Origin of the sequence: Trebonia kvetii, assembly GCF_007827045.1 — a bacterium.
Taxonomy (GTDB): domain Bacteria; phylum Actinomycetota; class Actinomycetes; order Streptosporangiales; family Streptosporangiaceae; genus Trebonia; species Trebonia kvetii.
The window spans coordinates 574876-688715 of record NZ_RPFW01000001.1 but is presented as its reverse complement, the minus strand read 5'-3'; the positions used below and the strand labels follow the sequence as shown (position 1 = coordinate 688715).

The 113840-nt window shown below is 69.0% G+C and carries 105 protein-coding genes and 1 pseudogene (1 of these 106 running past the window's edge); 67 read left to right on the top strand and 39 right to left on the bottom strand.

The window, feature by feature from the left end; all coding sequences use genetic code 11:
- Positions 1-1180 carry the 5' portion of a DUF3375 domain-containing protein gene (locus tag EAS64_RS02895; RefSeq protein WP_246115496.1) on the bottom strand. Its footprint begins 287 nt before the window's first position, so the window shows 1180 of its 1467 coding nt (coding positions 1-1180); its start codon is at positions 1178-1180; the stop codon falls past the left edge of the window.
- A gap of 152 nt (positions 1181-1332) precedes the next feature.
- Between EAS64_RS02895 and EAS64_RS02890 the strand changes: the two genes are divergently transcribed.
- From EAS64_RS02890 to EAS64_RS02850, 9 genes are all read left to right on the top strand, one after another.
- On the top strand, positions 1333-1626 hold the full coding sequence (locus EAS64_RS02890) for a GYD domain-containing protein (protein WP_145851142.1): 294 nt from the start codon (positions 1333-1335) through the stop codon (positions 1624-1626).
- Positions 1627-1795: 169 nt separating this feature from the next.
- Entirely contained in the window at positions 1796-2680 is an 885-nt protein-coding gene (locus EAS64_RS02885) for a DUF72 domain-containing protein (RefSeq protein ID WP_145851141.1), read from the top strand.
- A gap of 101 nt (positions 2681-2781) precedes the next feature.
- Entirely contained in the window at positions 2782-3186 is a 405-nt protein-coding gene (locus EAS64_RS43235) for a hypothetical protein (RefSeq protein WP_187365652.1), read from the top strand.
- A gap of 412 nt (positions 3187-3598) precedes the next feature.
- A complete protein-coding gene (locus EAS64_RS02875) occupies positions 3599-5203 on the top strand; it encodes an APC family permease (RefSeq protein ID WP_145851139.1) in 1605 nt (534 codons plus the stop codon).
- Between the two features lie 3 nt (positions 5204-5206).
- Positions 5207-6055 carry an urea amidolyase associated protein UAAP1 gene (locus EAS64_RS02870; RefSeq protein WP_145851138.1) on the top strand — a complete coding sequence of 283 codons (849 nt, stop codon included), beginning with the start codon at positions 5207-5209 and terminating at the stop codon, positions 6053-6055.
- Entirely contained in the window at positions 6052-6732 is a 681-nt protein-coding gene (locus tag EAS64_RS02865; protein WP_145851137.1) for an urea amidolyase associated protein UAAP2, read from the top strand. Before EAS64_RS02870 ends, EAS64_RS02865 begins: the two co-directional genes overlap by 4 nt.
- Positions 6729-10427: an urea carboxylase gene (gene uca, locus EAS64_RS02860; protein ID WP_145851136.1), complete on the top strand. Its 3699-nt coding sequence runs from the start codon at positions 6729-6731 to the stop codon at positions 10425-10427. Before EAS64_RS02865 ends, uca begins: the two co-directional genes overlap by 4 nt.
- Positions 10424-12250 carry an allophanate hydrolase gene (locus EAS64_RS02855; RefSeq protein WP_145851135.1) on the top strand — a complete coding sequence of 609 codons (1827 nt, stop codon included), beginning with the start codon at positions 10424-10426 and terminating at the stop codon, positions 12248-12250. Before uca ends, EAS64_RS02855 begins: the two co-directional genes overlap by 4 nt.
- Before the next feature lie 44 nt (positions 12251-12294).
- Positions 12295-12996, top strand: coding sequence for a TetR/AcrR family transcriptional regulator (locus tag EAS64_RS02850; protein WP_145851134.1), 702 nt, complete (start codon positions 12295-12297; stop codon positions 12994-12996).
- Between the two features lie 233 nt (positions 12997-13229).
- Here the strand turns inward: EAS64_RS02850 and EAS64_RS02845 are convergent, their stop codons facing one another.
- Positions 13230-14021, bottom strand: a complete 792-nt coding sequence (locus EAS64_RS02845; protein ID WP_145851133.1) for an ABC transporter permease — start codon at positions 14019-14021, stop codon at positions 13230-13232.
- The gene (locus tag EAS64_RS02840) at positions 14018-14764 is read right to left on the bottom strand and encodes an ABC transporter ATP-binding protein (protein ID WP_145851132.1); all 747 of its coding nucleotides are present in this window, start codon (positions 14762-14764) and stop codon (positions 14018-14020) included. Before EAS64_RS02840 ends, EAS64_RS02845 begins: the two co-directional genes overlap by 4 nt.
- A gap of 64 nt (positions 14765-14828) precedes the next feature.
- Between EAS64_RS02840 and EAS64_RS02835 the strand changes: the two genes are divergently transcribed.
- Complete coding sequence (locus tag EAS64_RS02835; protein ID WP_187365651.1) at positions 14829-15368, top strand: MarR family winged helix-turn-helix transcriptional regulator; 540 nt, start codon at positions 14829-14831, stop codon at positions 15366-15368.
- A 3-nt stretch (positions 15369-15371) separates the two neighbouring features.
- On the opposite strand, the gene EAS64_RS02830 is transcribed toward EAS64_RS02835, so the two are convergent.
- The 3 genes from EAS64_RS02830 to EAS64_RS02820 all read right to left on the bottom strand — a co-directional run bounded on the left by EAS64_RS02830 (position 15372) and on the right by EAS64_RS02820 (position 17580).
- Positions 15372-16355 carry a zinc-binding dehydrogenase gene (locus EAS64_RS02830; protein ID WP_145851130.1) on the bottom strand — a complete coding sequence of 328 codons (984 nt, stop codon included), beginning with the start codon at positions 16353-16355 and terminating at the stop codon, positions 15372-15374.
- A gap of 4 nt (positions 16356-16359) precedes the next feature.
- Positions 16360-16785, bottom strand: a complete 426-nt coding sequence (locus EAS64_RS02825) for a PPOX class F420-dependent oxidoreductase (RefSeq protein WP_145851129.1) — start codon at positions 16783-16785, stop codon at positions 16360-16362.
- Between the two features lie 120 nt (positions 16786-16905).
- On the bottom strand, positions 16906-17580 hold the full coding sequence (locus EAS64_RS02820) for a hypothetical protein (protein WP_222848944.1): 675 nt from the start codon (positions 17578-17580) through the stop codon (positions 16906-16908).
- 70 nt (positions 17581-17650) lie between these two features.
- Here EAS64_RS02820 and EAS64_RS44440 point away from each other — a divergent pair, with 70 nt between their 5' ends.
- Complete coding sequence (locus EAS64_RS44440; RefSeq protein WP_222848943.1) at positions 17651-17854, top strand: hypothetical protein; 204 nt, start codon at positions 17651-17653, stop codon at positions 17852-17854.
- Positions 17855-17943: 89 nt separating this feature from the next.
- Here EAS64_RS44440 and EAS64_RS02815 read toward each other — a convergent pair whose 3' ends face one another.
- Positions 17944-20910 carry an NACHT domain-containing protein gene (locus tag EAS64_RS02815; RefSeq protein ID WP_187365650.1) on the bottom strand — a complete coding sequence of 989 codons (2967 nt, stop codon included), beginning with the start codon at positions 20908-20910 and terminating at the stop codon, positions 17944-17946.
- A 347-nt stretch (positions 20911-21257) separates the two neighbouring features.
- On the opposite strand from EAS64_RS02815, the gene EAS64_RS02810 reads away from it, so the two are divergent.
- Complete coding sequence (locus EAS64_RS02810) at positions 21258-22256, top strand: AraC family transcriptional regulator (protein ID WP_145851126.1); 999 nt, start codon at positions 21258-21260, stop codon at positions 22254-22256.
- A 262-nt stretch (positions 22257-22518) separates the two neighbouring features.
- Here the strand turns inward: EAS64_RS02810 and EAS64_RS46635 are convergent, their stop codons facing one another.
- A complete protein-coding gene (locus tag EAS64_RS46635; protein ID WP_145851125.1) occupies positions 22519-23352 on the bottom strand; it encodes a LysR family transcriptional regulator in 834 nt (277 codons plus the stop codon).
- 105 nt (positions 23353-23457) lie between these two features.
- Here EAS64_RS46635 and EAS64_RS02800 point away from each other — a divergent pair, with 105 nt between their 5' ends.
- Positions 23458-24144 carry an SDR family NAD(P)-dependent oxidoreductase gene (locus EAS64_RS02800; protein WP_145851124.1) on the top strand — a complete coding sequence of 229 codons (687 nt, stop codon included), beginning with the start codon at positions 23458-23460 and terminating at the stop codon, positions 24142-24144.
- Here the strand turns inward: EAS64_RS02800 and EAS64_RS02795 are convergent.
- Positions 24131-24562: a hypothetical protein gene (locus EAS64_RS02795; protein WP_145851123.1), complete on the bottom strand. Its 432-nt coding sequence runs from the start codon at positions 24560-24562 to the stop codon at positions 24131-24133. The two genes, EAS64_RS02800 and EAS64_RS02795, sit on opposite strands and share 14 nt — an antisense overlap.
- A gap of 78 nt (positions 24563-24640) precedes the next feature.
- Here EAS64_RS02795 and EAS64_RS02790 point away from each other — a divergent pair, with 78 nt between their 5' ends.
- From EAS64_RS02790 to EAS64_RS02765, 6 genes are all read left to right on the top strand, one after another.
- Positions 24641-25012, top strand: a complete 372-nt coding sequence (locus tag EAS64_RS02790) for an LmrA/YxaF family transcription factor (protein WP_145851122.1) — start codon at positions 24641-24643, stop codon at positions 25010-25012.
- A gap of 80 nt (positions 25013-25092) precedes the next feature.
- On the top strand, positions 25093-25683 hold the full coding sequence (locus tag EAS64_RS02785) for an ArsR family transcriptional regulator (protein ID WP_145851121.1): 591 nt from the start codon (positions 25093-25095) through the stop codon (positions 25681-25683).
- Positions 25680-26150 (top strand): HEPN domain-containing protein, encoded by a 471-nt coding sequence (locus EAS64_RS02780; protein WP_145851120.1) that lies wholly within the window; start codon positions 25680-25682, stop codon positions 26148-26150. Before EAS64_RS02785 ends, EAS64_RS02780 begins: the two co-directional genes overlap by 4 nt.
- A gap of 57 nt (positions 26151-26207) precedes the next feature.
- Entirely contained in the window at positions 26208-26993 is a 786-nt protein-coding gene (locus EAS64_RS02775; protein ID WP_246115495.1) for a helix-turn-helix domain-containing protein, read from the top strand.
- Entirely contained in the window at positions 26990-27832 is an 843-nt protein-coding gene (locus tag EAS64_RS02770; protein ID WP_145851119.1) for an SAM-dependent methyltransferase, read from the top strand. The genes EAS64_RS02775 and EAS64_RS02770 overlap by 4 nt, the downstream gene beginning before the upstream one ends.
- A 105-nt stretch (positions 27833-27937) precedes the next feature.
- Positions 27938-28702 carry an MIP/aquaporin family protein gene (locus EAS64_RS02765; protein ID WP_145852306.1) on the top strand — a complete coding sequence of 255 codons (765 nt, stop codon included), beginning with the start codon at positions 27938-27940 and terminating at the stop codon, positions 28700-28702.
- A gap of 61 nt (positions 28703-28763) precedes the next feature.
- On the opposite strand, the gene EAS64_RS02760 is transcribed toward EAS64_RS02765, so the two are convergent.
- On the bottom strand, positions 28764-29543 hold the full coding sequence (locus tag EAS64_RS02760; RefSeq protein WP_145851118.1) for a class I SAM-dependent methyltransferase: 780 nt from the start codon (positions 29541-29543) through the stop codon (positions 28764-28766).
- 172 nt (positions 29544-29715) lie between these two features.
- Here EAS64_RS02760 and EAS64_RS02755 point away from each other — a divergent pair, with 172 nt between their 5' ends.
- From EAS64_RS02755 to EAS64_RS02740, 4 genes are all read left to right on the top strand, one after another.
- Positions 29716-29958 carry a helix-turn-helix transcriptional regulator gene (locus EAS64_RS02755; RefSeq protein ID WP_145851117.1) on the top strand — a complete coding sequence of 81 codons (243 nt, stop codon included), beginning with the start codon at positions 29716-29718 and terminating at the stop codon, positions 29956-29958.
- Positions 29951-31210: a type II toxin-antitoxin system HipA family toxin gene (locus EAS64_RS02750; RefSeq protein ID WP_145851116.1), complete on the top strand. Its 1260-nt coding sequence runs from the start codon at positions 29951-29953 to the stop codon at positions 31208-31210. The genes EAS64_RS02755 and EAS64_RS02750 overlap by 8 nt, the downstream gene beginning before the upstream one ends.
- A gap of 78 nt (positions 31211-31288) precedes the next feature.
- Positions 31289-31894, top strand: coding sequence for an HpcH/HpaI aldolase family protein (locus EAS64_RS02745; protein ID WP_145851115.1), 606 nt, complete (start codon positions 31289-31291; stop codon positions 31892-31894).
- Positions 31895-32098: 204 nt separating this feature from the next.
- The gene (locus EAS64_RS02740; protein ID WP_145851114.1) at positions 32099-32545 is read left to right on the top strand and encodes a hypothetical protein; all 447 of its coding nucleotides are present in this window, start codon (positions 32099-32101) and stop codon (positions 32543-32545) included.
- A 4-nt stretch (positions 32546-32549) separates the two neighbouring features.
- Here EAS64_RS02740 and EAS64_RS02735 read toward each other — a convergent pair whose 3' ends face one another.
- The 3 genes from EAS64_RS02735 to EAS64_RS43230 all read right to left on the bottom strand — a co-directional run bounded on the left by EAS64_RS02735 (position 32550) and on the right by EAS64_RS43230 (position 34535).
- Positions 32550-33788: an IS701 family transposase gene (locus tag EAS64_RS02735; RefSeq protein ID WP_145852305.1), complete on the bottom strand. Its 1239-nt coding sequence runs from the start codon at positions 33786-33788 to the stop codon at positions 32550-32552.
- A 166-nt stretch (positions 33789-33954) separates the two neighbouring features.
- Positions 33955-34155 (bottom strand): DUF1737 domain-containing protein, encoded by a 201-nt coding sequence (locus EAS64_RS47070; RefSeq protein WP_145851113.1) that lies wholly within the window; start codon positions 34153-34155, stop codon positions 33955-33957.
- A gap of 83 nt (positions 34156-34238) precedes the next feature.
- Positions 34239-34535 (bottom strand): hypothetical protein, encoded by a 297-nt coding sequence (locus EAS64_RS43230; protein ID WP_187365793.1) that lies wholly within the window; start codon positions 34533-34535, stop codon positions 34239-34241.
- A gap of 12 nt (positions 34536-34547) precedes the next feature.
- On the opposite strand from EAS64_RS43230, the gene EAS64_RS02725 reads away from it, so the two are divergent.
- On the top strand, positions 34548-35456 hold the full coding sequence (locus EAS64_RS02725) for a restriction endonuclease (RefSeq protein ID WP_222848942.1): 909 nt from the start codon (positions 34548-34550) through the stop codon (positions 35454-35456).
- A 57-nt stretch (positions 35457-35513) separates the two neighbouring features.
- Here EAS64_RS02725 and EAS64_RS02720 read toward each other — a convergent pair whose 3' ends face one another.
- From EAS64_RS02720 to EAS64_RS02710, 3 genes are all read right to left on the bottom strand, one after another.
- Positions 35514-36587: an NAD-dependent epimerase/dehydratase family protein gene (locus EAS64_RS02720; protein ID WP_222848941.1), complete on the bottom strand. Its 1074-nt coding sequence runs from the start codon at positions 36585-36587 to the stop codon at positions 35514-35516.
- Between the two features lie 23 nt (positions 36588-36610).
- The gene (gene pepN / locus EAS64_RS02715; protein WP_145851110.1) at positions 36611-39175 is read right to left on the bottom strand and encodes an aminopeptidase N; all 2565 of its coding nucleotides are present in this window, start codon (positions 39173-39175) and stop codon (positions 36611-36613) included.
- A gap of 97 nt (positions 39176-39272) precedes the next feature.
- Positions 39273-40538 carry a hypothetical protein gene (locus EAS64_RS02710; protein ID WP_145851109.1) on the bottom strand — a complete coding sequence of 422 codons (1266 nt, stop codon included), beginning with the start codon at positions 40536-40538 and terminating at the stop codon, positions 39273-39275.
- A gap of 193 nt (positions 40539-40731) precedes the next feature.
- On the opposite strand from EAS64_RS02710, the gene EAS64_RS02705 reads away from it, so the two are divergent.
- The 3 genes from EAS64_RS02705 to EAS64_RS02695 all read left to right on the top strand — a co-directional run bounded on the left by EAS64_RS02705 (position 40732) and on the right by EAS64_RS02695 (position 43407).
- Positions 40732-41019, top strand: a complete 288-nt coding sequence (locus tag EAS64_RS02705; RefSeq protein WP_187365649.1) for a hypothetical protein — start codon at positions 40732-40734, stop codon at positions 41017-41019.
- The gene (locus EAS64_RS02700) at positions 40973-41359 is read left to right on the top strand and encodes a helix-turn-helix domain-containing protein (RefSeq protein WP_145851108.1); all 387 of its coding nucleotides are present in this window, start codon (positions 40973-40975) and stop codon (positions 41357-41359) included. The genes EAS64_RS02705 and EAS64_RS02700 overlap by 47 nt, the downstream gene beginning before the upstream one ends.
- A 218-nt stretch (positions 41360-41577) precedes the next feature.
- Entirely contained in the window at positions 41578-43407 is a 1830-nt protein-coding gene (locus EAS64_RS02695) for an alpha/beta fold hydrolase (RefSeq protein WP_222848940.1), read from the top strand.
- Positions 43408-43480: 73 nt separating this feature from the next.
- On the opposite strand, the gene EAS64_RS02690 is transcribed toward EAS64_RS02695, so the two are convergent.
- Positions 43481-43960, bottom strand: a complete 480-nt coding sequence (locus tag EAS64_RS02690) for an NUDIX domain-containing protein (protein WP_145851106.1) — start codon at positions 43958-43960, stop codon at positions 43481-43483.
- A 32-nt stretch (positions 43961-43992) separates the two neighbouring features.
- Here EAS64_RS02690 and EAS64_RS02685 point away from each other — a divergent pair, with 32 nt between their 5' ends.
- Positions 43993-44451 carry a hypothetical protein gene (locus tag EAS64_RS02685; RefSeq protein WP_145851105.1) on the top strand — a complete coding sequence of 153 codons (459 nt, stop codon included), beginning with the start codon at positions 43993-43995 and terminating at the stop codon, positions 44449-44451.
- A 12-nt stretch (positions 44452-44463) separates the two neighbouring features.
- On the opposite strand, the gene EAS64_RS02680 is transcribed toward EAS64_RS02685, so the two are convergent.
- Positions 44464-45279 (bottom strand): isocitrate lyase/PEP mutase family protein, encoded by an 816-nt coding sequence (locus EAS64_RS02680; RefSeq protein ID WP_145851104.1) that lies wholly within the window; start codon positions 45277-45279, stop codon positions 44464-44466.
- A gap of 87 nt (positions 45280-45366) precedes the next feature.
- On the opposite strand from EAS64_RS02680, the gene EAS64_RS02675 reads away from it, so the two are divergent.
- The 3 genes from EAS64_RS02675 to EAS64_RS02665 are packed head-to-tail and all read left to right on the top strand — an operon-like array spanning position 45367 to position 47583.
- Positions 45367-45972: a helix-turn-helix domain-containing protein gene (locus EAS64_RS02675; protein ID WP_145851103.1), complete on the top strand. Its 606-nt coding sequence runs from the start codon at positions 45367-45369 to the stop codon at positions 45970-45972.
- The gene (locus EAS64_RS02670; protein ID WP_145851102.1) at positions 45965-46687 is read left to right on the top strand and encodes a B3/B4 domain-containing protein; all 723 of its coding nucleotides are present in this window, start codon (positions 45965-45967) and stop codon (positions 46685-46687) included. Before EAS64_RS02675 ends, EAS64_RS02670 begins: the two co-directional genes overlap by 8 nt.
- Entirely contained in the window at positions 46684-47583 is a 900-nt protein-coding gene (locus EAS64_RS02665) for an EamA family transporter (protein ID WP_246115493.1), read from the top strand. Before EAS64_RS02670 ends, EAS64_RS02665 begins: the two co-directional genes overlap by 4 nt.
- On the opposite strand, the gene EAS64_RS02660 is transcribed toward EAS64_RS02665, so the two are convergent.
- The gene (locus EAS64_RS02660; protein ID WP_281283213.1) at positions 47558-48340 is read right to left on the bottom strand and encodes a sugar phosphate isomerase/epimerase family protein; all 783 of its coding nucleotides are present in this window, start codon (positions 48338-48340) and stop codon (positions 47558-47560) included. The genes EAS64_RS02665 and EAS64_RS02660 overlap by 26 nt on opposite strands.
- Before the next feature lie 141 nt (positions 48341-48481).
- On the opposite strand from EAS64_RS02660, the gene EAS64_RS02655 reads away from it, so the two are divergent.
- Positions 48482-49519, top strand: coding sequence for an SDR family oxidoreductase (locus EAS64_RS02655; protein WP_145851100.1), 1038 nt, complete (start codon positions 48482-48484; stop codon positions 49517-49519).
- A gap of 341 nt (positions 49520-49860) precedes the next feature.
- Here the strand turns inward: EAS64_RS02655 and EAS64_RS02650 are convergent, their stop codons facing one another.
- On the bottom strand, positions 49861-50094 hold the full coding sequence (locus EAS64_RS02650) for a DUF1707 SHOCT-like domain-containing protein (protein ID WP_145851099.1): 234 nt from the start codon (positions 50092-50094) through the stop codon (positions 49861-49863).
- A gap of 166 nt (positions 50095-50260) precedes the next feature.
- Here EAS64_RS02650 and EAS64_RS02645 point away from each other — a divergent pair, with 166 nt between their 5' ends.
- Positions 50261-52183, top strand: coding sequence for a hypothetical protein (locus tag EAS64_RS02645; RefSeq protein WP_145851098.1), 1923 nt, complete (start codon positions 50261-50263; stop codon positions 52181-52183).
- A gap of 28 nt (positions 52184-52211) precedes the next feature.
- Positions 52212-53075, top strand: coding sequence for an ankyrin repeat domain-containing protein (locus EAS64_RS02640; protein ID WP_145851097.1), 864 nt, complete (start codon positions 52212-52214; stop codon positions 53073-53075).
- Here the strand turns inward: EAS64_RS02640 and cpt are convergent.
- Positions 53068-53601: a chloramphenicol phosphotransferase CPT gene (cpt, locus tag EAS64_RS02635; RefSeq protein WP_246115492.1), complete on the bottom strand. Its 534-nt coding sequence runs from the start codon at positions 53599-53601 to the stop codon at positions 53068-53070. The genes EAS64_RS02640 and cpt overlap by 8 nt on opposite strands.
- Positions 53602-53728: 127 nt before the next feature.
- Between cpt and EAS64_RS43225 the strand changes: the two genes are divergently transcribed.
- From EAS64_RS43225 to EAS64_RS02625, 3 genes are all read left to right on the top strand, one after another.
- Positions 53729-54340 (top strand): ABC transporter permease, encoded by a 612-nt coding sequence (locus EAS64_RS43225; protein ID WP_187365646.1) that lies wholly within the window; start codon positions 53729-53731, stop codon positions 54338-54340.
- Positions 54341-54445: 105 nt separating this feature from the next.
- Positions 54446-55114 carry an ABC transporter permease gene (locus EAS64_RS43220; RefSeq protein ID WP_222848939.1) on the top strand — a complete coding sequence of 223 codons (669 nt, stop codon included), beginning with the start codon at positions 54446-54448 and terminating at the stop codon, positions 55112-55114.
- Complete coding sequence (locus EAS64_RS02625; protein ID WP_145851096.1) at positions 55111-56082, top strand: ABC transporter ATP-binding protein; 972 nt, start codon at positions 55111-55113, stop codon at positions 56080-56082. The genes EAS64_RS43220 and EAS64_RS02625 overlap by 4 nt, the downstream gene beginning before the upstream one ends.
- 57 nt (positions 56083-56139) lie before the next feature.
- Here the strand turns inward: EAS64_RS02625 and EAS64_RS02620 are convergent, their stop codons facing one another.
- Positions 56140-57591: an MFS transporter gene (locus tag EAS64_RS02620; RefSeq protein WP_145851095.1), complete on the bottom strand. Its 1452-nt coding sequence runs from the start codon at positions 57589-57591 to the stop codon at positions 56140-56142.
- A 194-nt stretch (positions 57592-57785) separates the two neighbouring features.
- Here EAS64_RS02620 and EAS64_RS02615 point away from each other — a divergent pair, with 194 nt between their 5' ends.
- From EAS64_RS02615 to EAS64_RS02605, 3 genes are all read left to right on the top strand, one after another.
- Complete coding sequence (locus EAS64_RS02615) at positions 57786-58190, top strand: DUF6788 family protein (RefSeq protein ID WP_145851094.1); 405 nt, start codon at positions 57786-57788, stop codon at positions 58188-58190.
- A gap of 101 nt (positions 58191-58291) precedes the next feature.
- Positions 58292-59545 carry an ISKra4 family transposase gene (locus EAS64_RS02610; protein ID WP_187365645.1) on the top strand — a complete coding sequence of 418 codons (1254 nt, stop codon included), beginning with the start codon at positions 58292-58294 and terminating at the stop codon, positions 59543-59545.
- A 146-nt stretch (positions 59546-59691) separates the two neighbouring features.
- The gene (locus tag EAS64_RS02605; RefSeq protein WP_222848938.1) at positions 59692-60543 is read left to right on the top strand and encodes a helix-turn-helix transcriptional regulator; all 852 of its coding nucleotides are present in this window, start codon (positions 59692-59694) and stop codon (positions 60541-60543) included.
- On the opposite strand, the gene EAS64_RS02600 is transcribed toward EAS64_RS02605, so the two are convergent.
- A complete protein-coding gene (locus EAS64_RS02600; RefSeq protein ID WP_145851092.1) occupies positions 60530-61558 on the bottom strand; it encodes a LacI family DNA-binding transcriptional regulator in 1029 nt (342 codons plus the stop codon). The two genes, EAS64_RS02605 and EAS64_RS02600, sit on opposite strands and share 14 nt — an antisense overlap.
- Before the next feature lie 390 nt (positions 61559-61948).
- On the opposite strand from EAS64_RS02600, the gene EAS64_RS02595 reads away from it, so the two are divergent.
- The 15 genes and pseudogenes from EAS64_RS02595 to EAS64_RS02525 all read left to right on the top strand — a co-directional run bounded on the left by EAS64_RS02595 (position 61949) and on the right by EAS64_RS02525 (position 78280).
- Entirely contained in the window at positions 61949-63412 is a 1464-nt protein-coding gene (locus EAS64_RS02595; protein ID WP_145851091.1) for an alpha-N-arabinofuranosidase, read from the top strand.
- A complete protein-coding gene (locus EAS64_RS02590) occupies positions 63409-64956 on the top strand; it encodes an alpha-N-arabinofuranosidase (RefSeq protein ID WP_246115491.1) in 1548 nt (515 codons plus the stop codon). The genes EAS64_RS02595 and EAS64_RS02590 overlap by 4 nt, the downstream gene beginning before the upstream one ends.
- A gap of 97 nt (positions 64957-65053) precedes the next feature.
- Positions 65054-66433: an extracellular solute-binding protein gene (locus EAS64_RS02585; protein WP_145851090.1), complete on the top strand. Its 1380-nt coding sequence runs from the start codon at positions 65054-65056 to the stop codon at positions 66431-66433.
- 114 nt (positions 66434-66547) lie between these two features.
- Entirely contained in the window at positions 66548-67507 is a 960-nt protein-coding gene (locus EAS64_RS02580) for a carbohydrate ABC transporter permease (RefSeq protein ID WP_145851089.1), read from the top strand.
- Positions 67500-68405 (top strand): carbohydrate ABC transporter permease, encoded by a 906-nt coding sequence (locus EAS64_RS02575; protein WP_145851088.1) that lies wholly within the window; start codon positions 67500-67502, stop codon positions 68403-68405. The genes EAS64_RS02580 and EAS64_RS02575 overlap by 8 nt, the downstream gene beginning before the upstream one ends.
- A 13-nt stretch (positions 68406-68418) precedes the next feature.
- Positions 68419-69501, top strand: coding sequence for a LacI family DNA-binding transcriptional regulator (locus tag EAS64_RS02570; RefSeq protein ID WP_145851087.1), 1083 nt, complete (start codon positions 68419-68421; stop codon positions 69499-69501).
- Positions 69491-71146 (top strand): ribulokinase, encoded by a 1656-nt coding sequence (araB, locus tag EAS64_RS02565; RefSeq protein WP_145851086.1) that lies wholly within the window; start codon positions 69491-69493, stop codon positions 71144-71146. Before EAS64_RS02570 ends, araB begins: the two co-directional genes overlap by 11 nt.
- The gene (locus tag EAS64_RS02560) at positions 71143-71835 is read left to right on the top strand and encodes an L-ribulose-5-phosphate 4-epimerase (protein WP_145851085.1); all 693 of its coding nucleotides are present in this window, start codon (positions 71143-71145) and stop codon (positions 71833-71835) included. Before araB ends, EAS64_RS02560 begins: the two co-directional genes overlap by 4 nt.
- Entirely contained in the window at positions 71832-73349 is a 1518-nt protein-coding gene (araA, locus tag EAS64_RS02555; RefSeq protein ID WP_145851084.1) for an L-arabinose isomerase, read from the top strand. The genes EAS64_RS02560 and araA overlap by 4 nt, the downstream gene beginning before the upstream one ends.
- Before the next feature lie 59 nt (positions 73350-73408).
- On the top strand, positions 73409-73837 hold the full coding sequence (locus tag EAS64_RS02550; protein WP_145851083.1) for a GNAT family N-acetyltransferase: 429 nt from the start codon (positions 73409-73411) through the stop codon (positions 73835-73837).
- A 319-nt stretch (positions 73838-74156) separates the two neighbouring features.
- Positions 74157-74519 (top strand): YraN family protein, encoded by a 363-nt coding sequence (locus tag EAS64_RS02545; RefSeq protein ID WP_222848937.1) that lies wholly within the window; start codon positions 74157-74159, stop codon positions 74517-74519.
- Between the two features lies 1 nt (position 74520).
- Positions 74521-74679, top strand: a pseudogene (locus EAS64_RS02540) (magnesium chelatase domain-containing protein); the annotation flags it as partial.
- Between the two features lie 875 nt (positions 74680-75554).
- A complete protein-coding gene (locus EAS64_RS02535; RefSeq protein WP_145851081.1) occupies positions 75555-75764 on the top strand; it encodes a hypothetical protein in 210 nt (69 codons plus the stop codon).
- 89 nt (positions 75765-75853) lie between these two features.
- Complete coding sequence (locus EAS64_RS02530; protein WP_222848936.1) at positions 75854-76483, top strand: helix-turn-helix domain-containing protein; 630 nt, start codon at positions 75854-75856, stop codon at positions 76481-76483.
- A 144-nt stretch (positions 76484-76627) separates the two neighbouring features.
- On the top strand, positions 76628-78280 hold the full coding sequence (locus EAS64_RS02525; protein WP_145851079.1) for a hypothetical protein: 1653 nt from the start codon (positions 76628-76630) through the stop codon (positions 78278-78280).
- 601 nt (positions 78281-78881) lie between these two features.
- Here EAS64_RS02525 and EAS64_RS02520 read toward each other — a convergent pair.
- The gene (locus tag EAS64_RS02520; protein ID WP_145851078.1) at positions 78882-79640 is read right to left on the bottom strand and encodes a transposase family protein; all 759 of its coding nucleotides are present in this window, start codon (positions 79638-79640) and stop codon (positions 78882-78884) included.
- 464 nt (positions 79641-80104) lie between these two features.
- Between EAS64_RS02520 and EAS64_RS02515 the strand changes: the two genes are divergently transcribed.
- Together EAS64_RS02515 and EAS64_RS02510 are read left to right on the top strand one after the other, a co-directional pair.
- Complete coding sequence (locus EAS64_RS02515) at positions 80105-84061, top strand: NACHT domain-containing protein (protein WP_187365644.1); 3957 nt, start codon at positions 80105-80107, stop codon at positions 84059-84061.
- 261 nt (positions 84062-84322) lie between these two features.
- Positions 84323-84778, top strand: a complete 456-nt coding sequence (locus tag EAS64_RS02510) for a universal stress protein (RefSeq protein ID WP_145851076.1) — start codon at positions 84323-84325, stop codon at positions 84776-84778.
- A gap of 33 nt (positions 84779-84811) precedes the next feature.
- On the opposite strand, the gene EAS64_RS02505 is transcribed toward EAS64_RS02510, so the two are convergent.
- Both EAS64_RS02505 and EAS64_RS47910 read right to left on the bottom strand, forming a co-directional pair.
- Positions 84812-85282, bottom strand: a complete 471-nt coding sequence (locus tag EAS64_RS02505; RefSeq protein WP_145851075.1) for a hypothetical protein — start codon at positions 85280-85282, stop codon at positions 84812-84814.
- Positions 85283-85486: 204 nt separating this feature from the next.
- Entirely contained in the window at positions 85487-85810 is a 324-nt protein-coding gene (locus EAS64_RS47910) for a zinc finger domain-containing protein (RefSeq protein ID WP_439333578.1), read from the bottom strand.
- On the opposite strand from EAS64_RS47910, the gene EAS64_RS02500 reads away from it, so the two are divergent.
- On the top strand, positions 85809-86144 hold the full coding sequence (locus EAS64_RS02500; RefSeq protein WP_145851074.1) for a hypothetical protein: 336 nt from the start codon (positions 85809-85811) through the stop codon (positions 86142-86144). The genes EAS64_RS47910 and EAS64_RS02500 overlap by 2 nt on opposite strands.
- Before the next feature lie 1018 nt (positions 86145-87162).
- Here the strand turns inward: EAS64_RS02500 and EAS64_RS43215 are convergent.
- On the bottom strand, positions 87163-87579 hold the full coding sequence (locus EAS64_RS43215; RefSeq protein ID WP_187365643.1) for a hypothetical protein: 417 nt from the start codon (positions 87577-87579) through the stop codon (positions 87163-87165).
- 262 nt (positions 87580-87841) lie between these two features.
- On the opposite strand from EAS64_RS43215, the gene EAS64_RS02490 reads away from it, so the two are divergent.
- From EAS64_RS02490 to EAS64_RS43205, 5 genes are all read left to right on the top strand, one after another.
- Positions 87842-90481, top strand: coding sequence for a DEAD/DEAH box helicase (locus tag EAS64_RS02490; RefSeq protein WP_145851073.1), 2640 nt, complete (start codon positions 87842-87844; stop codon positions 90479-90481).
- Between the two features lie 513 nt (positions 90482-90994).
- Entirely contained in the window at positions 90995-91165 is a 171-nt protein-coding gene (locus EAS64_RS43210) for a hypothetical protein (RefSeq protein ID WP_187365642.1), read from the top strand.
- Positions 91166-91320: 155 nt separating this feature from the next.
- Positions 91321-91758 (top strand): hypothetical protein, encoded by a 438-nt coding sequence (locus EAS64_RS02480; protein ID WP_145851071.1) that lies wholly within the window; start codon positions 91321-91323, stop codon positions 91756-91758.
- A complete protein-coding gene (locus EAS64_RS02475; RefSeq protein WP_187365641.1) occupies positions 91656-92114 on the top strand; it encodes a hypothetical protein in 459 nt (152 codons plus the stop codon). The genes EAS64_RS02480 and EAS64_RS02475 overlap by 103 nt, the downstream gene beginning before the upstream one ends.
- Before the next feature lie 115 nt (positions 92115-92229).
- Entirely contained in the window at positions 92230-92580 is a 351-nt protein-coding gene (locus EAS64_RS43205) for a hypothetical protein (RefSeq protein ID WP_187365640.1), read from the top strand.
- Between the two features lie 45 nt (positions 92581-92625).
- Here the strand turns inward: EAS64_RS43205 and EAS64_RS02465 are convergent, their stop codons facing one another.
- The 6 genes from EAS64_RS02465 to EAS64_RS02440 form a co-directional block, all read right to left on the bottom strand.
- A complete protein-coding gene (locus EAS64_RS02465) occupies positions 92626-95586 on the bottom strand; it encodes a DUF499 family protein (RefSeq protein ID WP_145851069.1) in 2961 nt (986 codons plus the stop codon).
- A 75-nt stretch (positions 95587-95661) separates the two neighbouring features.
- On the bottom strand, positions 95662-98391 hold the full coding sequence (locus EAS64_RS02460) for a DUF1156 domain-containing protein (protein WP_145852295.1): 2730 nt from the start codon (positions 98389-98391) through the stop codon (positions 95662-95664).
- Positions 98388-101555 (bottom strand): helicase-related protein, encoded by a 3168-nt coding sequence (locus tag EAS64_RS02455; protein WP_222848934.1) that lies wholly within the window; start codon positions 101553-101555, stop codon positions 98388-98390. The genes EAS64_RS02460 and EAS64_RS02455 overlap by 4 nt, the downstream gene beginning before the upstream one ends.
- 122 nt (positions 101556-101677) lie before the next feature.
- Positions 101678-102274: a hypothetical protein gene (locus tag EAS64_RS02450; RefSeq protein WP_145851067.1), complete on the bottom strand. Its 597-nt coding sequence runs from the start codon at positions 102272-102274 to the stop codon at positions 101678-101680.
- 15 nt (positions 102275-102289) lie between these two features.
- Positions 102290-103291 carry a tyrosine-type recombinase/integrase gene (locus EAS64_RS02445; RefSeq protein ID WP_145851066.1) on the bottom strand — a complete coding sequence of 334 codons (1002 nt, stop codon included), beginning with the start codon at positions 103289-103291 and terminating at the stop codon, positions 102290-102292.
- A gap of 256 nt (positions 103292-103547) precedes the next feature.
- Positions 103548-104039: a hypothetical protein gene (locus EAS64_RS02440; RefSeq protein ID WP_145851065.1), complete on the bottom strand. Its 492-nt coding sequence runs from the start codon at positions 104037-104039 to the stop codon at positions 103548-103550.
- A 195-nt stretch (positions 104040-104234) separates the two neighbouring features.
- Here EAS64_RS02440 and EAS64_RS02435 point away from each other — a divergent pair, with 195 nt between their 5' ends.
- Positions 104235-105047 (top strand): hypothetical protein, encoded by an 813-nt coding sequence (locus EAS64_RS02435; protein ID WP_145851064.1) that lies wholly within the window; start codon positions 104235-104237, stop codon positions 105045-105047.
- Here EAS64_RS02435 and EAS64_RS02430 read toward each other — a convergent pair.
- Complete coding sequence (locus tag EAS64_RS02430) at positions 104941-106044, bottom strand: hypothetical protein (protein ID WP_145851063.1); 1104 nt, start codon at positions 106042-106044, stop codon at positions 104941-104943. The genes EAS64_RS02435 and EAS64_RS02430 overlap by 107 nt on opposite strands.
- 346 nt (positions 106045-106390) lie before the next feature.
- Between EAS64_RS02430 and EAS64_RS02425 the strand changes: the two genes are divergently transcribed.
- A complete protein-coding gene (locus EAS64_RS02425) occupies positions 106391-107503 on the top strand; it encodes a helix-turn-helix domain-containing protein (RefSeq protein WP_187365639.1) in 1113 nt (370 codons plus the stop codon).
- A 487-nt stretch (positions 107504-107990) separates the two neighbouring features.
- On the opposite strand, the gene EAS64_RS02420 is transcribed toward EAS64_RS02425, so the two are convergent.
- The 4 genes from EAS64_RS02420 to EAS64_RS02405 all read right to left on the bottom strand — a co-directional run bounded on the left by EAS64_RS02420 (position 107991) and on the right by EAS64_RS02405 (position 111838).
- Positions 107991-109019, bottom strand: a complete 1029-nt coding sequence (locus tag EAS64_RS02420) for an AbiTii domain-containing protein (RefSeq protein ID WP_187365638.1) — start codon at positions 109017-109019, stop codon at positions 107991-107993.
- Between the two features lie 328 nt (positions 109020-109347).
- Positions 109348-110637: a hypothetical protein gene (locus EAS64_RS02415; protein ID WP_145851060.1), complete on the bottom strand. Its 1290-nt coding sequence runs from the start codon at positions 110635-110637 to the stop codon at positions 109348-109350.
- Between the two features lie 150 nt (positions 110638-110787).
- Positions 110788-111042 carry a hypothetical protein gene (locus EAS64_RS02410; protein ID WP_222848933.1) on the bottom strand — a complete coding sequence of 85 codons (255 nt, stop codon included), beginning with the start codon at positions 111040-111042 and terminating at the stop codon, positions 110788-110790.
- A 541-nt stretch (positions 111043-111583) separates the two neighbouring features.
- Entirely contained in the window at positions 111584-111838 is a 255-nt protein-coding gene (locus tag EAS64_RS02405; protein ID WP_145851058.1) for a GntR family transcriptional regulator, read from the bottom strand.
- A 236-nt stretch (positions 111839-112074) separates the two neighbouring features.
- Here EAS64_RS02405 and EAS64_RS02400 point away from each other — a divergent pair, with 236 nt between their 5' ends.
- Positions 112075-112365 carry a hypothetical protein gene (locus EAS64_RS02400; RefSeq protein ID WP_145851057.1) on the top strand — a complete coding sequence of 97 codons (291 nt, stop codon included), beginning with the start codon at positions 112075-112077 and terminating at the stop codon, positions 112363-112365.
- A gap of 71 nt (positions 112366-112436) precedes the next feature.
- On the opposite strand, the gene lexA is transcribed toward EAS64_RS02400, so the two are convergent.
- A complete protein-coding gene (lexA, locus tag EAS64_RS02395; RefSeq protein WP_145851056.1) occupies positions 112437-113132 on the bottom strand; it encodes a transcriptional repressor LexA in 696 nt (231 codons plus the stop codon).
- Positions 113133-113429: 297 nt separating this feature from the next.
- Here lexA and EAS64_RS02390 point away from each other — a divergent pair, with 297 nt between their 5' ends.
- Entirely contained in the window at positions 113430-113789 is a 360-nt protein-coding gene (locus tag EAS64_RS02390; RefSeq protein ID WP_145851055.1) for a hypothetical protein, read from the top strand.
- Positions 113790-113840 lie beyond the last annotated feature (51 nt).

Below are 113840 nucleotides of genomic sequence, written 5' to 3'. Positions count from 1 at the left end.
GGGCAGCGGGATCGCTCTCGTCATCGCTGCCCGCGGGCCTGATGGGGTCGCTGTCGATGCGCGGCTTGCGGACGGGGGTATACAGCGGCCGTTCCATCGGGAGCCTGACGTCCGGCGCCGGGGCGTCGAGCTCCATCGTGAGATCGACCCGGGACTCGTCGCGCAGGCTGAGCGCGCGGGCCTCGATGCCTCGCAGCAGGTCGATCACTCGCCGGTTCTCGAACCACACCTGGTCATCGAGGAACCTTCTCAGCTGCTCGGACAGCTGCCGCACCGTCGCCTGGGCGGCCTCGGCGGCCTGCAGCCAGTCATGGTGCACGTGCCGCAGCCTTGGGTCGCTGTCGGCGTTGCCGGACAGCCGGTGCACCCGGTCAAGCAGGTCCGACAGCTCCTCCTGCCGTGACCGCGACAGCAGGAAGTCATGGAACGCCTGGAACGACCGGCCCTGATCGGAACCGGTGATCGACTCCCGGCTGCCGAGAATGTCGTCGAGCAGCTCTCCCTTGCCGCCCTGCCAGCCGGCGACCCGCTCCCGCAGCTGCCTGTCGAGCTTGCGGAAGTTCTCCTCCACCTGGCGGAAGTCGGCGAGCAACTCCCGCGCGGTCGCGGCGAACTGCTGGTATCGGTCGCGGACGCCGCTCGGGTCGAGCATGGTCGCCTCGCCTGCCTCGATGCGGGCGATCTCGTCCTCGAGCGTGCGCTGCTGGCGCCGCAGCTCCTCGATCTTGGCCGCCGGGTCCGCCTCGGTGCCGAAGACGATCTGGCGGAGCAGGTCGAAGACCGTGTTCAGCCGGGACTCGGTGCCGACGAAGTCGCGTTCCTGCAGGCCGCGCACCCATTGCAGCGCCCGTTCCACCGCCGGGGTCGCGTCGAAGTGCGGCTCGTCGCTGCCCTCGGGGTAGTACTTGCGCAGCCAGCCGGACTCCGGCGCGGCCCAGTCGTCTAGGTATGCCCTGGCGGGCTTGGGGAAGCTGTGCGGCGCCCGCTCGTTGCGCGCGTAGAGCTCATCATCGAGGCGGCTGGCCAGCTCGGCGGCCGGGATGGAGCGGACGTTCTCCTCGACGAAGACCCGGTGCAGGAAGCTCAGCACGAGCGGCGCGTTGTCCGCGCGCAGCAGCCGCCACGCCGGGCTGTTGCCCCGCAGCCAGGCGATCTCTTCGAAGCCCATGGGCCTTGTCATGCGGCTCATCGTAGGGGCGAGGCACGACATTCCGTCTGCCCTTCGGCTGTCCGGCACCTCTCGTCTCCGCCCACCAGCCAGCCTTGACCCCTCCGCTCACCCGGGTAGACGATGTTGTGGTCAGCGCAGGCATCCAACGGGGGGTTGTGAGCATGCCAACGTACGTATCTTTGATCCACTGGACCGACCAGGGCATCAGGAACTACAAGGACACGACGAGTCGCGCGGAGGATTTCACCAAGCTCGTCGAAAATAAGGGCGGCAGGGTAAGGGAACTGCTCTGGACGGTCGGCGAGTACGACCTCGTGGCCGTTGCGGACTTCCCCGACGATGAAACGGGGACGGCGGCTCTGCTCCAGGTAGGGTCTCTCGGCAGCATCCGTTCAAACACGATGCGGGCCTTCAGCGCCGACGAGATGACCAGCATCATCGGGAAGACAGGCTAGATAGGCGACGCGGACGGTAAAGCAGTCACCTGCAACCGTTCGGGCTGACGGGGAAGAGTAACGGCCGCGTCGGCGCGGTGACGGGACTGCCGCAGGAACGGAGACCTTGCGGCAGCCGTGCCGGCGCAGGATCAGGTTTCCCTCGCGAGAACTGAGAAAGACACCGGGCATGGCAGGAATCCGGGTAGGCACGGCGGGGTGGACCGACAAGTCACTGATCGATTCCGGCTGGTATCCGGCCGCCGATGCCGGCAACCCGGAGAAACGGCTTAGGTACTACGCGAGCCAGTTCCGGCTTGTCGAGGTGGACTCCGCGTACTACGCGCTGCCCGCCGAGCAGACCGCGGCAGCCTGGGCGGAGCGGACTCCTGGCGGCTTCACCTTCAACATCAAGGCGTTCAGCCTGTTCACCCAGCATCCCACCGCGGTGCGAGCACTGCCGAAAGAGCTGCGGGAGGCCGCGGGCAAGTCGGGCAAGGAGCGGGTCTACCTGAAGGACGTCGACCAGCAGGTGACCGAACAGGCCTGGGAGCGCTTCCTCGCGGCGCTCGAGCCGCTGCGCGCGGCGGGCAAGCTCGGTGCGATCCTGTTGCAGTTCCCGCCCTGGTTCCCGATCTCGCGCGCGAACAAGGCTTACATTGTGAGCTGCGCGGAGCGCGTCGCGCCGCGGCGGGTCTGCGTGGAGTTCCGCAACCGCACCTGGATGACCGAGGACAACCAGAAGGAGACGCTGGACTTCCTGTCCGCCCATGACCTCCCTTACGTGTGCGTCGATGAGCCGCAGGGCTACCCGAACTCCATACCGCCGGTGCTCGCCGCCACCAGCGACCTGGCCGTCGTCCGCCTGCACGGTCACTCGGACCACTGGGAAAGCAACGACATACAGCAGCGTTTCCGCTACCGCTACAGCGACAAGGAACTGAAGGAATGGGCCGGCCAGGTGCGGCGGCTTGCCGGCGACGCAGCCGAGACCCATGTGGTATTCAACAACTGCTACCGCGACTACGCCCATGTCAACGCCCAGGAGCTACAACGCCTGATCGGCGCTCCCTAGTGGGCAGGCTCCTCGTCCGCGGTGACGGCGCAGACCCGGAACCGGCACGGAGCTTTCCTCGTCTAATTCTCGACCGGTGAATCGGGCGAAGGGATGACGCCATGCGGCTGCGGACAGGCGTGCTCCTGGTCGGCGTGTCGACTGTGGCGGTGGCCTGCGGCGGCACGGGACCGCAGGCGCCCGGGACTGTCGCGGGAACGTTCGAGGGGGTAGGCGGTCCCGCGGTCATCAAGAACGGGATACCGCAGACCCCGGTGTTCCCGCTATCCGGCACTGTCACATTCACGGACGCCGCCGGGCATGCGACGCTCTTCACGATCGGCGCGGCCGGCACGTTCAGCGTGCGGCTCGCGGCTGGGACCTACAGCGTGTCGGGGCGAACGCCGTCGGTCGCGGAGGCGAACAAGGATGGGAGCACCACCCCGATCCCGTGCTCGCTGCCGCGGCCCATCCAGGTGCGCCCGAGCCGGACGACAAGGATCACCATCATCTGCTCGTATTCGTGAGGTCTCAGCCGGGCAAGGAATAAGAAATGCATTATCCCGAACGGGTGCTCCTTACTCCCCCGCTCACACCGAAACTCTTTCGCACTTGATTGCCCCTGATTTGGGCTCGTGCGGGTAGAGGAATGGCGTCCCGACCTTGCCGCGGCTGAGACGGGCAGGTCAACGCCCGGCGCGTGGTTGCCTGCCGGCGACCGGCCCGCGATCACCACCCTGGCCCCGTCGCCCAGGCAGCGGCGGGCTACCGCCAGGCCCATTCCCGAGCTGCCGCGAGAGCGCGGTTGTAACGCAACGCCCGTTTTGTCACATACCTGTCATCCGGCAGAAAAGCCCCCGAATCAGCGCAAGCAGACCCTGGTGCCAATTATCTGTCGCTCGACAGATATTGAGGCCAGCTAGCCATCCAGGGGCAGCCATGACGTCCACCACGGAACCAACAGCAAAACCAGTCGAGCACGCCGACCTAGAACGCTTCGGATACTCACAGGAGCTGCACCGAAGGGTCGGCAGCTTCGCGTCCTTCGCCGCCGGGTTCTCCTACGTCTCCATCCTCACCACCGTCTTCCAGCTGTTCTTCCTCGGCTACGGCTTCGGCGGGGCGGCGTTCTTCTGGACGTGGCCGGTCGTGTTCGCCGGCCAGCTGCTTGTCGCGCTGAACTTCTCCACGCTCGCCGCGCGCTTCCCGATCTCCGGCGCGATCTTCCAGTGGTCGTCCCGGCTTGCCGGGCAGACGTTCGGCTGGTTCACCGGCTGGGTGATGATCATCGGTCAGATCCTCACCGTGGCCGCGGCGGCCATCGCGCTGCAGGCCGTGCTGCCGTCCATCTGGTCCGGCTTCCAGCTCCTGGGCGGTGACTCCTCGCCCACGTCGGCGACCGGCGCGCAGAACGCGGTGCTGCTCGGCGTCATCCTGCTGGCGGTCACGACCACGGTCAACATCATCGGCATCAGGCTGATGGCGATCATCAGCAGCGCGGGCGTCGTGCTGGAGATCCTCGGCGTCATCGCGATCGTGATCGCACTGTTCACGCACACCAAGCGCGGCCCGTCGGTGCTGCTGCACTCCACCGGCGCGGCCGCGACTCCCGGCTCGCCCTACATCTGGGCCTGGCTGGCCTCCGGGCTGATGGCCGCCTACGTGATGGTCGGGTTCGACTCCGCGGGCGAACTGTCCGAGGAGACCCACGCGCCGCGCCGCATCACGCCGCGGACCATCATTCGGGCGCTCATCGTGTCCGGCGTCGGCGGGGCGCTGCTGCTGATCGCCGCGCTGATGGCCGCGCCCAGCCTCACCGACGGCAACCTCGCCACGGTCGGCCTTCCGTATGTGGTCGAGGCGGTCTTCGGCGGGACCGCCGGGCGGATCATCCTGGCCGACGTCGTGATCGCGATCATCGTCTGCACGCTGGCCTGCCAGACCTCAGGGGCGCGGATGATGTACTCGATGGCCAGGCAGAAGGCGCTGCCGTTCCACGCCGTCCTCGGCAAGGTCTCGCCGCGCACGGGCACGCCGATCGTCACCTCGCTCGTCGTCGGCGTCGGTGCCGCCCTGGTTCTCGTCGTCAACCTCGGGCAGACCGCCGTGTTCACGGCGCTGTCCAGCCTGTGCATCGCCATGCTGTACCTCGGCTACCTGGGCGTCACCGCGCCGCTGCTGCTGCACCGGTTCCGGGGCGCCCGCGGCGACAAGAGCGCCGCCATTGAAGAGGGGACCGACGAGCACGGCAAGCGGCTGTTCAGCCTCGGCAAGTGGGCCATCCCCGTCAACGTGGTCGCGGTCGTCTACCAGGTCCTCATGATCGTGAACCTCGCCTGGCCGCGCATGGCCGTCTACGACCTGACCGGCCACACCTGGTGGCTGCAGTGGAGCGCACCGCTGTTCATCGCCCTGACCCTCGTGGTCGGCTACCTGGTGCACCTGCGGCTGCGCGGCGGCAAGGTGCACATTCCGCACGCCTGGCTGCACCACTCCGCCGCGGAACCAGCAATGGCAGCCGAGCCGGCGGCGGAAGGCGCCTGACGCATGGCGACCGTGGCCTCGGAGCACGACACGGAAACGGTCGCCCTGGCCCGCGCGGACGCGCGGGCGCAGGGCGGCCGGGCCGCCGACGCGATGCCGTACCTGCCGGCGAGCAGTACCCCCTACCCCCCGCAAGGTGTGGACAAGGAAAAACTAACCTGGGCGGAGACCGTCGCCGGCGGCAACTACACGCACCTTGTCGTAGCAAAAGGCACGCGAATAAGACTGACGGACGTCACCGGCGAGGCGTGCGCGCACGTCCTGCTCTACAACGCCCTCGAGCCGTGGGAGCGGCTCAACGTGGCCGACACTGTCAAGATCCCCTGGCAGGCGTACCTGACCACCAAGCATCCGCTCTTGTCGGGCGACGGCCGCGTCCTCGCCACGATCGTCAATGACGATTCACAACAGCACGACGCCTTCTGCGGTACGAGCACGGCCGCCGCCAACCAGGCGAAGTACGGCGACTCGGCCCCCCAGGGCCCGAGCCCGTCCGGCCGCGAGCTGTTCACCCTGGCGGCGGCCAAGCACGGCCTGACGAGACGCGACCTCCCGCCGTCCGTCTCGTTCTTCAAGGGCGTGCGCGTACAAGAAGACGGCAGCGTGGAGTTCACCGGCAGCGCCGGACCAGGCAAGGCCGTCGACCTGCTCGCCGAGCTCCCGCTGATCGTCCTCATCGCCAACGTCCCGCACCCGGCCGACCCGCGCCCTGCGTACACCTGCGGCCCGCTGCGCGTGCACGCGTGGCGATCAACGCCGACGACCGCGCAAGACTCGCGTCACGATGCCTCACCCGAGGCCCACCGCGCCTACCTCAACACCGCCGCCTACCTGACCGCGAGGGGACTGTGAACATCCTCGATCCGGCGAACTACGCCGACGGCACCGTGCTCGACCTGGCAGGCCCACTCGTCGACGGGAAAGTCGTGCTAGACGAGATCGTCCCGCCCCGCGCCCCCTGGTCCGCGGAAGTAAAGCACGGCGACATCCTCACCATCGTCGACGTCGGCGGCAACCAGTCCGCCGACTGCCTGCTCTACAACGCTCGCGACACAACCGAGCGGTACAGCGTGCCGGACACGATCGCCTGGTCGGGCAACATCTACGTGCGCACAGGCACTGTCTTGCGGTCCAGCGAGGGCAACCCGCTGGCCACCGTCGTCGCCAACGAGATCGACCGGCAGGACACGATCGGCGGCGCTTGCGGCAAGGAGTCCAACACCCTCCGCTACGGCCATCACACGGCGTCCGAACACGGCTGCCGGGAAAACTTCCTCGCCGAGGCGGCCAGGTACGGCATGGGCGCCCGCGACATCGTGTCCAACCTCAACTGGTTCATGAACGTCCCCGTCGAGGCCGACGGCACCCTCGGCATCGTGGACGGCATCTCCGGGCCTGGCAAGCGGGTGGCGTTCCGCGCCGAGATGGACATCCTCGTCTTGGTCTCTAACTGCCCGCAGATGAACAACCCGTGCAACGACTTCAACCCCACGCCGCTGCGGATGATCGTGACGGCGGGGCCAGTGTGACGGACTGGGCATTCGACAGCGTCCTCGTCGCCAACAGGGGCGAGATCGCCCGCCGCGTCATCCGCACCGCGCGCCGCCTCGGCCTGCGCACGGTCGCGGTCTACTCGGAGGCCGACGCCGCCGCGCCGCACGTCCGCGAGGCCGACGAGGCGGTACTCATCGGAAAGTCAAGACCTCAAGATTCCTATCTGAACGGTTGTCGGATCCTCGCCGCCGCCAACTCCGCTGCCGCCGGTGCCATTCATCCCGGCTACGGCTTCCTGTCGGAGAACGCGGACTTCGCGCGCCAGGTGGAGGAAGCGGGCATCGCCTTCGCCGGCCCCGCGCCCGCGCACCTGGCGGCATTCGGCGCCAAGCACACCGCCCGCGAGCTCGCCCGCGCCGCAGGCGTCCCGATGATGGCGGGCACCGGCCTGCTCGCCTCGATAGAAGAGGCAGTCGCCGCGGCCGGTGAGATCGGCTACCCCGTCATGGTCAAGGCGACCGGCGGCGGTGGCGGCATCGGCATGCTGGCCTGTCACGACGCGGCCGGGGTGGCCGACGCGTTCGCCCGGGTGCAGCGGCTCGCCGCCGCGAACTTCGCCACGGCCGGCGTCTTCCTCGAGCGGCTGGTGCGCGACGCCAGGCACGTGGAGGTCCAGGTCTTCGGCGACGGCACCGGTCAGGTCGTCGTGCTCGGCGACAGGGACTGCTCACTGCAGCGCCGCAACCAGAAGGTCATCGAGGAGGCCCCGGCCCCCGGACTGCCGCCGTCGGTGCGCCGCCGGCTGCACGAGGCGGCACGGGAGCTAGCCGCCTCGGTCGGCTACCGCTCGGCGGGCACCGTCGAGTTCGTTTACGACCCGGAACGCCAAGAGGCGTCGTTCCTCGAGGTGAACGCGCGGCTCCAGGTGGAGCACCCGGTCACAGAAGAGGTGTACCGGGTCGACCTGGTCGAGCAGATGCTGCGGCTGGCAGGCCGGGGTCCCGACGGCGTCGCGGAGTTCATGGCGGCGCGCCACGCGCCTCGCGGCCACGCGGTCGAGGCCCGTGTCTACGCCGAGGATCCCAATCACGGCGGCCGCCCGAGCCCGGGGCTAGTCACCTCCGTCTCCTGGCCGGCGCGAGCAGCGGACCTACTGGCAGCCGCGGACGCGGTGGCAGCCACGGACGTCCGGGTAGACGCCTGGATCGAGGCGGGCCTTGAGGTTTCCCCGAGCTACGACCCGCTGCTCGCGAAGGTCATCGCGGCGGCTGGCGACCGCGAGCAGGCGCTTGACCGCCTCGGCGTGGCGCTCGCGGAGACCCGGGTCGACGGCGTCGTCACGAACCTGGGGCTGCTGCGCGCGGCCCTCGCGCTCCCGGAATTCCGGTCCGCCGTGCACTCGACCTCGACGCTGAACGAAGTCACCGACCCGGAGCCGCGCATCGAGGTGCTTGCGCCCGGCGCGATGACGACCGTGCAGGACTGGCCGGGGCGCCTCGGGTACTGGCAGGTCGGCGTGCCGCCGAGTGGCCCGATGGACGAGGTGTCGCTGCGCGAGGCCAACCTCGCGGTCGGCAACCCCGAGGGCGCACCGGCGCTTGAGTGCGCCGTGACCGGCCCAGCGCTGAAGTTCTCCCACGACACGATCGTGTGCCTGGGCGGTGCGGTGTCCACCGCGTCGCTCGACGGCCGGGGAGTCCCTTGGTGGGAACCGTTCACCGTGCCGGCCGGGGCGACCCTGTCCATCGGCGCGATCGGCGGGCCTGGGCTGCGATGCTACCTGGCCGTGCGCGGCGGCTTCGACGTACCGTCCTACCTCGGCAGCGCGTCGACGTTCACGCTCGGCAGGTTCGGCGGGCACGCCGGGCGTGCGCTGGCGGCAGGCGACGTCCTGCGCGCCGGCGACGACTCCCACGCCGCGACGCCGGCGCCGACACCGCAGCACCGGCGTCCCGCGATCGTCGCGGACTGGGAGATCGGGGTTACCGAGGGACCGCACGCGGCACCCGAGTTCTTCACCAGGGCCGGCATCGACGAGCTGTACGCAAGCAGCTATACCGTGCACCACAACTCGGCGCGCACCGGCATCCGGCTCATCGGGCCGCGCCCGTCGTGGGCACGCGAGGACGGTGGCGAGGCCGGGCTGCACCCGTCCAACATCCACGACGTCCCCTACGCGGTCGGCGCGCTCGACTTCACCGGGGACACGCCGATCATCCTCGGCCCCGACGGGCCGAGCCTCGGCGGTTTTGTCTGCCCGGCGGTCATCGCCAGCGGCGAGCTGTGGAAGACGGGACAGCTGCGCCCGGGCGACACCGTGCGCTTCGTGCCGGTGCGCGAGGCGGACGCGGCGTCGCTGCGCGACCGGCGCGCGACCCCGGTGCTCGCGCGCACCGGCGGCGACGGCGACGACGGCATCCTGGCCAGGCGCGACGCCGCGCCGGCCGGGCCGGGCACGCCGGCCGGGCTAGCGGGGTCAGGTACGCCGGCCGTGGTCTACCGCCGCGACGGCGACGACAACGTGATCGTCGAGTACGGCGATCCCGTTCTCGACCTGGGCCTGCGGATGCGGGTGCACGCCCTGCAGGAGGCGCTGGCCGCCGAGGCCGTGCCGGGAATCATCGACCTCACCCCGGGCATCCGCTCTCTCCAGATTCACACCGACGCCGCCCGGCTTCCGGCAAGGTCCCTGCTCCCGCTTCTGCAACGCCTAGAGTACGAACTCCCTCCGACAAACGAGCTCCGCGTCCCGTCCCGTACGGTGCGGCTGCCGCTGTCCTGGGACGACCCGGCGACCCGGCTCGCCATCGAGCGGTACATGCACGGCGTCCGCTCCGACGCGCCGTGGACCCCGTGGAACATCGAGTTCATCAGGCGGGTCAACGGGCTCGCGACGCCGCAGGACGTGCGGGACATCGTGTTCGCCGCGCGGTATTTGGTGCTCGGGCTGGGCGACGTGTACCTGGGCGCGCCGGTGGCCACGCCGGTCGACCCGCGGCACCGGCTGGTCACCACCAAGTACAACCCGGCGCGGACCTGGACGGCGGAGAACTCCGTCGGCATCGGCGGCGCGTACCTGTGCATCTACGGCATGGAGGGGCCAGGCGGCTACCAGTTCGTCGGGCGGACGACCCAGGTGTGGAACCGGTACCGTCGCGCCGGGCTGTTCGCCGAGCAGCCGTGGGCGCTGCGCTTCTTCGACCAGATCGAGTGGTACCCGGTCAGCGCGGAAGAGCTGCTCGACCTGCGCGCCGAGACCGAGGCCGGGCGCGGGCACGTCGAGGTGACCGACGGCTGGTTCGACTACGGCTCGTACCAGCGGTTCCTGACGGCGGACGCGGCGTCCATCGCGGCGTTCCGCGCCAGGCAGTCGGCGGCGTTCGCCGCGGAGAAGGAGCGGTGGCGTGCCGCGGGAGAGTTCGATAGGGCCGAGAGCGATCCAGGCCCCGACCCCAGCGGCACGGAAGAGACGGTGCTGGTACCTGCCGGTGCGACCCCGGTAACCGCGCCGTTCATAGCCAGCGTCTGGCAGGTTGACGCCCGCCCCGGGATGCGGGTAGCGAAGGGCGACAAGCTCGCGGCTCTGGAGGCCATGAAGATGGAGACGATCATCACCGCGCCGCACGGCGGGACCGTCGCGGAGGTCTACACCGCTCCAGGGAACCAGGTCACGGCGGGCCAAGTGCTGCTCGCGCTGATCCCGGACCGGCTTGGCGGGGGAGAGCGATGAGCGCCGTCGCGCGAGTCGCGGGTGCCTACGACGCCATCGAGGCGGCCGGCCGGCCAGAAGTCTGGATCACGCTGCGCCCGGCGGCCGACGCGCTGGCCGAAGCGGAAGCGGTTGACGCCAGGACTGCCGCCGGCGAGCGGCTGCCGCTGGCCGGCCTGGTCGCGGCGGTCAAGGACAACATCGACGTGGCCGGGCTACCCACCACGGCGGGCGCGCCGTCTTACGAGTACCTGCCCGCCGAGGACGCCACGGCAGTCGCCCGACTGCGGGCCGCCGGTGCGGTCGTGCTCGGCAAGACCAATCTCGACCAGTTCGCCACCGGGCTTGTCGGCACCCGCAGCCCGTACGGCACGGTCCGCAACGCCTGGGACCCGGAGCGGATCTCCGGCGGCTCCAGTTCCGGTTCGGCGGTCGCGGTCGCGCTCGGCCTGGTCGATTTCGCCCTCGGCACCGACACGGCGGGCTCCGGACGGGTGCCCGCCGCGCTGAACGGCATCGTCGGGGTCAAGCCCACGCGCGGCGTCATCCCCTGCACCGGCGTGGTGCCCGCGTGCCGGTCGCTTGACTGCGTGACCGTGTTCGCGCGATCGGTGCCGCTGGCGAGGCGGGCGGTCGCGGTGATGGCGGGCCCAGATGGGGTGGACCCGCTGGCGACACTGCTCGGCAGCGGACCGCGCGGCGGCTGGCGGCTCCCCGCTACCCGTGCCGGTGCCGGTGCTGGTGGTGGTGCCGACACAGACGCAGACGCCCGCGCCCGGGCGGACGCCGGCCAGGCCCGCATCGCAGTCCCGCTGCCGGCTCAGCTCGCCGGCCTGGCGGACGGCTGGGCGGAGGCGTTCGAGTCAGCTGCCGCGCGCTTGCGATCAAGCGGCGCCGAGATCGTTACCGTCGACATCACGCCCCTGCTTGAGGCCGCGAGCCTGCTGTACGGCGGGTCGTTCGTCGCCGAGCGGTACGCGGCGGTCGGCGGTCACGTCCGCGAGCATGCCGAACTGATCGGCGGCGACCTGGACCCGGTCGTCGCGACGATCATTCTCGACGCCGCGAAGCACGACGCCGTCGGCTACTTCGCGGACCGGGAGCGCCTCGACCGGCTCGCCGCGCGAGCCGCAGGCGCCCTTGACGGCTGCGATGCGCTGCTTACCCCGACGACCACGCTGCACCCCACCATCGCCGAGGTGCAGCGCGACCCGGTCGGCGTCAACGCGCAGCTCGGGACCTACACGAACTTCGCGAACCTGCTCGACCTCGCGGCCCTTGCCGTGCCAGCGGGGACAGTCAGCGGGCTGCCGTTCGGCATCATGCTGACCGGCCCGGCCGGCAGCGACGCCCGGCTCGCCGAGATCGCCGCCACCGCCGAGCCGGGAGAACGCCACGACGAGCCCGACGTTGACCTGCTTGTCGTCGGCGCGCACCTGCGCGGCCAGCCGCTCAACCATGAGCTGCTCGCGGCGGGCGGCAAGCTCCTGGGACCGGCCCGCACCGTGCCCTGCTACCTGCTGTACGCCCTGGATACGCAGCCGCCCAAGCCCGGCCTCGTCCGGATCGGGCAGCCGCCCGCGGCGGACTCAGGGCCGCAGCGCGCGGGTGATGCCGGTGCGTCGATTGCCGGCGAGTTGTGGCGGCTGCCCCCGGTGGGCTTCGCCCGCTTCATGGCGGGCCTGGCTGCCCCGATGGCGATCGGCAGGGTCGCCCTGGACGATGGCCGTGACGTGCTCGGGTTCCTCTGCGAGCCCGCGGCGGTGCGCGGCGCCACCGACATCACGTCGTACGGCAGCTGGCGTGCCTGGCTCGGCCGGGACAGCAGGGGCGGGCCGGCCTGAGACGTGTACCGGCTCACGACGGGGGCTCTGCGATAATCGCTGGCGTGGCGGACGCGCGGGGCCCGGCGACGGGCGAGCTTGCAGAGGCGGCCGAGCACCGCCGCCGCGCGGGACGCCCCCGGCTGCGGCCGGCCAGCAACGCCGGCGTGCCGCCGCGCGAGGAGATACTCGACGCCGCGGCCGGGCTGTTCGTCAGCCAGGGCCTCGCCGCGACTACAACCAGGCAGATCGCCGAGCGCGTCGGCATCAGGCAGGCGTCGCTTTACTACCACTTCACGGGCAAGGACGAGATCCTGCTCGAGCTGCTGACCCAGTCCGTGCGGCCCAGCCTTCAGGTCGCCGCGATGCTGGAGTCCCGCTGCCGCGACGACCCCGCCGCCGGGCTGTACGCGCTCGCCCTTACCGACGTGCGAACCCTGACCCGCGCCCCGCACAACATCGCCACGCTTTACCTGATGCCCGAGGTCCAGGGGGAGGAGTTCGCGTCGTTCCGCGCGGAGCGGTCACAGTTGCAGGCGGCATACGGGCGGCTCGGCCGCGCCGCCGGCCATGCCGCCAGACTAGACGAAGCCCTGATAGCGACTCTCGTCATGCAGGTCGTCGAGTCAGTCATCCACCTGCGCCGGTCCGGTGACCTGCGAGACTCGCACGCACACGACATCGCCACGTCCTGCCTGCGCCTCATCGGCCTGGCGGAGCCCGAGGTGACCCGCGCCCGCGACGGCGCGGTAAGGCTCCTCGGCTGACTCGCCATACCCGCACTTTCCCACCTTTGCTTAACCGGCGACCACATTCCCGTCCGCTTTGCATCCTTTATCCCACCGGCGGTTAAGCAAAGCTGCCACACCCGGCCTCGGCAGCCGGCCGTCCCGGGGGCGCTCGGCGGATGACCCGCGCGCTGATTTCTTGCGGTGCCGGGGGGAACGGGCTGGGAGCGCAAGAGGCAGGAGGCAAGGGCCTGTTGCCACTCCGACATGGGTCAGCGAGGAGCGTTCCAGCGGCGGGCGGCGAGAAAGCCGGGGATCAGGATCAGGGCGGCCGTCCAGCAGCCGAGTTCGAGCAGCGGAACGCCGACAGCACCGCCGCTGGCGAGCGACCTGATGACGGCGGCCGCCGCGGTGACCGGGTTGGCCCGTGCGATCGGCTGCATCCACCCCGCTAGGTCCGCGACTGGGGCGAACGCCGAACTGATGAAAGCCAGGGCGATGGCGGGGAAGAACAGCACCCGTTCTGCTGTCTCTGGGTCGTTAATCAGCAGCGCGAGCCAGGCGGAAAGGACGGCGACGCTGAGTGCGAAGGCGACAGTGACCGCCACGATGGCGGCCAGGGCCGGCAGTTCGCCCGCGACGTGGAAGCCGAGCGGCGCCGCGACCGCGAGCAACAGCACCGCCTGGACAGCGAAAACGACCGCGTCGGAGGCGAGCCGCCCGGCGAGCACCGCCGCGCGGGACATGGGCAGCGAGCGGAACCGGTCGGCCAGGCCGCTGCTCGTGTCCCGCAGCAGCGCAAGGCCGGTGGTCGGTGCGGTGAGCGCCGCGTTCTCGATGATGATGCCGGGGATGAGGAACTGGCGGTACGTTCCGCTGGCGCCGGCGGCGTGCGCGGTGACGGCCAGGTTGCCGAACACGGACACGAACATCACCAGCAGCACCAGCGGCTGCACCAGGGGGTAGATCATCCGGCCGGGGTTCTTGCGCAGGACGCGCAGGTTGCGGCCGGCGATGAGGGCGCTGTCGCGCGCCGGGCGGTAGGACACGGCGGCGGTGGTCATGACACGCTCCGCGTCAACGCGAGGAAGGCGTCGTCGAGTGAGGTGCCCGCGCCGCCCGCCCGCTCCTTGAGCTGCTCCGGGGTGCCGGAGGCGATGATTTTGCCGTGGTCGAGGACATGCACGACGTCCGCGAACCGGTCGGCCTCCTCCAGGTATTGCGTGGTGAGCAGCATCGTGGTGCCTGCCGCCTTGAGCTCGGTCAGGATCGCCCAGAGCTGCTGCCGGCTGGCGGGATCGAGGCCGGTCGTCGGCTCGTCGAGTACCAGCAGCTCCGGCCGGTGCATCAGGCTGGCGGCGAGGTCGAGGCGCCGGCGCATGCCGCCGGAGTAGGTCCGCACCATCCGATCGATGGCATCGGTCAGCCCAAGCGCACCCGCGAGTTCTGCTGCTCTGCGTCGAACGGCACCGCGGCCCAGTCCGGCCAGGCGGCCGATGAGGATCAGGTTGTCCTGGCCGTTCAGCGCGTCGTCGAGTCCCGCGTACTGCCCGGTGAGCCCGATGCGCACCCGGACCTGGGCCGCCTGCTTCGCGGTGTCATACCCGAACACCCGCACCTGGCCGTCGTCTGCCCTGGCGAGGGTCGCGATGATCCGAACCAGCGTGGTCTTCCCAGCGCCATTGGGACCGAGCAGCGCGGTCAGCGTGCCTGTGCTGACGGTGAGATCCACTCCGTCAAGTGCCTGGACCAGGCCAAACGCCTTATGAACAGCGCGGACCTCGATGGCTGGCGTAACATCGCTCATATCGTGAGGCTAGCAGTTAGTGAGGTCGCCGGACAATATGTCTGACTCAGTAAGTCCCTGGCCTGTGTCCGCGTCCGCCTCCGCGGACGTCGAGGCTGCCCGCGGCTCCGCGGGCACCGATCCCTCCTCTGCCGACCTGGCGGTGAGCGTCGTGGGCCGGCTGTTCCGGCTCGCGCCGCAGCTCACTGAACTGATGGATCACGGCGCCCGTGAGTACGGCATGGGCTTCGCCCGCGGCCGCGTGCTGTGGGCGCTGCAGGCGTCGGGCCCGGTGGTGATGCGCGCGCTCAGCCAGCAGCTCGGCATCTCTCCGCGCACGGTAACCGGCCTCATCGACGCGCTCGAGGCCGACGGCTGGGTGACCCGCTCACCGCACCCGGAGGACCGCCGCGCGACGATCATCTCGATCACGCCCGCGTCGGAGGCGGCGCTGGCCACGATGCGCGAGGGTTACGAGGGCCTGGCCCACGACCTGCTCGCCGGCATCGACCCCGACGACCTGGCGAAATGCCAGTCGGTCCTCGGGCTTATCCAGGCACGGCTTGACGGCGTGGTGGCGGCCCGCATGGCGGACGGGCCGCCCCCGGCCAAGCCGCGTTCCTGACGCTCAGTCCGTCAGCAGCAGCGTCTTCGCCACCGTGCGGCGTCCCTCGATTGCCTCATGCGCCTTGGCCGCGTCGGCGAGGGAGAAGGTCTGGCCGATCAGCGGGGAGATCCGCCGCCCAGCCAGTTGCCGCAGGACTTCTCCTATGAGCCGGGATCGGTCGCCGGGCCCGTACTGCAGGTCGCGGATGGTGCCCACCCGGACCCGCCGGCGCCGTGCCGCATCCTGGTCAATGCTGGCCGGGGAACCGCTCGGCGCGCCGTGAGCCGAGAACCGTCCGCCATCCGCGACGAGGCCGAAGGCTGCCGAACCTATCGCGCCGCCCACGCCATCCAGAACGACCGCCGGCCGCGTGCCGCCAGTGGTGTCGAGCACTGCGGTGTCCCAGTCCGGCAGCCCGTAGTCAACCGCCCCGCGCGCTCCCGCCCGTCGCACGGCGTCCTGCTTGGCCTGCCCCCGTGCCGCGCCGACGACGTTCACGCCTTGGGTGCTCAGCAACTGGACGAGGAGTATCCCCATGCCTCCGGCCGCGCCAAGCACCAGGACCCACTCGCCGGGCTGCGGGGCCGTGGTCTCCAGGACGCGCAGCGCTGTCGTTCCGTCATGCAGGACGGCCGTGGCGGCCAGCAGGTCAACCTCGTCGGGGACGACGATCGCGTGCTCAAGGTCCGCCACCGCTAGTTCGGCGTACCCGCCTGTCCCGCCGGGTCCGCCGGTGTGCGCGGCCACTCGCCGCCCGAGCCATTCCCGCCCCACCGACTCGCCGGCCGCGACCACCGTCCCGCCGACGCCGTTGCCCGGCACGTAGGGCGGCTTGATCGGGAAGTAACTGGCCCCAGCGCCGGAGCGGATCATCGTGTCGACGAACAAGACGTCGCTTGCCGAGGACGCGACCACCAGCTGCTCCGGCCCCGGTGTCGGGTCGGCAAGATCTGCGATCTCAAGCACGTCAGGCGCGCCGAAGCGCCGCACCTCAATGGCACGCATGGCGTCAGGCCACCTCGCTGCCGCCGCCGGGCCCGATATCGCGTGCCGCGAAGCCCGGATGGTCGGGGTCCACGTTGAACGAGAGCACCCGGCGCGGATGAATCCGGATGATCTCTGTCGACAGGTGCCCGGTCGGATCATGCGGCCCGACAGCGTGCTCCGCCTCACCCCGGATCTCGAGGAAGTGCGCCCCCTCCATCGTCGGCTCGGTCACCTCGTCCACCACGAAGGCCACGTGCGGGTTGGCGCGCACGTTGCGGTACTTGGCGCTGCCCGCCATGTTCCACCCGGAAATGTCGATGGTGTCGAGCGTCCCGTTATAGGTGAATCCCAGCGGCTTGACCTGGGGAACGCCGTCAGGGCCGACGGTCGCCAGGTGCCCGCGATCCTGCCGCGCCATGAAGCGCTGTTCAGCCTCGGTAAAAGTCATGCTCCGACCGTAAAACTTAAAGCGAAGTTGAAGTCAACCGCGCCGCAAGACAACGGCCCGTGAGGCATCCCCGGCTCCTGACAATCCCATCCCGAACGGGTTCGGCGTACCCGCCCCATGTCAGGTGCCTGTCGTGGCCTGGCAGCCGGCCAACCGCGGCTGCCCGATCACGTACGGATCCACCGGCGTGCCGCTGGGCGAGTCAGTCGGCTGCGCCTCGCTTGAGGGGTTGTCCGGGTAGTCGGGGTGCTGGTAACCGTCCGTCGTCCCGCACAGCGCGCCCGCGACGCCGCCGATGCCGTTGGTCGATATCGAAGGCTCGAACGTGGTCGCGGCTCCCGCCCAGTTCCCGAAGGACAGGGTCCAGTCCACCTCGTTGACTATGCGCATCCAGGACGCCGGGTTGTGCGGCGGCTCGATCGCGTAGACGAAGATGTAGTCGACATCGACATCGAGCACGTTGTAGCCGGCCTTGTCGACCGCGGCATGGGCGTGCATGACTCCGTGCACCTTGATCACGTCGCCGATCAGCTGCGCCTTTCCGGGCGGGAAGGACATGACCATGCCCCGGGTACTCAGGGCGTCGCCCTGCTTGTCGACGCCCTTCTTGTTCAGCCCGTTCAGGAACCAGGTGCGGTCCCCGGCGGTCAGCAGGCTGGCGAAGGCGGTCGGTGCCCCGCCGAGCAGTGTCGTGCTGTTGAGATTGGCGGCGATAAGCAGCTTGCGCGTCCGCTGGTAGGCGAACTTAACCTGGTCTCTGCTGAACCCGCCGATGGGCTTAGCGGCCGGGAGCACGATCCCTGCGGGACCATCGGCCCAGGAATCAGCGGGAGTCCCGGCGAACGGATCGGCGGGCGGTCCGGCGATGACCGTCTTACGCGGCAGGGGAGTCGACCCGAAGGCGGACGACAATCCTGGCGCGTTGCTCAGCGTGAGGCCGGCGCCACCACTGACCGCGGGACTCGGCACCTGGGACGGCGTCGCGCTGGAGGCGGACGAGGCCGCGGCGCATCCGGCGGCGGCCATGCAGAGCGCGGCCACGATCGCGCCCGTCACAAGCCGCGAGTAATGCCTTCGGAATAGCCCCGCAGGGAGATCAGACATGGACAACAACCAACATCACGGGGATGTGGTTTTGATTTCAACAATCTAACGAATTTAAACGAGAGCGAGAATGACCGACTCCCCGGCCGGGGACTCGCCCTTGCTCCGGCTCTCGATCGCGGTGACGGTGGCGGCGACCGCCCGCAGGACCCCGGCGTCGGCGGCACCGGACTCGGCAAGCGCGAGCGCGACCGCCCTCAGCGAAGCCGCCTCCGCCGGAGCTGGCGGCTCATGGGTGGCGGCCACCGGCGCCCAGGCGTCCCTCAGATGGGCAAGCCCCGTCGCCTGGTACCAGCCAGGAGATCCGGGTCGTTCATCAGAACCGGACGCCGACGCGTCACGCAGCTCGTCGGCGAGCGAATTGCCAAGCGCCGCCCGCAGCCGGGCCGTGTCATCAATACCCGCCTGCGACACGAGCGCGGCGGCGAACGCCTGATACGGATCGCCGGCCCGTGCCCCCTCGGCACTCACGGAAGCGGAAGCGGTCCCGGACGCCGACGACGGCAGCACCCCAAGAAGCGTCCGGCCAAGCGGCCCGTCCGCGACCCAGCGCAACGGCAGCCCGAGAACCCCGGGCAGCGCGACGCCCCAGTCGAGATTGTCGATTCCGGTCAGTCGCAACGCGGCGGCCACGCCGAAGTCGGGGGAGTGCGCGATGCCGAGCGCACGGGCGTAGGCGGGGTCGAGGGCGGCCGAGTGGACGCGGGCCAGCTCAACCACGTGGCCGATGTCGAAGTCGAATGCGCCGAGGATGCTCAGATCCTGATCGATGGCCTCGGCGAGGTCGACGGCGCGTTCCCTGGCGCGAATCATGACGTCGGCGAGGTCCCCGGCGATGGCGTCGGCCATGGCACTGGCGGGAGCCAGATCGAGGGTGCGGACCAGTTCGAGACCGGCGGCACGGGTGCGGGTGATGGCGTCGGACCGGGCGAGCTCGAGAGCATGCGCGTAGGTAAGCGCGATGGCACGGGCGTGCGCGTGCATAAGGTCAACCGGCCGCCCCTCGGAGTTGGCGCGGGCCGCGATGTCACCGGACAGGGCGCCAGACAGGGCACGGACGTCGTCGAGGTCGCGGATGATGCCGAGGGCGACGTCGAGGACCGCCGCGGTCAGCACCTGCGGCAGCAGGGCGGTGCTCCGCGTGTCGGCGGCGACCGTGTGCCTCAGGGCGCCGCCGGTCAGCTCGTGCGGGTGCGGCAGGCCGGGACGCACCCACAAGTCCAGCTCCGGCGCGGTCCACGCGCTCGTGACGACGTCCGGGAGCAGGTGGCCCAGCGTGCTTGCGATGTCGGCTTCCTGGAGTTCGTCACCTCGCGGCAGCCTGACCTCAACGCCGGTCGCGGTGGCGGTGATCGAGTTCAGCCACTTGACGAAGGACTGCGCCTCGCTACCCCAGATGCCCGCCGCGGGCTGGTCGGCGCGCGGGTCCAGACTGCTGTCGGGCCTGGGTGCCCGGGTGTCGGCGAGAAACAGCCAGTACAGGTCCGCGGGGACGGGTCGCGCGCAGACCCGGGTTCCGGCGCCGGTCGTCAGCGTGCGCCGGGTGAGCCGCGCGGCCTGCACGCCGGCGATGAGCCGCCGGTGCGAGGGGGAGCAGTCCGGCTCGAGCGCACGCTTGCGCTCCCGGTCGAGGCGCTCGCGCAGCTCGGGATCCATCTCGGCGCCGGCCTCGTCGCAGTCGAAGGCCAGCGTTAGAGCCGGGATGGTGCCGCTGTCCAGGCACGCCCGGACGATGACGCTGACGTCGGCGGTCGCTGCGTACAGCAGGATGGTCTCCTGCCACCACGGGTCGCTGACGTTGCCGGCCAGGCTGGTCACCAGGTCGGAGTTGGCGCTGACGTGCCGGGCGGCCAGGTACTCCTGGAATGTCAGGTGCGCGAAGGCGTACCGGCCCTCAGACTCGATGAGCAGGCCGTTTCGCGCGACGTCGTCAAGGAACACCTCGCCCGTGACTGACGAAGAGAAGCGCCGAAGCTGGGGCTCGATGATGGCAAGGACGCGCCCGGTGGACAGCGCACTGACGTGGTCAGCCATCATCTGGTAGGCGAGCGCGGCGAGCAGCATCTGCTTGGCGGGCCAGGAGACGAGCTCGGGCATGTCCTTGGCCTGGACCCGGCGCGACAGCAGGACCTGGCAGATCTCCCCGTACAGGTCGGCGCGGGTGCCGGGCAGCGCGCCGCGATACCGGTGCGCCGTGGCGATCATCGTCAGCAGCAGCGGATTGACGGCGAGCTCCTGCAGTGCCGGATTCTCCCTGAGCAGCGAGGCGAGCCTGGTGGCGGAGTCACGACTCCGTTCCTCTACAGCGCGGCGCGCCGCCCGCCCGGAGCTCGAAGTGGCATGCCGTTCCGCGGCCAGATACCAGCGGTCCAGGAACACCCGCACCTGCTCCGGCGTGAACGGCCGCACCACGTAACGGTCCGCCTGGGACGGCAGCGGGTCGGCGTCGCCGTAGGACCTGGAGGTAACCACGAAGTCGTCGCGCGGATAGGTGTCGATCTGCCGCTCGACCCAGCCGGCCACGGCGACGCGGTCCTCTTCACGAGCGACCTCATCGAGGCCGTCGAACAAGATCAGGCAGTGACCCGCCTCGAGCTGGCGCTCCCACCAGCCGGCGTGTTCCCTGCCCGGCTTGCCGGCGACCGCGGCCCGCACCACGTCAGGCAGCGAGACAGCGGGGTCGGCCACGATCGCCTCGGCGTGCTGCCGCAGCGCGAGCAGCACCGGCACGCGCTTGCGATTAAGCCGCCCGTGCGCGAACATCCGCGCGCTGCGCCGCGCGGCCCGCGCGAGCAGCGTGCTCTTCCCGCTGCCCGGCCGCCCGACAAGCGCGAGCACCACGCGCGACTGGCCGTCGAGTAGTTCGCCGAACGAGTGCCGCTGCGACCCGTCGGCCACCGCTTCGTCCGCCGGGCCGGTCGAAGCCGCAGCCGGATCCGGTGCCCGGCTGACCAGCGCGACATCGACGTAGACGTCGTCAAGCTCGGGGATGTGATCGCCGCCGGTGGCGAGATCCTGCACGTCAACGTAACGAAGCGAGTCATGGACCCACCGGCGATACCGGTTGCCGTATCCGGGCAGAACCGGTCGCCATGCTCTCGCGCTCAAGTAAGCCCTCCGGCCCCGGTCTGTGCCGCCGGTTGATGTCTTCTAGCGCAGCCTTCCCAGCAGAACGAGTCAGTAACTCCTTCTGGTTGCGCGCTGAACACGTACCGCAGGACAAAGTACCGAACTTTGGACAACGGTGACATCCCCGAACGGGTCCGGCTTACTCGCCCCAGCGAACGGCTTCTCCCGGCAGTTCGAGAGCGGACGCAGCGGGGCGTGCCGAGTAGCGTAGGGGCATCGGCTCAAGCTAGGGAGAGGCGATGACGGGTATCCGTGCACGGCCCGGGATGGTGCCGGTGGATCGGGCCGAGCTGGTCACTCGGGACATCGACCTGCTCGCCGACCTGATTGGGGAGCTGTACGTCGAGCACACGCCCAGCTTCAGCTGCCCGGACCCGAACCTGGTTCACGGGGGCCTGCGGTCGGCCACGGCTGGCGGGCTGAACGTGTCTCTGACCCGGTACGGCGGGCTCGCCTACTCAGCCAAGGTCAGTCCGACCAGCCCGCCGGTGGCGTGCGTGTACCTGCGGGGCTCGGGAGTCATCGCGACGGCCAGGGAAGAGCTGCGCGTGACCGGCGGTGACGTGTTCATGATGCCGGCTCACCTATCGTCGACCGCCGAGATCGACGATGCCGATGCCATCGCGATGCGGGTCCCGTGGGCCGCGGCGGATGCGCTGGCCGAGGCGAGTACCGGGCTGCCCGCCGGGGACTTGCGCTTCGAGGCCATGGCGCCGGTCTCAGCGGACGCCGGGCAGCTTTTCGCGATAATGGCGGAGTTCATCTACGGCGAGCTTGTCAACTCCGAGGCAACCGAAATCTCCGCGCTGCTCGTACAGGAGATGACCCGGATGGCCGCCGCCGCGTTCCTTGAAACCTTTCCCAACACGGCCATGACCGCTGGCTATCTACCCGGTTCGGGCTGGGTGCCGCCCGCCAGTGCGCGCCAGGCGGCCGGTTTCATCGACGCCTACGTCGACCAGCCGATCACCCTGGATCAAATCGCGGCCGTGGCCGGGCTGACCGGCCAGGCCCTGGAGCACGCGTTCCGCCGCCACTACGACACCACTCCGATTGGTTACCTGCACCGCGTCCGGCTCGAACGTGCCCGTGCGCATCTCCAGGCCGCCGAGCCCGGCGATGGCACGACCGTGGCCGGAGTGGCCCGCCAGTGGGGCTGGGCCAGCCAGGCGTACTTTGCCGCCGCTTACCTGCAACGGTTCGGCGTGCTGCCCATCCACACGCTGCACACCCGATAAGGCGCAGAACCGTGGACAACGCACGCAGTGTAAGGATCTGCAACTGAAGCTCACGGAAGATCCGAAAAGCGTGCTCTACGTCCCCGCGGCGCACTCAATCAATACCGATGGACTCCACCAGGACCTGTCTGAGGTAGCCGACCACGCGGAGCAAGATGACTGGCCATCGATCGTCGATGGTCTGATCGAGGACGCTGGCAAGATCCTGGAGGATCTTCACGGTTAATCGACAGTTCCCAGGTATCGCCACCCTGATAGTGGCTCAGGGTGCGATCGCGCTGGACCGGATGGCGCCCACGGCGGCGCGGGCCAGGGCCGCGACCGACAGGGACGTGCTGTGGGCGGGCCAGGCGAGCAGGAGGTCGACCGGGGGGAGGTCCGTCATTGGAACGGTGATTAGGTCATCGCGCAACGGCCTGGTCAGTACCCGGGGGAGCACGGCGACCTTGCGTCCCAGGGCGATCAGGTGCATTAGTTCGCTGAGGCTCTTCATCGCGCCGGGATCGGCTGGCTTCTGGTGCAGCTCTTCGCCCGCTAGGTCGGCCATCTCCAGGCTCGCCCGTTGCGCAAGTGGATGAGACAGAGGCAGCACGGCGACCGGGGCTTCCGTCAGCAGTGTTTCGCTGTCCAGCCCGCCAAGCTCGTCAGGCGGCGCGTAAAGGATCGCGGCATCCGCCTGTCCTCCGCGCAGCATGCGAGCGGGGCCGGCCCCGAAGACCACCTCGACCGGCAGCACCCCAGACTCGCGTTCGTATGCGGCGAGGATGGCCGGGAGCAGGCCAGCGTCGCCGCCCGGCTTCATGGCCAGGATCAGCCGCGGGTCGCGGGTGCCGGCCCGTTGCGTCCGCAGCGCCGCGGCGGACACCGCCTCAAGCGCGACGCGCGCCTCGCGGCGCAGTACCCGGCCGGCCTCGGTCAGCGCGACCGCGCGGCTGGTGCGATCGAACAGGGTGACACCAAGCCTGCTTTCCAGCTGCCGGATCGTCTTGGACAGTGAGGGCTGCGCGATGCCCAGCCGGGCAGCGGCGCGGCCGAAGTGCAGCTCGTCGGCCACCGCCAGGAAGTACGCCAGTTCCCGAGTCTCGAGCCGGTCCATTCCTCCAGGCTATCGGTCGCAGCCTTGGCGGTCTTGGACGTACGTCTCCGAGCAGTGATGAGCTGAGGCCATCTCGCTCGTAACCACCACGCCAAGGAGCTCACCATGCCCGCAATCGCGCTCGTGGCCGCCGGTCCCCGCCTCGGCTTGTCCCTCGGCAAGATCTTCGGCGGTCACGGCTTCGATGTCGCGCTGATCGCCCGCTCGACGGAGCACCTCGGCGAGCTCACCGCGAAACTCGCGGCCCAAGGGGTCGCGGCGGCCGGCTTTCCGGCCGACATCACCGAGCGCTCCGCATTGGCTGCCGCCCTAGACAGCGCGGCGGAACGGTTCGGCGCTATCGACGTGCTGCACTACTCCAGTCAGGGCGCGGGAAGTGCCGAGACCCTGCGCACCACCGGAGCGCTGGACGTCACCGTGGACAACCTCCAGCCGCAGCTGGAAAGCATCTGCTACGGCGCGATCACCGCGACACGCGCGGTGCTGCCGGCCATGCTGGCCGCCGGCAGCGGAACATTGCTCTATACCACCGGCGGCTCCTCGGTCACACCCGCGCCGGTGTTCGTCAGCGCCGGCATGGCGGGCGCGGCCCTGCGCAAATGGGTCCTCACCGTAAACGGCACGCTGGCCGGCAGCGGTGTCTACGCCGGCCATGTCGCGATCGGCACCTGGATAGCCGGCACGCCCGGCGCCCCAGCAGGCACCCGGGTCAGGGAACCCGACGACATCGCTCGCCTCTACTGGGACCTGCACACCCGCCGCGAGCCCGTCGAGCACCTCATCGAGGCTTGACGGCGGCGACCGCGGCCGCCCTGAGTAGATCCTCGCCGGTGTAGGCGACGCCGGCGATTCCCCATCCGCCGCTGTTGGCGTTCAGGATGTTGACCCAGGTGATGTCCGGGTCGTGTCCCTCGACGGTGAGCCGGTCGACTATCTCGGTGGCCGCGGCGATGAACGCGGCGCGCGACTCGTGCGTGCCAAGCCCGATGTCGGGCAGCTTGAGCTCCACCATCACCACCGGCCTGTTCGCGCCGCCCGCGTAGATGTCCTGCGGGGCGAGTACGTGGACTGTTCCGCCGACGATCGAGGTGAAGAAGGAGTTGCCTGTCGCGCCGCTCGCCTCGATCAGGGCGGCGGACAGCTGCGGGAGGATCTCCCGTTCGCCGGTTGGGGTCAGGACGCCGCGAGGTGCGGTGACGGTGATGGGCATCGCGGCGCGATCTACCACCACTTTCCCGAAGGGAAGAGCCAGCTCGTCGCGGAAGCCGCCACCCGCAACGGGCAGGATGTGCGGGCGACCCTCAGCCAGCTGCCGGCCGGCAGCCCTCGCGACGTGGTCGAGGCCTTCCTGGCGATGATCCGCCCGGTCGTTGAGCAGTCGGCCCGCGGCAGCGGGTGCGCGGTCGCCGCGGTGGCCATGGGGGCAGGTGCCGCCGACGGCGGCCTGCACGAGATCGCGGCTGACGCGTTCACCGCCTGGCGGCGCGAGCTGGCCGGCAAGCTCACCGCCGGAGGCATGGCGGCCGATCAGGCATCGGGCCTTGCCGCGACGCTTGTCATCCTGCTCGAAGGCGCGCATGTCCTGTGCAGGGCGGCGGGCGACCTCGAGCCCTTCGACCAGGCGGCCAAGGCGATCACGTCACTCGTCGGCGACATCTGACCGACGGCTTTTCTGCCATGGCGAGCCGGGGTGCGCGTGTAGACTCGCTTTTGCGTATCGTGCAATCTATATTGCATCTTATGCAAAGGTCTTCACCGCCGCCGCTGCTGCCGCTGCTGCGGTCCAGGTTGCAGGCCGAGATCCTGACCCTCGTCCTGCTGGGCCCGGAGCAGGAGTGGTCGCTGACAGGACTGGCGTCGCGTTCAGGGGCGTCGGTTTCGTCGGTTCAGCGGGAGATCACCCGGGCAGAGCAAGCCGGAGTGGTGAGCTCCCGGCGCCTGGGCAGCACGCGGCTTGTGAAAGCTGCGGACTCGCCGCTGACGGAGCCCCTGAGCGAGCTCCTGCTGCGCTCGTTCGGGCCGCGCCAGGTACTAGCCGAGGAACTCGCAGGCGTCGAGGGAATCGAGGGGGCCTACCTGTTCGGCTCGTGGGCCGCACGGTACGCGGGCGAGGTCGGTCGCCCGCCGGCGGACCTGGACGTCCTCGTGATCGGCACTCCGGACCGGGACGAGCTCGACGACGCCGCTCAGCGGGCCGCGAGCCGCCTGGCCCGGGAGGTCAACGTCACGATCCGGTCCCAGGCCTGGTGGCGGGAGGGGACAGACGGCTTCCATGCCGACGTCACCCGCCGCCCGCTGGTTCCCCTCTTCGGTGGGGAAGTAACGGCATGAGCTGGGAAACAGGAAGCGAGCGCATCCGGGAACTCCTCAACGGAGGGGACCTGAGCCGGGTCCCGCCGGACACCGGGCTCGCGCGGCGGATGCTGGCGGACGCTGGGCGGCACCTGGCCACAGCGGCGGCGGCCGAATCGACCGGAGACCTGGCGGGTGCCTACCAGCTGGCGTACGACGCGTTGCGCAAGAGTGCGGCGAGCCTTCTTGAAGCCCAGGGGCTCCGGGCGACGAGCCGCGGCGGGCACATCGCGGTCCAGGAAGCAGTCACCGCCCAGTTCGGATCCACTATCCGGGCGCTTCGCTCGTTCAGCAGGCTCCGACGCGCACGCAACAGCTTCGAGTACCCCAGCACGGAGACCCCCAGCCCCTCGGGAGACGACGTGAAGGACGCAATCCGGGTCGCCCGCGAGGTAAACGACGCGGCCGGCAAGATACTGGAAAGCAAAATCCTCTCCCCTTGGTAGGTAATTCAGGTGCCCTTTAGGCGGAGCGGTCAGGTACGGGCAAACCCCTGTGGAAGAATGCTTTCGTCACGTTGCTTTTCGATTTGCGGGGATCTGAGCCGGCCGTCTGCATTGGAGCGGTTGATGGACAGTGCGGGGCCGGATAGCGAACAGCTGTTGTCTGGCCTGGAAGACTCCGCAGGCGACGCGGCCGTGCTGCGCATGCGGCTCGGTAATCAGCTGCGGCGCCTTCGCGAGGCCGCGGGCATCTCGCCAGAAGAGGCCGGCTTCGAAATTCGCGGGTCCCGGTCCAAGATCAGCCGGCTGGAAAACGGCAGGGTCAAGCTCAAGAACCGTGATGTCACCGACCTGCTCCTTTTGTACGGCGTGACCGACGAGGTGGTGCTGTCGAAGTTCCTCGCGCTGGTGATGCAGTCCAACGGGCCGGACTGGTGGGGGGAGTACGGCGACATCCTGCCCGGGTGGCTCGAGACCTACCTCGGGCTCGAGGCCGCGGCGACGATCATCCGCACCTGCGAGGCCCAGTTCGTGCACGGGCTGTTCCAGACGGCCGATTACGCGCGAGCCGTCATCGGCCTCGGGCGCAACGCCCCGCCAGAAGACGAGATCGAGCGCTGGGTAAGCCTGTTTCTCAGGCGCCAGGAACTGCTCAGCAGGCCGGATCCGCCGAATGTCTGGTCGGTCATGGACGAGGCAGTGCTGCGCCGGCCGGCCGGCGCAGCCCCGGTAATGCGCGCCCAGTTCCGGCACCTCATCGAGGTAGCCAAACTCCCCTGTGGGCCGGAATCGGCCGGAAACGCTAGCACGAGACCTGACCAGCCCCCGAGAAAGGCGCTCAGATGACTGCGGACGAGGCCCCGACCGCCCCCGGTGATGGCGGAGCCGGCCAGAGTAAGCGGCCACCGTTCGACACCAGCGTGGCGAACCAGGCGAGGATTTACGATTACCTGCTTGGCGGCAAGGACAACTACGAGGCCGACCGGGCAGCCGTAGACGCCGTGCTCAAGATCGCACCGGAACTGGGCTTCACCGCCAGGGAGAACCGCGCCTTCCTCGGCCGCGCCGTCCGCTACCTCGCCGCCCACGCCGGCATACGCCAGTTCCTGGACATCGGCACCGGCATCCCGACGGCGGGCAACACCCACCAGGTCGCCCAGGCCGTCGCCCCGGAAGCCCGGGTGGTGTACGTCGACTACGACCCGGTGGTGCTAGCGCACGCGCGTGCGCTGCTGAAAAGCAACGAGGCAGGTGCCACGGAGTACATCGACGCCGACCTGCGCGACACCGGAACAATCCTCGACGAGGCCGGCCAACTGCTGGACTTCACCCAGCCCGTCGCGGTAACGCTGCTGATGATCCTGCACGTCATTCCGGACTCCGACGACCCGCACGCGCTCGTGGCCAGGCTGATGGACGCCCTGCCGCCGGGCAGCTACCTCGCCCTGTCCCACCTGGGAGCGGAACTCCTCGACCAGCAAAAGAGCGAGGGCTTTCAGAACGTGGTGCGCCGCCAGGCGCAGCAGCAGTACATCGGTCGCGGCCGGGAAGAGATTGAGCGGTTCTTCGACGGCATGGACCTGGTAGCGCCAGGGGTTGTCCGTGTCGAGGAATGGCGCCCTGACCTGGACAGAGATGAGGAGGTCAAGTCGGCCCTGTGGTGCGCGCTGGGTCGGAAGCGGTAGGTCCGCCCACCCTCGCCTATCTGGGACGCTCAGCACCTCAGTTACAGTTGGCGCTTAACGTGTCGCGCAGCGTGACTGTTGGCGTGGCGTCGATCTGGGGGGCGCATGATCCGGAAGTTTGCTGTCGAGTTCCTGGGCACGGCGATCTTGGTGTTCCTGGCCGTCGGGGCGGCCACGGTGATGTTCGGCTTCAAATTCGACGGTGGCAGCGTCGCGGCGGGGGTGGTGGTCACAGCTTTGGCGTTCGGCCTGACGCTGCTGGCGCTGGTGTACCTGATCGGGCCGGTCTCGGGCAGCCACGTCAACCCGGCGGTCACGCTCGGCGCGCTGCTCACTGGCCGCATTTCCCTTCCGGAGGCAGTGGGGTACTGGATCGCCCAGTTCGCTGGCGGCATCGTCGGTGCGCTCGCACTGTGGGGCACGTTCGCGACCTCGCCGCTGTACGACCGGGCCACGACCGGCCTGGGCGCCGACGGCTACGGCAGCGAATCAATGATTCACATCGGTTTGGGCGGGGCGTTTATCTTCGAAACCGTCCTGACCGCCATCTTCGTCTTCGTCGTCTTGCGGGTAACCTCCGAGACGGCCAACGCCGCGACCGCGGCGATCGCCATCGGGCTGACCCTGACCGTTGTCCACCTCGTCGGCATCCCGATCACCGGCACCTCAGTGAACCCCGCGCGCAGCCTTGGCCCCGCCTTGGTCGTCGGCGGCACGGCCCTCAGCCAGGTGTGGCTGTTCATCGTGGCGCCCCTGGTCGGCGGCGTCCTCGCCGCCGGGCTGCACCGGCTCCTCTACCGTGAAGAAGGCACCGTGCTGGCCGCCGAAGCACAGCAAGACCGCGAAACCCGCCGCGCGCCGGCTTCATAACCGCACGGCACCTGAGTGCGTGCTGGCCGCGCCCCGGCAGGCGACCTCCCCGACCGTGCGGTCAGGGCCTGACGGCGCGGGTGGCGAAGTAGCCGGGCATGTACCGGCCGGTGGCGTCGGCGTGGTGCGGCCCTTCGACCAGGTGTGTCAGGACGAAGCCCGCGGCGAGCTGCCCGCCGATCTGCTCGGTGAGCGAGTGGCTGTACTCGATCGGCCCGGTCCCGTACGAGCGCTCCCGCTCATCGTCCGGGAGGTCGAGGGTGGTGAACGGGAGCGGGTGGCGCACGATCAGCTCGCCCCGCTCATCCAGCGCCGCGACGTCGAAGATGAAGATATCCGGGTTCATGAACCCGGCCATCAGGATCCCGCCCGGGCGCAGCACGCGGAACGACTCCAGCCAGACTGGTGCCAGCTCGGGGCAGAACACGTTCGACACCGGGTTAAATACGACATCGAAGCTGGCGTCGGTGAACGCGCTCAGGTCGCGCATGTCGCCGAGTACCGTGCGGACGGCCAGCTGCTCCCGGGCGCCCACCTCCCGGTCGCGGCTCAGCTGCCGCGGCGAGTTGTCGAGCACGGTCACGGCCGCGCCCACCGCGGACAGCACCGGCCCCTGCTGCCCCCCACCGGAGGCCAGGCACAAGACCGCCGCGCCGGCCAGCTCAGCCGGGAACCAGTCACGCGGCACCGGCTGGTACCCGATCAGGACAACGGACCAGTCGCCGGCCCGGGCCCGGGCGATCACCTCGGGCCCGACCGGCCGGGTCCACTCGTTACCGCTTTCCACCTCGCGGTCCCATGCGGAGCGGTTATGCGCCACGGGATCAAAGCTGCTCGCCACAGCAGCACAGCTTAGGCGCCACGCCCGCAGGCGTCAGAATGTGTGGGACAGGCGTACCGTTCGGGCATGCGAGTTACCTACAACAAGCTCATCCGCGACCGCATCCCGGAGATCGCTGAATATCACCAATGGGCGATATCACCAAACACTGATGGTCGAGTATTATTGATCTATGGTGATACGGCCTGACGAGTACCTGGTGGCTACCGCGCGGGACCTGGGCGCGGCACTGAAGCACTTCCGGACCGCGGCCGAGGTGACCCAAACGGAGGCGGCCGAGGCGACGGGTATCGGGCAGTCCTATCTGTCGTCCCTGGAGAGCGGCAAGTTCGGCGGCTCGCTGACCCATGCCCTAAGGCTGCTCCGCTTCGTCGGCTGCGAGGTCATCGTCAGGCCGAGGGCGCCTCATGGCTGACCGGCTCGTAGCGTGGCTGCACGGGACGCCGGTCGCCGTGCTTACACCCGCCGCGGAGTTCCGTATCCGGATGGAATGGCATGCGGAGGGCGTCGAGCGATGGGGTCTTGGCAGCCCGGCCCTGTCCGTCGGACTGCCGGTCGGGACGCCGACCGGCCCGCGGGACATGCGCGGCCTGGACTTCTTCGAGAACATGCTGCCTGAAGGGCCCGCACTCACGCGGATGGCGGCCCTGGCCGGGGTTCGACCGGTCGACACCTACGGCATCCTCGCCGCATTCGGCCATGACTGCGCGGGCGCGGTCATGCTGCTCCCCGACGGGGAACAACCTGGGGCCGCAGGCCACTGCGGGTACACGCCGATGACCCCAGCCGACCTCCGGCAGGTGATCGGCAACCTCGACGCCCGGCCCCTGGGCGCCGCATCGGAGCGCGGCTTTCGCCCGTCGCTGCCCGGCTTCCAGCGCAAGGCGCTCCTCGGTCGCTCCGCAGACGGGACCTGGCAGCTGCCGTACGGTGACGCGCCCTCAACATGGATTCTCAAGCCCGACGGGCCGCACGCAATGGCCGCCAACGAGGCCACCTGCCTGCGGCTCGCCGCAGCCTGTGGTCTCGACGCCGCGCAGGCCGAACTGCTCGACGTGGCCGGGCTGCCCGTGCTCGCGGTCAGGCGCTACGACAGGATTGCGGCCTCAGGGCAAACGCTCCCTGCCCGGTTGCATCAGGAGGACGGCTGCCAGGCAACCGCGACGCCGCCTGCGACGAAGTACGAGGAGCAGGGCGGCCCGGCGCTGCGCGACCTTGCCGGCGTGCTGCGAAACTACGCAGACCCCGCGGACGTGATTCGGTTGCTGCGCCGCACCACGTTCAACATGGCCGTCGGGAACGCCGACGCGCATGCCAAGAACTTCTCCGTCCTGCACGACCCGGACAACCCGGCGATTACCCTCGCGCCGCTCTATGACGTGCTCTCTACCATTGCCCTTGAGCTAACGGACGGCGCCGGCCAGCCAATGCGGGCCGACACCCACCTGGGTCAACGGGTCGGCGGGCAGGCCGATATCCAGAAGGTAACTGCTGCCAGCCTCATCGACGAGGCAGTCTCCTGGGGCATCAGGCGGCGCACAGCCTCATCAGTCGTCGTTGAGACACTCGACCGACTGCTCGGTGCTATCCCGGAAGCGCCCGGCGATGAGCGCGTCCTTGCCGTCATCCGCAAACAGGCCGAGCAGCTCAAAAGGAACCAGCGCTGAAATGCCCGAGTGTTTCACCTGGCCCCCGAATTCGCCTGGCCTTAGCGTGGTCAATCTGCTGATCGCGCCCCGGCGGGTGTGGTTCGCTGGCGCTATGCCAACGGCCGCTTCCTTCCGCTCCCGTCTCGTCACCCGCGAACCTCTGTACGGTGCCTGGTCGGTCATCCCGTCGCCCGCGTCCGCCATGCGCACACCGCTGATATCGGACGGGCTCTCGACCTGGGCTGTGAGGGTGTCATCGTCCCGAACGTCGAGTCGGCCGCCCAGGCTCTCCAGGTAGTAGGCGCGGTGCGATATCCGCCCTTCGGCCACCGGTCCGCGGGCGGGGTGCTGGCCGTTGCGGAGCCCTTCTGCCTCGTCATGGCCGAGTCGGCCGACGCCGTCGCCGACCTGGAGGCCACACTGGCCGTCGACGGCGTCGACGGCCTCTACGTTGGCCCCGGTGACCTGTCGCTCTCCCTGGGTTGTGACCCCAGCCCAGATGACCCGGTACTGAACCGGGTCCTGCAACGCGTCTGGGCTGCCTGCGCGACCGTTGGCAAACCGGTCGGGGTGCACGCCACCGACGGCACGACAGCCCGCCGCTACCGCGATGCCGGCTGCTCCCTCATCACGACCGCCACTGATGCGGTCGCGATCACCCGTGAAACCGAAGCCCAGCTCAGCCGCGCCCGCGCCTGGTAAATGGTTGCGTTTGGCAAAGTTGCCAGAAACGCGTGTCGCTTAGGGGCATTCCTTCAACCGCCACTCGCAGACGTCAACTAGAGCCACCGCAGGCACTTCAATGCCAGATGTCGAAATTGCCGTAATTCCGGCCTGGCGACATCTTCACAATTTGACTTTGTTTGGTCACAGTTCGCATTAGGGGCTCGCGAAGAAGGTGCGGGCATGGCCGTGGCTGGGGTCGGTGTGGCGAAGCGGCAGGGACTGTGGGCGGAGATACAGCAGGAGCGTGCAAGGCAGGCACGCCATCGCGAGCGGCAGTTCCGTGAATTCCGGCAGGCCGAGGCGCGGGCAGCCCGCGACGCAGCCAAGGCTGACCGAGACCGGAAGCGCCAGGCTGCTTCCGATGAGCGGGAACGGACGAAGCTCTACGTTGAGGACCGTAAGGCAGAGGCCGCTGCCATGGCAGAAGATGTCCGTGCCTGCATTGCCGAACTCGACGGCCTGCTCAAGGCCGGCATCCGTGAGCGGCCAGTCGTCACGTTCCCTTCCCTGCGGAGGACCGACTCCTACCCGGCGTTTGACGCTGGCCACTGGGGCAAGCAGTTGCCGCCTCCGGTGTGGGAGGATTTCGCCCCTGCGGAACCGTCCGGCCTAGTACTCCAGCCGTAGATCGTTATGTTGACTGATCTTGGGCCGCTTGCCGTTTGTAGTGGCAGGTCCGTGCTCGGTGCTGGTGGCGGCGGCGCCAGCGTGACCAGTGCAGCCGATGGGCGGTGCCGTGGCCGGGCCGGATGATGACGGTGGCGAGCAGGTGGGCGATCTCGTTCCTGGTCAGCGGGATCAGGCCGTCGGGGGCGGCGTCCTCGGTCGCGGTGGCGATGGCCAGGACGGCAGCGGCGAGCATGGCCAGGGTGACCCACCGGTACCAGGAGGTCCAGCGGCGGACCTGGTGCTCGTCCAGGCCGGTCAGCCCTTTGCCGGCCTGGAAGTTCTCCTCGATGGTCCAGCGCAGCCCGGCGGTCTGGACCAGGGCGGCGAGCGTGACCGGCTGCGGGCCGTAGCAGCGGTAGAAGGCCAGTTCCCCGGTGGAGCGGTTGCGGCGCACCAGCAGGTGCCGGTGCCCGGGCCGGTCATCAGCGACAGTGATCCAGGCCCAGTCGTACCAGCGCTGGCCTTTGGCGCCCTGCCCGGCCGGCAGCCGCTGCCAGGCGCGTTTCGGCAGCCGGGCGGCCAGCTCATCGGCCCGCAGGGTGCGGCCGCCGCCGGCGGGGACCATGTGCCGGCAGGCGACCGCGAGCACGTAGGCGATGCCGTCCTCTTCCAGCCAGCCGCGCAGAGAGCCGTTATCTCCGTAAACCTCGTCGCCGGCGACCCAGGCGAACGGCACGCCCGCGCTGACCGCCCGCTCGATCATCTGCCTCGCGAGCTGCGGCTTCGTCGCGAACGCCGTGCCGTCGGGGATCCCGGCCGCCGCGCAGCGGGCCAGGTCAGAGGTCCAGGACTTCGGCAGGTACAGCTCCCGGTCGATCAGGGCCCGCCCGCCCCGGGCGGCGTAGCCGAGGTAGACCGCGACCTGCGCGTTCTCGATCCGGCCGGCTGTGCCGGTGTACTGCCGCTGCACGCCTGCGGTGGCGGTGCCCTTCTTCAGGTCCCCGGTCTCGTCGATGACCAGCACCGCCCCGGGATCCCCCAGGACGTCGACGATGCACCCGCGCACGTCGTCGCGGACCCCGCCGGCGTCCCATTTCGCCCGGGCAAGCAGGTGCTGCATCCCGTCCGGCGAGGAATCGCCGGCCTGCTCGGCGATCGTCCAGCAGTTCACCTTCGGCAGCTCCGACAGCAGGCCAAGTACGAACGCCCGCGCCCGCCTGCGCGGCTCCACCCTGCGGAAACGGGATCCCGCCCGGGCCATCAGGTCATCGAGTATCCCCAGCCACCGGCCGGGGTTTACGCTGGGGCCAGCGGCCACCAGAAGATCATCACGAGTCGTCACAAACCGCGATGATCAGACGGTGGCCGTCCAGTTTCCAGCACCGACACGCCTGCGATCACGAGCCCGCGGCCGGGCGTGCTGCGCGCTAGCCCGCAGGAAGCTCACCGGCTCCCTGCCATACCAGCGCCTGCGCAACGATCACTCGCTCGCCGTTGAACGTCACAGCGGGACCTTCGTGGAGGCGGTACCCCAAGGCAATCGCATCGCTGACCCGACGGCAGAACGCCGCGTCATCAGGGCCAGTAAGGACTCGGTACACCGGCAGCCCATCCGGGGGAACAGTCATGCAACCAGCCTCCCAGACCACCTTCGCCCCAGTCGGCCCGGCTCCCGCCCATCTAAGCCAGATCACGATCTACGGCTGGAGTACTAGGCAAGGTCTTCGGCGGCAGGGCCCGTTTCGAGGGCCAGCTGAAGGCTGCCCGCGCCGCCTACGACCGGGCTGTCGAGCAGCACACGGCCGCAGAATCTGACCGACGCCGGCAACTGGCAGAGCAGCGCGCCGCCTACGCCAAGGCCGCCGATGCAAACGCCGCGGCCGTCGCCGAGCACAATGCCGGGGTCGATCAGTTCCAGCGGGACTGCCGTGCCGGGGACCCTGAGGCCGTCACCAGGTTCTGCACCCTCGTCTTGGACTCGTCGATATATCCCGAGGGGTTCCCGCATCAGACACGCGCCGTGTACCGGCCAGATCCGCGGGAGGCCGTCATCGAATGGGAGTTGCCCCCGCAATCGGTGATCCCGCTGGACCGCGACTTCCGGTATGTGGCCTCCCGGGATGCCATTGATGCCCTACCTCGCGCGGAAAAGGAGATCAAGGAGCGCTACCGTGTGGTGATCGCGCAAGTGGCGCTGCGCACCATCCATGAAATCCTCGTCTCCACGCCTGGCAGTGCAATCGACCTAGTGACCTTCTACGGCTATGTCTCCACGAAAGATGCCGCGACAGGCCAGCCGATCCGGCCGCTACTGCTCCAGGTGAGCGCGCAGCGAGAAGTATTTGGCCCATTCGTGCTGGCTGAACTCGACCCCGTGGCCTGCCTCAAGCGCCTTAACGCCCTAGTCTCACCGCACCCATACGACTTGGAGCCCGTGCGGCCCACCGTGGACTTCGACTCCCTGCTGACCCGGTTCAAGTTCGTTGAAGGGATGGACGTTGTCGCCGGGCTGGACAGCCGCCAGGACCTTCTCGCGATGGCCCCGTACGCGTTCGAGCACCTGGTACGCCAGATCTTCGAGGAAATGGGCATGCAAGCCTGGAACACCGAAGCCATCAAGGACGACGGCGTCGACGCCGTTGCGGTGAACAAGGATGCGGTGTTCGGCGGCATGTGCATCATCCAGGCCAAGCGCTACCGCAACGCCGTGGGCGTCGAGGCAATCCGCGCGCTGGCCGGCGTCATGGAAGATAAGCACGCCACGAAGGGCATCCTCGTCACCACGTCCTGGGTCACCAAGGACGGCCACGCCTTCGCAACCCGCCACGGCCGCATCGAAATCATGGAATGCGAGCACATCAAGTACCTCTGCAAGGAGCACCTAGGCCTGGACGTCCTGATCAGCCTCCCCAAGCCGCCTCCGCGCTGACGTCCACGCCGTTTCCGGTGGCAGGTGGAACACGAACCCGTTCGGGATAAGGGAGAGTTATTTCGACGGTTTTCTCGGCCGGATAATGCCCGCGCTGATCAGTGACTCGGCGGTGTCGAGGACCGATTGGCGCAGCGATCGCGGGGTCCAGCCGAGTTCGCGCACGGCCTTCTCGGCGGTGACATCGTGCTGGATGCCCAGCATGTCGGCGCCGAGTTTCGCCTCGCTGTTCACGCGGGCGGCGGCCCGCAGGACCCAGGCCGGCAGCGGCCGGGTGGCGATCTTGTAGCCGCGCGGGCCGTATTCCTCCTTGAGAATCGCGGCGATGCCGGTCATCGGCAGGTGGCCGTTGGCGAAGATGTACCTGTTCCCCTTTGCCGCGGGGACCTCCAGGGCGAGACGGTGCCCGGCTGCGAGGTCGCGGACGTCGGTGAACGCCAGGTGCAGCGGCGGTATCACGGGCATCTCGCCGGCCAGCATGCGGCGCACGATATCGGCGGAGCTGTCCCGCTTAGCCTGCAGCGGCGGGCCGATGATCGCGCCGGGGTGGACGACGGTCAGCTCGATGCCGTGGTCGGCGGCGAGGTTCCAGGCCCGCTTTTCTGCCAGCAGCTTGCTCTTGGCATAGGCGCTGCACTCGGCCAGTTCCGACCAGTCCGCCTCGGTCCGCTGCCGCGTCGCTGTCGCCCTATTGCGGGTGACCACGTCCAGGGATGAGGTGCACACCACGCGCTTCACCCCTGCCTTGGCGGCCGCCGTGAGCACGCGGGTGGTGCCGCCGACGGCCGGGCGGATCACCTCGTCCTCGTGCCTGGGTGCCTTGAAGGGGATTGGCGAGGCGACGTGCAGCACGTAGTCGCACCCGTTCACCGCCTCGGCCCAGCCCTCGTCGGCGTCCAGGGTGGCCTCGGCCAGCTCGAACGCGCCGCTGGCCTGGTCGATCGCCGGGCGCAGGTGCGCGATGTCGGCCGTCTTGAGGTTCCGTACGGTGCCGCGCACGTCGTACCCGCGCGCGAGCAGGTCGCCGATGCAGTGCCCCGCCACGAAGCCCGTGGCCCCGGTAACCAGTACCCTGCCGCGCCTGCCCTGATTCACGTGCAACACGTTGGCGACGGCCGGCGACGATGTCAAGTTCACGCCTGCGAGTCCCAGCGCTATCGGGCGTCCGGCAGCTTCCGTGCCCGCAACGCTTTCGCGGCGACGTCGCGTCCCTCGATCACGGCCCGGCACAGGGCGGCGTCCTGACCGTGCTCGGCCAGGAACGCGTCTGCCCGCTCAAGCAGCTCAGGCGAGGCGGCGGAAAAGGGGAACAGCACCATGCCGAAGACCACCCTGACCAGGCCGTCGCGAGCCGCCCAGACCGCGGGGAACTGGTCGAAGAAGGCGTCCGCGTAAGGGGCGAGCAATGCGGCGTGCTCCACCTGGTTGAACGCCATCCCGACCTCGACTGTCTCCTCGATCCCGAGCTCGCCGGGCGAGGTGAGCAGCCGCCACGCCTGGGCCTTGTGGTCGGCGTCGGGTATCGCGGCACGGCAGGCCGCCGCGTGTTTGCGTCCGGTGTTGGTGTCGTCGCGTTCGAGCTCGGCCTCGATCTGCGCCTGCCCGGCGCGCCCCATCGCGACCAGCCGGGCAAGCAGGGTCCAGCGCAGCTCGGTGTCCACGTTCAGCCCCGCGACCTGCTGGCTGCCGTCGAGCAGCCCGGCCAGCAGGTCGAGCTGGTCCTCGGAGGTCGCGGACCAGCCGAGCAGCTGCGCCCAGGCAAGCTGGTGGTCGCTGCCCGGCTCGGCGGACCGAAGGAGGTTGACGCCCGCGGCGGCGAGCTGCCGTTTGCCGTCCGTCGCCCACGCCGGGTCGGCCGAGGTCGTCATGCGCTGCGCGGTGAACCGGTGCAGCTGCTGCAGCAACGAGACCGACGGCTCATGGCCCATGCCCGCGGTCACGATCTTCACGAAGGCAGGCACCGACAACTCGGCCTGGGCCGCCATGTCCATCACCGCGCTCCAGCAGATGGTCCGCGCCAGCCCGTCGCGGAACGCCCCGATGGAGGTGGTCAGCGTGGTCAGCGAGCGCTCGTCGAACCTGACGATCGCGTAGCCGAGGTCATCGTCGTTGAGCAGCAGCAGGTCCGGCTGCGGCAGGCCGGCGAGGTCCGGCACCGGCGTCCGCGCGCCGGCCACCTCGACCTCGACCCGGTGCGTGCGCACCAGCGCGTCGCTGCCGTCTGCGTCATTGCTGACCCGGTTGTACAGCCCGATCGCGATGTGATGCGGCCGCAGCACCAGGTGCTCGGCCGTCGCCTCCTGCAGCACGGCGAAGTCGGTGAAGCAGCCCCGGTCGTCGCTGCCGAACTCGCTGCGCAGCGTGTTCGGCCCCGCGGTCTGCAGCCAGGCCTTCGACCAGTCGCCCAGGGGCTTGCCTGAGCTTGCCTCAAGCGCCCGCAGCAGGTCGGCCAGGGTGGCGTTGCCCCAGGCGTGCCCGGCCAGGTAGGCGCGGATCCCGGCGAAGAAGTTGTCCCGGCCCAGGTAGGCCACTAGCTGCTTGAGCACCGCCGCGCCCTTGGCGTAGCTGATCCCGTCGAAATTGGACTCCGCGACGCTGAGCGTGGGGGCGTCGGCGGCGATCGGATGGGTCGAGGGCAGCTGGTCCTGGCCGTATCCCCAGGCCTTGCGGCCGCCGCAGAACGTGATCCACGCGTCGGTGAACCTGGTCGCCTCGGCGCTCGCCTGGGTGGCGCACATCTCGGCGAACGACTCGTTCAGCCACAAGTCGTTCCACCACGTCATCGTGACCAGGTCGCCGAACCACATGTGCGCCATCTCGTGCAGGATGAGATCCGCCCGCAGCTCGCGCACCGTGTCGGTGACCTTGGACCGGAACAGCATCTGCTCGGTGATGGTGACGCAGCCGGGGTTCTCCATCGCGCCTGGGCTGTCGGTCACGAACACCTGGTCATACTTGGCGAACGGGTAGCCCATCCCGAACAGGCCGGTGAAGTAGTCCAGGCCCGCCCGGGTGATAGCGAAGATCTCGTCAGCGTCGAGGAACTCGGCTAGCGACCGGCGGCAAGCCAGGCCCAGCGGGACCACCTGGCCTGACGGCGTGGTGTGCGAGTCCGTGACCAGGTGGTACTCGCCGGCGGCGATGGCCGTCAGGTAGGTGGAGATCCGCGGCGTCGCCGGGAAATGCCACACGGCGCTGCCGTCCCCGGCCGGTTCCGGCCGCGACGCCGGCTGGTTCGACACCACGATCACGCGCCCCGGCACCCTGACGTGAAAGGTGAACTCGGCCTTGAGGTCGGGCTGCTCAAAGCAGGCGAAGACCTTACGGGCGCCGGCGGCCTCGAACTGAGTGGACAGGTAGCTCCTGCCGTCGGCGCTGTCCTGCGTTCTCATCAGTCCGGAACCGTCGCCGGCGTAGCCGCAGTCGGCGACGACCCGCAGTTCGTTGCGGGACGCTAGTCCGCTCAGCGCGATCCGCCCCTGCGCATACACGGCGGCGGGGTCAAGGGACGCGCCGTTGAGCGTGATCTCGCGGACCCGTTCGGCGATCAGGTCGGCGTAGGTGGCCACACCGGGCTGGGCGCAGTCGAAGACGATCACCGAGGTCGAGCGGAAGTTCTCCGCCCCGCCAGTCAGGTCCAGCTCGACGTCGTAGGAATCCACTCGAAGCAGGGCGGCCCGCTGTGCCGTTTCGTCCCTGGTGATTTCCGCAACCTGCATGCAGCCCGCCTCACGGTAGCTAAGTCGCGTTGCATCTTATTGCCGCGAGCGTTGGCTGCACAATGAGTTCTCTCATCGATCGCGGTGGCGAATGGCTTCAGAGGTGCTGGGGCATGCCGATTGGCTCGTCGCCGTACAGGTCTCGCCAGAGACGGCGCAAGAAAGCTTCAGGGCTGCCGTCCTCATAGCGAACGTGTGTCGAGAGTTCGTCGTCTGGGAGTTGAGCCGGATCATTGATGGCCATGCGGAGTTCGGCTTTAAAGGTATGCATCTCATCGGTTTCGCGCTTTGCAAGGTTCTGTAGTGCTTCGAGATCGTCAACTTCGGGATGCAGGTATGTTGTCGCGATTCGGATGAGCGTTGCGAACGGGCCGTCGGGGTACCGGTTCCAGTAGAAATCTCTCATCGCTGCTCCTATCGGTAACGACGCAGATCCATCGTCTCGTGGCTGGGGGTACATGTTCACGATTTCGTACCTATCCTTTGCCTGGTTGTGGCCCACGAGGAAAAGGAGAGTCCCGCCCTCGAACGTGGGTACTGGCAGTGCCACGGGCTGCGGAACATCTGACTGTCGCGTCTCCGCCATCGCTGTTCGCCACGCGCGCCGATTGCTAATCGCGGCATCTATGCTTCCGTCCACTGGCTCCAGTTGCCATCCGGTGCAGTACTTGTGACCGTCCTTGCCGAGCAGGTCAGCGATCGGAATCAGGATGGGGCTTGGCCGCACACCCGAGTCGTACGGCGTGGCAATGGCAGCGCGGACCTGGGGGTGCTCGGCTCCACGGGTGAACGCGGTAGCGAAAGCATCGGGATCGGTCATGCGAGTTGCGAGCTCGGCGCATCTGTGCCGCTTGTCATTTGGCTTCAGGCCGTCGATGCCGCGGAGCCGCTTCGTCACGTCGAGTTGGGCGGGATCTTCGAGGTAGGCAGCTCGGCGCATGTTGGCTTCTTCCGTCACCCAGCCTTCGTGGCGGATGTGTCCGTGACCGGTGCCTTGGTCGATCGCTGCCATAATCCGGCGCGACTCCGGCCAGGCACGTTCTGCCGCCTCTAGCCAGGGGCGAGCGGAGCGGTGCTGTTCGATGTGGCGGTCAGCCTCCTCCGGGCTGATCTGTGGCAGCCCTGCTCGTCCCGTCCTGAACCGCGCCAGCTCGTCACGCGGTGCATCGAATAGCCGCTGCCGCTCCCAGCCTGACTCACAGCTTTGCCGTGTATCGGCGAAGACCTCACCTCGGCTGCGCGTTTCAGCGAGCGCATCAGGCTTGGCTACCGGGGCCGGCTTATCCGCGGCTGCTGCCTCAGACGGATTGTCCTGATCGGGAGCAGCCGGCCCGTCGGTTACGCATGACCCATCGATCCGCACGAATCACCCACCTAGCAGCGCCAGCAAATCTCGAACGCTCTCCCTGGGAAACGGCCGGATCCGGGCTCCGGTTCGTTCGGGCGACTGGTGGCACCCGCGGCATTGCGCATGGCCGCGATGGACTGCTGCAGCGAGTCCTGCGAGGACCAGTTATGACTTGCATGGAATATTTCTTGGATGTAATACTAGTGGCGTGGACATCGACTGGCCGACGGAGTTCGGGCGGTGGCTCGACCGGCTTGAGGAGGAGATCGAGTCAGGGGACGAGCGGTCCCGGCTCCTGCTGACATTCACCGCCCGCGCGCTCGACCAGTTGCGAAAGCTCACAGACCCACCAACCGACGACACCGAGACAGCGACTCTGCGGCGCGTGCGGCAGTCGCGCCGCTACGAGCTGTGGCGGGTCTCGCACGCATACCACCCGAGGAGAAGCCATGACCGAGGACGCCAACCCGCTCCCACCGACCTTCGTGCGCGGTAATGACCACCTTGACCGCCTGCTATCTGGCCCCCAGCTCGCCGCCGACGTAGCTCAGGCCCACACCGAGGCCGAAGAGATGGACCGGGTCTACGCCATGAACCTGGCCATGATCCGCAAGGCCGCACAGCTCACCCAGGTCGAAGTCGCCAGGCGGCTCGGCGTCGGCCAGGCCGCCGTCTCCCGGATGGAAAACCGCGGCGACATGCTCCTGTCCACCCTGTATGACTACCTCACCGCAACCGGAGCCGACACCGCCAGCATCGTCGTCACGGTCCACGGCCACCGCATCGAGCTAGACCTCGGGTCGCTTCGCGCCCACTCGGAATCCGCAACCCGTTGACACTCGCCGGTCTTCTAGACCAGCAGCTGCGACGCGGTCTGCGGCACTGGAGACGAGCGCTTACAGTTGAGGCCCGCCGGGTATCACCCGAAACGCGCTGGTTGTTATCACCTGACGTGCGACCTGCAATGGAGGCTGACCAGGAAGGGGCGGCGCCTTTGACCCAGAGCGACCTGGCCCAACCGGGAAGGCCAGGAAGGGCGCCAAGAGCCCTCGTCATGATCACGGCTGTCGTAGTCATGACGGCTGCGGCTGCGGCCGAGCGCGGGCGCCTGGCTGGATCACTCGACGATCTTGCCCATCTGCACTGGGTGTGGCTGCCGCTCGGCATCGCGCTAGAGGCGACGTCGATGGCCGCGTTCGCCGCGATGTTCCGCCGCCTGCTCACCGCCCGCCGTGTGACGCCGCGCCGGACCGAGATGCTGGCCACCATTTACGCCGCGAACGCGATGTCGGTCTCGGTACCGCTGGCCGGCCCCGGCCTGGCCGCGGCCTACCTCTTCCGCCGCTTCACCAGGCTTGGCGCAAGCGCCATGCTGGCCGGCTGGGTCCTGCTGGCTTCGGCCGTCATCACCACGGCCGCCTGGGGCCTGATAGTCGTCACCGGTGGCCTGGTATCCGGCCACACCGTAGCCCTGGCGATCACCCTTCCCGTCGTCGCACTGGCAGTACTGGCGCTCATCGCGACCGCCCTCGCCGCCCGTCACCCACGCCTGCGCGCAGCCCTGGAGGAATACCTGACGCAGGCGCTGAAGCACGGTGCAAGGCTGCTGCGGTGGCCGGCCACCGACCCGAAACTGGCTCTCAAGGCATGGGCCGAACGGTTCAGCGCACTCCGTATCCCCCCCTCGACCTGGGCGCTCGCGGGCGGCGACGCGCTGGTCAACTGGCTCGCCGATGCCGCGGTGCTGGCCGTTAGCATCTACGCCGTCGGCGCGGCCGTCCCGTGGCAGAACTTGCTCCTCGTCTACGCGGCGGGGATCGGCGCGCAGAGCCTGTCCCTCACTCCCGGCGGGCTGGCCATCACCGAGGGCGCGATCAGCGTGGCGCTTGTCGCGTCTGGCCTGCACGTCCGCCAGGCCGTCGCCGCCGCGGTGCTGTACCGGCTGATCAGCTTCTGGCTGGTAGCGGCGGTAGGCTGGCTGATAATGCTCGTCAAGCACGCCCGCAGCCCCGCGGCGGAGTCCGTGCCAGAACCCGCGCTAGAGCCAGCACCAATGACTGAGTCAGCACCAGAAACAGAGCCAAGGGAGCACGAACTAGTCCTCCTTCATGGCCAGCCTGGCTCCACGGAAGACTGGCAGGCGGTGCTGGCGAGGCTGCCGGCTCACCTGCACGCGGTGGCAAAGGACCGCCCAGGCTACGGCGCAAGCGACCGTCAGGCCACCGGCTTCAAGGCCAATGCCCAGGTAATCCTCGATGATCTGAACGAACGGGGTGTGGACTCCGCTGTCCTGGTCGCCCACTCCTGGGCAAGCGGCGCGGCGCTTCAGGCGGCGAGCGAGGCACCGGACCGGGTGAAGGCGGTGGTCCTGCTGGCCGGCGTCGGCCCGGGCTCAGTCAGCATCGTGGACTGGCTGCTCGCCGCGCCGTTCATCGGCCCGCTGAGCGCGAAGGTCATGTGGCGCTGGACGCCGTGGATGGCCCGGGTCAGGCTCGCGTGGCTGAGCAGGCGGCAAGGCAGGCCGTTGGGCCTAGGCGAGCACGTCGGCCTGCAGGTCTGGGGGCGGCGGGACAGCGGCGTCGAGCCGCTGTGGCGCGCCTTCCTCACCGAACAGCGTGCCCTGCTCAGCGAGCTCGCCGAACTGGAGACCACCCTGCCGACTATCGGCGTGCCGGTGCTGCTGCTCGCCGACCCGGCCGACCAGATCGTGCCCATCATGACCGCGCAACGCCTGGTCAGCGAACTGCCCGATGCCCGCCTTCGCCTCGTCTCGAACGCCGGCCACCACCTTCCGGGGCGCGCCCCCGGTGCGGTCGTCGAGGCGATAACAGGCTTCCTGGCAGGGATCGACGACAACATCGGGCTCAGCCGAACGCAACCGTAAGCTCCGCCCCCAGACCATTCAAAACCCCGATATCCCGAACGGTTGCCCGATTACTCACCCGGTCACCGCAATCTCAGCCGATCCCGGCGACCAGCCGCCCGTTTTCCAAGTAAACGCAGCGCCGCCTCCGGACAGCCGCCCGAACGCGCCGCCGTATCGGCCCTCGCAGCAGCTCAAACGCCTCATCAAGCGGTACAAGCCGGTACTCGGAAATCTCCTCCGCCTGCAACGTGATTTCCGCCAGCGTTGCTTCGCCAAAAACCCCGCAGTCAAACAGGAACCGCATCCCGCCCGGCCGCCCAGGCCGCCGAGGCCGGAAGTCAACGCACGCCAGCCGCCCGCCGGTCACCTCGAGCCCGCACTCTTCGCGCACCTCCCGCCGGCACGCATCCCAGGGTGTCTCCCCGTCCGCCTCCATGATCCCGCCGGGAATCGTCCATCCGGTCTTGTACGTCGGCTTGAGAATGAGCAGCCGCGCGGCCTCATCGAAGATCAACGCCCCGACAGAAGCAGGTATCGCGGGCGGTTCGAAATCGACCGGTTCACTCGCCACGGCCCGATCTTATGCAGAGGCATACTCGGTAGGTGAACACCCCAAAGCTCCGCTGTGGCATAGTGCTCCGTTCCGAAGAAGAAGACGCGTGCCAGGTCGTGGCCGGAGGCACGATCACCTCCGTTCGGTATGCACCGCAGTTCCCGGCTCCACGGCGAGAGCGAGTCCTCCCAGGTCACCTGGTAGCCATCGCCGAGAACGTCGACACCGCCGTGGTCGTCTGGCGCTGGTATGACGCGATCGTGCTGGACAGCGACCCAGACTTCGTCCGCCTGTGGGAACCGGCGCACGGCGAATCCACGGCCCAGCGCCGCCGGCCCCAGCAGCAGTACAGCCCGGGAACTCGCGCCTATCTGTCCGCTGGCCTGCCGGGCGCCGACTGGTGGGTAGCCGGCGCGGCCGTAGACCGGCCCGAGGACGCCGACGTCGAGCTAGGCGAGGTCGAGCGCCTCTATACCGCCCACGACATGTGGACCGCCGCGTTCGCCTAGCTCCGCTCCCCGCTAAACGAAGGCGCGTTGTATCGCCTGCCGCCCGACTGCGCTGCTCGCGAGGTACCCGTAGGTCCCCCTGTCGCGCAGCTCGATCGCCGCCTCGGCCAGCGCCCCGAGCGCCGCGAACGCGAACGCGCCCCCCACCGAGACCCGGCTGACGCCGACCGAGGCCAGTTCGGCAACGGACGGCGCCCCCGCGAAGGCGAGCACGTTCACCGGCCGGTCCAGCTCCGCGACCACCAGCCGGATGTCCGCCAGGCTGGTCAGCCCTGGCGCGTACAGCACGTCGGCGCCCGCCGCCTGGTACGTCTGCAACCGGACGATCGTGTCCGTCAGATCCGGCCGCCCGTGCAGGTAGTTCTCGGCGCGGGCGGTCAGCACTAGGCGCACCGGCCCCGAGTGCGCCGCGTCGGCGGCGGCCGCGACCCGCTCAGTCGCCTCTCCGAGGTGGAAAATCGGCTCGTTCTCGTCGCCGGTGGAGTCCTCAAGCGAGCACCCCGCCAGCCCGGTCTCCCCGGCCAGGGCGACGGTCCGCGCGACGCCGGCCGCGTTGTCGGCGAAGCAGTTCTCCAGGTCAGCGGAGACCGGCAGTTCGGTCGCCGCGACGACCGCGGCGGCGTGCGCCAGCGCCTCGTCGCGGCTCACCGAGCCGTCCAGCCTCCCCAGCGTCGCGGCGTATCCGGAACTGGTGGTGGCGAGCGCCTGAAAGCCCAGCGATGCGAGCACTCTCGCGGATCCCTGGTCCCATGGGTTCGGCAGCAATAGCGGGTTTCCCGGGCGGTGCAGCTCAAGGAACAGCGCCGCCTTCTCGCTCTGGCTTGTCATAGCTCAGAACGTACAGCTAGCTCCATCGGGAGGCTTCGCTCAGGCCCGGGTCATGGCATTGCACCGTCAGTGCACTATGCTGCACTGGTGGACGACACTGCCAGGGCGCTAGCCGCGGCCATCGGCGCCCGGGTGAAGCAGGAGCGGCAGACGCGCCGCTGGACCCTGGATCAGCTGGCAGAAGCGGCCGGCGTCAGCCGCCGCATGCTGGTCAGCGTCGAGCAGGGCGCGGTCAACCCGAGCGTGGGTACCCTGCTGCGCATTAGCGACGCGCTCGGCGTCGGCCTGCCGTCGCTGGTCGAGCCGCCCGCGCGCAAGACGGTCAAGATCACCAGGCGCGGCGAGGGCGCCGTCCTGTGGACCGGCGACTCCGGCGGCCGCGGCGTCCTGGTCGCCGGCACCGAACCGCCGGAGGTGGTCGAACTGTGGGACTGGACGCTGGCGCCGGGGGACCGTCACGAGAGCGAGGCCCACTCGCCCGGAACCAGGGAGCTGCTGCAGGTTCAGGAGGGCACGCTGCAGGTCGAGGCCGCGGGCCAGGCGTTCACGCTCGACGCGGGCGACGCGCTCGCGTTCCCCGGCGACGCCCCCCACTCCTACGCCAACCCGGGCCCACAGCCGGCCCGCTTCTCGCTGGCCGTCTTCGAGCCGGGCGTCGGCCCGGGAACCACACTGGAGCCTGCTCATGACTGACATTGACACCCTCGAGAAGTTCCTGGCACAAACCTCAATTGACCCGAACGTATCCGCGCTCCGCCCGGACTACCGCGTCCTGCTGCTGGCCGTGGACGGCCTTACCCCAGGCCCGAGCGACGACAACAGCGATGCCTTTCTCCAGGCAGCTGAGACCAAGGCCCGCGAAGCGCTGGCCGGCCGCCCGCCGGAAGAGCTGCCGCACGTGGCCTCCTGGCGGGAGGCGTACCGGGCGTTCGGTGCCAAGCCGCAGCGCACCCGCAACAGCCTGGAGGCACTGCTGCGCCGAGTCGAGGACGGCCTGCCCCGGGTCAACCGGCTCACCGACTGCTATAACGCGGTCTCCATGCTGCACCAGATCCCCCTCGGCGGCGAGGACCTCGCCCGCTACGCGAGCTCACCACGGCTCATCCGCGCTGACGGCACCGAACCCTTCGACACGGTCGCCGGCGGCGAGACGGTCATCGAGCACCCCGAGCCCGGCGAGGTGGTGTGGTGCGACAGCGAGGGCGTGACCTGCAGGCGCTGGAACTGGCGGCAGGGCCGCCGCACCCAGCTGCGCGAGGACACCACCACGGCGCTGTTCATCTTCGACGCGCTTGACCCGATGACCGACGAAGCCGTGCACGCCGCCGCCGACGACCTGGTCGCCCACCTGACCTCGTTCGGACCCAGCGTCGCGGTCACCCGTCGCCTGATCGCGGGCAATCCGTGAGCCTTGGCAGCACCCGTGTCCCGCCTTGGCTGCTGGCCGTCGCGGCGATGTCGACGGTCCAGCTTGGCTCCGCGCTCTCCGTGGGGCTGATCAAGTCCGACGGCCCGGCCGGAACCGCCTGGCTGAGACTCAGCATCGGCGCACTGATCTTCCTCGCCGTGGCCCGTCCGCCGTTGCGCTCGATTCGCCGTCGCGATGTGCCTGCGCTGCTCGGCCTCGGCGTCACGACCGGGCTGCAGACCATCGCGTTCCTCGCCGCGATCGACCGCATACCGCTCGGCACCTGCGTCGCGATCGAGTTCCTCGGCCCGCTGACCGTCGCCGCCGTGCGCAGCCACAGCACAAGGGCACTCGTCTGGCCCGCCCTCGCGCTGGCCGGCGTCGTGTTGCTGACCGAGCCCTGGCACGGCAGCTTCAATCCGGCGGGCGTCGGCCTCGCCGCCCTCTCGGGCGTCGGATGGGCCTCCTACATCCTGCTCACCCAGCAGGTCGGCGACCGCTTCGACGGCATCACCGGCCTGTCGCTCACCGTACCCATCGCCGCCCTCACCGCCGCGACGATGGGCGTACCGCAGGCGCTCGGCCACCTCTCGTTCGGCGCCATCGCCGCCGCGGCCGGGCTGGCACTGCTGCTGCCCGTCCTGCCGTATGCCCTGGAAATGCTCGCGCTGCGCGGGATGAAGCCGGCCGCCTTCGGCACCCTGATGGCACTCGAACCGGCCTTCGGCGTGCTGCTCGGACTGTTCGTGCTGCACCAGACGCCTGCACCGGCCCAGATCCTCGGCATCACCCTCGTCGTCATCGCCGGCGCCGCCGCCCAACGCGGCGGCCAGCGCCAGCACCCCGCTGCCGAATCAGCCGACGTGGACCTTAAGCCCTGTCCCGCGCCTCAGTGATCTCGCCTAGCCAGGTGCCAAGGACGGCTAGGTGCTGGGGGAGTGCCGTTTCTGGCTCGGCGATCTCGGGATGCCAGCGCTTCTCCCACTCGACCGAGACCCAGCCATGGTATGAACCCGCGGCCAGCAGGCCGAGCATGTCCCTGACGGGCACCTCTCCCTCGCCGAGCAGCACTAGCTGCCACCCGTCCGCCCGCTCGGCATCACGCCGTGCGTCCTTGACCTGCGCGAGCAGGATGCGCGGCCCGAGATTGGCCCACACGTCGGCGGCCCGCTCGCCTGCCCGGTGCGGATGGTGGCTATCCCACACGGCCCCGACGGCGGCGGAATCGACAAGCGCAAGCAACTCGGCGACCGTGGCCGAAGCGCAGAAGGCGTCGTGCGTCTCCACCCCGATGGCAACCCCGAGCCGCTCGGCGACCGGAACCGCCGCTTCGAGCACCTGAGCTGCCGCCGCAAGCCGGGCCCGCCGACCCGGACCGTCACCGGGCAGCGGCCCGCCGAAGACCCGGACAAGCGGCGCCTCCCACTCACTGGCCAGCTCAAGGAACCGGCGCAGCTCGGTCCCTGGCTCCTCGCCGGTGAGCTGAATGGAACTGTCGACCGCCACCGCGGGCAGCCCGGCCGCCGCGAGCGTCCGCTTCACCCGCGCACGATCCCCTGATCCCATCCCGGGATCGATCAGCTCGCCATCGATGAGCCGCAACTCGACGCCGTCGTATCCCCAGGAACGGCCAAGCGATACGGCCGTGGCCAGGTCGGCATCGGGGAACGCCAGGGTGCTGAAGGCAAGACGCGGACTGGTGATGACTGCCTCCCGTTACAAGACGCTAGCGACAGGCTAGTTGGCCGAACCCCCTGTCGCCCGGCCGGCCGACGTTTGCGTTACCGTGCGCAGGTGGAACTTTTGGTGATCGGCGGCAGCGGCTATCTCGGGCGTCAGGTCACGCGCCAGGCCCGGCTCGCAGGTCACAGCGTCGTCGCCACCTTCCGTACGAGCATGCCGCCAGAGCCCGGCGTGGACTGGCACAAGCTCGACATCCGTTCCCGCGACGACGTCAGGGCGCTCGCGCTCCGCGCCCGCCCAGACGCGATCATCAATGCCGCCTACCTGCAGTCGGACTGGGCGACCACCGCCGACGGCGGCATGCACGTCGCGCTCGCCGCCGCCGCGACGGGCGCACGACTGGTGCATGTGTCAAGCGACGCGGTCTTCTCCGGCATCGCGCCCAGCTACGACGAGAGCAGCCCGCCCGATCCCGTCTCGCCATACGGTGCCGCCAAGGCGGCGGCCGAGACAGCGATCAAGGGCATCGCCCCGGCCGCCGTCATAGCCAGGACCTCACTGATTGTCGGCGACGGCGACTCCAAGCACGAGAGGTTCGTCCACGCGCTGGCGGCGGGCAGCACGTCGGGCGCCCTGTTCACCGACGAGGTGCGGTGCCCAATCCACGTCACCGACCTGGCCGCGGCACTGCTCGAGTTCGCGGCCGCACCGTATGCGGGGATCTGCCATGCCGCAGGCGCCGACGCGATCAGCCGTTGCGAACTCGGCCTGCTCATAGCGGCGCGAGACGGCCTGGACCAGGCCGCGATCCCCGGCGCCCCGCGCGCCCCCGGCACCCTGCCGCACCCGCTCGACGTGCGGCTGGACAGCACCAGGACCCAGGCGCGACTAGCGACCCGGCTGCGCGGGGCACGCGAGTTCCTCGCGCCCGCGCCATCGTTATTTTGTCGAAAACCGGAATTTCGTACATCTCAGCTGGTGTTCAGGCGGCGGACCTCGGCGGCGATGGCCGCGACGTCGACCGGTCCGGTTGTGTCCACGGTGATCAGCGGGCCGATGCCGACCGGCTGGTCATATTTGTCCATCGCGGACAGCGGCAGCGTCCCCCGGTGGACCTCGTGCCTCGACCGTGCGTTGTACCGGGCGTGAGCGACCGCGGCGGGGCACGCGCAGTGCACCTCGACCGTCCGGTCGCCCAGGCCGCGCAGCTGGCCCAGCGCCTCATCGTTGTGCGGGTCGAAGTTGGCCTCGATCACCATGTCGCCCGCGCTAGCCGCGAGCGTCCACAGCACCGCAAACGACGCGGCGCCCAGCCGCCGCGACCAGGCCAGGTCGATCTCCGGCCTCCCAGAGATATACACAATCCGGCCCACGCCAGCCAGACTGGCACAGCCTTTGCCAGGCCTCCCGCCCCACCAGCCCGATCGGCGTGGGTGATCATCCGCTCGGCGCCAGCCACCGGGTGCCGATCTGGCCGTACTTAATGCGGCCTACCAGGCGGACGCACAAAGTCTCCGGCGTGTGCCTGGCGCCGCGATCAGGTCGACGGTGAGCGGAAGCAGCGCGTCGATGGTGCGGGCGGCCAGCGCCGCGTCCAGCCGCTCGTCGAATTCGGCCAGGTTGAGGCGACCGTCGGCGACGGCGGCGCGCAGCAGTTCGATGACCCGGTCGCGGTCCGCGTCGGACGCGAGCAGCGCGGCTGAGCGGGGCGGATCTTCCGGCATCCGGCCTCCTCGGCGGCGTGGGGACCGCACCACCCTGTAGCGCAACTCGGCGGCCATCAACGACGAGTGCGCCGACCCGGTGCCGCGTCGCGCCGGAATGTCAGACCCTCGCAGTAGTATTCGATTAGTAACTGAAAGATGATCTTTCCTTCGAACGGGGGCGTTCATGGACTGGCAGGCAAGCGGCGACTGGCAGGGCGGCACGCCCGGCCATGACCCGAGCCTGCCCGAGGTGCTCGCCGCGTTCGAGCACGGCGGCGCGTGGGAGACGGCCGCGCCGTCCGCGGCGCTGGCGGCCGTCCTTGAGCGGGTAGCCGGGCCCGGCCGTCTTTATGCGGGCGCGGGCGCCGATGCGCTGGTCGGGATCGTGCGGCAGTGGGCGGCGGTCGAGTCGTGGGCGGCGGCGGGCATGCTGGGCGCGCTGCGCGCGATGATCCACGACGACGACACCGGCACCCCGGTGCTGGGCCGCCGCACCGACCTGCCGGGCGGGTGGGACGACTCGCTGACCTACGAGATCGCCGCGGCCTTGGCGATGGGGCCGCAGTCGGCGGCCAACCTCGCGAACCTCGCCTGGACGCTCGGGATGCGGCTGCCCGGCATCGGACGGCTGCTGGCCGGGGGGATCCTCACCCGGTCGAAGGCGCGGCTGGTCGCGCAGGTCTTCGAGCCGCTGGATGAGGATGAGGCGGCCCGCGCCGAGGCGCTGATCGCAGGGGAGCTGGACGGCAAGACCTACCCGCAGGTCGAGCGCATCGCCTGGCGGGCCGCCCTCGCCGTGGCCCCCGACGTGGCCGAGCGGCGGCGGTCGAAGGCCGAGCGCCAGGCGCGGGTGACGGTGTTCCGTGAGCAGGCCGGCACGGTCGGCCTGTCCGGCCGTGACCTCCCGGCCGCCGAGGCGCTGGCCGGGCACGCGAACGTGGCAGCCCGCGCCGCCGTGTACGCGGCGTCCGGGGCCTTCCCCGGCCAGGACACCAGCCGCCTGCAGGCGCAGGCGTATCTCGACCTTCTCGGCGGGGTGCCCGCAACGGACCGGATCGCATTCGCCGCCGCCGGTTCGGAGCCGCCCGACGACCCAGGCCCGGACGAGGTCGGTCCCGGCGACGGAGGCCCGTCCGGCGGCGACGACGGCGACGGCCACGAACCGGGCCTCGACGGCGACCGCTATGACGATCCCGCCGACGAATCGGACGATGCCATCCCCGATCCCGACCACGATGACGACCTCCCCGGTCCCGATGACAATGACGACTTCCCCGATCTAGGCGGCGATGGCGGCGATGGTCCGGGCGAGCAGGAAGTTCCTGAACCGCCGTCCCCGCCACTGGCCGAGGTGACGGTCCCGCTGGCCACCCTCCAAGGCAAGGCGGAACGCGTCGGCGACAACCGGTTGCTCGGCCCCCTCGACCCAGCACTTGCCCGCCAGCTGGCCGCCGCAGCCGTTAACTCCCCGCACTCCCGCTGGGAAATCACCATCGTGGACGAGCACGGCTACGCGACCGGCCACGGCATCGCCCGCCCCGCCCGCGGCCGACCCGGCAGGCCACAGCCGCCAGTGCCCGGGCCGCGGCCCGCCCCGGGCACGCTGCCCGCACGGGTCACCATCACCATCACCGAGACCTTCCTGCAGCGAGTGAAAACCGAGACGGCCGAGCCAAGGTCCGGCGCACCGCCGGGCGACTGGGAACTGACCCCTAGCAAACCGGGCAGCTGGGCACTAACCCTGCCCGGCGGCCTGGTGCTGGCCGTGCGGTTCGACGTGGTGCCCACGCATACTTGCGACCACCGCTACCAGACCAGCGCCTACCAGCCGGGCGACCGGCTGCGCCGCCTGGTCCAGGTAAGAGACCACGAGTGCACGTTCCCGACCTGCTCCCGCGCCGCCCGCGAGTCGGATTTCGAGCACGCAATCCCGTACGACAAGGGCGGCACCACCGACGCGTGCAACGCCGGCGCCCGCAGCAGACGCTGCCATCAGGTCAAGCAAACCGAAGGCTGGACCGTCACCCAGCCCAAGCCCGGCTGGCACCAATGGACCACTCCCACCGGCCGCACCTACACCCAGGAACCCTGGCGATACATCGCATAGCTACGGCGCGACGTGGAAGAATACGGCCATGAGCGGTGACACGCCGATCACGCTCGCGGACGATGACCCAATGGCCGCCCGTTTTGTCCTGGCGATCAGAACCGGAAATACCGCCGCCATCAGGCACCTGCTCAAGGACAATCCGCGGCTCGCACAAGCGCGGATCAGCGCGCGAGGCGTCACCAGGACGTCCCTGCACATCGTCACCGATTGGCCCGGCTACTTTCCACAAGGCCCGCAGATGGCCAGTCTGCTGATCACCGCGGGCGCCGAAGTGGACGCGGTAAGCACGCCCGACCCCCCGGAAACGCCGCTGCACTGGGCCGCGAGCAGCGACGATGTCGACGTGGCCGAAGTGCTTATCGACGCTGGTGCCGACATGGAGAAGCCGCACGGATCGATCGGCACGCCGCTGGACAACGCCATCGGCTACTCCTGCTGGCACGTCGCCCGCCTGCTTGCCGCCCGCGGTGCCCGGATTGACAAGCTCTGGCACGCGGCGCCGCTCGGGATGCTCACCCGCCTGGAGGAACTCCTCGCGGAAGATCCCACAGAAGACGAGATATCCCAGGCGTTCTGGCACGCCTGCGCCGGGGGCCAGCGCCGGGCGGCCGAACTCCTCCTGGACGAAGGGGCCAGCCTGGACTGGATCCCCGACTACGCGCAGGGCACGCCACTGGACGCCGCAAGCTCCCTGGGCACCCGCCAGGAGAACGTCATCACCTGGCTTCGCGAAATCGGCGCCCCCGCAACACGCAAGCCCGGCGAAGCGACCAAGCCCGGCGAGGCAACGAAGCCCAGCCAGCCGCCGTCGTTATGTCCTGAATATCGAATTCATTCCCAAGGCCGGGCGCAAATCCACGATAAGTTAACCCCCGCCGCGATCAGCTGACGCGGGCCGCGATGGTCCGTGCGCAGGCCAGGGACTCGGTATGCGTCGTGTCCACCTCGAGGTCGTAGGACACTCCTGCATGTACCACGTTCGCCTGCGACACTGCCATCCCCGGGATGCGGTCTCCGCGGGCGGTCTCACGTGCTGCGACGACCGCGCTGTCACACCTGACGCCGACCCACAGCACGCCCAGTCCGGCCACGGCCTTCTGCCACCGCTGCTGGGACGCTGCCCCGCTGAGGAAGATGTCGTCGATGATGATCCTGGCGCCCGCGCGGGCCATCGCCGCGATGCCGCCCATCCAGGCCGCCTCGAGCGCCCGGAAATCCGACCCGATCCTCACCCCGCCATCGTCGGCGAGCACGAGCCCTCCGTCCGAGCTCTGCATCCTCGCCGGCAGGGCGTCGATGAACGAGTCGATTCCGTACGCCAGCCACGGATCCGCCAGCACATCCTGCAGGCACCGGACGATCCTGGACTTCCCCGAGCTGGAACCGCCGTTAAGGATGATCATCTGAGTCGTCACGGCGCCACGATAAATCAAAATGGATATCCCGAACGGGTTCGGCCGTCCCCCCGCCGCACAGCGACGACTTTAGATCCGGAAAACCATTCGGGATTTCCCCAGCCGCCGGCGTACAATCTTCGATCCTATGCGCGCGACGGCCCGGGTGTACTGGCGGCTCCTGGTGGCCGGTTTCCGCCGTCAGTCGGCGTACCGCCTCGCCGCGCTCGGCGGCCTCGTCGCCAACCTGACGTTCGGCCTGCTGAAGGTGGCGATCCTGTTCGCCACCCTTAGGGCCGCGGGCGGGACGCTGCACGGCTACACCACAGAATCGATGAGCACCTACGTGTGGCTCTCCCAGGGTCTGCTCGGCTCGGTCAACCTGAACGGCCGCACCGACCTGGCGCTGCGAGTCAAGGACGGCCAGGTCGCGGTGGACTTCCTGCGCCCCGTCGACCTGCAGGCTTCGACGCTCGCCACCGAGGCGGGCATGTCGCTCTTCGCCCTGATACCGCGCGGGCTGCCGTCGGTGCTCCTCGGCGCCGTGACGGTGGGGATCGCGATGCCCACGTCCCCGGTGTTCTACCTGCTCGGCACGGTCAGCGTGATCCTGGGCATCGTCATCTCCGCGGCGACGGTCTACCTGATCGCGGTGCTCGGCTTCTGGCTGATCGAGACCCGCGGCCTGCAGATCCTGTACATGCTCGCGTCCGGCTTCCTCGGCGGCCTGTATGTGCCGATCGCGCTGTTCCCGCAGTAGCTGCGGCTCCTGGCCACGGCGACGCAGCGCGCCTACCGGACAAGCTTCGCCCTCGACCTGGGCAGCTCGGCGCTTGTCGGCCTGGTAGAGCTGGCCGAGGTGTGGGTGCTGTTCAGCAACGTCACCACGCTCGGCGGGATGCGCTTCAACCAGATCCTGCTGGTGTTCGGCATGGCCGACCTGTCCTTCTCGCTGGCCGACCTGTCCTTCGGGCACCTCGACACGCTGCCCGACTACCTGCGGGCGGGCACGCTCGACGCCTTCTACCTGCGGCCGCAGCCGCTGCTGCTGCAGCTGATCACCAGCGACATCTCGCTGCGCCGCATAGCGAGGGCGGCGGTCGGCGGCGCGGCCCTCGGCATCGGCCTTGCCACCGCGGGCGCGCCGCCGGGACCGCGCACCGCGGCGCTGCTGGTCATCGCGGTTGTCAGCGGGTACGCGACGTTCGCCGGGCTGTTCGTATGGGCGGCAGGGCTGCAGTTCTTCCTGCTCGACGGCTCGGAGATGACCAACGCCTTCGTGTACGGCGGTCGCTACGCGGCCACCCAGCCCGCCTCGGTCTGGTCGCGGCCGCTCAAGCTCGTGTTCGGTTTCTTCTTCCCCATGGCCTTCACGGCCTACCTGCCGGCGGTGACCATGCTCGGCCTGCCAGGCTCGGAATGGCTGCCGGCCTGGCTCGGCTGGTGCGCACCGGTCGCCGCGGTCTGGTCGTGGGCGATGGGGCTGCTGTGCTGGCGTTGGGGAGTGCGTCACTACCAGGGAGGCGGCGGATGAACAGCGTGTTCAACGGCGGGGCGATCATCGAGACGGACGGGCTCACCCGCGAGTTCCGCATCCGCGATGGGCGGCGCAGGCGGCTGCTCACCGCGGTCGACGGCCTCACCGTGCGGATCGAGCCGGGTGCGGCCGTCGGCTACATCGGCGCGAACGGCGCGGGGAAGTCCACCACGATCAAGATGCTCACCGGCATCCTGGTGCCCACCGCGGGCAGCGTGCGGACCTGCGGGCTGCGCCCGGTCCCTGACAGGCGCCGGCTGGCGCGGCAGGTCGGGGTGGTGTTCGGCCAGCGCTCACAGCTCTGGTGGGACCTGCCGGTGCGCGAGTCGTTCCGCATCCTGGCCGCGATCCACGCGCTGACCAGGGCCGAGGAGGCAGAACGCACCGCGGAACTCGTCGAGCAGCTCGAGCTCGGCGGCTTCCTCTCTGTTCCGGTCCGCCAGCTCTCCCTGGGCCAGCGGATGCGCGCCGAGGTCGCCGCCGCCCTGCTGCACTCGCCGCGCCTGGTCATACTTGACGAGCCGACCATCGGCCTCGACGTGCTGTCCAAGCAGCGGCTACGCGAATTCCTGATCAGCGAGCGTCAGCTGCACGGCACCACCCTGCTGCTCACCACCCACGACATGGGCGACGTGGAGCGGCTGTGCGACCGGATCCTCGTCATCGACCACGGCAGGCTCGCCTACGACGGTGACCTGCTGGGCCTGTCACGGACCGTCGGCGCCCAGCGGGTGCTGGTGGTCGACCTGGTCGCGCCCGGGCCCGACCTCATCGGCCTGGACGGCGCCATGCACCTGTCCTCAGAAGGCGGCGGACTGCGCCAGCGCCTCGCCTTCGACGCCGAGCAGACCACGGCCCTGAAGGTGCTAGCCGCTGTATCAGGAAAGGCCGAGGTCCTCGACCTGACGGTCGAGGAACCCGACATCGAAGACGTAGTCCGCCGCATCTACGCCGAGAGCCGCTAACCCCCACGAGCCAGAAATGCCAGGAAAACTGTAACGGAATAACCCCAGCCCCAGTCGTCACTCTGTTCCCGCGGTCCGTACCGCCCGCACCAGCGGAAGAGCGGCGAACGCCCCGCAGACCAGCGTCGCCGCGATCGCGGCGAGCGTCACGAACACCGCGTGCCCCGAGACGACCGCCGCACCGCCCGGCCGCGCGTCAAGCGTCAGGAACAGGCTCCCGAACACCGCCACGCCTACCGCCTGGCTCAGCTGCATCGCCGTGGTCAGCAGCCCGCTCGCGTCGGCCGCCTGGTGCAGCGGCACCCGCACCAGCGCCTGCGTGACGAGCGGGCTGAAGGCGACCGCGAGGAACCCGCCGATCAGCACGAGCGACACCTGCAGCAGGCCGCCGCCTGACCCGCCGCCGCGCAGCAGGGCGGCGAGCGACAGGTACCCGCAGGCCGCGACGGCCGCGCCGCACACCGTCAGCAGCGGATGCCACGAGGCGGGCAATCGCCGCCAGAAGTACCCGCACAGGCCGAACGCCGCCGCGCACGGCGCGCAGGTCAGCCCGGCCCGCAGCGCGCTGTCGCCGAGCCCCGCCTGCAGGTGAATCGCGAAGCTGAACAGGAACCCGCCGTAGGTGACCATGAGCAGCGTCATCGTGGCGAGCCCGGGCAGCAGCCCGGGGGAGCGGAACACCGACAGCGACAGCAGCGGGTGGCCGCCGCGCGAAGCCACCAACCGTTCGGTGTAAAGAAAGACGGGAACCAGCGCCAACCCCAGGCCGATGCACGCGAGCGACCACGCGGGCCAGTGCTCCTGGTGCCCCAGCATCAACGGCAGCACCACCAGGCACACCGCCGGCACGGCCACCAGCAGGCCGGGCAGGTCGAGCCGCTTGCTCCGGCTCGGCACGTCTGCCTCCATCACGCGCGGCAGCACCAGCAGTACCGCCAGCCCGATCGGCACGTTGACCAGGAATACCGGCCGCCACGACTCGCCGAACAGGTCGGCCGTCACCAGCACGCCGCCGATCACCTGCCCGGCGACGAAGCCGGACGACAGCACCGCGGTGTAGGCGCTCAGCGCCCTGGCGCGCGCGGCCCCGGAGAATCGCAGCTGGATCACGGTCATGATCTGCGGCATCATCGCCGCCGCCCCCGCGCCCTGCACGAACCTGGCCGCGATAAGCACGCCGATGTCCGGCGCGAGCCCGCACAGCAGCGAGGCCAGGGTGAACCCAGCGACACCCAGCAGGAACATCCGCCGCCGGCCGAACAGGTCTCCCAGCCGCGCCCCGGTGATTAGCAGCATCGCGTAGCTCACGGTGTAACCGGCGATGACCAGTTGCAGCTCCGCACCGGAGGCGTGCAGCGACCGCCCGATCGTCGGCATCGCCACATTGACCACAGTCACGTCGAGCAACGCCATGAACTGCCCGCACAACAGCACGATGAGCATCACCCAGCGCGCCCGGTCGCGCGCCTCGCCGCCGAACGTGACGACGTCCTCGGAAATAGCTGTCATGCAACCCAGCATCGCGGCGGCCTGGCCGGCAATCAGAGAGCCCGCTGATCATGGTGCTGCCAGTAACAGGATGATCCCGAACGGGTTCGTCTTACTCCGGTCGCCAGGGTGTGCGACACATTCATAGGGGTTCTGGATCGTAGCTGGCTGTCGGCCTAGTCTGAGTGTTGTCATTACTCAGATTGGAGGCTGTGGTGCCGGAGGAACCCGATGAGCTGCCGGAACTGGAACGGCGGCGAGCGGAGCTTTACCAGCAGCTTGCCCGGGTCGGGGACTTCCGGCCCGGGTCGCTGAACGAGGTGCGCCGTAAGTGCGGGAAGCCGAACTGCGCCTGCGCGGCGCCTGGTCACCCGGGTCACGGCCCGCAGTACAACCTGACCCGGCGGGTGGAGGGCCGGACGCAGACCCGGCACCTGCGGCCGGGCCCGGAACTGGACAAGATCCGGCGTGAGGCAGCGGCCTACCAGCGGTTCCGTGACCTGGTCGGGCAGGTCACGGAGGTAAACGAGGCGATCTGCGACGCGCGCCCGGTGGCTCCGCCAGGCGAGGCCGGCGATGAGGACCCCTCCGCGACGGGAGGGGAAAAGGGGGGCTCCTGAAGGAGCTCGCGGACGAGCGGGCCGCCGAGATCACGCGGCTGGCGGGGGAAGCCGCCCGGGCGCTGGGCTGCGGAGATGCCGGCCTGGAGGCCGCGGAGACGGTGATCCGGGCCGGGATGCTCAAGGTCGGGGCCGGCATGCTCGGGGAGCTGCTGTCTGCCGACCGGGGTCACCGCGGCCCCCGGGTGCCGTGCGGGAACGGCCACCGGGCGGAATTCATCTCCTACCGGGAAAAGGTCATCGACACGGTGCTGGGCCCGGTCACGCTGAACCGCGCCTGGTATCACTGCGCGGAGTGCAAGCACGGCCTGGCGCCGCGCGACGCCGAACTCGGCGTGGCCGGCGCTTCCCTGTCCCCGGGCCTGACCGCGATGAACGACAAGGCCGCAGCGGCAGGGCCATTCGCCGGGGCAGCCGCCATGCTGGAAGACCTGGCCGGGATACGCCTGACCGTCAAGCGCACCGAGCGCGCTGCCGAGGCCAGCGGCGCCGCGCACGCAGCGCGGGACCGCGAGCGGGCGGCGCTGACCGCCGCCCGCAAGCTGGTCCCGCTGCCGCTGCGGCCGGCCCCGGACATGCTCTACGGCGTGATCGACGGCACCGGCGTCCCGATGACTGCCAGGGAGACGGCGGGCCGGGAAGGCAGGGGCGAAGACGGCCGCGCCCGCACCCGCGAGGTCAAGCTCGCCGTCTTTTTCAACCAGTCGGAACTCAGCGACGAGGGCTACCCGGTCCGGGACCGGGCCTCCTCCAGCTACATCGCCAGCTTCGAGACCGCGAGCGCCTTCGCCGGCCTGGTGAAAGCAGAAGGGATCCGCCGCGGCGCCGACCACGTCCGGCAGCTGACCTTCATCGGTGACGGCGCCGCCTGGATCTGGAATCTCGTAACCGGTACGTTCCCCGCGGCCACCCAGATCGTCGACCTTTACCATGCCCGCGAGCACCTGCACAGCCTGGCACGGTCCCTGGAGTTCATGCTGCTGGACCACTACGGCGAATGGCTGGAAGCCCGGCTCGAAGACCTCGACTACGGCTACATCGACGGCATCGAGGCTGCCGTCCGCGAGTTCCCCCTCGAAGGAACCAAGAAAACCGAGGCCGACAAGGAACTCGGGTACTTCCTCAACAACGCCCCCCGGATGCGCTACAAGTGGTTCCGGCAGTGCGGCCTGTTCGTCGGCTCCGGAGTCGTCGAGGCCGGCTGCAAGACCATCGTCGGCCAGCGCCTCAAACAGGCAGGAATGCACTGGACCACCAGCGGCGCAGACTCCATCATCACCCTGCGCTGCCGCGAGGCCAGCAGCAAGTGGGAAGCCATCTGCAACACTCCCGACACTCAGACGCGAACCGCCTAACCAGCCCAGGCCCGAAGATGATCTTGGCTACCTACAAAATTGGCGCACACCCCGGTCGCCAGCGCTTTTCCCCGAATGTCAGAGGCGGCGGTTACGGTGGTCTTTGAGCCTTGCGACGGAGATCGGCGGACGGAGGGAAGCACCGCGTGGTCGCCTTCGAACCGAAGGGAGCGCCGCCCGTATCGGAGCTGCGGCGCGCCGAGCTCGGGCAGTTCCTGAAAACACGCCGGGCGCGGCTGTCACCCGAGGACTTCGGCATGCCCGCCGGGCTGCGGCGGCGCACACCGGGGCTGCGCCGCGAGGAGCTCGCGCTGCTCGCCGGGGTGGGCGTCAGCTGGTACACCTGGCTTGAGCAGGGCCGCGAGATCAACGTGAGCATCCAGGTGCTCGACGCGCTCGCCCGCACCCTCCGCCTCGACCACGCCGAGCGCTGGCACATGTACGTGCTGGCCGAGGCGGTCCCGGTGTCCGTCACCTCGGGACGCTGCCCGGTCACTGAGCCCATCAGGGAGATCCTCGACGCGCTCGACCCGCTGCCCGCCGTGGTGACCAACGCGCGCTCCGACATCCTCGCCAAGAACGACGCTCACACCGACCTGTTCCGTTACTGGCACTCGCTGCCGTGCATCCACCAGAACACGCTGTGGTGCGTGCTCACCGAGCCCACCGCGCGGGAGAAGTTCCCGCAGTACGACGAGGAGGTCCCCTACCGCGTCGCCCGCTTCCGCGCGAACTACGCCAGGCACGTCGGCGACAAGGACTGGGAGGAAGACATCCGCCGCCTGTCCAGCCTGAGCAGCGACTTCGCCGAGCTGTGGGCACGCCACGAGGTCGCCGAGTACCAGCCGCGCGCGTGGACCTTCATCCACCCTGCCGCCGGCCCGCTGACTTTCACCACCAGCGAGCTCCAGGTCCCCGCCCCCCAAGATGGCCGCATCACCGTTTACACCCCGGCGGACGACGAGACAAGAAAGCTCCTGCCCCTCACCCGCGACTAGCTTCGCTGCTGTGGCCAAGGATCAGATCGAAGTCACAGGTGATGTCCCGGGGACCGATGTTCTCGTCCGACTGGATTCGCTCGATCAGGGCATCGACCGCTGCCTGCGCCATCTGCTCCAGGTCGGGCGCCACGGTCGTGAGCGTCGGCACCCGGTAGCGGGCTTCTTCGAGGCCGTCGAAGCCGGCCAGGCCCATGTCTTCTGGCACCCGAAGCCCGGCCGCATGCAGCGCCGACAAGGCGCCGAAGGCCAGCACATCCGCCAGGCAGTAGACGGCGTCCGGCGGCTGGAGCAGCTCGAGCAGTGACGCCATGCACTGGGCGCCCGCCGCCCGGCTGTAGGGAGTTTGCCGCAGCACCGGCGCCAGGCTCGCGTCGGCCTCGATGCCCGCCTCCTTCAGCGCCCGCCGGTAACCATCGATGCGCTGCACGGCGGTGACATCAGGCACGTCGTCCTGCCGTCCGATAATGGCGATCCTGCGGTAACCCCGGCCGATCAGGTGCGCCGTGACCTGGCGGGAGGCTTCCATGTTGTCCACGCTGACCTGGTCGCAGGCGAAACCGGGCTCACGCTGGCCAAGCAGGACCAGCGGCAGGGGGAGGTCCCGGCCCGCCAGTTGCCGCTGATCGAGAAGCAGCGGCGCGATGATGACGCCCTCGATCATCGGGTCGCTCATTCCCTCGATAGCGTCCAGCTCGGCCTCCGCGCTGCCGCCGGTCTGCTCGATGAACACGTTGTAGCCCCGATCGCGTGCCGCCGTGATCGTTGCCGCTGCCACGTCGGCGAAGTAAGGGTTGCGCAGGTCGGGGAGTGCCAGGGCGATCACCCGGCTGTGCCCGCTGCGCAGGCGCCGCGCCGACAGATTCGGCCGGTACCCGAGCTCCTCGATGGCCTGGCGCACGCGGTCCGCGGTCTGCGGTGAAACCTTCCCCCCGACGTTGTGGACGACGTTCGAGACGGTCTTGATCGAGACGCCAGCCCGGGCGGCGACGTCGCGGAGCGTGACAGTTGGCACTCTGCCTCCGGTGTCAGCAGGTGGATAAGAAAGCCTTGACAGGTGAATCGAGGATCAGGTACATACTACAGGTATAACGTTGAACCTCAAGCAAGGGAGAACGTCAGGCCAGTTACTACAAGGAAAACTTCGAGTTATTTCGGCGGCGATCCTAGACGGGACGCCAGCGATCGTCTAGGCCCCGGCTTGCCCGGTTCCTAGATAACGCCTAGTGGTACCGCCATGCCACGGGGTTACGGACAACTCTCTGTCCGATGATTCCATGCCAGTGAGTCCATCCGGCCTGGCTATCACCCCTTTCTCACTCTCACTTACTCCGTGGCTGAAACGCGCCCTCAGCCGTTTCCCTCACATCTCAGCACGCGGGTGCTGCACGAACAGGAGCCTATTATGACCCAGATATTCATCGATCCGCGCCGCAAACTCGGGGCGCTGGATCGGAGAATATTCGGTGGCTTTGTTGAGCACCTGGGACGGTGCATTTACGGTGGCCTCTACGACGAGGGTTCTGCCCTTTCCGACGAGCGCGGATTCCGTACAGACGTCCTCGGGCTCCTGCGCGACCTGCGACTCAGCGTGCTGCGCTGGCCTGGCGGCAACTTCGTGTCCAATTACCACTGGGAAGACGGAGTAGGGCCTCGCGGCGGCCGGCCGGTGCGTTCTGAGCTTGCCTGGAGCGGTACTGAGTCCAACCAGTTCGGTACCGATGAGTTCATGGACTACTGCGCCGCCCTCGGAGCCGAGCCGTACATCTGCTTCAACATGGGAACGGGCGACCTGAAAGAGGCCCTGGCGTGGGTGGAGTACTGCAACGGGCAGCGCGCGACCTACTGGGCGGCCCGGCGCCGGGCCAACGGCCACGAGGGAGCCTACGGCGTCCAGTGGTGGGGCCTGGGCAATGAGGTCTACGGCGAATGGCAGATCGGCGCGATGTCGGCCGAGGAGTACATCGCCGAGGCGACCCGGTGGGCCCGGGCGATCAAGCTCGTCGACCCGTCGGCCCGGCTGGTCTCCTGCGGCGAGCTCGGCTGGACGGACTGGGACAGGAAGGTCATCGACGCACTCGCGCCGCTAGTCGACCTGCACTCGATCCACCTGTACTCGGGGTCGGAGGACTACTGGTGCAATGTCCTCGCACCGCACAACGCGGAGCGGGCGATCTCGGTGGCGAGCGGCCTGCTGCGCCGCGCGGCCTACAACCACGGCCTGTCCCGTGCGCCGCGCCTGGTCTACGACGAGTGGAACGTCTGGTACCGGAGCATGACCGGCGCGCTCGAAGAGCGGTTCAACTTCTCCGACGCGCTGGCGGTCGGAACGTATCTCAATATCTTCGTCCGCAACTGCGAGTGGGTGGCCATGGCCAACCTCGCGCAGATGGTCAACGCGATCGCCCCCGTCGTCACTACCCCGGACGGGGCGGTCGTGCAGCCCATCTACTACCCGTTCCTGCTGCACTCGCAGTCCCATCTCGCCGTCGCGCTCGATGCCCTGGTCGTTGGCGAGCAGGTGCCCGCGCCCGCCCCCGCGGGCCGGTGGCCGTACCCCCTCGACGATCTGGGCCCCTTCAACCTGATCGATGCCGCGGTGACCACCGACGAACCAGGCTCCCGGCTCGCGATGACGGTGGTCAACCGCTCCGAGCACGCCGAGAGGGTCGAAATCCGGCTCAGCGAGTGGAAGTTCACCGGAACGGCGCGGGCGCGATACGTGACCGCGAGCGATGATCCCTCGCCCGTTCCCGGCGTGCAGAGTGCGGCGCTGAGTGAGTTCACCGAGTCCCCGGCCGGGGAGGTCCTCGTCCTGGACATGCCGCCGAGCTCCTTCGCCTCTGTCGAAGTGCCGGTCGGCGCATGATGGGCCAGAACCGGTCAGCAACGGCGGCGCTTGCGGTGGTCGACCCGGCCGTGGAGCTGGGGGAAATCGACCGCCGGCTGTTCGGCAGCTTCGTCGAGCATCTCGGCCGGTGCGTCTACGGCGGCATCTACGAGCCCGGCCATCCGGCGGCGGACGCGGACGGCAACCGCCTCGACGTCGCCGAGCTAGTCAGGGAACTAGGCACAACGGTCGTGCGCTACCCGGGCGGCAATTTCGCCTCGAACTATGACTGGGAGGACGGTGTCGGGCCGGTCGAGGACCGTCCGTCGCGGCTCGATCTCGCCTGGCGGAGCGTCGAGCGCAACACCTTCGGCCTCGGTGAGATGGCCCACTGGCTCGACCTGGTCGGCGCCGAAATGATGTACACCGTCAACCTGGGCACCCGCAGCATCGCGGAGGCAAGGAACCTCATCGAGTATGCCAACTTCGGGTCAGGGACCGCCTTTTCAGATCTTCGCATCCGCCATGGCGCCAAGGAACCGTACGGCATCAAGACCTGGTGCCTGGGCAACGAGATGGACGGGCCCTGGCAGGTCGGCCACCGCAGCGCCGGCTCCTACGGCGAACTCGCCGCCCAGGCGGCCACTGTCATGAAGCGGGTGGATCCGAGTATCGAGCTCGCGGTCTCCGGCAGCTCGCAGCACAAGATGCCCAGCTTCCCTGCCTGGGACGCCGAGGTGCTTGAGCGGACGTACGGGCTCGTAGACTACCTGTCCCTGCACGCCTACTACTGGCAGTACGGTGACGACCTGGCAAGTTACCTGTCGGCCTCGGCCGATCTGGACACATACCTGGATAAGGCGATCGCGGCCTGTGACTTCGTCCAGGCCAAGGCACGCGGAACCAAGCGGATCGACATCTCGCTCGACGAGTGGAACGTCTCGTTCACCGACGACTCCTGGCAGGACAGCGGGAAGTTCTGGACGCATGCCCCCGAGCTCATCGAGAACGTGTACTCCGCCACCGACGCCGTTGTCGTCGGCGGCCTGCTCAACTCGATCCTGCGGCACTGCCAGCGGGTCCGCATCGCCTGCATGTCGCTGCTCACCAACGTCAGCGCCCCGATCATGACGCAGACGGGCGGACCTGCCTGGCGCCAGGCGATCTTCTACCCCATGCGCGATGTCGCCCGGTTCGCCGGGGATGTCGTAGTGGCCACTGCCCTGTCCTGCGACACCATCCCCGCCAGCCGTTTCGGTGAGGTCCCGGCTCTGGACATCACGAGCACGGCGAACCGGGAGACCGGGGAGGTCACGATGTTCGCGGTCAACCGTGACCCGGTCGCCGCCCGCCCGCTCTTCGTCAGGCTGCGAGACATCGCCCCCGGCAGCACCGTGCACCACCGGGTACTCGGCGGAACTCCAGGCCAGCGCGAGGTCAACACCGCTGCCGAGCCCGGCCGGGTCCTGCCTAGGGAGGCAGAGCCTCCCACGCGTCAGCCAGACGGCTGGAGCTGCCTCCTGCCGCCGCAGTCGTGGAACGTGATCCGTGCCACCACGAGGGCACCGGGCATCGTCGGCTAACCCGGCCGCGGCGCCTACCGCAGGACCCGCAAGACCCCTCAGACCCCCTCAGACCCCCAAGACCAAGCGCTCCGTCTCCGATCCCCAAGGAGGGGTTATGAACAGACACCTACCGAGAAGAAAGCGCGGCTTGTCCACGGCGGTGATCGCCGCAGGGCTCTGCGCCCTGGCGGCCTCCGCCTGTTCCTCGTCGTCGTCCACCCAGGCGTCGGCGCCGCAGACCACCGTGGCCGACAGCGCGGCGGCGGCGACGGCCGGGTGCAGCAAGTCGGCTACGCCGATCACCTTCTGGGGCTGGGTTCCCGGCTTCGACACGATCGTGAAGGATTTCAACCAGACTCATCCGTCAATCTGCGTCAGCCTGCAGAATGTCGGGTCGGGAACCGTCGAGTACAACAAGCTGCTCCTAGACATCCGCGGCAACAAGGGGCTTCCCGACGTGGCCGAGGTCGAGTACTCGGCACTGCCGGAGCTCGAGATCACCAACTCCCTCGCCGACCTTAACCAGTACGGCGCGAAGAGCGTGGAAAGCCAGTTCTCGTCCGGCTTCTGGAGCCTGGTCAGTCACGACGGCGGCGTCTACGCCATCCCCGGCGACGCCGGGCCCATGGGCCTGTACGTCAACACCGCGTTCATGAAGAAGTACAACCTGGCCATCCCGACCACGTGGGCCCAGCTCGCGAGCGAGGCAGTCGCCCTGCACAAGGCGCACCCGGACGTCTACCTGACGAACTTCTCCGCCGTCAACACCGAGGGATACGACGCGCTGCTGTGGCAGGCAGGCGCCCGGCCCTTCTCCTGGTCGGGTACGACCGCGACGTTCGACTACACCTCGCCGGCCGCGAACAAGGTCGCCTCCTACTGGCAGAGCCTGCTCGACTCCCACTCCATCGACACCCTCGCCTTCGGCCCGGCGCTTTTCAAGGCGATGAACACCGACACCGTCGGCATCGGCGTCTTCCCCGCCTGGGGCCCGTCCTACTTCTCCGGCACCGCGTCCAAGGCGACCCTGGGCAAGTGGGAATCGGCCGCTCTCCCGCAGTGGACGGTCGGCGCCAATGTCACCGCCGACTGGGGCGGCTCAGCCTACACCGTCTTCAAGTCCTCAGCGCACCCGCAGGCGGCTGCGACCTTCGTCATGTGGATGAACGCCACACTCGCCTCATGGAACAAGCTCAGCCAGGCGCCGAGCAGCCTCTTCCCCGCGTACAAGCCGATGCTGGCCAGCTCGCTCCTGTCCAGCACGACGATCGCGCTCAGCGGGACATCGAAGTACTTCGTCCCGTTCGCCACGTCGGCCACGGAGATCGGCGCGGGCTGGTCCTGGAGCCCGTTCGAGATCTACGGCACCACCCAGATGGACGACGCGATGCAGAAGGTCGTCTCCGGCTCGAGCACTATCGAGCAGGCGATGGCGGGACTGCAGGCCGCGATGGACAGCTACGCGAAATCACAAGGCTTCAGCACCGGCGGGTGACAACCACGCTGCGTGCTAGCCACCGTCTGAGATAGCCGGCTCCCCGCCCGCACCGCTCGAGCGGGCGGGCAGTCGGCCAAGGCCCGGAAATCCGAGCCGCTGAAGGGAGATCCGTTGCAGCAGAGCGCACTTGCGGTGCGGCAGCCTGGCAGGACAGCGCCCGCCGCCCGGCGATGGAGGGCCGCCAGGCGATGGCGGTCCGCCGGGGTCCCTTATGTGTTCATCGGCCCGTTCTACCTGCTCTTTGTCTTGTTCACGGTGGGACCGCTCATCTACGCGGCCTACCTCAGCCTCTTCACCCACACCCTGACCGGGGCGAACATGTTCGTCGGGCTGCAGAACTACCGGACGCTGTTCGGGACGTCGGACTTCTGGACCGGTCTGGTCGGGGTCGTCGTGCTCGGCGTCGTCCAGGTCCCGGTGATGCTGGCCATCTCGGTGTTCCTCGCCGTCGTGCTTGACATGGGACTTGTCCGCTACGGCCCGATGTTCCGCCTGCTCTATTTCGTGCCGTTCGCGATCCCTGGTGCGGTCGCGGCAATCATGTGGGGTTACCTGCTCGTCCCTGACCTGTCGCCGCTCGACGTCATCTTCAGCCACATCGGGCTTGGGACACCGAACCTGCTCGGCGGCGGCTTCCTATGGCCCGCGCTCGGCAACATCCTGACCTGGGAACTACTCGGCTACAACATGCTGATCATCTACACGGCACTGCAGGCAGTCCCGCGTGAACTCACCGAGGCTGCCGTGCTTGACGGCGCGGGCGCGTGGACGATCGCCCGGTCCGTCAGGATTCCGATGGTGCGCGGCGCGATCGTGCTCGCCGCCCTCTTCTCCGCCATCGGCACTCTCCAGCTGTTCACGGAACCGGAACTGCTGGCGAACCTGACCGGCGCGATCAACTCCCATCTCACTCCGAACCTTTACCTCTACACCCAGGCGTTCTCCGGCCAGGAGGCGAATCTCGCCTCCGCGGGCGCGCTTGTCCTTGCCGTCATCATCGCGGTCGCTGCCGGCGTGATCTCGCTGGCTCTGCGGCGCGGCAGTGCCCAGCGGGAGGCCAGGCATGGCTAGCACCACCGCGCGATCCGGCGACTCAAGGCCGCTTTCGGCGCTGTACGCATCCCGCCGATCGCGGTGGATCGTCACCGGAATCTGCGTGCTCATCGCGCTCTACATCCTGATGCCGATCTACTGGCTGGTACTAGCGGCCACCAAGTCCGACAGCGCCCTGCTCAACTCCTTCGGCTTCGCTCCGTCCGGCCCGTTCCGGCTTTTCGCCAACGTCGGCAACCTCTTTACCTACAACCAGGGTCTCTACGGGCACTGGCTGCTCAACACGATCCTCTACTCCGCCGCGGCGGGGATCGGCGCAGCGGTCATTTCCTCGGTCGGCGGCTACGCGTTCGCGTGCTATGAGTTCCGCGGCCGCCGGGCCCTGTTCGGCGCGATCCTGGTGACGGTCATGGTCCCGGTGACCGTTCTGGTCATCCCGCTCTACCTGCTGCTCGCCGACGTTAACCTGCTCAACAACCCCTGGGGGTTCATACTCCCGTCCGTGGTGAGCCCGGTGGGCATCTACCTGATGCGGGTATACAGCCAGGCCGCCGTTCCGCGGTCCCTGCTGGAAGCGGCCCGGGTTGACGGCGCCGGAGAAGTGCGGATCTTCCTCTCCATCGCGGCCCGCCTTATTAGTCCAGGCGCCGCGACGGTCTTCCTCTTCTCCGTCGTGGGCACCTGGAACAACTACTTCCTGCCGCTCCTGCTGTTCAGCACGGAGGCGCGCATGCCGGCCACGGTCGGGCTCGGCATCCTCCAGTACCAGGCCAGCCAGGGCGGCACGGGAAGTGAATCGGTCTACACGATGGTGGTGACCGGCTCGCTGGTGGCTGTCATTCCCCTCGTGGCTGTCTTCCTGTTCCTGCAGCGGTACTGGCGTAGCGGCATCACCCTCGGCTCCGTGACCGGCTGACGAGGAGGGACACATGAGCAGAGAGCAGCCGGCCAGCATCCTGGATGTCGCCCGTGCCGCTGGCGTCTCCGGGATGACGGTCTCGCGCGTCCTGAACGGTCAGCCGAACGTTCGTGCCGCCACCAGGACACGGGTACTCGCCGCGGTGGAAGAGCTGCACTTCCGCCCGAGCCGGGTGGCGAGGGCGCTGTCCACTAAGCGCTCGCGGACCATCGGGCTGCTCGTGGCGGCTGGAGAGCATTACGGGCCGGCAAGCTGCGTGAGCGCGGTCGAGGATGCCGCACGTCAGCGCGGCTATTACACGACCGTCGCCCGGCTGGGCGCGGACTCGCCTGATGCGCTCGCGGCGGCGGTGGGGGACCTGCTTGACCAGGACGTAGAGGGGATCGCGGTTGTGTCGCCGCGCGCCGGAGTGATGTCCGGGCTGGCGCCGCTGACCGGAGGCGTCCCGGTGGTGGCGGCCCAATCCGGCCATGAGCGGGGTGCCCGGATGATGATGAGGTACCTCATCGGGCAGGGACACCGGCGGATCCTGCACGTCGCGGGGCCGCCGGACTGGGACGAAGCGCACGCGCGGCTCATGGTGTATGAGTCGGAGCTGCTGCTGGCCGGGCTTCCCGTGCTGCCGCCCGTGTTCGGCGACTGGACCGCGGAATCGGGCTACGCGGCAGGTCATCTGCTGCTGTGGGGGCGGCCGGGCACGCAGGCGGGCCCGGGCTTCACCGCGGCCTTCAGCGCCAACGACCAGATGGCGCTGGGGCTGATCCATGCGCTGCGCGAGGCGGGCCTCGACGTTCCTGGCGACGTCAGCGTGGCCGGCTTCGACGACATACCCGAGGCCGCGCACTTCTGGCCGCCGCTTACGACGGTTCGCCAGCATTTCGGCGAGGCGGGCAGGAACTGCATCGCTCTGCTGATCGATGCCATCGGCGAGATCGGGAACCCCGACGCCGCCGCCCCGGCACCCGGCGCCGCCGGCCCGCAGCTGATGGTGAGGAACTCGGTCGCGGCGATGTCACCGGCCTCGGAAGCCGGCGCACCCGTGCACACCTGGCCGCAGGCGGGCCGCAGGCAACGGAGGACTGATGTCGCGTGACCGCTACGTCATAGGCGTGGACTTCGGCACTCTGTCTGGCCGGGCCCTGGTGGTCCGGGTCTCGGACGGGGCGGAGGCCGGGTCGGCGACCTGGGAGTACCCGCACGCGGTGCTCGACCGGGCACTTCCCGGCGGCGGAGGGCTGCCGCCGGACTGGGCGCTTCAGGTGCCCGCCGACTACGTGGCGGTCCTGCGCAACGCGGTCCCCGCCGCGCTGCGCGAAGCCGGTATAGATCCTGCGGACGTGATCGGCATCGCCACTGACTTCACGGCGTGCACCGTGCTCCCGGTGCTCGCCGACGGGACGCCGCTGTGCGAGCTGCCCAGCTACGAGAACCGCCCGCACGCGTACGTGAAGCTGTGGCGGCATCACGCCGCACAGCCGCACGCGGACCGGATCAACGCCCTGGCCAGGGAGCGGAAGGAACCCTGGCTGCCGCGGTACGGGGGCGCGATCTCCGCGGAGTGGGAGTTCGCCAAGGCACTTCAGCTGCTGGAAGATGACCCGGAGATCTACCGCCGGATGGACCGGTGGGTTGAGGCGGCCGACTGGATTGTGTGGCGGCTGTGCGGCCGGTACGTCCGCAACGCCTGCACCGCCGGTTACAAGGGCATGTACCAGGATGGCAGCGACCCGGACCCCGGATTCCTCGCGGCGCTGAACCCGGCGTTCGCGGGATTCGCGGCCGACAAGCTAGCCGCGCCGATCGGCCAGCTCGGCGATGCGGCGGGAACGCTCACCGCAGAGGCTGCCGGGTGGACGGGCCTGAGGCCCGGGATCGCGGTCGCGGTGGGCAACGTGGACGCGCACGTCACCGCCCCAGCCGCGCAGGCCGTCAGCCCCGGCCAGATGCTGGCCATCATGGGCACCTCGGCGTGCCACGTGATGAACGCCGAGGTGCTGGCCGAGGTGCCCGGCATGTGCGGGGTCGTCGACGGGGGGATCGTCCGCGGCCTGTTCGGCTACGAGGCGGGCCAGTCCGGCGTCGGGGACATCTTCGCCTGGTTCGCGAACGGCTTCGTTCCCGCCGCCTATCAGGAGGATGCCGAACGGGTTGGGCTGACTCTTCAGGAGCACCTGACTTCGCTCGCCCGTGTCCAGCCGCCAGGCGGGCACGGTCTGGTCGCGCTTGACTGGGAGTCGGGGAACCGGTCGGTGCTGGTCGACCACGAGCTCTCCGGCCTGCTGCTCGGCCTGACGCTCGCGACCCGCCCGGAGGAGGTCTACCGGGCGCTGATCGAGGCGACGGCCTTCGGCGCCCGCACGATCGTGGAGGCCTTCACGGCGGCAGGCGTGCCGGTCACCGAGTTCGTCGCCGCCGGCGGCCTGCTCAGGAACGAGTTCCTCATGCAGGTCTATGCGGACGTCCTCGGCATGCCTGTCGCGACCTGCGCGAGCGCCCAGGCCCCGGCGCTCGGCTCGGCGATCCACGCCGCGGTCGCGGCCGGCGCCTACCCGGACGTGCGGACGGCGGGCGCCGCGATGGGCGGCCGCGGTGCCCGCACCTACCGGCCCGACCCCGCGGCGTCCGCCGCCTACGACCGGCTGTACGCGGAGTACGCGCAGCTGCACGACTATTTCGGCCGCGGCGGCAGCGAGGTCATGCGCCGGCTCCGCACGCTCCGGAAGGAGGCACTTCAGTGAACGAGGCAGTCGCCGGGGTCCGCGCGAACGTGGCCCGGCTGCACGGCGAGCTGGTCAGGTACGGTCTCATCGTCTGGACCGCCGGCAACGTCTCCGAGCGGGTCCCCGGCGCGGACCTGTTCGTGATCAAGCCGAGCGGAGTCAGCTACGACGAGCTGACCGCGGACAGCATGATCCTGTGCGACCTGGACGGAAACGTCGTGCCGGGCAGCGAAGGGTCCGGCCGGTCGCCGTCGAGCGACACCGCCGCGCATGCATACGTCTACCGGCAACTGCCAGAGGTCGGCGGCGTCGTGCACACGCACTCCACCTACGCCACCGCCTGGGCGGCCAGGGGCGAGCCCATACCGTGCACCATCACCGCGATGGCCGACGAATTCGGCGGCGAGATCCCCGTCGGCCCGTTCGCGATCATCGGAGACGACTCGATCGGCCGCGGCATCGTCGCCACGTTGTCCGGGCACCGCTCCCGCGCCGTGCTGATGCGCGGCCACGGCGTGTTCACCATCGGGAAGGACGCGCGCGACGCCGTCAAGGCCGCGGTCATGGCCGAGGACGTCGCCCGCACCACGCACATCGCCAGGCAGGGCGGCCCAGCGGCACCGCTTCCCGGGGGAGCCGTCGACGCGCTCTTCGCCAGGTACCAGAACGTCTACGGCCAGCGAACCGAAGAAGGAGTGGCGCGATGACGCCCGGTACGAAGTCCCTCGGGGACCTTGAGGTCTGGTTCCTAACGGGGAGCCAGCATCTGTATGGCGAGGAGACGCTGCGTCAGGTCGCGGCTCAGTCCAGCGCGATCGCGGCGGCCCTGGACGCGGCACCGGATATCCCGGTGCGCGTCGTGCACAAGCCCGTGCTGACGGAGCCGGACTCGATCCGCCGCCTGGTCCTGGAGGCGAACGCCGGTGATCAGGTGATCGGCCTGGTCGCGTGGATGCATACGTTCAGCCCGGCGAAGATGTGGATCGCCGGCCTGAACGCACTGGGCAAGCCGCTGCTGCACCTGCACACGCAGGCAAACGTGGCGCTGCCGTGGGCGGGGATCGACTTCGGGTTCATGAACCTGAACCAGGCGGCGCACGGGGACCGGGAATTCGCCTACATCCTTGCCCGGCTCGGCGTCCGGCACAAGACGGTTGCCGGGCACGTGTCCGACCCCGCGGTGACCGCTGCGGTCGGGACCTGGACCAGAGCGGCCGTCGGCTGGGCGGCGACCCGCTCCCTCAAGCTGGCCAGGTTCGGCGACAACATGCGGTACGTCGCGGTCACTGAAGGTGACAAGACCGAGGCCGAGGCCGTGTTCGGGGTGCAGGTCAACACCTGGGGCGTCAACGACCTGGTGGCGGCCGTCGACGCGGCCCCCGATGCGGAGATCGACTCCCTCGTCGCGGAGTACGAGGACGCCTACGACGTTGCTGAGGAGCTGCGGGCAGGCGGCGACCGGCATAAGTCGCTGCGGGAGGGCGCGGCGATCGAGCTCGGCCTGCGCTCCTTCCTCACCGACGGCGGGTTCGGCGCCTTCACCACCAGCTTCGAGGACCTGGGCGGGTTGCGCCAGTTGCCGGGGCTCGCGGTGCAGCGGCTGATGACCAACGGGTACGGGTTCGGCGCCGAGGGCGACTGGAAGACCGCCATCCTGGTCCGTGCCGCCAAGGTGATGGGCGCGGGCCTGCCAGGCGGCGCGTCGCTGATGGAGGACTACACCTACGACCTGACGCCGGGGCAGGAGCGGATACTCGGCGCGCACATGCTCGAGGTCTGCCCCTCCCTGACCGCGACGCGGCCGCGCCTAGAGATCCACCCGCTATCCATCGGCGGGCGCGAGGACCCGGTGCGCCTGGTCTTCACCGCCGACCCGGGCCCGGGCGTTGTCGCGGCGCTCACTGACGTGCGCGACAGGTTCCGCCTAGTGGTCAACGCTGTCGAGATCGTGGAACCCACGGCGCCGCTGCCGAACCTGCCGGTCGGCCGCGCGGTATGGAAACCCGCACCGGACTTCCGCACCTCGGCGACCGCCTGGCTGACCGCCGGCGCCGCCCACCACACCGTCATGTCCACCGCCCTCGGCATCGAGGCATTCGAAGACTACGCACGCATGACAGGCACCGAACTGCTGGTCATCGACGACACCACAACGCTGCGCGACATGGAACAGCGGATCACCGCCAACGCCGCCTACTACCGCCTCGCCCGCGGCATCTGACAGTAAATTCATGGGGTCACAGCGACCCTGGCGGCTCACTCGAGGCATGGACGGCAGGAATGGCCAGCCAGGCCAGCGCCGACAAGATACCGGGCACCCTCATCGCGGTCGCGGACGGCACACCGGTCGGCGTGGTATGCCTGACCGGCCAGGACATGCCCGGCTACCCGCCTGTCGCAGGCCTGACCCCATGGCTGAAAGGCCCGTACGTCGCTCCGTCGGCACGCCGCCAGGGCATCGGCGCCACCCTCGTGCGCCGCTGCGAGGCATGGGCCGCCTCCCTGGGCCACCAGACCCTCTACCTCTACACCGAAAGCAACTCCCCAGCCGAATCCCTCTACAGGAACCTCAACTGGCAGCCAATCCAAACCGCCCACTACGACGGCGCCGCCATGACGGTAATGCAAACAACCTTGCGACGACCCTTCCTGGAAGATTGTGGGCCACCATCGGCAAAACCCTGCTCGTACCGGCACCACGGCGGGTAGCCCCCGCAACCCGCACCCGCACACCCCGCCCCGCCCCGCCATGTTGACTAGGCGGTGACTCCAGCACCACCCTTCCCCGCCTTGCCCCGTCACGCCGGACACCGGGCGGGGGGCCGCGCCCGTTCAGGGCGCGCCGGCCACGCAGACTGCGACATCAGAAGACGTCACGGGTCCCGTATCGAGCCGAATCCGGTAACACGCACCTCCGACATTCGGCGTAAGTTTTCCACAGTTCCCAGATTGTTGACAATCTGCTCCACCGTCGGCAAATTTCAGCCCAGTAATCCACAGCCGCGCGCCATCGTCAAAAGCGGAGGTGATGGCGGTGGGCGCGAAAGACCGGCTCGGCCGAGAAGGCGAACAGGCGGCGGTCAGCTACCTGGAAGGCTGCGGATTCCGCATCCTTGACCGGAACTGGCGATGTGCCGACGGTGAGATCGACATCGTGGCGGTGGACCGGCACACGTTCGTCGTCTGCGAGGTGAAGACCCGGTCCGGTACCAGGTACGGCACGCCGCTCGACGCGGTCGGCCGGACAAAGCGCTTGCGGCTGCGCCGCCTCGCCGCGCAGTGGCTGTCCGCGCACGGCGTCAGGTTCGACCAGATCCGCATCGACGTACTCGGCCTGCTGCGCGACGGTTCCGACGGATTCACGGTCGAGCACGTCAGGGGTGTGGCCTGAGATGGCGCTCGCCCGCACCTTCTCCGTCGCCCTCGTCGGCGTCCGCGGGCACCTGATCGAGGTCGAGGCGGACATCGCGAGCGGGCTGCCCGCGACGATCCTGGTCGGCCTGCCGGACACCGCGCTGCGCGAGGCGCGCGACCGGATCCGCGCGGCGATCGTCTTCCCTGTCAAGTCAATGTGTTGAGATCAGCGGAAGTGGGGGCCGACCTGGTTCCTGCCCGGGTCACAAACTCGCCGAGCGCAGGCGCGGCTGACGTCCTAGACCAGTAACGCCGAGGGCGAAGGCATCCGTGGCGAGGCCGAGATTCGGCCAGCTCAACATCACCGCTCGGGCATTTCCTGCGGCAAGCGGACGAGTCCCGTACGAGGATCATCCGGCCCGCGGCGACCTCGACCAGTTGCGCGCCGCCGCGCGAGGGCGACGGCCCCGTCAGCCCGGCAACTCGCGGGTTCAAGCTAAAGCGCCCTCTACCGAGGTGGCCGAGTCACTCTGCGCACCGGATTGTCCAGGCGACGCGGGATTTTTGTCCGGGCACCAGGGGGTTCGGCCGCAGGGCAAGGGAGAGGGCGAACGGGGCCTTCGTATCTTTTGGAAATAACAACGGCCCTCCGGGGGCAAACCGGCGGGCCGTTTATTGTTAGTGCTCGACCCCAGGTCCGGACCAACGGAACCTCTGCGAGCGTAACCTTTACCACCCGGCATACAAAAGCCATCTGGGTGACTGCATCAATATTGCCTGATCTCGATGTTGTCCGCGTAACCGACGGACAAAGCCTGACAGCTTCGGGCGGAGTTTGACAGCTGCAGACAACGAACGGCCGTTCAGATGCTTTCTGACCTGCGGCAATGATCGCAACAGGCAAAAATTGTCCGGTTGTTCGGCACGTACGCGGCGTAATCAGGGGTCTTGCGGCGGGCGTGGTGCATCATTCTTGTAAGCACCCCGGGGTGCAGCGGAGGGCAAACCGCTGCGAGCAGTCCCGGGGGACGCCCACCCCACAACCGGACCAACATCACTGCGGAGGCAAACAGTGTCCGTTAGTTCCCCCCGGCTCCCCCGGCGCATGCCGCCGAACGGCACCGGCACTAGGATCATCGTCCTGGTGATCATCCTGGGCTTCGTCATCACCATGGCCGTGCTCGGCTTCGCGCCGGCGGTCGCCCTCGGCGTGGCCGCAGGCGCCGTGGCGATCGCCTGGAACCCCCGGGCGGCACGCGCTGTTCTGGAGGCCGGGGCGTAAGCCGGCTGCCGGACGAGGCGGAGAAGCCCCCGATGGCACGCCCCGAGAAACCCGTCCGCGGAACTGGGCCTGGAGCCGACCTCGCGCGCTTGCTGAGGCGGCTCCGGGCCCAGGCCAGGATGGACTACCGGTCCCTCGCCGCGAAGGCCGGGTTCGCCGCGAGCACTCTCGCCGCGGCCGCGGCGGGCGGCTCCCCGCCGACCCTGGACGTGGCCCTGGCCTTCGGCGGCGCCTGCGGCGCGGCCGGGCCGGACCTCGACGAGATCAAGCGGCTCCGCGAGCTCGCGGTGAGCGTCGACCAAGAGTCGGAGCGGACCTGGCGCGTACGTGAGACTGCCCGCGCCGTCGACCGTGCCCGGGCCCGGTCGACCCCGAAGAAGAAGCGGCCGGTTAGCCAGCCGGCCCCGGACCCGGACGGTTCTTCCGCGCAGTTCATGCGCCAGCTCCGCGCCCTGCGGGTGTGGGACGGCGAGCCGAGCAGCCGCGAGATCGCACATCGTGCCATCCGTGCGCGTAGCTACGAGATGCCGCCAAGCCGCACCACGATCAGCGAGGCACTCTCGCCGCGGCGGGGCCACTTGCCGGCACTGTCAGTCGTCCGGGCCATCGTCGACGCGTGCTCCGGCCCGGTCGACGACTGGACCGACGCCTGGCGGGCCATCAGGCTCCGTGAGCTCGGCTACGAGGGGGAGGGGGAGGGGGAGGCCCAGCTCGGCTAGCCCGCTTCCCCGCCGTAACGGGCTTACTGGTGAGAGCGCGTATTCAACCGTCGCGAGTTCTCCCGCGTGGCCCGCGCATGGTCCGTCCTGTAACGCCCAGCGGCGGTAGAGGCAGCGGACGCTTACTCTGGGTAAGTTATAACGGTGCCACCAGTCGACTTCGCCCGCTTGTCCCGGTCCCCCGTTGATTACGAGGACATGGTGTCGGTGCTGTTGTCCCGGATCCGGCAGGCCCTCAGGGTGGACGGCAGCGGCGGCGACGGCGGCCGTGACTGCTACTTCACGGACGCGGACGGCACGGACGTGTACGAGCTGAAGAGCTTCACCGGGCGCATGGGCCAGACGCAGCGCCGCCAGGTCAAGAGGTCCCTCAGGCGGGCGATGAACGATAGCCCGCGTTCCTGGACCCTGGTAGTCCCGATCGACCCGACCCCTGCCGAGAAACAGTGGTTCGCCGGCCTGCAGGCCGGCCACAAGGGCACCCGGCTGGAGTGGCTCGGCAAGACCTGGCTGGACGATCACCTGGCCCAGTTCCCCGACATCACCCGCTACTTCTCTGGCGCGGCCGAGGAAGTCATCCGGATCCTGGCCGAGATCGGTCACGAGGACGCGCTGCCCGACGACGCGGTCCAGCTCGCTACGAAGATCGCCGGCCAGGCCGCCCGGCTGAACGAGATCAACCCCTACTACTCCTTCGACTTCAGCGTGCTCGGCGACACGACCACGGTGACAGTCCGGCCCCGCTACCCGGACGCTTTGCGGGACCGTCCCATCACGATGACCGCGATCCTGCAGTTCGACGGCTCCCCTCCCCAGCAGGAAGCCTCCGCCGCCTTCGCGGAGTTCCTGAAGTACGGGACGGCGGTCACCATCCCGCCGGAGGCCATCACAAGCCTGACCGTGGACGCCCCGGCCGGCCTCGGCGGCGAGTTCCAGGGAGGGACGCTGATCCTCGACGGCACGTTCCAGCCCGGGGCCGACGCCGCGGCTGCCGTCCTGCTCCGGGTCCCGGTCCGCCCGCCCGTTCGCCGCATGCTCCGGATGGACATCACCGAGCGCAGCTCCGGCGACGGCGGGCTGCGCCTGCTCACCCGCGACCAGTCGGGTTTCCTGACACTCGAGCTGCGCATCGACTTCACCCAGCAGGCCTGCCACGCCAGCCTGGCCTACCGGCACCAGGAAGGCGTCCTGCCGAACGACGCCGTCCCGGTCCTGCGGTTCTGCGCGGAGGTCGCCGCTGGCGAAGAAATGGCCGTCACCGACCCAGCCGGGAACATCATCGTGGCTGGCTCCGGCTTCTTCGGCACCGGGCCATGGCCCGAGGCGTACATCCAGTGCGCCGAGCTCATGGCCGAAGTCCAGGCGCTGTCCGGCACCGCCTTCCCGCTCCCGGCAGCGTTCAGCCCCGTAGACCAGGACGACCTCGCCTACGCCCGCGCGATCCTGCGCGGCGAGATCATCCATGGAGAATGGACTGACTTCACCGCGTCCCTGCCGGCGGCAGCCGTGGATGTAATGCTCAAGCAGGCCGGCCCGCAAGGAAGCCAGTTCATGCTGGCTTTCGCCGCGACGCAAACCATCATGGTCGCGGGCGGGCAGGTCCCGCTCGGCGGCGTGCTGCAGATCGCGCCCGCCGCGCGCATCATCAACCTGGACGAAGTCCGCGCCTGGCGTCAGGGAAGCGCCGACGGCACGACAGCAGTGCAGCTCGGGCCAGGCGATACCAGGGAACTGACCATGCAGACCGCTCCCCCTGCTGCCCTGGACCCCTTCCCGCCAGGCCAGGAACCACAGTGACGGCGGGCGAAGAGGTTCAGCCGCCCTCAAGCCGGGAGACGGTCCCAGGCGTCAAGCTGAAGCAGCGGTGCTCACTTGCAGGTGCCCACCGGCGCGAATCCTGCAGCCCGCCACGCCGAGAAGTCGGGGGCAAGCTGTCTGGAAACCCGGGCAGGCGGGAGTGCCCTGCTGTTACCGCCCTCGCTATTTGAACATCCAGCGGCTGAATTATCTGTGGACGATTCGGCGCAGCTCGGCGCGGATCGCAGGCAACCCGACCACATAGCGTGACTGCCGACATGGCTAGGGCGCGCGCTTACCCGCCTGATCTTCGCGGCTGATACCGATCCTCTGGCGCGGCCTGCGGCTCGCCGGAATGGTTGTTCTGGTCTCGATGCCCGTGGCAGGTGCTGACAATGAGTTGCGGCCACGCATAGCACCAGTGTGCTGCCCGGCACGGGCAAGCGGCGGTCCAGCTTACCCTGCTGGCGATCTGAGCACCGAGTTGGAAAGCGCCCAAAGTCATCGGGAGCCGGTCTTGCGTGACCGTCTGTCCCACGGTACGCCGCTGACCCTTCCAAACAAGCTCGGAGAGCCAGACAGTGAGCCCATTCCAACCTGGTTAGGCGCCGTGGAGTTGCAATGCGTGGATGGCCTTGGCGAGTTTCCCGGCGCGCCAGGGGCAGCAGCGGAGCTTCGCGAGGATCTTCCATACCTTGAGCTGGGCGTTCGCTCGTTCGCCGGGGGCGCGGAGCCTGGCGTGGGCCCGGTTGGCTTCTTTCTGGGATTCCGGTTTGTTCCGGCCCTTGTACGGGACCTTTGCCCAGGTGGAGCCCTGATATCCCTTGTCCGCGAGGGTGACCAGCCCGGCTTTCTCTAGCTCGTTCAGCACGCCCCATATCCACTCGGCCTTCTTGTCGTGGACCGAGCCGGGCAGCGCACCGGAGACCCACAGGACCTCGCCGTCAGGACTGGCGATGACCTGCAGGTTCATGCCGTGCTTTTTGTGCTTGCCGGAGTAGAACGGCTTGTCCGCGGCGACCCGGTCTATCGGGATGAGGGTTCCGTCGAGGATGACGTAGGCGTGACCTGCCCTTTTGGCGTCCCGGACCGCTTTCCTCAGTTTCGGGGCGCGGGCCGCGAGCAGTTCCACGGTCTCGTTGACGTACCGCCAGGCCGTGGTCCTGCCGACCCCGAACCCGGCCGCGAGGTGCTCGAACGTCTCGCCTTTGCGCAGGTGAGCGAGCACGAGCAGGGCCTGCTGCCCAGGGCTGAGCTTCCGCCACCGCGACCCGACGGCCTTCAGGTGCCGGCGGATCAGCCCGGCCGCGTAGTTCAGGGTCCGGGACGACAACGGCAGCGCGGCACGGTAGAACAGCATGTGAAGCCCCTGGGGGTGATGAGTCGTTCTTGGTCGATTGCCTCATCTACCAGGGGCTTCGCCGTGTCCGCCGGCGAACCGTGACCCTGTGGCCACAGTGCCGTCGCCGCGAGACGACAACGTTATCATCACTCAAAGTGATTCATTGTTTACAAGCAAGTTGGAATGGGCTCAGTCATTGAACGGTTCCTGGCCCACTCTGGCGCGGCTGATTATTATTGTGTGATCCAGGATGTGGTCGCAGCCCGCCAAGCCAATCATCTTGTTGCACAACTCAGATTGGACCCTGCGGGTCATGGGGGGCGCCGTGGAATTTGGGGCACTCATTCGGCTGGCGGTTGCCACGGCGTGCGTGTATGGCTAGCCACACTCCCTCAACGGCCGGAGACGCAACCGCTGCGTTCGTCTCGTGGCTGGTCACGGGTGCGGTTGGGCCAGCGCTCGTCGCTCTGCCCGTGAATTTGGTGGCAGACAAACTCGCTGATGCGGCTATACGCTGGTTCAAGCGGTTCCGGAAAACGGATGACCTGAGTCGCCTGGTGAAGGCAGCGGCCGGTACCTCGATTGATCTCAACGACGCCGAGTTCAAAGCTGTACGGAAGTTGCTGGAGAAGGAACCGACGTGGAACCTGCTCGCCGCGGGCAAGCTGAACGAGAAAGCGCAGGGACTGAACGAGCGGATCGCTGAGTTGCTGCCGCCACGGGATGACCGGACCGCGGAAGATGCGCGTGCGGCAGCCGCAGCTATCGCTCGTGGTCTGCTCGAGTTCGCCGTCTTCGACCTGCAGCCAGAGATCTTCCAGAGGGTGGTGCTGGCCCGCCTGCAACAGATGTCCGACCAGGCCAGCGCGCTGGACCAGGCCCTGTTCCGCATACACGAGGATCTGTATCACCTTGTCGACGACGCAAGGGATCTGTTCAAGCTCGTAAGCGACCGGATGCCGCAAAGGCCTGCCACCCTCAGCGAGATCAAGATCTACCTAAGAACGCTGATCGACTGGCTGAACTCGGACCCGTGGCCGCAAGACCCCCGACTCGGCGGTCCTCCGCTCACCCCGGCCACGATCGAGCGCAAGCTGCGGGTAAGCGCCACTGGTCTGCCACACGAGCCAGAACAAGAGCAAGAAGCTGACGCCGACGAGCTTGCGCGGCAATGCAGTCGGCTTGTGATCCTTGGCGGACCAGGCTCGGGCAAGACCTGGCTAGCCAAGCGCGCCGCCCGGCTATGTGCCGAAGCCGCGCTGGATGCGCTCACGGCACGTGCCGGACTCGACGAGGTCGAGTTGCCGCTGTACACCACCTGCGCCCGTCTGATCAGCACGCCCGGCGACATCCGCCAAGCCGCCGTGTCCAGCGCCATCGAGCCGATCGGCGACCTGGGCGGCTCGCGGATCGTTAAGGCCCTATGCCTCTTCTTCACCGAACGGGATACGCGGACCCTGCTGGTCATCGACTCCCTCGACGAGGCGAGCGACCTCGGGGAAGCCCGCGAGCGCCTGCGGCAGGCCGATTCCCTACGGCATCCCTGGAGGGTCGTTCTCACCAGCCGACCAAGCTCGTGGGATAACCAGCTAAAAATCGAGGACACGAGCCAGGACCACCGGGTCGTCGGCGCACTCCGGCCGCTGCAATATCCACATGATGTCGAGCACGTCATCCAGCAATGGTTCGCTGCCCGGCCCGAACGTGGCCAGGCTCTTGCCGCGCAGATCGCCGGGCGGCCCAGCCTCCAGCATGCCGCGACCGTGCCGCTGATCCTGGCCTTCTACTGCATCCTCGGAGGCGGCCAGTCGCTGCCAGAGTTCCGGTACAAGCTCTATGAGCAAGTCATCAACCGCATGCTCCGCGCCCCCTGGCGGTCAAGCAGCGTCGAACCGCCGGACCCGCGCGCCTGCCGGGCAGTGCTCCGAACCTGGGCCTGGCAGGAAGCAAAGGACCACCCGGTCTCCGGCGTCGGGCAATGGGAGGATGACATTTCGACGCTGCCAGCTCGTGTGAGCACCGCTGGGCAGATCGCGGTCGATCATGTCGCTCCACCTCTTGGCGGTCCCGACTTCGACACCGATAAGACATCGCGCCGCTTTGTCCACCGGTCGATCCGCGAGTACCTGGTCGCCGAGCACGTCGCCCTGATGTCCGCCGACGAGGCCGCCGGGGAGCTGCTGAAACACCTGTGGTATGACCCGGACTGGGAGTACACGGCACCGGCGGCCCTCGCGATGCACCCGAGGCGTGATCAGGTCTTGAAGGAATTGATTTGTCAGGCCGCTCAGTCCGAGTGCGTTCCGGACGATCTTGCTAGCATCGACGGCTGTTGGGAGCTGAGGCGATTCCTGACCCGGGTGGCCGAGGAATCCCTTGAGGACAGCTGGATGGCAGAATCGGCAGCGATCATCGGGCGAGCAAGGCTAGATGTCGCCGCGTTCGATCCATTCCACGTGGCCGCAGCGCATGGCTGGCCAACCACTGACAGCCAGATCCGGGGTGAAATCCTTGCTCATATAGAGGCCACCAACCGCTCTCCGGTCGTCGCAGGGCTGGCGCAAACGCTAAACGGGTTGCAACCGAAGCCGCGGGAGCTGGCTCGAGCCCGCAGCCAGGTGCTGAATCTTCTCGCTAGCGCCCGTCCATATGACGTTCCCAACTTGGAGACCGCGCTGCGCCGACTGAACCCGCACGCGGATGACCTGGCCCGAGCACGCAGCCTTCTGCTGGATCAACTGGATGCAACCTCTACCGGGACCGTGGGCCTGGATGTCCCTCAGCTAGCGGGTGCACTGTGCGGGTTGGACCCACAGCCGGGTGACCTGGCTCGAGCCCGGAGCCGCGTGCTCCATTTGCTGGAAGCCGCCAATCCCGATGACCTCTACTCGCTCGCGGACGTGCTGGGCTGGCTTGGATCAGAGCCCGGAGAGCTGGCCCGGGCACGCGGCCGGGTGCTGGATGTGCTGGAAGCTATCGCGTATGACATCCCTGGACTGGCGGCCGCGCTGCGTCTGCTGAGCCCAAAGCCTCGTGACCTGGCCCGGGCCCGCGCCCGGGTGCTAGACCTGCTCGATACCGACAGGTTCCCTACGTCATTGGCTGACCTGCTGGTCACACTTGGACCGGAACCAGAGGATCTCGTTAGGGCGCGCGGCCGGGTGCTGGACTTGCTCGACGCCGCGGAACCCTGGGCTGCCCTCTTTCACGCGATGACGCTTGCCAAACTAAACTCGCTAGACCCCGCTGCAGCCAAGACTCTCGATGAGACGGCGGAAATGCTGCGCGGGTTGAACCTGGACCTGGCTGAGCTGTGCCGGGCGCGCGGCCGGGTGCTGCACCTGTTCGACATGGCTCACGTACCGTTTGATGTTCTGCGGCTGACCATTGTCCTGCTCGGATTCAAACCGGAGCCCGACGATTTGGCGAAGGCCCGGAGCCGTGTGCTCGATCTACTGGACGCCGCCGAAGAAATCGGGGAGTTGACCGACTCCCTGGTACGGCTTGACCCAGAACCGGGTGAGCTAGCCCGTGCCCGCCGCCGGGTGCTGGACCTGCTGCGGGCCCATAGACCACCCTGGGTTGGAGAACTGGTGGCGGCGCTACTCAAGCTGGGACCGGAGCCCTCTGATCTGGCTCAGGCCCGCAGCCGGGTGCTGCGACTGCTCGATAGCGTAGGTCCCCGCGGAGCCAAGGGTCTGGCAGGCGTGCTCGGCGGGCTGAATCCGGCGCCCGATGAGCTAGCCCAGGCCCGCAGCCAAGTACTACACCTGATCGAGATAGCCGATCCCAAAACCATCAAAGAACTCACCGACGCGCTTGGCGGGCTGAATCCAGCGCCCGATGAGCTAGCCCAGGCCCGCAGCCAAGTACTACACCTGATCGAGATAGCCGATCCCAAAACCATCAAAGAACTCACCGACGCGCTTGGCGGGCTGAACCCAGCGCCCGATGAGCTAGCCCAGGCCCGCAGCCAAGTACTACACCTGATCGAGATAGCCGATCCCAAAACCATCAAAGAACTCACCGACATGCTTGATGATCTGAACCCAGCGCCCGATGAGCTAGCCCAGGCCCGCAGCCAGGCACTACATTTGATTGACTCCACATCGGACGGTACTGATGGTTGGCGGCTAGCGGAGATGCTGGCCCTGCTGAATCCAGAGCCGAGTAAGCTAGCCCGGGCCCGCAGGCGGATCCTGCACCTACTCGACATCGCCGACCGCAATGATGCGTGGCGGCTAACACGAGTGCTGGCCGAACTCAGTCCAGCCGCCGATGATCTCGCATGCTGGTCGTCATGGGCAGAAGCACCGGATTATCGACTCCTGGCGGCAGTACGGCGCAATTCTCCGCTGAGGTCGTGGCTGCAGGTGTTGCCCGTGCTGGACAACCTCCCAGCATCGACCCAGCCGGATCCCCCCAGCCGCAGCTACTAGTGAGCGTAGCCAGTGGCTCAGCGAGCCTTCCGCCTGGATCGGTCCCGGTGTTACCGACCTCGCTATCTGACGATCTGGCGGCCCGTCGGCTCCGGCGCTGGAACGGTGGATGGGGGTTAGGAACCGGCGTGGGAGTCCCGCCGCTGCTGGCCGCGCTCCGGCCCGGCGCCGCCCTCGGCGCTGGCCAGGACGGTCGCAGCTGCCGCCGTGTCTGGCGGTAGGCGCCTCGTTACGGCATCGGCTGGCCTTCCCCGCCGGCACGTGGCTCGCGAGCGGGAGCCGGTTGGCGCGGTGCTGTTTGCCTACAACGGTTCCCGGCTGGCCATCGCCGCGATCGCCAAGGCCGGCCGTCAACTGCCCGCCGGGCGCGACGCGCTCGTGCTCACCGTCTGGCGGACGTTCGCCGTCGGCTTCAGCCCCGAACCCGCGGTCCAGTTCGACGCGGCGTGCGCCGACGAGGTCGGCCAGGCCGCCGAGCAGACGGCGGCGCACGGGGCGGCGCTGGCCCAGGCAGCCGAATTCCGGGCGCAGCCCCTAGCGGTCCGGGGAACACCCGTCGGCAAGGCGGTCATCGACACCGCCAACGATCACGACGCGAGCCTCATCGTCCTCGGCTCCCACCGCCGGGCCGGACTCCGCGGCCGGCTGGCCGGAAGCGTCGCCGCAGGAGTACGGTTTGGCTACAGTCGGGCCCACCGGGTAAGTCACGCTCCGTGACACCCAGAGCCGCGCAAAGAGCGGTGCCGTTGATCATGGTCCTATGTGCAGATAAATAGGCCGCCAACACCTGCCAAGAGACCTCGCTGTACTGGTTAGAGCCCGGCCAGCGACCCACGAGCGGAACCTTGTCGAGCCGTCCGACCTCAGGCCTGACCGAAGGCCGAAGGCGTAGGCGGCCCTGAACAAGGTGGCGTCGCGGAACGCGGGCAGACAGCCCAGCCACTCATCCACCATCGCCGGCGACCACGCCCACGGGTAAGCCGACACGTAGTCGGCGAAGGCCTTCACCGTGGCCTCACGGCCCTCCACCGTCGAGCGGGCCAGGTTCCGGGCTAAGTGCTGGTTCCGCCAGCCGTCGAGCATGACCTGGAACACCTGGTCCTCCGGCTGCAGCAGCGGCACGCCGTCGGCCATGTGAAGCCGCACCGCCCCCGGCACGGCAAGCCCCCGAGAAACCACCACAATCCCCCAGGAAAGCAGCTTGCGGACAGTCTCATCCATGAGAGCGAGGTTATTACAGGGACCGGCCGGAAACTGATCTCCTTCGCCCGTAATGCCCCATAGCCCGTCCGACAGAAGCTGACAACGCAAGCCGTCCAGCCCGCGTGGACTTCACCCGCACGCCAGGGATCGTGGCACTCGTGGCATATGGCCGGTGACGTGCAGCCCATGCGATTGCTAAGGCCGCCGCAGCAGTAGTGGGCCCTAGCAACCGGAAACCGTCGTCTTATCCGTCCTGCCGTTCCGCCAGGTTGCCATGGCTGTCGCGACTCGCGGGCCAAGATGCGGGTCGAACAGCGGTGCCCGGACGTGATCCGTTTCCCGCCTGTCCCGGTATCGTTCAGCGAGTTCCGGCGGCTCCCAGCCGTCGGCCGCCCGCCGGTTGCGCTCTGCGATGCTCATCCGTCGCGATGGGTGGATCTCTGTCAGCTCATCTCCGCCCTCAAGGCAGCTCGTACCAGGCAGTGCCCCGCATACCGGGCACAGCAGGTGGTACGTTCCGGGCTCGGTACTGCCCCTGCTCCGCATGCCCTCTCCTTCCTGGTTCTTCCGGCATGACGGCGCTGCGGCAGCCGCGTACGTCGCCGGGGACGACGGGTTCGGAGCGTTCCGGAAGGTTTCCCGGCAGCGGGGGAAAGCGAATCCGGACGAGCACTACCGCCAGGTAGCCGAGGTGTACAAGGCCGCGGTGGACCGCCGTCTACCGCCGCTGAAGGCGATACAGGCCCAGTGGAATGTCAGCCGCGCCGACGCTGCGAAGTACGTTAAGCGCGCCCGTGAGCTGGGTTTCCTCGGCTGGCCGGAGCGCCGGGGCGTTCCCGGCTACGAGTCAGCCCGCCAGGCCGTCGGGCCAGGGAGCTAGCGGGCGGCTGCGGGCGGTCACACCTCGTCCCCTGCCTCGCTCTGCAGTGCCCGGTTGCCCGGCGCCCGGCCCACGAAGCGCAGACGACTTCAGCCAGTCCGCGCAGACGACTTAGGAAACTGACAGCGAGCACGCTGCAAGGGCAGCGTATAAGAGGTGCGAAGTGCCGTCATTGACCAGAGATCCTTGCGATGAGCACGCCCAGTAGGCTCCGGTTCGGCACGGCAAGGCCCAAGCCCAGATCCTGGCGCGCCGCCTCCACCAAGGCGCTATGAAATTCCTGAACCCTGGTCCGTGCGCTCGACTCGTCCTGCCCCCGGTTTGGCCCGCAGCAGCTTGAAGACCTCATTCGTGTGCGTCATAAGAAGGCCATGGGTTAGCCGACGCACGGCGCTGCCGGCGAGGAGATCCAACTTGGCAGCCTCATAGCGGAGATCTTCCATCAGTTGTCGACCCTTCTCCCACTTAGGATCTTCTTGGAAGGTTCGCCAGGGGTCCGGATCCGGGTCCGGGCTAGGGTCCTGCTTTGCTTCTGAGGCTTTCTCCCATTCGCGGAGGGCGTCTTCAGAGAGCGTGAGGCACCGGGCGACTATGGGCCGCTCCTCATTGCGTCGCCACTGTTCCCGCTGACTTCGGCTTGTCATGCCGACGTTGACGAGAGACACAGCAACGGCCAGGCAAGAAGCTACCGCGGCTGTTACAGCTGCTGGATCACTCACGGACCATAGTGTGGTCCGGTGCCAGGTTCGGCGCGGGCATTTTCCTAACTTAAGCAGCTACGAGAAGGGCAACCGCGCCCGGGGGCTGCAGGCGCGGTTGCCCCCCTGTGGCCCGGCGTGGACTCCTGCCCGGCCAGACGGCGCAGGCACCCAAGCCCCTCGAAAGGACGAAGGCCCCCGTGCCCTTGGCTCCCTCGCGGCGGCTGATCAGCACCTGACCTGGAAACGCGGCACGTTGAGGTCATCGGATCGCACTGGCTCATCGGCGAGCTCGTTCGAGGCACCCCGGATGACATGTGTCACGATCGGTGTCCAAGGCCCGACGCCGACAGCGGCGACATCATCGCCGCGATGCTCCCCAGCGACGTCTCCGACGACTGGGACCGGATGTTCCCGCCGGTGCTGCCGCCGGCGTCCTCCACGGTGGCGAGCACCCCGTCTTCGAGGATCACCCGGTCCCCGGTGCGCGGGCGCTGGCCGGCCAAGGAGTGGGATGTGCCCAATGTTGAACCGCCCGAGCCGACCCGGCCGGCGAGATCGTCTGGCTCGAGCCGTTCCCCGACGCCCTGCTCGAGGGCGTCACCGGCGTGCCGCTCGGCCCGGAGGCCCGCTACGAGCAGACCGAATCCATCTCCCTGGCCTGCGTGACCGCCCTTCAGATCCTGCCGCCCCGCCAGCTCGCTTTCCTCATCCTGCGCGACGTCCTCGGATTCCACGCCAGCGAGGTGGTCGGCATGCTCTACTCGACCGCCGAATCGGTCACCGGCGCCCGTCCCGCGGAGCGGACATCCCCGCGACGCCCTGGCCTGGTCGCCTGGGAACTGCTCGACGTAGCCCGCTGGCAGGCCGAGGCGCCCTCCGCCGTACGACTCGCCGGGCCTGCAAGCAGAGGAGGGAGCGGCCGGCCATTCGGGCCGGCGAGCGGTCGTCCCGCGGGAAAGGGTCGAACCGTTCGCGGAACGTGGGTAGCGTCATGGGGTGGCGTTCAAGAAGCAGGCCGCGCGGTCGCCGGTGCCCGCCAGCCCGGAGGCCCTTTACCCGATCCTGTCGCACGGCCCGGACGCGCCCAGGGAGCTCTGGTCACGTCAGGCCGATGTCCTGCGCGCCTACGACGCGCTCGAGGGCGATCCCGCCGACGTGGCGATCGAGCTGCCGACGGGGGCGGGCAAGACGCTGGTCGGCTGCCTCGTCGCCGAATGGCGCCGGCGGAGGCACCAGGAGCGGGTCGCCTACGTGTCGCCGACCCGGCAGCTCGCGCAGCAGGCCGCGGCTAAGGCCCGCCTGTATGGGATCCCGGCCGTCGACCTGACCGGGCCGCACCTCCGGTGGGACCCGGCTGACGAGGTCAGCTTCAACCGGGGCGACGCGGTGGCGTTCGTCACCTACAGCAGCGTGTTCAACAGCCGCCCCTACATCAATGCGGAGACCCTCATCCTCGACGACGCGCACGCCGCCGAGGGGTTCGTCAGCTCGAACTGGAGCGTCCGGATCGGCCGCGGGGAACTGGCGTTCCCCATGGTCCTGGGCATCCTGGCCCGAGCCGGAGCGCTGTCCGGGGAGGTCGTCCGGCGGCTTCGGCTGGACACCCCGGACGATGACCCGGACCCCCAGGCCGGCACAGACGCGGTCGCGCCGGGAACCGTTTACCTGGCGGGCATCGCCGAGACCGCCGCGGTGGCGGGGGACCTGGAGCAGGCGCTGGAGCGGGCCGTCGCGAACGGCCACCTGGCGAAGGACGCCGCCTTCGGCCTTGAGATGGTCGGCGGGAGCCTGTCGGCGTGCATGACCTACGTGAGCTACGGCGAGATCCTGATCCGCCCGCTGATCGCACCGACCGCGTTCCACGACGCGTTCGCGGACGCCAGGAAGCGGGTCTACATGTCGGCGACCCTGGGCGGCGGCGGCGAGCTCGAGCGCGCGTTCGGCCGCCGGCGGATCAACCGGATCCCGGTCCCGGCCGGATGGGAGACCCAGGGCACCGGGCGCCGCTTCTTCGTGTTCCCCGACCTGCTGCGCGGCCTCGGCGACGAGGAGAGCATCGCCGACTTCGCCCGCGACGCCGTGAGCCTGCTCGGCAAGGCGGTGATCATCGCGCAGAGCGCGCGCGGCCGGGACAAGGTCGCCGGCAGCGTGGTCCCGGAGTGCATGCCGGTCTGGAAGCCGGGGGAGTACGCCGCCGCCCCCGACGAGTTCGCGGACGCCCCGGCCGGCGTGCTGGCGCTCGCTAATCGGTACGACGGGATCGACCTGCCCGACGAGGCCTGCCGCCTGGTGATCCTAGCCGGCCTGCCTGTCGGCACGCACCTGCAGGAGCGGTTCCTCCACGACAGCGCCGGCGCCCTCGCCGTGCTCACGGAGCGGATCCGCACCCGGCTCACGCAGGGCGCCGGGAGGGCGACCCGCAACAGCGCCGACTACGCCGCGGTGCTCATGCTCGGGCGGGACGTGGCGAACTTCTGCGCGAAGTCCGACGTGCAGGCCTCGCTCCACCCCGAGATCCGCGCCGAGATCGCGTTCGGCCTGGAGAACTCCGCCGGGATGCCGGCCGGCGAGGCACGCGACAACCTGCGCCACTTCCACGACCAGGACGAGGACTGGCGCGACGCCGAGCTGGAGATCATCGCCTCCCGCGACGGGACGGCGCGGCTCGAGCCGCCTGGCACCAGGGAGCTCGCCGCGGCCGCGCAGCACGAGGTGACGGCCGTCAGCGCCGCATGGCAGGGCGACTGGGCCAAGGCGATCGAGGCGGCCGGACAGGCGCTGGGCAAGCTGGCCGGCGGGGAGGAGACCCGGCCCTACCAGGCCCTGTGGCACTACATCCTGGCCTCCTGGGCGGTCATCGCTGCCCGGGCCGGGGACCGCCAGCGCCTGCAGGGCATCGCCGACGCTCACTTCGCCGACGCCCGGGCGGCGGCCGCGGGGACCCGCTGGCTGAGCGGGCTGGCCACCAGCGCAGCACAGCTGATCGCCGGGCAGCCGGCGGAGGCTGCGGACCCGCTCGACGTCGCGGTGATCAGCCAGATCGCCGCCAGCCCGATCCGGACCCGGCCCGGCGCGAAATTCGCCGCCCTCGTCGCGTCCGTCGCCGATGGGCTCGCGCAGGACGAGGCGAAGCCGTACGAACGGGCGCTCGCAGGGCTCGGCGAGCTCGCCGGCGCGACCGTCCTCAGCCGCGGCGGCGCCGACGCCGAACCCGACTCGGTGTGGATGTTCGGCTCCCGCCTGTGGGTGGCGTTCGAGGCCAAGACCGGATGCGGGACCGACGGCGAGCTCTCGGCGAAGAACGCCCGGGAGGCGGACTCTCACCTCAACTACGCCGGCGCGAGCGTCGGCGGCACCCCGCCTCCGGCGTCTTTCGCGGTGGTCGTCAGCCCCCAGGAGGCCGTGCACGGCGCCGCGGCGAAGGTCTCCGGCCCGCGGCTGTACCTGGTGCCCCCGGCGGTGATAGGCGACATCGGCGCGCGGCTGACCGCAGCGTGGGAGGGCATCCGGATCCAGACCCGCGGCATGCAGCCCGCCGAGGCGGAACCGGTGATCGCGGACGTGCTTAGCGCATGCCAGGCCCTCCCCAGCCAGTGGCTGCCCCGCCTGACCGTGCGCCGCGTAGCCGACGGGTAAGCAGGTCGTAGCCGAGGCGCCGCCCCGCCCATGACCCACATCTCCGGGTATGGTGGCGCCGACGACCGCCCGGCCGCCGCGCCCCGGCGGCGAGGCGGCCCCCGCCGCCGTCACCTCCGACGCGCGGGCACTCGCGACCCTGCCGCGGGATAGGCGAGTAACGCAACGGGCGGCGCAAGACGCGCGCGGGCGGATTAATGCCACGGAGTCCCGCACGTGCCGATTGAACTCGTCGATCAGCCTCCGAGGTCGGTCAGGTCGGGATCTGGCTCGCCGCCGAAGGGATTCGGGTACATCGTGTCCATTCTCGGCGATCCGCATCACGTCCTGCCCGGATACCGCGCTAGGGCAGGCGATCTCGCCAGTACGGCGCGAGCCAAGAGCTCACGCTGCTTGTGCTCGCCGCAGTGCCTCCACGATGAGCTCATGATCACGGCGATGACCTAGTTTCAGCCCCGTCATCGAAGGCCCAGACAGCTCAGCGGTTATATGGTTGATCTGCTTTTGGAGCCAGTGCCGGCTCTCGTCCCGGTCGAGGTTCTGGATATGCCCGGCGGCGTCCTTGGGATCGACCGCAAGGCCGTGATGCGCGAGCGCGTTGACGAGCGCCGCGACGAGTACCGCTCCCTCGCCAGACGTCCGGGCGAGAAGGACCGCATATGCGAGACGGCGCGTTTCGTCTAGGTCGCGAAGGCGGGCCGCGGTTGCCTGGGCCGCTGCCGCATTGCGTTCCCCGGGCCCGGCAGCCTCTAGGGCGAATATCAGCCTAAGTCTTGTCTGAAAAGACATAGGCTGATATCGTCCTTTACTAATGAGCCAGCCAGCCCGGGAGGAAACTGATGATGAGGACCTACAGCCGGACCATGCACCCCGACCTGACCATCATGATGTCTGAGCCATTCGCCAACCCGGCGGTCGACGTCGAGCTTCGGCTGCCCGGCGGCGCGGTCGCCGCGGTCGGCGCGGCCGTCCTCAACCACGAGTACGCCCGCCAGCAGGCCGCCTACGCCGCCGAGGCGCACGTCGACGCGGAAGGTGTGCTGCGCGGTCGTTCCGGCGCGCGTCGCAGCACCAACCGGATCCGTCTGGTGGACGTCGCTCACCTGATCGGCGCGCCCGGAGATCGCATTCAGCCGGCCGCCTGGCCGCGTGCGGGCTGCTGGGCGAGGTCTCGATGCGCGGCAACCGCCGCACCGTGTCCGCCGCGGCGGTGCTTGAGTTGCAGAGCCGGCCCGCCGTCGAACTGCCCGCGCCGCCCGCCCTGGTGGCCCGGGTAGGCGAACCGACCCCCGTGCAGGATGAGTGGCGGTCGTGGATCGGGTGGTCGACCTCCTGGCAGCCCCAGACCCAGCAGGATGCCGTCCGCGGAGACTGGGTCATCGACCCCGATACCGTCAAGCGGGCCGGCCGACTGGTGGTGCTCGTCGCCGGCTTCGTCGCCGCCGCCTACGCCGTCACCGACGTTGACCTGCAGTACTGGGATGAGCTGGCTAACCGCCGCAGGGCGAGGTTCCTCGTCGAGGACGACGAGGACGCCGCAGGCCCCTTCACCGGCCGCCGCTGGCAGCTACCCCCCGGGTGGGCGGTAGCGGTCATTGATGCCAAAGGCGGGCAGGCCGGATCCGCAGCTTAACTTACCTAGAGTAAGCATGTGCGTGTCGTTCGCGTATGCCTGTGACCGACATAGTAATTCCCTAACCGACCACGAATATGATGGCCGGGACGTGCGTCAGATAGGGGGATGGTGCATGGTGGGCCGGCCGGTCATCGGGGAGATCAGGGTTCAGGAAGTCGTCCGAGGTGACGGTCGGCGTGCCTACACGATCGTCATGGCGGACGGCCAGCTGTGCGGGATGGGCGACCGGGTCCTGCGGCAGTGCGAGGGCGGGACGGACCGGACGTACGCCTATCTGCTCGTCGACCATCTGCGCTGGCCGGAGTCCGATGGGCTGGTAGTCCGAGACCGCGGGGACCGCAGCGGCGGCCGGGGCGCCGCGGTCCCCGCCCCCGGGACGGTCGTCATAGACGAGGCGGCCGGTGGACCGTCCACCAGTAAAAAGGCTTCGCGTGTCTACACCAGTCCGTCAAAGGGCACCTGAGCAGGCTAGACTCTACTACGGTTAGTCTCATACTGAGCATTCAGCTCAGACCTTCTTGACGGCCGGTGTTGTCCCCGCCGAGCGGACGTCCTCGGCGATCTCGTCGGCAACGGACGAGTCGACGATGACTTTGACCATCAGCTGGGTGTAACTCGCTTTACCCTCATCGATGGCGTTGGCCAGGTTGCGCAGCAGTAGTCGGACGCTGTCACGCTTCGTCTCATCGGTGAGGCTGGTCATCAGCGTGAATGTGACTTCCTGCTCTCCCGTTTGCGCGTCACCTCCGCCTACCCCGCCGCCTGACGTATGCGTGCCCGCAGTCGACCCACTCCCGCTAGCGGCACCGTAGGTGCCCGCTGCACTTGAGCCGCTTGCGCCGCCGAACAGGCCAGCGTTTGCCCCGCTGTCACCAGTGGTGCCGCCGGCGGGAGGCTCGCCGGTCTGAGGCTTGGCGAGTCGCAGGCTCGTTTGCCCGACCCCGATCTCCCCGGGCCGGGTGACGACGCGATCGAGCCCGTCGGCGCCGACAAGGCGGAGCTTCCCGGCCTGCAGAGCCTCGAAGATCGCCCGTTGGAGGTCACTGTCGCCGCCCGGCAGGAGCGGCATCCGTGGCGCGCTCCAGAACAGGTCGCGCACTTCGTCGAGGGGCCGCTCGTAGTCGCCGTCGCTCAGGTTGTGCAGCAGGGCTTTCGCATCGAGCGCGCTGATGTCGAACGCCTTGCCCTGCGCGACGAGTGCCTTCCACACCACCGTGCCGTCGAGCGCACTTTGGTTCTCCTGCTCAAACGTGATGGATCGATCGATGCGGGAATGGTCGCCGTCGTCGCCCTGGCCGAGGTACAGGATGTGCTGGTAGGCACGACGGACTGCCGTGTCTAGATTGCGCCGCGCCTCGGTCTTCTGGTCGCGCGCCTGATCGGCGAGTTCTTCGTCGCCGCGGACTGCATCCATCGCGGCAACCCGCTCCCAGGCGAGGTAGCTGCCTGCGGCTCCGCGGGCCTGGCTGCGACGCTGGGTGTTGACGATCGCGAACGCGGCCGACGACGCCCACTGCACCGGGAGTTTGTCGAGCCCGATCCCCATGGCCGCGCGTATCGCTTTCCTCGTGTCCTGGTCTATCCCGTTGAGGAGACTGAACTGCCGCGGGTCGAGCACGACCAGTCGGGTACTGCGAGCGTCGTCGATGCCGACCGTTGCCAGGACGTCGAGCGCGGTACGCGCGAGGTCGGCGGCGACGAACAGCTTGCTCTTGAAGGGGCCGGAGGCGGCGAGCCTTTCGGCGGTCCGAGCGAGCTCTTCATCCCGATCGGTGTCGCTGACACTGGTACGCGCTGCTCGGACGAGCATGTTCAGGGTCTGACGCGTCGACATGAACAGGCGTGGGACCTGACCGCCCTTGCCGGCGAGGTGCTCGACGCTCGCCAGTCCCCCTCCGTCGACATCGAGCAGCTCGCCCATCACGGTGTCGGCCTCCGCGAGCGGGAACATCGCATCGGGTACGAACATCGCGGCCTTTAGCTCGGGCTCAGTTGCCCCTTGGCGGCCGCCCGCGCGGGCGCCGATCACCGAGCACAGGAACAGGCACGTCGCCGCCCGTTCCGCGGCACGCGGATTCACCGCGCGTGCCCGCTGCCGGTCGAGGAGGCGAGCGGCACCGGCATGATCGTCGGCGGCGACGATGTCCGCGCTGGCGATCTGCCGGTAGTTGGCCTGCGTGCGCGTGTCTACGATGAGCCCCGATCCGATGACGGCCTCGCGCACTGCCGGGTCGGACAGCGGAAGGTCTCCGGGGCCGACCAGGAGCGGCGTCCACGCACCGGATTTCCCGCGCTCGTGCAGCGCATATGCTGTCGCGGCGAAGACCCTGATGGTTGAGCGAACAATCTGGAATCCCGCGAGTTTTGCCCACTCCTGCTCGGCGAGCGCCATCAGCTGGGGATGGAAGGGGTAGCAGCGCGCGACCTCGTCGGGGAACTCCGGCGACGCCGTCGCGGGGACTGCGTTGAACACCTTGTCGCGCCACGGTCCCGTCATCCGCGTCGTGAACGTCCGGGACGTCGCGGCCAACACCTCGGCGGGCGCGGTTCCCTCGAAGAGACGCCGCTGAAGAATCGCGGCAAAGTCGGTGTTGTCGTTGATCGTCGCCGTCTCGCCGTTGCGGATCAGCAGGTCATCGAGTTCGCTGCGGCGCGCTTGGCCGGCCGCGTCCAGGACCATGTTGTCCTTCTCCGACGCAATCATCACGACGATGGCAGCGACGTTCTTGGCTTCGTTGACGCTGTCGAGCAAGGCCCGGAGAAACGCCATGTCACGCACAGCAAGGTCAGCGTGCTCGGTGTCGGAGAGTTGCCGGACGTAGTCCATGATTTCGTCGACGAGGATGAGCACTGGGCGTCCGATGGCTGTCAGCGCCTCAACGATCTTGCTCTTGTCGCCGTTGTGATCCTTGTAGCGCAGGTACAGGGCGTTGTCGCCGCCGAACAGCCGCCACAAGAAGCGCTCGTACAACGTCTGCGCCGGACCGTCGTATGCGGCCACGCCCTTGCCGGCGGTCATGTTGTCGCAGGCCAGCACCACAACCTGCGGATTACCGAGATCGGGGGCTGGCGGGCCATCGAGGATCGCGGTCGCCTTCGCAAACGCCTGCCGTCCGGTGTCGGTCTGGGCGAGCACCGCAGGATGCGCAGCGAGGTGCCACAGCCCGATGAGGCCATGGGACTTGCCACCGCCCATGGCCTGATCCAGTCGCCACACTGCCCGCGCCCGGGTGTAGTTCTCACCACCACCGAGCCGCACGGCGACCTTGGCCATGAGGTCCGTGAACAGCGGGCTGGGGTGGGTGATCTCCCCGTAGTAGGCGGCATCGGCGTAGGCCGGGCGGTTACTGACGGTCCCGTACACCGCCTGGAACAGTGACATTTGCACGTCGTCGATCGAGCCGGACGAGTGGGCGATCTCGTCGCGGAGCTTGAGTACCTCCCACCACGGGGTTACCTGCGTGCTCACTCCGACTCCTCCGCTTCTGGTGCCCTTGCGATGTCTCGTGCTGGTTCGCGCTGTGTCTCGGTCACGGCCGACTGCTCAGTCCGTGTCGAAGAGGCTGGGTTGCCTGTTCGCGGCTTCCTTCAGCTTCGCGGCTTCTCGCTGTGCCGAGACGACGCCGCGCGTTACCGCCCCTATTCCGCTACGCCCGCGCACGAGCGACGTCCAGGCCACCGCGTCGGGGTCGGCTTCCGGGAGCAACGAAGACAGGTAGCCGATGGCGGCCCAGAGGTAGTTATCGGCCGTGTCCCGTCCAGTCGCCACCAGGACCTCGGCGACCGCGTCGAGACCCTCGGGCCAGGCCTTGGCCATCGCCATGGCGACATCGATCGTCCTAGACGTCTCAGATAGCGCACCTTTCCAGTTCTTGGCATAGCCGAGCCGCACGCCCTTGTCCGCATCTTCGAGGATGCCTTTGAGCTCGTCGGTCGACAGGTCCGACGCCAGCGCCTGCCAGCGCGCCTCGGATCTTGGCGCGACTGCGCGGCGGTACAGCCGGGCCCACGAAAGCGCGAAGCGCGTGCGCTCGTCAAAGGTTTCCAGCGGCAAATGGTCGATCACGATCGCGGCGGCTTCTTCCACAGCGCGCCGTGCCACCACCAGATAGTGGGCCGGGTCGACGGGATCCCCGAGATGATTGAGCACCTGTGCGTACCGGCCCACCGCCTCCATTGCAGGTCCCGCCGATGCCATCAGCTGGTCGCTCGGAGCGAGGCCGGTAGCTTCCCACATCGGGATACGAGCTTTCACTTCCTTGCGGACTTCCGCCTCCACGAGGTTGGCGCGTCCGGCAGGGCGGCCGGGCGGTGCAGGTCGACACGACATTGTGAGTGTCGTGACGATGTTCGCCGACCCTGCGCTGCCGCCCGATTCGGTCTTGGCGGGCCACGACCCGGTTAGAACCAATCCAGCTCGGGTCAGCGCCCCCAGCAACCGGTGCCACACATCCGGGTCCCCGTGTCCAAAAACGATCGTGACAACGCCGTCAGTTGAAACGACTCGCCGCGCCTCAGTGAATGCCTTCGCGATCATGTCATCGTAGTGAGCAGATGTCCGATGATCGAAATGCGTGGATCGAGCGCGGAACTTCTTGACGATTGCCTCTTCCGCCTTCTCCTGTACTCCATCCGGGTCCGCAGTGAAACAGAACAAAGGCTGTGTCGAAAACAGGGCACGCTTGAGCCAGACGTAGAACAGGTCGGAGGCATCCGAGTAAGGGATCATTTCGTCGTATGGCGGGTCAGTCACCACGGCTGAGACGGAGTTATCCCTTATCGGAAGCGATGTTGCCGAGCCCCGACTGATATCGGCGGGCACCCCGGCGGCCCGACCAGTTTGGCTGCGCAAGGCCGCCATGGTCCGCTCGACTAGAGAGCTCCAAGAGCCGGGCCCGTCTGTCAGACCCGTCTCGAAGTAGTCGTACGAGAATGAGATGCTCGCCTCATTTCCGAAGATGTGGTTGACGCCTGTTGAGCGGCCATCGTTGTAGACCATGAGCGACGTCCCGCGAGTGGACCGCTTCATCTTGCGTACGAGGACCGCACAGGCATAACCAACCAGGGCCGCGGTGTACTTTTCGCTGATGCCATGATCGACCATTATCTCGATGCCAAGATCGCTGATCACCCGGCAAAGGCGGACGAAGCTGAGCGTCTGCCGGTCGTTGCATAGGTCGCCGTACGACTTCGCCCCGTACAACGAGGGCTGAACAACACTTCCGTTCCCCACCGGGATGCGTTCGTCCGGCTTGGCTGGTATCCCTGGCGCGAAGGGCGGCTCCGCAGCGAGCATTTCTTCGGCGAGTCGGATCGCCGCGAACTCGTCGGATGTGGGCTCGCGGAAGCTTTTCCCATAGTCGCGGTCCAAGTCGGCCGCGAGTAGTAGCACGTCCTCACGGAATCCCTCCGCAGATAGCCGCCGGTGCAACGCCGTCGAGTGGACATGGTTGCAGAACGGGCAGATTGCGCTCTTGGCGCCTGTCTTGCTGCTACCTGGGGCTCGTAGGGTTGGCTGACCGGTAGGAGCGCCGGCGTGCACTGTCGCCCTGAACCTGCCCGTCTGCCGGTCGACATCTATGCAATAGTGCTGCCCTGGGTCACCCGTCGCGGGTTTCGGATGCCTTAGAACGACCGCGCCGGTGAGTGGGAACCGCCGCCCGCACTCCTGGCACGGCAATGTGGATGCCCACAGGTAGCCCCAAGCACGCCGACCGTCGACCTCAGGGTAGACCTCGGCAATCTGTTCGTCGTGTCGGCGGCCCACCTCATCGAGCACCGCCCGCACGTCATCGAGGAGCCGACCGCCACTGAATGTCAGGCCCTGTCGAGCGGCGAAAGGCAACAAAGGTTCGTCACTCCAGTCCTGCAGCGGGAAGTCAGCCAGCAATTGACCTGCGAGAGTGGCGACAGGTGAGTAATCGATGCCATATGCCTTGACAGAGAGCCGAGCCGCCTCAAGAGGAATCATCGCTCGTCCGCTAAACAGGTCCAGCATCGACGCGCCATCGGGATGTGCTACGGCAATCTCTGCCCGGAGTTCAGCGTTCATGCCGTTGCGGGCCGCCATCGCCCGTCGAACAAGGTTTTGTAGCCGTCTCTGCTCTTCGACATCTTCCGGCCAAGGGAGCAGGCTCGTCAGCACGGCGGCCTTCGCCTGCGCCAGCGGTCGTTTCGCAAACCACGTGAAGAGCGCCGCTTCTTGATTGCCGCTGCCCCAGCCGCTGGATGACGCCTCGCTGACTTCTGTGCAGGGGAACCATCGTTCGATCATGCGCACGTGATGGACTCCTCATTCTTCCGCGCCGCCTTGAGTGCGCTGCCCGGCACGTGCACGATGACAGTTCCGGTTGACAGGTCGGCGAAGGTTCGGCCGGGATCGGGGTAGGTGCCGTACAAGACGCCGGTGCCATCTTGGCACTGATCGACAACATAGAGCACGTAATCTCGGCCGTGTTGTGTGGCGATGAGCACTTCGTTCCCCGTCATCGAAATGCCCTCGCTGCTTGCGGCGTTCCAGACACCTTTCACCTCGACGAGGCGTTGCTCTCGACCGCGACTCGCGTGAAGGTCGTAACCGCGCTCCTCTGTATGCACGTCCGCCACGGCAAAACCCTGGCCGCGCAGGACCCTTGCGACGTGCGCCATGGAGATGCGCTCGCTGTCCTTCTCGGTCGGTTCCGGCGTCGGTGCCGCTGCGATGACGTGCGCCCAGGCGAGCTGGCTAGGTTCTCCGATCGTCACCTGGCTCGTTTCCCGCAAGTCTGCGAGCCGGCGTGCTGTTGTCGCCTCCAGACGTCGGCGTTCGGCGATACGCGTGGTGCGGTCGCGAATGCCGTCCGTGAGCTGATCGGGAAGGCGCTTGAGTTCCCGATCAGCGATCGCGAGCCACGCGTCGAGGGCGTGTGCGCGTCGCTCCTGCTCTTCGCGAGCTGCACCGGCGGCGCGACTGCGTGCGTCGTTGACCCGTGCAGGATGTGGCGGGCCTGCCGAGCCAGTGCCCGGCCGGAGATTGGCGAGCATTTCCCACCGCACCGGCCGCGCACCCGCGGCATCGACGCGGACCAGGCACGACCAGGTGCCTTTACGCTTGCCTCCGGCCTCCGAGAGGTCGGACCGGAAGCAAAACAGGTCGTAGTCGGTTGTGCTGCTTTCGTCGACGAGGGCTCCGCCGCGAAACATTGCGGGGGCGAGGCGTTCGGCGCACAGAGTCACCAGAGATTGGAACGGAGGGTCGCTCGGCCCGAGACTGATGACCTCTGACACGTCCGCGCTCGCCTGGCGCGCCGCGGTGAGAGCGGCGCCGCTCGTCGCGACGACGGCCGCCTCCCCGGGCCGAACACGGCCTGGCGGGGTGAACTCGCGTGGCAGCGTTTCACCGCCCGGAAGTGTGAGGGTGAAGATCCCGTCCCCGGCGGCGTGCGGGGCAACCTTTACGGCCCCTCCTCCAGCGATGCGGGCAAGGAACGCCTCGACGATCGCCGGGTTGACCCGCTCCAGTTGCTCGTCCTGGAGCGCGGCAACCGCAGCGGCGACATCGACAGCCGATCGGAGAGCCGCCTCCTGCGCCGCGGCCTGCTTCGCGGCGTCTTCGAGCCGGGCCGTCGTGATCGCCTGCACGGCGACGAGCGCCTGCGCGCGTTGCTCATCGTCGCCGAAGGCAGCGGATAGGACTTCGGTGAGCCTGTCGTCGTTCAAACCGACAAGTTCACCGACGAGACTCAACGAGTCGAACATGCGGCCATCGAGCTGGTTGGCGGCGGTGACGAAGTTGCGCAGGAGGACTTCTAGGACGGTGCCCTCGCGCGTTTCGGTCGCGATCAGGTTGTACAGCTCGACGTCGCGGGTCTGGCCGACGCGGTGGATGCGACCCATGCGCTGTTCGAGACGGACCAGCGACCATGGGATGTCCCAGTTCACAAGAACGTGCGCGGTCTGCAGGTCGATCCCTTCGTTGCCCGCGTCCGTCGACACAAGGATTTGGAAGTCGCGTCGTGCGAACGCGTCCCGGACCGCGTCCCGAACGGGATGGAGGTCGCGACCCGAATAGCGACGTGCGGTGAAGCCGCCGGCGGTGAGAGCCCGGACGAGCCAGTCGGCGGTATCGGCGTATTCGGTGAACACGACCGCCTGCTCGCCGTTGCCCGGCTTGATGCCGTTGGCGCCGAGGCAGGTGAGGACGAGGGGGTCCCACTTCGACACCGGGAGCCCTGGGTCCCCGAGGAGCGGCTCAAGTCGCGCGAGCAGGCCGTTGATCTCCTTGCGCTCCTGCTTCGCTGCCCTTGACGACTCGACGATGACCTTTGCCTCATCCGCCCTGGGAGGGTCGTCTCCGTCCGGGTCGGCCGCGAGTGCCGCCGCAGCAGGCATCCCGCTTCCCATACCGTCTCGGCGACGCTTGAGGGTCTCTGCGAGCGCGTACAAGCTGGACGCAGCCCGCTTGCCGTACACCATGCGGCCGAGGGGGACCGCGTGCGGGGGGAAGAACCGGTCCACGAGGTCGAGCGCCTGGGCGTAGTAGTCGACCTCGGTCGGGTTGAGCGGCACGGTCTCGTTCGCCGCCCGTCGGCCCTTGAAGAGCTTGGTGACCCCGTCGAAGTCGACGAGGTCCTCCTTCATACGCCGCAGGAAGTGCACGCGACCGGGTTTCGCCGCGTGAGTGGGTTCCTCGTTGGCGGCGACCGGCGGGTAGACGTCGGGGTCCACGAGGTGGAGGAGGGCGCGGAACAGCCATTCCTTGCCGCGGTGCGGGGTGGCGGTCATGAACAGCGCCCGCGGGGTGTTCAGCGCAAGCAGTTCGCCCGCCTGGTGGTACGACGCGGCAGTCGGCGTGAGCCGGTGCGCCTCGTCGAATACGACCGCGTCCCAGCCGGCTCTGTCCGGATGGATCGCCGCTTGCACGGCCGGGTTTACCGCGGCGAGGTCGAGGCTCACGATCCAGAGGTCGTGGTCGGTTTCGAGCGCGTGCTCGCGCACGGTCTGCGCCGTGATCGGGCGGAGGCCGCCGCCGAAGAACCGCTCGAAGTCCGCCTGCCACTTGGTGACCAGGTGAGCGGGGGCGACAACGAGCGCCCGGGATATGAAGCCGAGCCGCTGCATCTCCCGCAGGTACATCCCGGCCATGATCGTCTTGCCCGTTCCGGGTTCGTCCGCGAGCAGGAACCGGAGGTTCGGCTGCGGGAGCATGGCACCGTAGACAGCGTTCATCTGATGGGCGTACGGCGTGAGCGGCGACGACGCGAGCGCCGCGGACCGGGCCCCGGCACTCGCCGCCCTCATCCACGCGGTCCACAGCCCGGCGAGCACCGCCGTGGAGTCGCCGCCCCCGTCCTCAGTGAGGATCTTGCAGGCCGCCGCCTGCTCTCGCGTCAGCTCGACCTTTTGGAAGCTCCCCGCGGGCTCCTCAACGAACAGCTGCCAGCCGTCGCCGGCGGGCATCGCGAGTTCGATCCGCACGTACCCAGGCAGGTCGAGACGGTGGGGAATATGCACGCGGCTGCCTGGCACGAAAGTCATAGCTGGCATCGTAGGCGCGGGACTTTGGTCGGCGAAATGGAGGCCTACGGTGCTATCTTTCCTACCTCGACAGCGTCCCCGGCGGTCAGCGCGCGAGGGGATCGCCCGGCCAGCTTTTCCCAGCCCGCCTCCGCGTCGGCCGGCCAGCAGGCCAGCCGGCTGAGCAGCGAGTTGTCCACCTTGCCGCCTGAGTGAATGGTGCAGTTGCGCATCAGCCTGAGGACGTGGATCTGCTCCAGGCTCGCCGGCGTGAATGACTCGCCGGTGACCCTCTCCATCTCGGTGTGCTGGAAGGCAAGCTTGATGTCGTCGGGCGACTTGCAAAGATTCGCGCCGCCGCGTTTCAGCAGGGTGAGGCACGTCCGGAGGTAGTCCTCGTGGATGGCCAGGGCGTAGGGGACGGCCATCGCGCCGAGGTGGGTGTCGCCGGCTGCCAGGATGCCCCGCGCCGCGCCGGTCTTGAGGTTCTGGCGGCCGATGTGCGGGATCTGCGGGAAGATCTCCGGGAGCAGCCGGTCCGATCCCTCGGTGGGCTGGAGCATGTAGGCGGCCATCCGCGCGCCTGCCAGCAGGCCCATGACCGCGTTGCTGGCCTCGGTGCGGACCTGCTCGTAGTGCCGGTAGTCAGCGAAACCGGACAACCTGTGCCCTGGGCACTACCGTCTCGTCTCGCGCTTGCGGCGGGCGGCGCGGATCTCGCTGTCGGAGGCCTGGTCGGCAAGCTCGGCGTAGATCTTGACGGTGCCGGCGGAGGAGTGGCCGAGCCGCTTGCGGATGGCCTCGATGGAGACCCCCAGGTTGATGAGCTCGGTGGCATGCGCGTGCCGCAGCTGGTGGATGCCGATCTCGACGCCGGCGGCGGCGCAGTATTTCCGCCACCGGCTCTCGGCGGCGTCGTATGACAGCGGCCCGCCGTGCCCGTTGACCGACGCGCGGAACAGCGGGCCGGAGGCGTACCCCGTCCGGGCGAGGTACAGGTGCAGCAGGGCGACGTAGCCGCGGTCGTCGAGCAGCACGGTGCGGACGGTGCCGCCCTTGCCGTGGATGCGGGCGTGCTCGTCGTCGGGGCGCAGGTCCAGGTCCTCCACGTACATGCCGCACACCTCCGAGGCGCGGGCGCCGCAGGTGTAGGCGGTCTCGAACAGCACCCGGTCGCGCAGGACGTCCGGCGGCAGGTCCTTCCTGGGGCGCCGGGAGCAGATCGCGTCCAGTGCCGCCCGGATGTCGCCGGCCGCCGCCGGCCTGGGCAGCGTCTTCGGGACGGCCACGGTGTCGACCCGGTCCATCGGGCTGAAGCCCAGCAGGTCGTGCCGGACGGCCCATCGGCAGAACGACGCGACGGCGGCGCGCTTGCGCTTGCGCGTCGCCGGGGCCTGCTCCGTCATCTCCTTCAGGAACGCCCGCACCGGGGCCGCGGTGATCTCCCCGATCCCGCCGCCGTGGTGCGCGGCGAACGCAACCAGGTCGCCGCGGTAGGCACGGATCGTGTTGTGCGGCTTATTGGCGTTCGCCAGGTCGGTGAGGTAGTCGTCGATGTGCGGCGCGAGCGGGTGCCCCGGGAGTGCCGCGGCGGCAGTGCGATCCTCCCGTGTCCCGTTAGTTGCCAGATAACCGTGAACTGAAGGCGGCCGGCGGCGGCCCGCACTCGCAGGTGGCATGGGGAGAGCATAGCGGAGGATGCCAGATAACCGTAGTTATCTGGGAACCCGTCCTTGTCAGTAGCGCGGGCCGTGCCGCCGTGGCCGCCGTGAGGGGCAGCAGCTAATGCGGGCTGCCGGGCCGGTGACGGGAACCGGCGCTCGCGGCAGAAGCCGGCGCAGGTGCGGCACCCGGCGGTGAACGTTACCGGCGGCCGCGCTGGCGAGGGCGGGTACAGGTGCGGAGCCTGATCCTCGTGGCCAGGCGGAGGCTTGCCTATACAGCCGGCGGCTGCCGGCCGTATGTCCCCAGGAGCCGGTCGCCTTCCTCTTTGGCCTGCGTGATCCGGGCGAGCGCCTCCTCAAGGCCCAGGGGCTCGCCGTCCTGCATGTCGACCCGGATCGATTCCAGCGCCTGCGCGATAAGGGCAACTGCGAGGTAGCTTGCCAGGGCGGGCGGCAGGCTGCCCGGGCCAGCCGGCGGTTCAGCGGGTTCGCGCTGCTGCGGGGAACCCCCGGCCGGGGCCGTATCGTCGATTTCGTACTGCGCCGCAAGGCGCCGTGCCTCGAGCAGGTTGCCGCGGGCCTGATCGCGTTCACGCTGGTACAGGATCCGGCAGTTGTCGCTGCAGAAGTCGCGCGGGCGCGACCTTCCCGCAGGCGGGCCGATCTCGCTGCCGCAGCGGGGCCGCTTGCACGCCCTGCGGACAGTGCCCACACTGGGCTCAGGGACCGGCAGCAGCCTGACAGTCGCCTGCCGCTCAGCCACGTCCCCCTCCAGCGAAAGTCCGGTGAAAGTCAGTACAGCCCGGTACGCCGCATCGGTAAAGTTCCCATCTCAGACTGTATCTCCTATCGAAGCTAGCCGTATGCTGGAGCGGTGTCCTGCCATCCTGACTCCAGCGAAAGTCATTCAAAAGCCGGCGGCAGAGGCTGCGGCCTGCCGGTTTCCCGCCTGCTGGCAGTGACTTCCGGGCTCTGCGCGGGTCCGCCGGGCGGCCTGCCCGCAGCCGGGCATGACCTGTGCTGCCGGGCGGGCGCGCCCGCGGCCGGGGCAGCGGTGCGGGTGTCGGCGGCTCACCCGGTCCGGTGGCGCTCGCACCTCGATCCGGGCGCGATCAGCACGGGACCGCTGGAGGTGATCGCCCGGGGCGCCGTGACGGCCGGCGCCGCCGCGGACGCGGTGGTCGCCTGCGACGAGGAGGAGCAGGCCCGCCGCCGGAGCGCGGGCCTGGGCGCGGTCACGTCGCTGTGGCTGCTGGACGCGCTCATGACCCTGCCGGCAGGTGCCCCGGTCCGGATCGCGGACCTGTCCGCGGATGCCTGGGCCTGCATCAGTGCTGCCCCGCGGGGCGTGGTGGCGGTCGACGGCGGCTGGGTCACGCGCCTGCTGAGCCCGCCGCTGACCGTCGTCGGCGCTGTGGTGCGCGGCCCGGGATGGCGGCGTCCCCTGCGGCAGGCGGCGCGGTTCACGCCGTTCGCGCAGCGGGTGCTCGTGCTGGAGATTCCTCCCCCGTCACGGCTGATCTGGGAGGCGGAGGTCGCCGGCGTGGGCGTGTGGGTTTCCCGGGACGGCGAGCTGATAGAGCTGTGCCCGCCGGAGCCGTTCCGGCAGCGCTACTGGAAGGCGGCGGGGTGGCGCTTCGCGGAGCGTGCCTACGCGGCGTCGCTCAGCGCCAGCCCCCTGCCGGGGTGGTCTCCCGCATCTGCGGATCGTCCAGCTCGCACAGGTACCGCAGGGTCAGGTCAGCGGCAACCAGCCCTGCCGCTGCGGTGAGCTGCGTGTGGCGCAGCAGGGCCGCGACTCTTTCCCCGTTGAGCCATGCGGCCCGGCCGGCGGACGGCTGGGCCGCGAGTTCGCGGGCGAAATCGTCAATTCCGTGCATGTTGTGGGCGATGATCAGCGCCTTGTCGGCCGGGACGGGCCGGTAGGACTCCAGCCGCCTGGGGCATTTCCCGCAGGCCGGCGAGGGGCTGTTGGCGTACCAGTCGGCGTACACGAGGGGGCTGCGCATCTCCAGCAGCTCGCGCAGGAAAGTCCCGGGCAGGTAGCCGGCGGCGAGCGGGCCGCCCTCGTTGTCGGCGGGCCGCTGCGGCCACCTGCGGCTGCTGGAGGCGCCGATGCCGACCCAGCCGGCGCCGTGCGCTATCGCGTCGGTGCCGGCCAGGGCGTCGACGCCGTGGATGTGGCTTCCCGGGAAGTGCGACAGAAGCTCCCGCAGCCCGCGCAGGCGCGGGTACCTAGCAAGGGGCTTGCTCTTGTGGGCGAAAAGGAAGGCCAGGGGCCGGCGGGGGCCGCGGCGCAGGGCTTCGGTGAAACCCGGCAGGTGCTTGGGGGTGAGGGTGTCGGCGTCGGTCGCCACGAGCCCGACCAGGCCGGGGTGGCTGGACTGGCCGAGCTCGGCCAGGACGGCGCCGAGCGCCGCGGTGTCGCCGAGGCGGATGAATCCGGCGGGTGCCAGCACGGCGGCCGCGCCGGAGGCCGCGAGCGCGAGCTCTGCCCAGGTGTCCAGGTCGATCAGCTGGCCGCTGACCTGCGACGGCTCCCCGCCGTTGGCGTAGTGGCGGGCCCAGTGGCGGGTGTCGGCAACCAGGGCCAGGCCCGGGCGGGCGGCGCGGAGCAGGGCGCACTGCGCGATCGCGTCGGCGGAGCTGACCGCCAGGGTCAGGCCGGCGGCAGCGCAGTGGGCGGCAGCGACGTCAAGTTCGCTGCACAGCGACTTCTCGGAGGCGACAAAGCCCATCGGGCCGGCGAGCGCCAGGATCTCGCTCATGAAGCCATCATCACGGGTAACACCCCATATTTCGTGTCTGCCACGCCGAAGCGCCACAACATGGTGTGCCTGAGGACTGCAGGGAGACCATGCGCTCTCTGCGCTGCCTGAGCTTCGCTGCCCGCCCCAGCGGTTCCGCCGGGAGGTCCCGGCGGCGGGCGGCAGCCCCGCCTTCTTTCTATCTGAACCCGAATCGTAGCAGACACTTGAAATTCTTGCATGAACTGCGCCTCATGCTTCATGATGCTGATGTGAGAGGCGCAGGCGGCCGGCGCGGCGCCGGGCCGCCAGCCCGGATGGCACGCGGCCCGCGCGGTCGCGCATCATGAACTGTGGGGCGAGCTTTGTGACTGATGACGGCACGGCCGCGGATGCCGCGCGGCTGTTTTCCCCGCAGCGCCTGCGGCTGGCCCGCGAGGCGCGCGGCCTGACGCAGACCGGGCTGAGCCGGCTCATCGGCACCTCCGCGGCCGCCGTCTCGCAGTTCGAGAAGGCCGACGCCAGGCCGAGCGCCTCGACCGTGGCCCTGCTCGCGCAGGCGCTCTCGTTCCCGGCCGGGTTCTTCGCAGTCGGGTCCTCGCCGTCGAGCCGGGCAGACGGGGACCCGGACACCCTCGACGGGCACGGCCACTTCCGGTCGCTGCGGTCGGTCACCGCCGCCCAGCGCCGCCAGGCGCTGTCGGTAACCCAGCTGGTCCGGGACATGGCCGACGCCCTGTCCCGCCACGTCCGCCTGCCGGACCCTGCCGTGCCCTTGCTCGCGGCCGGCGCCGGCGACCTGGCGGCCGCGGAAGAACGCGCCGCCACGGTCCGGCGTGCCTGGGGCGTGCCGCCCGGGCCGGTGACGGACGTCATCCAGGTGGCTGAAAGGCACGGCATTGTCACGGCCCGGCAGCGGATACCGGCGCCGACGATATCCGGGTACAGCGTCCCGTTCCCGGAACGCCCTGTCGTCATCGTCGGCCGGGACGGGGCGAAGCGGGACCGCGACCGTTTCAGCGTCAGCCACGAAATCGGCCACCTGGTCATGCACGAGGCCGGCAGCAGCCTTGCCTCCAAAGAGACTGAGGCGCAGGCAAACCGGTTTGCGTCCGCTTTCCTGCTGCCCGCCGACGAAATCCGCGACCAGCTTCCCCCGGTGCCTGACTGGGTGCAGCTGCTGACGCTCAAGCAGCGATGGCACGTGTCACTGAGCGCCCTGCTGCGCCGGGCCAGCGACCTCGGGGTGATGAGCGACCAGGTTTACGGGCAGGCGATGCGCACGGTGGGCGCGCGCGGCTGGCGCATCAGCGAGCCGGGAGACCTGGGCGCCCCGGAGTCGCCGAGGGTCCTGGCACTGGCCATCGAGACCGCAGGGGCCGGCACCGCGAGCCTCGCGGCCGAAACGGGATGGCCTGCCACCCTGATAGAGGAAGTGGTCGCGGCCAGCGCTGACAGCCGGCCTGCCCTGGAGATCTGAATGGTGATCGTGCAGTGCGGTATCTGCGGGTTCGCGCGGCTCGTCAGTTCCCTCAGCGCCAGCAGGCCGGTGCCAGCCGAGGCGAACCCGGTCCGTAAGTGTGCCTGAGCCGGCGCGGCGGGACCCGCAGCGCGCCCGGCCCCAGCATGGCGGACGGCTCCAGGATCGGCCGGGTCCGCCTCGGGCACATGGCCGGCGCCTCCGCCGCCGGCGTGCTCATCACCGATCCGGCGGCGCCTGGGTGCGGCGCTCACGGAACTGCCGGCCTTCGACGGGCTCGCATCCCGGTCGCCTTATCCCTCGCCGACCCCGCCCGGCGCGGCCCCGGCCGGACCGGGCTGCGGCCGGGCGCGCGAGGGCGGCCATCTTTGCGAGGATGACGGCGCCGTGCTGCCCGCGACTCGCCGCCGGCACCGCCGCTAGCTCGCCCAGCTCATCTTCGCATGCACCTGACCAGCAGTCATCCGGGGAGCCCGCGGCGGGATCCTCACGGCTTCCAGCCGGCCGCGACCATGATCGCGACGACCACCGCCGCCACGCCCGCGAGAGCGCCGATGACGGTGGCGAACGCGACGACCACGCCGCGCTTGCGCAGCCGCGCCCACCAGCCCTCCTTCACGGGCACGGGCTCCTTGCCGGCGAGGGAAACGGAGGCATCCTGCCCGGCGGCAACGGCATCACCGCCCGCCCGCGTGGACTGGACGCCGGCCACGCTGGCCCCGGCCCCGCTCGCTTCCTGGCTTCCGGCCACGCTGGAATTCGCACCGGCGCTCTGGCTGCCGATCGCAGTGCCGCTCTCACCGGCCACGGCTACCGGCCCGGCCGTCGCCGCGACGTTCGTGCCAGCGGCGCCAGCGTGCTGGACAATGTAGTTGAACACGGTCCGGTCCCCGGTAATAAGGAACTGGACGCCCTGGTCGGCGGCCATCTTGTCCGGCACGTCCTGGCCTTGCGGTGTCAGCGCGAGCAGCTCGGCGACCAGCTCGGCCAGCGCGGTGCGGATGCGGACGAGGACGCCCTGGATGGCCGACCTGGGCACTGACCAGTAGACGTCGGCGACGTGGCTGGTCGGCCCGATATTCTGCCGGTTCAGCACGTCCGCGATGAAGCCTCCCCACTCGGGGCTCAGGCGCTGCTCGTCCGTGTCCTCGACGGCCATCGCTTCCAGCTGGCCGATCCCGAAAGGCACGATTGCGTCGTGCACATCGACCGTCCTGCCGATCTCCTCGCGAATCCGGGAATCGAGCATGGAGTCCTCGACCCGCTGGGTGATGCCGAAACGGCCGGCCCTGTTGGTGATCCGCGCAGTCAGGGGCGCGGGCACGTGACGGTACTGCGGCACCGTCACGGCCCCGTCATAGCCATGCAATTCCTGGCTGGCCCAGGTCCGCATCTTCTCTGACCCGGCCAGGCCCCCGAGCACGATGCAATTCTGAAGCAATGACGACAGCGGCACCGACCGGTCCGCTACGTCTTCCGCGATCCGCGCGAGCAGACCACCCTGATTACGAGCCATGGCACATTTTCGCGGCCCCGGCTCAGTTAAGCGAATCGGTTTCAGCATGCCTCCGTCCACTCCACGTCCCGCACATGTCAATGACGCAAAGCCACAGGTCACGACATAGTTAACAGTCCCGGTAACCGGAAAACCCGGCCAGTGGACAACAGCCGGGAACAGGCGGGAGAACGCTCGGTGCCGGCGTGGCGTACCGGGGTGCGCTGAGCGCCAGCGCGGCGACGGTCGCGGTGCTCGCCTGCGGCGCGGACGTGCCGTACCCGTCCGCCCGGCGGTTGCGCGAGGCCCCGGTCACCTGGCTCAGCGAACGGGCTGACGCGCAGCCGGGTCACTGGCCGAAGATGTCCAGGCAGGCCGGCAGTCCTGCCTGGCTGAGTCCCCAGCCGAGCCAGGTGTCCTCGCTGCCGTACAGCTCAGCCCATATGTCCGCCTCGATCCGGCCTGCCGGGGTCACGGGAATGATCATGGTCTCCCGGACGCGGTGCCCGGGCAGCGGCCGGACGAAGCCGTAACAGCGGTCGGGGGTGCGTGTCGACAGGCCGCGGAAAGCTCCCTGGGCGAAGCAGGCGCCGCTGGAGATCACGATGCCGGCCACGCCGTCAACCCGGGCAAGTGCCGGCTTCAGCAGCTTGCCGATCTCGGCGGTCTTCTCGTGCAGGGCGGCGCGCGCCCATTCAGTGAACTGCCAGGTCCCGTCCATCAGGTCCGTCCGCAGCCAGCCGCCGCCGGCGCGGGCAGCCTGGGCGGCCTTCTGCAGCAGCCGTCCTTCAACGCGCGGCCACCCCCGCCCGCTCTCGATGCCGCCCCTGAGCTCGCTGGGGCCGCCTCCCCGCAGGAGCACGCGCAAGTCAGCGCCGCGGAATGCCAGCGGCACCTGCCGCCCGGTCTCGCAGGCGAGCCGGGCGGCTTCCTCGATCAGGGCGAGCAGTTCCGCGGCGTCCTCCTCGCCCAGGCGGCCACCGAGGTCACCCGCGACGTCCACCCCGAACTGCGCGCTGATCCGCATGATGGCGGCTGTCATCTGGTCCCAGTACGCCCTGCTTTCCCGTGAGTTCTGGTCGAGGATGACGGCGAATGTCTCCACCCGCAGCGCCGTGGCCCCATAGCGGATCAGCACGTCGCTGGGCGGGGCGGCTGCGGTGACCCGGTTTTCCAGGGCGACAGCCGCGCCGCAGCGCCTGGCGAGGCCGCCCACCTCGAGCTGGAGCGCGGCGTGGCGACGGCGGTCGTCCCGCAGGTCGGTCCGCATCTCCTTCTGCACGCTTGCCAGTCCTGGCGTGCCAGCCAGAAGCCGCAGGCGCAGCGCGAGGTCGAGCAGGCTGCCCAGTGCCGCCACATGCGACCCGCCGAGATTGACTTCCTCGGGCACGTGCCCGGCGGCCTCCCAGTAGCGTTCGGGCCAGTCCTGCCCCATATGCTGCTCGAGCTGCTCAAGTGCCCACAGCGTCGCCTGCCGCCGCGCAGGGGTGACGTGCGGGGAGCCGGCCATCGCACGGTACATGTCCCATGTCGGGCGGCCGGGACCGGCGGGCATCACCTGCGGCTCGCGCTGAGAGACCGGGCTGCCCCCGGAATCGCTGAGGCCGGCAGCGGCCTGCTGCGCCTTCGCGTCACTCACCGCGCCAATGTAGCGCTCCCAGTGGCCGGCGAGGCGCCGCAAGCTGGTGAGGCCATGCTGGCGGCCTGCCTGCCGCGGCAGCCGGGCTGCCTGGCTTCCGCGGTGTTCAGCAGGGCCGGGCGCCTCCGCACCCCGGCGGGCAGCAGGGCACTAACCCAGGCGCCTGAGGGCGTTGGCGTCGTCCAGGCCTGCGGCGAGCACGGCTGCCTGGCGCCCTTGGTCCCATCGCAGGAGGCCGCGATCTTCCAGGCCGGATAGTTCCCCCGCCAGCCCGGCCACGGTGGTGCCCGACAGGGTCGCCTCGGCTGCCAGTGATGTCCACTCGGTGCGCTGGTCACTCTGCCAGGCATCGACCCACCCTGGCGCTATGCGCCAGGGCGTGATCTCGACGAGCGCCAACTGCATGTCCAGGGTCAGCCCTTCAGGCGTGAGCCCGGCCTGGGGCATTCCCAGTCTGGCCCGGTCCTGGGGGGCAGCTGCGCGCAGTGCGGAGAATGCGGCCCACGTAAGCCACGGGGACCCGGCGAATGCCGGCCATTGCGTGCCCGGGGGCGGTGCGGGCCGCGTCCGGCCGTACGTCGCCCGCGGGAGGGTGCTCCACGACGGCCTGCTTTCCTCGGCGGCAGGCCGCGGGCGGCATTGTGCCCTGGCTTTGCTGTCCTTCGCGCTGCGTCGCTTCCTGCTCTTAGGCATCGGTTTACCTCCGGGGCAGCCGTGCACTGGCGTGCACTGACGTGCACTCAGCAGAAATCTATGCCTGCCCGGGCGCCTGCGGGGCCAGTGCGCTCGCGGCGCGCTGGTGCCTGTCGCGAAACTCACGGCACGGGCCGGCAGGCCGCGGTCGCTTCCTGCGGGAGCCCGCGGCTCGCCTCAGGCCGCCGGCTGCGGCGCCGCGGGGGGCTGCACGGGGTCCGCGCACGTCACGGTATCCGGCAGGAAAGCGGAGTTAGCCCCTGTGCCTGACGAATGTGCCGGTGCCGTGCCCGGTCTCCACTAGCCCGCGGTCTGCGAGCAGCCGCTTTGCTTTTCCTGCAGTCTCGGCCGCGATTCCGACAAGTTCCGCGAGACGCCGTTCGGCGGGTATCTGCGCGCCGGGGGCCAGGTCCCCGGAAATGATCGCCGCCTCAATGAAATTGGCCAGCTGGACGTAAACAGGCGTGGCTTCCCTTCGCGCCTCGAAGTCATCCCAGTTCACGGCCATGGATCGGGACAGTAGGGCACTGCGCAGCCCTGTTATGCAATGGCATGCACGGCAGTGCATTGCTATGCTCTCGCCATGGCCCGCCCTGCGCGCCGGCCCAGTCAGGCTGGCGGAAGTCCCGTCCTGGTAGGCACCGGAGCCTGCGATGGCCGGGCCCGGTTCGTCGCCGCTCATGGCACTGCGAAGGCCATGCCTGACAGGCCTGTTCCCGCGCCAGCCGGCCGCCCGGACCGCTGATGATCTGCGCCATCTGCCATTACCTTGCCAGCGACGGCCAGCAGGTCCGGGAGGCCATTACGATCGTCGCCGGATACGCGGCCTGCGAGCCGCACGTTGACCTCGCCGAAATCGCCGGCAAGGGCGACGGCCTTTACGGGTCGGCCGGGCTTTCCGCGCTAGATGCCGCGGTCGCCGCAGATTGCGGCCGGTGCGGACGCTTCCTGGGATCTGACCTGGGCGCGCTCCCTGAGGGGCCAGATGACCCGGTGCTGTGCATCTTTTGCCATGGGTACGGTGACAGCCGCTGAGCTTCAGTCCTGGCCCCGCGCCGCCTGGCCGGGCAGCCGTCGCTCCTGGGTCCGTTGCCTTCCTGCGGATGTCAGCGCCGCGGCGTGCCGCCGGCCTGGGGACTGCCCCGGCCGGACCGGGCTGCGGGCGGGCGCACGAGGGCGACCATCTTGCCGAGGATGACCGCGTCGCCGGCCGGGATGGGCTGGTATGCCGGGTTGGCCGGCATCAGCCAGGCGTGGCCGCCGGCCCGCTGCAGTGTCTTCACCGTGGCCTCGCAGCCCCCGGGCCCGTCGAACTGCGCGGCGACGATCTCGCCGTTCTCTGCCGTCTCCTGCTTGCGGATCACGACTAGGTCCCCGTCGACGATCGCCGCCCCGGTCATCGAGTCGCCCCTGACCCGCAGCATGAACAGTTCCCCTTCGCCGACCAGTTCCGGCGGCAGCGTGAAGGTCTCCTCAACGGACTGCTCGGCGGTCACCCCGGCGCCGGCCGCGATCTGCCCGATGAGCGGGACCTGCCTGCCGCCCCCTTCCGCCGGGGGCGACTCCCGGCCCGGCCAGGTGATCGTGCGGGGCTGCCCGTGCTCCCGGCTCAGCGACCCGCCGGCCTTCAGCAGCGCGACGTGGTAGGACACCGTGGACACGGCGATCCCGAGGCGCTCGCCGATCTGGCGGTAGCTAGGCGGGTAGCCCTCGCTGCGCGTGAACTCCTGCAGGAACGCGAGAATCCTGCGCCGCTGCCAGTTGCCGTCGCCGGGACCCCGGCGGTGCCCGCTGCGGTTCATGGTTCCCCCTCGATTACCTTCTGTGATCTAAGACGCTACACTAGAAGATCAACAGGGCAAATACATGTTCGATAATCATTTGCTTAGCCAAGTCTTTGCGTTCCTGTCCTGGCCGGGATGCGGTCTCGCCGCGTAACGCGCGCAGTGTGCGGAGCTTCCGCGTCCTGGGCGGGCGAGGCAGCCGGCAGCCGCAGGCGGGGAATCGCTCATCACGGCGCGGCTGCCCAGCGGTTGTTTATCCAAGTCAGCAGGGCCTGCGCCGCCCGGTGCGGGCCGCTAGGGGGGAGCGTGATGCACGTGAGCGAGCCAGTGGCGGCAGATGAGCGCCTCTACGCTGCGATGCTGCGCCTCCTGGTCGGGTACGGAAATCGGCAGGCTTGCGAGATCCCGGGCCCGCGCGGCGTTGTGCGGCGCCAGGACGCGCTTGATGCCGTGATCCAGGTCGCCGCGGTAGTTGACGAGGCCGTGCACGCCGGCGCGATCCCGGTGGACCGCGGGTTGCACGCCGCGGCAATGCTGATGGTCGTCCGCGAGTTCGTCCAGCCGCTACCGCCGGACTGGGACGGGGACGGTTGCACCGATTACCTGAATGACGACCTCGCCATGATGGTCACGGCGCTGCGGGAGGCCCGTACGGCTAGAGGGCACAAAGGCTAGCCTTCGTGCCCGGCCGGGGTCAGTCCCGGCCCCGCATCCAGCTCCGCTGGC

Excerpts from the sequence above, each read along its gene's own strand:
- EAS64_RS02875 (WP_145851139.1), top strand. The coding sequence starts at position 3,599 with ATGACGTCCACCACGGAACCAACAGCAAAACCAGTCGAGCACGCCGAC.
- EAS64_RS02830 (WP_145851130.1), bottom strand. The coding sequence starts at position 16,355 with ATGCGTGCCATTGAGGTGCGGCGCTTCGGCGCGCCTGACGTGCTTGAG.
- EAS64_RS47070 (WP_145851113.1), bottom strand. The coding sequence starts at position 34,155 with ATGACTGTTCCCCCGGATGGGCTGCCGGTGTACCGAGTCCTTACTGGC.
- EAS64_RS02410 (WP_222848933.1), bottom strand. The coding sequence starts at position 111,042 with ATGCAGTTGGCGCTCGTCGAGATCACGCCCTGGCGCATAGCGCCAGGG.
- EAS64_RS02625 (WP_145851096.1), top strand. The coding sequence starts at position 55,111 with ATGAACAGCGTGTTCAACGGCGGGGCGATCATCGAGACGGACGGGCTC.
- EAS64_RS02855 (WP_145851135.1), top strand. The coding sequence starts at position 10,424 with ATGAGCGCCGTCGCGCGAGTCGCGGGTGCCTACGACGCCATCGAGGCG.
- EAS64_RS02505 (WP_145851075.1), bottom strand. The coding sequence starts at position 85,282 with ATGGATGAGACTGTCCGCAAGCTGCTTTCCTGGGGGATTGTGGTGGTT.
- EAS64_RS02645 (WP_145851098.1), top strand. The coding sequence starts at position 50,261 with ATGGACTGGCAGGCAAGCGGCGACTGGCAGGGCGGCACGCCCGGCCAT.
- EAS64_RS02430 (WP_145851063.1), bottom strand. The coding sequence starts at position 106,044 with ATGAGCGAGATCCTGGCGCTCGCCGGCCCGATGGGCTTTGTCGCCTCC.
- EAS64_RS02520 (WP_145851078.1), bottom strand. The coding sequence starts at position 79,640 with ATGCTGTTCTACCGTGCCGCGCTGCCGTTGTCGTCCCGGACCCTGAAC.
- EAS64_RS02420 (WP_187365638.1), bottom strand. The coding sequence starts at position 109,019 with ATGGCTCGTAATCAGGGTGGTCTGCTCGCGCGGATCGCGGAAGACGTA.
- EAS64_RS02740 (WP_145851114.1), top strand. The coding sequence starts at position 32,099 with ATGGCCGTGGCTGGGGTCGGTGTGGCGAAGCGGCAGGGACTGTGGGCG.
- EAS64_RS47910 (WP_439333578.1), bottom strand. The coding sequence starts at position 85,810 with ATGCGGAGCAGGGGCAGTACCGAGCCCGGAACGTACCACCTGCTGTGC.
- EAS64_RS02780 (WP_145851120.1), top strand. The coding sequence starts at position 25,680 with ATGAGCTGGGAAACAGGAAGCGAGCGCATCCGGGAACTCCTCAACGGA.
- EAS64_RS02500 (WP_145851074.1), top strand. The coding sequence starts at position 85,809 with ATGCCCTCTCCTTCCTGGTTCTTCCGGCATGACGGCGCTGCGGCAGCC.
- EAS64_RS02700 (WP_145851108.1), top strand. The coding sequence starts at position 40,973 with ATGACCGAGGACGCCAACCCGCTCCCACCGACCTTCGTGCGCGGTAAT.
- EAS64_RS02795 (WP_145851123.1), bottom strand. The coding sequence starts at position 24,562 with ATGCCCATCACCGTCACCGCACCTCGCGGCGTCCTGACCCCAACCGGC.
- EAS64_RS02785 (WP_145851121.1), top strand. The coding sequence starts at position 25,093 with ATGCAAAGGTCTTCACCGCCGCCGCTGCTGCCGCTGCTGCGGTCCAGG.
- EAS64_RS02405 (WP_145851058.1), bottom strand. The coding sequence starts at position 111,838 with ATGGCCGTGAACTGGGATGACTTCGAGGCGCGAAGGGAAGCCACGCCT.
- EAS64_RS02455 (WP_222848934.1), bottom strand. The coding sequence starts at position 101,555 with ATGCCCGCCGGCGACGGCTGGCAGCTGTTCGTTGAGGAGCCCGCGGGG.
- EAS64_RS02870 (WP_145851138.1), top strand. The coding sequence starts at position 5,207 with ATGGCGACCGTGGCCTCGGAGCACGACACGGAAACGGTCGCCCTGGCC.
- EAS64_RS02695 (WP_222848940.1), top strand. The coding sequence starts at position 41,578 with ATGATCACGGCTGTCGTAGTCATGACGGCTGCGGCTGCGGCCGAGCGC.
- pepN (WP_145851110.1), bottom strand. The coding sequence starts at position 39,175 with ATGCAGGTTGCGGAAATCACCAGGGACGAAACGGCACAGCGGGCCGCC.
- EAS64_RS02770 (WP_145851119.1), top strand. The coding sequence starts at position 26,990 with ATGACTGCGGACGAGGCCCCGACCGCCCCCGGTGATGGCGGAGCCGGC.
- EAS64_RS02545 (WP_222848937.1), top strand. The coding sequence starts at position 74,157 with ATGGCGGTGGGCGCGAAAGACCGGCTCGGCCGAGAAGGCGAACAGGCG.
- EAS64_RS02475 (WP_187365641.1), top strand. The coding sequence starts at position 91,656 with ATGCGCGGCAACCGCCGCACCGTGTCCGCCGCGGCGGTGCTTGAGTTG.
- araA (WP_145851084.1), top strand. The coding sequence starts at position 71,832 with ATGACGCCCGGTACGAAGTCCCTCGGGGACCTTGAGGTCTGGTTCCTA.
- EAS64_RS02590 (WP_246115491.1), top strand. The coding sequence starts at position 63,409 with ATGATGGGCCAGAACCGGTCAGCAACGGCGGCGCTTGCGGTGGTCGAC.
- EAS64_RS02825 (WP_145851129.1), bottom strand. The coding sequence starts at position 16,785 with ATGACTTTTACCGAGGCTGAACAGCGCTTCATGGCGCGGCAGGATCGC.
- EAS64_RS44440 (WP_222848943.1), top strand. The coding sequence starts at position 17,651 with ATGACCGTCTTACGCGGCAGGGGAGTCGACCCGAAGGCGGACGACAAT.
- EAS64_RS02775 (WP_246115495.1), top strand. The coding sequence starts at position 26,208 with ATGCTTTCGTCACGTTGCTTTTCGATTTGCGGGGATCTGAGCCGGCCG.
- EAS64_RS02550 (WP_145851083.1), top strand. The coding sequence starts at position 73,409 with ATGGCCAGCCAGGCCAGCGCCGACAAGATACCGGGCACCCTCATCGCG.
- EAS64_RS02620 (WP_145851095.1), bottom strand. The coding sequence starts at position 57,591 with ATGACAGCTATTTCCGAGGACGTCGTCACGTTCGGCGGCGAGGCGCGC.
- EAS64_RS02890 (WP_145851142.1), top strand. The coding sequence starts at position 1,333 with ATGCCAACGTACGTATCTTTGATCCACTGGACCGACCAGGGCATCAGG.
- EAS64_RS02810 (WP_145851126.1), top strand. The coding sequence starts at position 21,258 with ATGACGGGTATCCGTGCACGGCCCGGGATGGTGCCGGTGGATCGGGCC.
- EAS64_RS02460 (WP_145852295.1), bottom strand. The coding sequence starts at position 98,391 with ATGATCGAACGATGGTTCCCCTGCACAGAAGTCAGCGAGGCGTCATCC.
- EAS64_RS02885 (WP_145851141.1), top strand. The coding sequence starts at position 1,796 with ATGGCAGGAATCCGGGTAGGCACGGCGGGGTGGACCGACAAGTCACTG.
- EAS64_RS02575 (WP_145851088.1), top strand. The coding sequence starts at position 67,500 with ATGGCTAGCACCACCGCGCGATCCGGCGACTCAAGGCCGCTTTCGGCG.
- EAS64_RS02585 (WP_145851090.1), top strand. The coding sequence starts at position 65,054 with ATGAACAGACACCTACCGAGAAGAAAGCGCGGCTTGTCCACGGCGGTG.
- EAS64_RS43235 (WP_187365652.1), top strand. The coding sequence starts at position 2,782 with ATGCGGCTGCGGACAGGCGTGCTCCTGGTCGGCGTGTCGACTGTGGCG.
- EAS64_RS02400 (WP_145851057.1), top strand. The coding sequence starts at position 112,075 with ATGATCTGCGCCATCTGCCATTACCTTGCCAGCGACGGCCAGCAGGTC.
- lexA (WP_145851056.1), bottom strand. The coding sequence starts at position 113,132 with ATGAACCGCAGCGGGCACCGCCGGGGTCCCGGCGACGGCAACTGGCAG.
- EAS64_RS43205 (WP_187365640.1), top strand. The coding sequence starts at position 92,230 with ATGGTGGGCCGGCCGGTCATCGGGGAGATCAGGGTTCAGGAAGTCGTC.
- EAS64_RS02735 (WP_145852305.1), bottom strand. The coding sequence starts at position 33,788 with ATGGCCCGGGCGGGATCCCGTTTCCGCAGGGTGGAGCCGCGCAGGCGG.
- EAS64_RS02680 (WP_145851104.1), bottom strand. The coding sequence starts at position 45,279 with ATGACAAGCCAGAGCGAGAAGGCGGCGCTGTTCCTTGAGCTGCACCGC.
- EAS64_RS02445 (WP_145851066.1), bottom strand. The coding sequence starts at position 103,291 with ATGCCACCTGCGAGTGCGGGCCGCCGCCGGCCGCCTTCAGTTCACGGT.
- EAS64_RS02670 (WP_145851102.1), top strand. The coding sequence starts at position 45,965 with ATGACTGACATTGACACCCTCGAGAAGTTCCTGGCACAAACCTCAATT.
- EAS64_RS43225 (WP_187365646.1), top strand. The coding sequence starts at position 53,729 with ATGCGCGCGACGGCCCGGGTGTACTGGCGGCTCCTGGTGGCCGGTTTC.
- EAS64_RS02845 (WP_145851133.1), bottom strand. The coding sequence starts at position 14,021 with ATGACCACCGCCGCCGTGTCCTACCGCCCGGCGCGCGACAGCGCCCTC.
- EAS64_RS02640 (WP_145851097.1), top strand. The coding sequence starts at position 52,212 with ATGAGCGGTGACACGCCGATCACGCTCGCGGACGATGACCCAATGGCC.
- EAS64_RS02800 (WP_145851124.1), top strand. The coding sequence starts at position 23,458 with ATGCCCGCAATCGCGCTCGTGGCCGCCGGTCCCCGCCTCGGCTTGTCC.
- EAS64_RS02750 (WP_145851116.1), top strand. The coding sequence starts at position 29,951 with ATGGCTGACCGGCTCGTAGCGTGGCTGCACGGGACGCCGGTCGCCGTG.
- EAS64_RS02595 (WP_145851091.1), top strand. The coding sequence starts at position 61,949 with ATGACCCAGATATTCATCGATCCGCGCCGCAAACTCGGGGCGCTGGAT.
- EAS64_RS02650 (WP_145851099.1), bottom strand. The coding sequence starts at position 50,094 with ATGCCGGAAGATCCGCCCCGCTCAGCCGCGCTGCTCGCGTCCGACGCG.
- EAS64_RS02765 (WP_145852306.1), top strand. The coding sequence starts at position 27,938 with ATGATCCGGAAGTTTGCTGTCGAGTTCCTGGGCACGGCGATCTTGGTG.
- EAS64_RS43230 (WP_187365793.1), bottom strand. The coding sequence starts at position 34,535 with ATGCGGGAACCCCTCGGGATATATCGACGAGTCCAAGACGAGGGTGCA.
- EAS64_RS46635 (WP_145851125.1), bottom strand. The coding sequence starts at position 23,352 with ATGGACCGGCTCGAGACTCGGGAACTGGCGTACTTCCTGGCGGTGGCC.
- araB (WP_145851086.1), top strand. The coding sequence starts at position 69,491 with ATGTCGCGTGACCGCTACGTCATAGGCGTGGACTTCGGCACTCTGTCT.
- EAS64_RS02840 (WP_145851132.1), bottom strand. The coding sequence starts at position 14,764 with ATGAGCGATGTTACGCCAGCCATCGAGGTCCGCGCTGTTCATAAGGCG.
- EAS64_RS02570 (WP_145851087.1), top strand. The coding sequence starts at position 68,419 with ATGAGCAGAGAGCAGCCGGCCAGCATCCTGGATGTCGCCCGTGCCGCT.
- EAS64_RS02480 (WP_145851071.1), top strand. The coding sequence starts at position 91,321 with ATGATGAGGACCTACAGCCGGACCATGCACCCCGACCTGACCATCATG.
- EAS64_RS02755 (WP_145851117.1), top strand. The coding sequence starts at position 29,716 with ATGGTGATACGGCCTGACGAGTACCTGGTGGCTACCGCGCGGGACCTG.